At 56.5% G+C, this 92,878-nt stretch carries 87 protein-coding genes and 5 tRNA genes; 57 read left to right on the top strand and 35 right to left on the bottom strand.

Translation table 11 applies throughout. The annotated features are described in order from the left end of the window. Positions 1-118: 118 nt before the first annotated feature. The 3 genes from COA55_RS12495 to COA55_RS12485 are packed head-to-tail and all read right to left on the bottom strand — an operon-like array spanning position 119 to position 1,967. On the bottom strand, positions 119-850 hold the full coding sequence (locus tag COA55_RS12495; RefSeq protein ID WP_290502440.1) for a UDP-2,3-diacylglucosamine diphosphatase: 732 nt from the start codon (positions 848-850) through the stop codon (positions 119-121). A gap of 2 nt (positions 851-852) precedes the next feature. Beyond that, the gene (locus COA55_RS12490) at positions 853-1,464 is read right to left on the bottom strand and encodes a peptidylprolyl isomerase (protein WP_290502439.1); all 612 of its coding nucleotides are present in this window, start codon (positions 1,462-1,464) and stop codon (positions 853-855) included. Positions 1,465-1,469: 5 nt separating this feature from the next. Continuing rightward, positions 1,470-1,967: a peptidylprolyl isomerase gene (locus tag COA55_RS12485; protein ID WP_063521159.1), complete on the bottom strand. Its 498-nt coding sequence runs from the start codon at positions 1,965-1,967 to the stop codon at positions 1,470-1,472. Between the two features lie 156 nt (positions 1,968-2,123). Between COA55_RS12485 and COA55_RS12480 the strand changes: the two genes are divergently transcribed. Continuing rightward, entirely contained in the window at positions 2,124-3,809 is a 1,686-nt protein-coding gene (locus tag COA55_RS12480) for a glutamine--tRNA ligase/YqeY domain fusion protein (protein ID WP_290502438.1), read from the top strand. A 118-nt stretch (positions 3,810-3,927) separates the two neighbouring features. On the opposite strand, the gene COA55_RS12475 is transcribed toward COA55_RS12480, so the two are convergent. Both COA55_RS12475 and folD read right to left on the bottom strand, forming a co-directional pair. Then, complete coding sequence (locus tag COA55_RS12475) at positions 3,928-4,260, bottom strand: YegP family protein (protein ID WP_290502437.1); 333 nt, start codon at positions 4,258-4,260, stop codon at positions 3,928-3,930. Positions 4,261-4,437: 177 nt separating this feature from the next. Further along, a complete protein-coding gene (gene folD / locus COA55_RS12470; protein ID WP_290502436.1) occupies positions 4,438-5,283 on the bottom strand; it encodes a bifunctional methylenetetrahydrofolate dehydrogenase/methenyltetrahydrofolate cyclohydrolase FolD in 846 nt (281 codons plus the stop codon). A 255-nt stretch (positions 5,284-5,538) separates the two neighbouring features. On the opposite strand from folD, the gene COA55_RS12465 reads away from it, so the two are divergent. From COA55_RS12465 to COA55_RS12420, 10 genes are all read left to right on the top strand, one after another. Further along, positions 5,539-5,615 (top strand) — tRNA-Pro (locus COA55_RS12465). A gap of 26 nt (positions 5,616-5,641) precedes the next feature. Then, positions 5,642-5,718: transfer RNA gene (locus COA55_RS12460), tRNA-Arg, on the top strand. Between the two features lie 32 nt (positions 5,719-5,750). Continuing rightward, positions 5,751-5,826 (top strand) — tRNA-His (locus COA55_RS12455). 179 nt (positions 5,827-6,005) lie between these two features. Then, positions 6,006-7,319 (top strand): trigger factor, encoded by a 1,314-nt coding sequence (gene tig / locus COA55_RS12450; protein WP_063519172.1) that lies wholly within the window; start codon positions 6,006-6,008, stop codon positions 7,317-7,319. Positions 7,320-7,605: 286 nt separating this feature from the next. After that, positions 7,606-8,262: an ATP-dependent Clp endopeptidase proteolytic subunit ClpP gene (clpP, locus tag COA55_RS12445; RefSeq protein ID WP_082872489.1), complete on the top strand. Its 657-nt coding sequence runs from the start codon at positions 7,606-7,608 to the stop codon at positions 8,260-8,262. Between the two features lie 118 nt (positions 8,263-8,380). Next, positions 8,381-9,661, top strand: a complete 1,281-nt coding sequence (clpX, locus tag COA55_RS12440; protein ID WP_290502435.1) for an ATP-dependent Clp protease ATP-binding subunit ClpX — start codon at positions 8,381-8,383, stop codon at positions 9,659-9,661. A 55-nt stretch (positions 9,662-9,716) separates the two neighbouring features. Further along, complete coding sequence (lon, locus tag COA55_RS12435) at positions 9,717-12,113, top strand: endopeptidase La (RefSeq protein WP_290502434.1); 2,397 nt, start codon at positions 9,717-9,719, stop codon at positions 12,111-12,113. Between the two features lie 185 nt (positions 12,114-12,298). Next, entirely contained in the window at positions 12,299-12,571 is a 273-nt protein-coding gene (locus tag COA55_RS12430) for an HU family DNA-binding protein (RefSeq protein WP_039925990.1), read from the top strand. Positions 12,572-12,581: 10 nt separating this feature from the next. After that, a tRNA-Asp gene (locus tag COA55_RS12425) sits at positions 12,582-12,658 on the top strand. Between the two features lie 117 nt (positions 12,659-12,775). Beyond that, a complete protein-coding gene (locus COA55_RS12420) occupies positions 12,776-14,707 on the top strand; it encodes a SurA N-terminal domain-containing protein (protein WP_290502433.1) in 1,932 nt (643 codons plus the stop codon). Between the two features lie 101 nt (positions 14,708-14,808). Here COA55_RS12420 and COA55_RS12415 read toward each other — a convergent pair whose 3' ends face one another. The 8 genes from COA55_RS12415 to gloB form a co-directional block, all read right to left on the bottom strand. After that, entirely contained in the window at positions 14,809-15,606 is a 798-nt protein-coding gene (locus COA55_RS12415; protein WP_007150414.1) for an enoyl-ACP reductase, read from the bottom strand. A gap of 266 nt (positions 15,607-15,872) precedes the next feature. Continuing rightward, positions 15,873-17,474, bottom strand: coding sequence for an ABC transporter ATP-binding protein (locus COA55_RS12410; protein WP_290502432.1), 1,602 nt, complete (start codon positions 17,472-17,474; stop codon positions 15,873-15,875). Further along, on the bottom strand, positions 17,471-18,514 hold the full coding sequence (locus tag COA55_RS12405) for an ABC transporter permease (RefSeq protein WP_290502431.1): 1,044 nt from the start codon (positions 18,512-18,514) through the stop codon (positions 17,471-17,473). Before COA55_RS12405 ends, COA55_RS12410 begins: the two co-directional genes overlap by 4 nt. Then, entirely contained in the window at positions 18,514-19,590 is a 1,077-nt protein-coding gene (locus COA55_RS12400; protein WP_363970521.1) for a microcin C ABC transporter permease YejB, read from the bottom strand. Before COA55_RS12400 ends, COA55_RS12405 begins: the two co-directional genes overlap by 1 nt. Continuing rightward, positions 19,590-21,395, bottom strand: a complete 1,806-nt coding sequence (locus COA55_RS12395; RefSeq protein ID WP_290502429.1) for an extracellular solute-binding protein — start codon at positions 21,393-21,395, stop codon at positions 19,590-19,592. The genes COA55_RS12400 and COA55_RS12395 overlap by 1 nt, the downstream gene beginning before the upstream one ends. A 12-nt stretch (positions 21,396-21,407) precedes the next feature. Next, positions 21,408-23,240 carry an extracellular solute-binding protein gene (locus tag COA55_RS12390; protein WP_290502428.1) on the bottom strand — a complete coding sequence of 611 codons (1,833 nt, stop codon included), beginning with the start codon at positions 23,238-23,240 and terminating at the stop codon, positions 21,408-21,410. Next, complete coding sequence (locus COA55_RS12385) at positions 23,218-24,690, bottom strand: LysM peptidoglycan-binding domain-containing protein (protein ID WP_290502427.1); 1,473 nt, start codon at positions 24,688-24,690, stop codon at positions 23,218-23,220. Before COA55_RS12385 ends, COA55_RS12390 begins: the two co-directional genes overlap by 23 nt. Before the next feature lie 207 nt (positions 24,691-24,897). After that, complete coding sequence (gene gloB, locus COA55_RS12380; protein WP_290502426.1) at positions 24,898-25,671, bottom strand: hydroxyacylglutathione hydrolase; 774 nt, start codon at positions 25,669-25,671, stop codon at positions 24,898-24,900. A 97-nt stretch (positions 25,672-25,768) separates the two neighbouring features. Here gloB and COA55_RS12375 point away from each other — a divergent pair, with 97 nt between their 5' ends. Genes COA55_RS12375 through dnaQ form a run of 3 tightly spaced genes read left to right on the top strand, consistent with a single transcriptional unit; the run spans position 25,769 to position 27,742 of the window. Further along, positions 25,769-26,545, top strand: a complete 777-nt coding sequence (locus COA55_RS12375; protein ID WP_290502425.1) for a methyltransferase domain-containing protein — start codon at positions 25,769-25,771, stop codon at positions 26,543-26,545. 4 nt (positions 26,546-26,549) lie between these two features. Next, positions 26,550-27,002, top strand: coding sequence for a ribonuclease HI (rnhA, locus tag COA55_RS12370; protein WP_007148484.1), 453 nt, complete (start codon positions 26,550-26,552; stop codon positions 27,000-27,002). Next, entirely contained in the window at positions 27,002-27,742 is a 741-nt protein-coding gene (gene dnaQ, locus COA55_RS12365; protein WP_063538767.1) for a DNA polymerase III subunit epsilon, read from the top strand. The genes rnhA and dnaQ overlap by 1 nt, the downstream gene beginning before the upstream one ends. Before the next feature lie 114 nt (positions 27,743-27,856). Here the strand turns inward: dnaQ and nhaB are convergent, their stop codons facing one another. Continuing rightward, positions 27,857-29,449, bottom strand: coding sequence for a sodium/proton antiporter NhaB (gene nhaB, locus COA55_RS12360; protein WP_063518733.1), 1,593 nt, complete (start codon positions 29,447-29,449; stop codon positions 27,857-27,859). Between the two features lie 391 nt (positions 29,450-29,840). Between nhaB and COA55_RS12355 the strand changes: the two genes are divergently transcribed. The 6 genes from COA55_RS12355 (at position 29,841) to COA55_RS12330 (ending at position 36,383) form a co-directional block, all read left to right on the top strand. Then, entirely contained in the window at positions 29,841-31,520 is a 1,680-nt protein-coding gene (locus COA55_RS12355; protein ID WP_290502424.1) for a hypothetical protein, read from the top strand. A 36-nt stretch (positions 31,521-31,556) separates the two neighbouring features. After that, complete coding sequence (gene nudC, locus COA55_RS12350) at positions 31,557-32,357, top strand: NAD(+) diphosphatase (protein ID WP_063518731.1); 801 nt, start codon at positions 31,557-31,559, stop codon at positions 32,355-32,357. A gap of 12 nt (positions 32,358-32,369) precedes the next feature. After that, complete coding sequence (locus tag COA55_RS12345; RefSeq protein ID WP_290502423.1) at positions 32,370-33,017, top strand: hypothetical protein; 648 nt, start codon at positions 32,370-32,372, stop codon at positions 33,015-33,017. A gap of 184 nt (positions 33,018-33,201) precedes the next feature. Beyond that, a complete protein-coding gene (gene sohB / locus COA55_RS12340) occupies positions 33,202-34,254 on the top strand; it encodes a protease SohB (protein WP_290502422.1) in 1,053 nt (350 codons plus the stop codon). A gap of 35 nt (positions 34,255-34,289) precedes the next feature. Continuing rightward, positions 34,290-35,279, top strand: coding sequence for a YhdH/YhfP family quinone oxidoreductase (locus COA55_RS12335; protein WP_063518728.1), 990 nt, complete (start codon positions 34,290-34,292; stop codon positions 35,277-35,279). Positions 35,280-35,426: 147 nt separating this feature from the next. Next, positions 35,427-36,383, top strand: coding sequence for a zinc transporter ZntB (locus COA55_RS12330; RefSeq protein ID WP_290502421.1), 957 nt, complete (start codon positions 35,427-35,429; stop codon positions 36,381-36,383). 40 nt (positions 36,384-36,423) lie between these two features. Here the strand turns inward: COA55_RS12330 and COA55_RS12325 are convergent, their stop codons facing one another. From COA55_RS12325 to COA55_RS12315, 3 genes are all read right to left on the bottom strand, one after another. After that, positions 36,424-36,912, bottom strand: a complete 489-nt coding sequence (locus COA55_RS12325) for a DUF934 domain-containing protein (protein ID WP_290502420.1) — start codon at positions 36,910-36,912, stop codon at positions 36,424-36,426. After that, positions 36,905-38,551 carry a nitrite/sulfite reductase gene (locus tag COA55_RS12320; RefSeq protein WP_290502419.1) on the bottom strand — a complete coding sequence of 549 codons (1,647 nt, stop codon included), beginning with the start codon at positions 38,549-38,551 and terminating at the stop codon, positions 36,905-36,907. Before COA55_RS12320 ends, COA55_RS12325 begins: the two co-directional genes overlap by 8 nt. Before the next feature lie 133 nt (positions 38,552-38,684). Next, positions 38,685-38,930 carry a DUF2970 domain-containing protein gene (locus COA55_RS12315; RefSeq protein ID WP_290502418.1) on the bottom strand — a complete coding sequence of 82 codons (246 nt, stop codon included), beginning with the start codon at positions 38,928-38,930 and terminating at the stop codon, positions 38,685-38,687. 264 nt (positions 38,931-39,194) lie between these two features. Between COA55_RS12315 and nfuA the strand changes: the two genes are divergently transcribed. After that, the gene (gene nfuA, locus COA55_RS12310) at positions 39,195-39,791 is read left to right on the top strand and encodes a Fe-S biogenesis protein NfuA (RefSeq protein ID WP_063518723.1); all 597 of its coding nucleotides are present in this window, start codon (positions 39,195-39,197) and stop codon (positions 39,789-39,791) included. A 125-nt stretch (positions 39,792-39,916) separates the two neighbouring features. On the opposite strand, the gene COA55_RS12305 is transcribed toward nfuA, so the two are convergent. Together COA55_RS12305 and COA55_RS12300 are read right to left on the bottom strand one after the other, a co-directional pair. After that, positions 39,917-40,705, bottom strand: coding sequence for a M48 family metallopeptidase (locus COA55_RS12305; protein ID WP_290502417.1), 789 nt, complete (start codon positions 40,703-40,705; stop codon positions 39,917-39,919). Between the two features lie 8 nt (positions 40,706-40,713). Further along, entirely contained in the window at positions 40,714-42,375 is a 1,662-nt protein-coding gene (locus COA55_RS12300; RefSeq protein WP_290502416.1) for an AarF/UbiB family protein, read from the bottom strand. Between the two features lie 462 nt (positions 42,376-42,837). Here COA55_RS12300 and COA55_RS12295 point away from each other — a divergent pair, with 462 nt between their 5' ends. After that, positions 42,838-43,161, top strand: coding sequence for an SET domain-containing protein (locus tag COA55_RS12295; RefSeq protein WP_007148468.1), 324 nt, complete (start codon positions 42,838-42,840; stop codon positions 43,159-43,161). A 1-nt stretch (position 43,162) separates the two neighbouring features. Here COA55_RS12295 and COA55_RS12290 read toward each other — a convergent pair whose 3' ends face one another. The 3 genes from COA55_RS12290 to COA55_RS12280 are packed head-to-tail and all read right to left on the bottom strand — an operon-like array spanning position 43,163 to position 46,916. Beyond that, complete coding sequence (locus COA55_RS12290; protein ID WP_290502415.1) at positions 43,163-43,852, bottom strand: pseudouridine synthase; 690 nt, start codon at positions 43,850-43,852, stop codon at positions 43,163-43,165. Beyond that, positions 43,827-46,226: an endopeptidase La gene (lon, locus tag COA55_RS12285; RefSeq protein WP_290502414.1), complete on the bottom strand. Its 2,400-nt coding sequence runs from the start codon at positions 46,224-46,226 to the stop codon at positions 43,827-43,829. The genes COA55_RS12290 and lon (COA55_RS12285) overlap by 26 nt, the downstream gene beginning before the upstream one ends. Before the next feature lie 54 nt (positions 46,227-46,280). After that, positions 46,281-46,916 (bottom strand): methyltransferase domain-containing protein, encoded by a 636-nt coding sequence (locus COA55_RS12280; RefSeq protein WP_290502413.1) that lies wholly within the window; start codon positions 46,914-46,916, stop codon positions 46,281-46,283. A 110-nt stretch (positions 46,917-47,026) separates the two neighbouring features. Between COA55_RS12280 and COA55_RS12275 the strand changes: the two genes are divergently transcribed. Continuing rightward, positions 47,027-48,271: an AarF/UbiB family protein gene (locus COA55_RS12275; protein WP_290502412.1), complete on the top strand. Its 1,245-nt coding sequence runs from the start codon at positions 47,027-47,029 to the stop codon at positions 48,269-48,271. A 24-nt stretch (positions 48,272-48,295) separates the two neighbouring features. On the opposite strand, the gene COA55_RS12270 is transcribed toward COA55_RS12275, so the two are convergent. After that, on the bottom strand, positions 48,296-49,252 hold the full coding sequence (locus COA55_RS12270; protein WP_290502411.1) for an alpha/beta fold hydrolase: 957 nt from the start codon (positions 49,250-49,252) through the stop codon (positions 48,296-48,298). 162 nt (positions 49,253-49,414) lie between these two features. Beyond that, positions 49,415-50,260, bottom strand: coding sequence for an EamA family transporter (locus COA55_RS12265; RefSeq protein WP_290502410.1), 846 nt, complete (start codon positions 50,258-50,260; stop codon positions 49,415-49,417). A gap of 225 nt (positions 50,261-50,485) precedes the next feature. On the opposite strand from COA55_RS12265, the gene thpR reads away from it, so the two are divergent. The 12 genes from thpR to COA55_RS12205 all read left to right on the top strand — a co-directional run bounded on the left by thpR (position 50,486) and on the right by COA55_RS12205 (position 59,840). Then, entirely contained in the window at positions 50,486-51,001 is a 516-nt protein-coding gene (gene thpR / locus COA55_RS12260) for an RNA 2',3'-cyclic phosphodiesterase (protein WP_290502409.1), read from the top strand. Positions 51,002-51,112: 111 nt separating this feature from the next. Continuing rightward, positions 51,113-51,745, top strand: a complete 633-nt coding sequence (locus COA55_RS12255) for a YbhB/YbcL family Raf kinase inhibitor-like protein (protein WP_290502408.1) — start codon at positions 51,113-51,115, stop codon at positions 51,743-51,745. A gap of 344 nt (positions 51,746-52,089) precedes the next feature. Beyond that, positions 52,090-53,457: a site-specific integrase gene (locus COA55_RS12250; protein ID WP_290502407.1), complete on the top strand. Its 1,368-nt coding sequence runs from the start codon at positions 52,090-52,092 to the stop codon at positions 53,455-53,457. 114 nt (positions 53,458-53,571) lie between these two features. Then, a complete protein-coding gene (locus tag COA55_RS12245; RefSeq protein ID WP_290502406.1) occupies positions 53,572-54,546 on the top strand; it encodes a hypothetical protein in 975 nt (324 codons plus the stop codon). Between the two features lie 52 nt (positions 54,547-54,598). Next, positions 54,599-54,859 (top strand): helix-turn-helix domain-containing protein, encoded by a 261-nt coding sequence (locus tag COA55_RS12240; RefSeq protein ID WP_290502405.1) that lies wholly within the window; start codon positions 54,599-54,601, stop codon positions 54,857-54,859. After that, the gene (locus COA55_RS12235; RefSeq protein ID WP_290502404.1) at positions 54,859-55,152 is read left to right on the top strand and encodes a hypothetical protein; all 294 of its coding nucleotides are present in this window, start codon (positions 54,859-54,861) and stop codon (positions 55,150-55,152) included. Before COA55_RS12240 ends, COA55_RS12235 begins: the two co-directional genes overlap by 1 nt. Beyond that, positions 55,145-55,507: a hypothetical protein gene (locus COA55_RS12230; RefSeq protein WP_290502403.1), complete on the top strand. Its 363-nt coding sequence runs from the start codon at positions 55,145-55,147 to the stop codon at positions 55,505-55,507. The genes COA55_RS12235 and COA55_RS12230 overlap by 8 nt, the downstream gene beginning before the upstream one ends. A gap of 401 nt (positions 55,508-55,908) precedes the next feature. After that, a complete protein-coding gene (locus tag COA55_RS12225) occupies positions 55,909-56,127 on the top strand; it encodes a hypothetical protein (protein WP_290502402.1) in 219 nt (72 codons plus the stop codon). Continuing rightward, on the top strand, positions 56,124-56,765 hold the full coding sequence (locus COA55_RS12220) for a hypothetical protein (RefSeq protein WP_290502401.1): 642 nt from the start codon (positions 56,124-56,126) through the stop codon (positions 56,763-56,765). Before COA55_RS12225 ends, COA55_RS12220 begins: the two co-directional genes overlap by 4 nt. After that, positions 56,762-57,076, top strand: coding sequence for a hypothetical protein (locus tag COA55_RS12215; RefSeq protein WP_290502400.1), 315 nt, complete (start codon positions 56,762-56,764; stop codon positions 57,074-57,076). The genes COA55_RS12220 and COA55_RS12215 overlap by 4 nt, the downstream gene beginning before the upstream one ends. Continuing rightward, positions 57,073-57,969, top strand: a complete 897-nt coding sequence (locus tag COA55_RS12210; protein WP_290502399.1) for a toprim domain-containing protein — start codon at positions 57,073-57,075, stop codon at positions 57,967-57,969. Before COA55_RS12215 ends, COA55_RS12210 begins: the two co-directional genes overlap by 4 nt. Further along, the gene (locus COA55_RS12205) at positions 57,966-59,840 is read left to right on the top strand and encodes a DUF927 domain-containing protein (protein ID WP_290502398.1); all 1,875 of its coding nucleotides are present in this window, start codon (positions 57,966-57,968) and stop codon (positions 59,838-59,840) included. Before COA55_RS12210 ends, COA55_RS12205 begins: the two co-directional genes overlap by 4 nt. Here the strand turns inward: COA55_RS12205 and COA55_RS16950 are convergent. Then, a complete protein-coding gene (locus COA55_RS16950; RefSeq protein ID WP_363970487.1) occupies positions 59,837-60,091 on the bottom strand; it encodes a pyocin activator PrtN family protein in 255 nt (84 codons plus the stop codon). The genes COA55_RS12205 and COA55_RS16950 overlap by 4 nt on opposite strands. 69 nt (positions 60,092-60,160) lie before the next feature. Here COA55_RS16950 and COA55_RS12200 point away from each other — a divergent pair, with 69 nt between their 5' ends. Then, a complete protein-coding gene (locus tag COA55_RS12200; protein WP_290502397.1) occupies positions 60,161-60,490 on the top strand; it encodes a type II toxin-antitoxin system RelE/ParE family toxin in 330 nt (109 codons plus the stop codon). Continuing rightward, positions 60,487-60,792 (top strand): addiction module antidote protein, encoded by a 306-nt coding sequence (locus COA55_RS12195; protein ID WP_290502396.1) that lies wholly within the window; start codon positions 60,487-60,489, stop codon positions 60,790-60,792. Before COA55_RS12200 ends, COA55_RS12195 begins: the two co-directional genes overlap by 4 nt. Positions 60,793-61,564: 772 nt before the next feature. Here the strand turns inward: COA55_RS12195 and COA55_RS12190 are convergent. Beyond that, positions 61,565-61,641, bottom strand: a tRNA-Pro gene (locus tag COA55_RS12190). A 154-nt stretch (positions 61,642-61,795) separates the two neighbouring features. On the opposite strand from COA55_RS12190, the gene COA55_RS12185 reads away from it, so the two are divergent. Continuing rightward, a complete protein-coding gene (locus COA55_RS12185) occupies positions 61,796-62,962 on the top strand; it encodes a class I SAM-dependent methyltransferase (RefSeq protein WP_290502395.1) in 1,167 nt (388 codons plus the stop codon). Positions 62,963-62,968: 6 nt separating this feature from the next. Here the strand turns inward: COA55_RS12185 and mtnC are convergent, their stop codons facing one another. From mtnC to COA55_RS12160, 5 genes are all read right to left on the bottom strand, one after another. Next, positions 62,969-63,649: an acireductone synthase gene (gene mtnC / locus COA55_RS12180; protein WP_290502394.1), complete on the bottom strand. Its 681-nt coding sequence runs from the start codon at positions 63,647-63,649 to the stop codon at positions 62,969-62,971. 66 nt (positions 63,650-63,715) lie between these two features. Next, complete coding sequence (locus COA55_RS12175) at positions 63,716-64,261, bottom strand: cupin domain-containing protein (RefSeq protein WP_290502393.1); 546 nt, start codon at positions 64,259-64,261, stop codon at positions 63,716-63,718. A 61-nt stretch (positions 64,262-64,322) separates the two neighbouring features. After that, a complete protein-coding gene (locus COA55_RS12170; protein ID WP_290502392.1) occupies positions 64,323-64,958 on the bottom strand; it encodes a methylthioribulose 1-phosphate dehydratase in 636 nt (211 codons plus the stop codon). Continuing rightward, positions 64,951-66,012 carry an S-methyl-5-thioribose-1-phosphate isomerase gene (mtnA, locus tag COA55_RS12165; protein WP_290502391.1) on the bottom strand — a complete coding sequence of 354 codons (1,062 nt, stop codon included), beginning with the start codon at positions 66,010-66,012 and terminating at the stop codon, positions 64,951-64,953. The genes COA55_RS12170 and mtnA overlap by 8 nt, the downstream gene beginning before the upstream one ends. Next, positions 65,990-66,454, bottom strand: coding sequence for a PGPGW domain-containing protein (locus COA55_RS12160; RefSeq protein ID WP_290502390.1), 465 nt, complete (start codon positions 66,452-66,454; stop codon positions 65,990-65,992). Before COA55_RS12160 ends, mtnA begins: the two co-directional genes overlap by 23 nt. Before the next feature lie 230 nt (positions 66,455-66,684). Here COA55_RS12160 and COA55_RS12155 point away from each other — a divergent pair, with 230 nt between their 5' ends. Then, positions 66,685-67,176: a DUF2489 domain-containing protein gene (locus COA55_RS12155; protein WP_290502389.1), complete on the top strand. Its 492-nt coding sequence runs from the start codon at positions 66,685-66,687 to the stop codon at positions 67,174-67,176. Here the strand turns inward: COA55_RS12155 and COA55_RS12150 are convergent. Continuing rightward, positions 67,113-67,877 (bottom strand): DUF3108 domain-containing protein, encoded by a 765-nt coding sequence (locus COA55_RS12150; RefSeq protein WP_290502388.1) that lies wholly within the window; start codon positions 67,875-67,877, stop codon positions 67,113-67,115. The two genes, COA55_RS12155 and COA55_RS12150, sit on opposite strands and share 64 nt — an antisense overlap. Before the next feature lie 185 nt (positions 67,878-68,062). On the opposite strand from COA55_RS12150, the gene COA55_RS12145 reads away from it, so the two are divergent. After that, the gene (locus COA55_RS12145; protein ID WP_290502387.1) at positions 68,063-68,740 is read left to right on the top strand and encodes a hypothetical protein; all 678 of its coding nucleotides are present in this window, start codon (positions 68,063-68,065) and stop codon (positions 68,738-68,740) included. Next, positions 68,733-69,125: a PilZ domain-containing protein gene (locus COA55_RS12140; protein WP_290502386.1), complete on the top strand. Its 393-nt coding sequence runs from the start codon at positions 68,733-68,735 to the stop codon at positions 69,123-69,125. Before COA55_RS12145 ends, COA55_RS12140 begins: the two co-directional genes overlap by 8 nt. A 104-nt stretch (positions 69,126-69,229) precedes the next feature. Here COA55_RS12140 and COA55_RS12135 read toward each other — a convergent pair whose 3' ends face one another. Further along, positions 69,230-69,856, bottom strand: a complete 627-nt coding sequence (locus COA55_RS12135; RefSeq protein WP_063518598.1) for a hypothetical protein — start codon at positions 69,854-69,856, stop codon at positions 69,230-69,232. A 327-nt stretch (positions 69,857-70,183) separates the two neighbouring features. Here COA55_RS12135 and COA55_RS12130 point away from each other — a divergent pair, with 327 nt between their 5' ends. From COA55_RS12130 to thrH, 3 genes are all read left to right on the top strand, one after another. Continuing rightward, positions 70,184-71,104, top strand: a complete 921-nt coding sequence (locus COA55_RS12130) for a 5'-nucleotidase (RefSeq protein ID WP_290502441.1) — start codon at positions 70,184-70,186, stop codon at positions 71,102-71,104. Between the two features lie 170 nt (positions 71,105-71,274). Next, positions 71,275-72,249 (top strand): HTH-type transcriptional regulator CysB, encoded by a 975-nt coding sequence (gene cysB / locus COA55_RS12125; RefSeq protein WP_290502385.1) that lies wholly within the window; start codon positions 71,275-71,277, stop codon positions 72,247-72,249. A gap of 186 nt (positions 72,250-72,435) precedes the next feature. Beyond that, entirely contained in the window at positions 72,436-73,053 is a 618-nt protein-coding gene (thrH, locus tag COA55_RS12120) for a bifunctional phosphoserine phosphatase/homoserine phosphotransferase ThrH (RefSeq protein WP_290502384.1), read from the top strand. A 139-nt stretch (positions 73,054-73,192) separates the two neighbouring features. Here thrH and COA55_RS12115 read toward each other — a convergent pair whose 3' ends face one another. Together COA55_RS12115 and COA55_RS12110 are read right to left on the bottom strand one after the other, a co-directional pair. Further along, positions 73,193-73,654, bottom strand: a complete 462-nt coding sequence (locus COA55_RS12115; RefSeq protein ID WP_290502383.1) for a transposase — start codon at positions 73,652-73,654, stop codon at positions 73,193-73,195. 147 nt (positions 73,655-73,801) lie between these two features. Next, the gene (locus COA55_RS12110; RefSeq protein ID WP_290502382.1) at positions 73,802-74,941 is read right to left on the bottom strand and encodes an anthranilate synthase component I family protein; all 1,140 of its coding nucleotides are present in this window, start codon (positions 74,939-74,941) and stop codon (positions 73,802-73,804) included. A 305-nt stretch (positions 74,942-75,246) separates the two neighbouring features. Here COA55_RS12110 and COA55_RS12105 point away from each other — a divergent pair, with 305 nt between their 5' ends. From COA55_RS12105 to prpD, 13 genes are all read left to right on the top strand, one after another. Next, complete coding sequence (locus COA55_RS12105; RefSeq protein WP_290502381.1) at positions 75,247-76,101, top strand: DUF6160 family protein; 855 nt, start codon at positions 75,247-75,249, stop codon at positions 76,099-76,101. A gap of 94 nt (positions 76,102-76,195) precedes the next feature. Next, positions 76,196-77,776, top strand: coding sequence for a sulfotransferase (locus COA55_RS12100; protein WP_290502380.1), 1,581 nt, complete (start codon positions 76,196-76,198; stop codon positions 77,774-77,776). A gap of 232 nt (positions 77,777-78,008) precedes the next feature. Beyond that, entirely contained in the window at positions 78,009-78,818 is an 810-nt protein-coding gene (locus tag COA55_RS12095; RefSeq protein ID WP_290502379.1) for a C39 family peptidase, read from the top strand. Positions 78,819-78,861: 43 nt separating this feature from the next. After that, positions 78,862-79,875, top strand: a complete 1,014-nt coding sequence (locus tag COA55_RS12090) for a flagellar protein FilC (RefSeq protein WP_082872420.1) — start codon at positions 78,862-78,864, stop codon at positions 79,873-79,875. Positions 79,876-79,905: 30 nt separating this feature from the next. Next, entirely contained in the window at positions 79,906-81,573 is a 1,668-nt protein-coding gene (locus tag COA55_RS12085) for an outer membrane protein transport protein (RefSeq protein ID WP_063518591.1), read from the top strand. A gap of 71 nt (positions 81,574-81,644) precedes the next feature. Beyond that, a complete protein-coding gene (locus COA55_RS12080) occupies positions 81,645-82,544 on the top strand; it encodes a hypothetical protein (protein ID WP_156496647.1) in 900 nt (299 codons plus the stop codon). A gap of 40 nt (positions 82,545-82,584) precedes the next feature. Then, entirely contained in the window at positions 82,585-84,612 is a 2,028-nt protein-coding gene (locus tag COA55_RS12075; protein WP_156496646.1) for a hypothetical protein, read from the top strand. A 101-nt stretch (positions 84,613-84,713) separates the two neighbouring features. Continuing rightward, positions 84,714-85,412, top strand: coding sequence for a GntR family transcriptional regulator (locus tag COA55_RS12070; RefSeq protein ID WP_290502378.1), 699 nt, complete (start codon positions 84,714-84,716; stop codon positions 85,410-85,412). Positions 85,413-85,421: 9 nt separating this feature from the next. Beyond that, the gene (prpB, locus tag COA55_RS12065) at positions 85,422-86,312 is read left to right on the top strand and encodes a methylisocitrate lyase (protein ID WP_290502377.1); all 891 of its coding nucleotides are present in this window, start codon (positions 85,422-85,424) and stop codon (positions 86,310-86,312) included. A gap of 129 nt (positions 86,313-86,441) precedes the next feature. Then, positions 86,442-87,587 (top strand): 2-methylcitrate synthase, encoded by a 1,146-nt coding sequence (prpC, locus tag COA55_RS12060; protein ID WP_063518586.1) that lies wholly within the window; start codon positions 86,442-86,444, stop codon positions 87,585-87,587. Positions 87,588-87,714: 127 nt separating this feature from the next. Further along, positions 87,715-90,306 carry a Fe/S-dependent 2-methylisocitrate dehydratase AcnD gene (gene acnD, locus COA55_RS12055; RefSeq protein ID WP_290502376.1) on the top strand — a complete coding sequence of 864 codons (2,592 nt, stop codon included), beginning with the start codon at positions 87,715-87,717 and terminating at the stop codon, positions 90,304-90,306. Between the two features lie 282 nt (positions 90,307-90,588). Beyond that, a complete protein-coding gene (gene prpF / locus COA55_RS12050) occupies positions 90,589-91,767 on the top strand; it encodes a 2-methylaconitate cis-trans isomerase PrpF (protein ID WP_290502375.1) in 1,179 nt (392 codons plus the stop codon). 219 nt (positions 91,768-91,986) lie between these two features. After that, positions 91,987-92,878: 2-methylcitrate dehydratase (prpD, locus tag COA55_RS12045; protein WP_290502374.1), on the top strand; the 892-nt coding region annotated here is incomplete at its 3' end.

Here is a 92,878-nt window from a genome sequence, read left to right as displayed (position 1 = left end):
TCGGGCCTCACTGATCTTGGAAAATTTGTAGTAGCGGTTTTTACCTGTATTCATAGGCGCAAATGCATATTAGCATGCGATTTGCTTCCTAAGACCCTTAATTATTCATTATTAACTATTAATTAATCGCAAAGCTCTCCAACCGCAACCCAAGCTCACTATCCGCCACAATTTGCCACCCAAGCTTTCCCCAATCTCCCAGCACCCAGCGCTTGCCGGTGCCATCAGGCAAGTCCACGTCGTGGACGTCCGGGCGATGGGTATGGCCGTGGATCAGGTGCTGAACACCAGCTTCCTGCATTTCCCGGACCACTTCTTCCGGGGTGACGTCCATGATGTTTTCTGCCTTGTTGGCGTTGTTGCCCTGGCTTTGCATGCGCATACCCTGGGCGATCATGCGTCGCTCTTCCAGCGGCTTGGCGAGCATGCCTTGCTGCCACTGGGGGTTACGGGCCATGGTGCGGAACTGTTGATAGGCGGTGTCCAGGGTGCACAGGCTGTCGCCGTGCATCAGGATCACGGCGGTGCCGTAGAGGTCGACTACGGTGCCTTCGTCAAGCAGGGTGCCGCCGCAGGCATTCGCAAAGTCGTTGCCGAGCATGAAATCCCGGTTGCCATGCATGAAGTAAAGCTTGCTGCCACTGTCAGAAAACTGTCGGAAGGCGGCGATGGCATCGAGATTAAACGGGCTGTCATCATCGTCGCCGATCCAGGCTTCGAACAGGTCGCCCAGTACATACAGGGCGTCGGTCTTGCCTTGATGGTGTGCCAGCAGGTTTTTCAATGCCTCCAGATGCTCGGGGCGTACCGGATCCAGGTGCAGATCAGAGATGAAGAGGGTGTAACTCATGGTTATTGAGCGTCCTTCTCTTCGTTTGCCTGTTTGGCTGCCTTGCTGTCATCTTCCAGGCGGTAGGCCTTGGTAATCAGAATCGGCACTTCCGGGACATCGCGGGCCATCATGCCGTTCAGGCGCTGGCTGGTGGTGCGTTCCCGGGCGATATTGTCGACCACATTCATGCCGTCGGTGACGGCCCCGAAAACGGCATAGCCCCAGCCGCGGCTGTTCTTGCCGGTGAAATCCAGATTGCGGTTATCTACCAGGTTCACAAAAAACTGGGCGGTGGCCGAATGCGGGTTGCTGGTGCGAGCCATGGCCAGGGTGCCACGCTTGTTTTTTAGGCCGTTGTCGGCCTCGTTCTGGATGGGTTTGCGCGTGGCCTTGCGCTGCCCGCTCTGGTCAAAGCCGCCACCCTGAATCATGAAACCGCTGATCACGCGGTGAAACTGGGTGCCGTTGTAGAAGCCACTGTCCACGTACTGGAGAAAGTTGGCGACACTTTGCGGGGCTTTGTCTTCGTACAGCTCAATGGTAATGGGGCCGGCTGTGGTGTCCAGGCGGACCACCGGGTTGGCCAGCAACAGACCTGGGAGCAGGGCGAGCAGGGCAGCAGCAAGGCGCATGACGATCAGTCCTCGATCAGTTCTGCAGATTCGATCAGTACCGGTTCCACCGGCACATCCTGATGGCCGCCGCTGTTGCCGGTGGCGACGTTGCGGATTTTTTCCACCACGTCCATGCCTTCTGATACAGCACCGAATACCGCATAGCCCCAGCCGTCCTGGCTGCGTTCCTTGTCCAGAAAATGGTTGTCGGCCACGTTGATGAAGAACTGGGCCGAGGCGGAATGCGGATCCGGGGTGCGCGCCATGGCAATGGTGCCGGCCTTGTTGGACAGGCCATTACCCGCTTCATTCTGGATGGGGGCGCGGGTAGCTTTCTGCTGCATGTCTTCGGTGAAGCCGCCACCCTGGATCATGAAATTGCTGATAACGCGGTGGAAGATGGTGCCGTTAAAGTGGCCTTCCTTGACGTACTGCACGAAATTCTCGGTGGTTCCCGGCGCCTTCTCTGCGTCCAGTTGCAGGGTGATTTTGCCGTAAGTTGTTGTCAGCAACACTTTCATTGATGTTTCTCCGCAGGGTCGGACCCGTCAGTTAACGCCTATTTTGCGTGCAGAGGGGCCCTGAGTCTTTGACTGTTGGGGGGGCTACAGTACACTAGCGCACCTTCATTTTCACCGTACCCATTTACCGTATCTCTATCCGGACTGGCCCAGGCAATGAGCGAAACGAAAGCGCCAAGCAATTTTATCAGACAGATCATCGACCGTGACCTCGCAGAAGGTAAAAATGACGGCCAGGTGGTTACCCGTTTTCCGCCGGAGCCCAACGGTTACCTGCATATCGGCCATGCGAAATCTATCTGTCTCAATTTTGGTATCGCGGAAAGCTATGGCGGTAGCTGCAATCTGCGCTTCGACGATACCAATCCGGAGAAGGAAGAGGACGAGTACATCCAGTCCATCAAGCAGGATGTGCAGTGGCTGGGGTTCCAGTGGAACGGTGAAGAGCGCTTTGCCAGTAACTACTTCGACCAGCTGTATGACCTGGCGGTGGGCCTGATCCAGAAAGGCCTGGCCTATGTTGACAGCCTGAGCCCGACGGAAATCGCTGAATACCGCGGTAATTTCACCACGCCTGGCAAACCGAGCCCTTACCGTGACCGTTCCGTGGATGAAAACCTGGCGCTATTCGAGCAGATGCGTGATAACAAGCTGGACGAAGGCGAGGCGGTACTGCGTGCAAAAATTGACATGCAGAGCCCGAATATCAGCCTGCGTGATCCGATTCTTTACCGAATCCGCAAGAAGACCCATCACCAGACCGGCGACAAGTGGGTGATTTACCCCATGTATGACTTTACGCACCCGCTGTCGGATGCCATTGAAGGCATCACCCACAGCCTGTGCACGCTGGAATTTGAGGATCACCGCCCCTTTTATGACTGGGTGGTGGAAAACACCTCGGTCCCGGCGACCCCTCGCCAGTATGAATTTGCCCGCCTGAACCTGAACTACACGGTGACCAGCAAGCGCAAGCTCAAGCAATTGGTGGATGAAGGGCACGTGGATGGCTGGAATGATCCGCGCATGCCGACGATTTCCGGCTTGCGTCGCCGTGGTTACACGCCGACCTCTATCCGCACCTTCTGCGAATCGGTAGGGGTGAGTCGTGCGGACTCGGTGGTGGACATGGCGATGCTGGAAGCGGCTATCCGCGATGACTTGAACCAGCATGCGCCCCGCGCCATGTGCGTCATGAACCCGCTGAAAGTGGTTATTGAGAACTGGGAAGCGGGCAAAGAGGAGACGCTGGTAGCACCGGTGCATCCCCAGAATGAATCCATGGGGACTCGTCATGTGCCGATGACGCGGGAGGTGTATATCGACCGTGAAGATTTCCGCGAAGAGGCCAACAAGAAATTCAAGCGTCTGGTATTGGGCGACCGGGTGCGGTTGCGTTATGGCTATGTGGTGCGTGCCACCGATGTAGTGCGTGATGATCAGGGCGAAATCGTGGAAGTGCGTTGCAGCTATGATCCGAACACGCTGGGCAAGAACCCGGAAAATGCTGATGATCAGGGCAAGATGCGTGGTGTGATTCATTGGGTGAGTGCGGACAAGGGGCTGCCTTGCGAGGTTCGGCTGTACGATCGTTTGTTCAGTGCTGCCAACCCTGACAAGGGACTGGAAGAGGGGCAGACCTTCCTGTCCCACATCAATCCTGAGTCCCTGACTGTGCTGGAGGATTGCTGGGTAGAGCCAGGGTTGCGTGGCGCGCTGGCGCAAACCCGTTACCAGTTCGAGCGGGAAGGGTATTTCTGTGTGGACCAGGACAGCACTGATGAGCGACTGGTGTTCAACCAGACGGTAGGCCTGCGCGAATCCTGGCCGAAGGAAGCTTGAAGCGCGGTTGACCGTGCTGGAAGGTAAGCGCCGAACCTGGCGCTGTTAAAAAAGGCCGCGCCCGGATACCGGGTGCGGTCTTTTGCGTTTTACGACTGCGCGAGTCGTAATGTGGCCTTCAGGTCAGATCTTCCAGGGCTGCATCCGGGGCATTGTTCTTGACTGACTCAATGCCGTTTTCCATGCCGCTGGTGCTCTTGTACATCTGGCTTTGACCGATGACTTGGTGATTGGCGGCCTTGAGAACGAAATAGTGGCGTTCGTCTTTGGCAACCTTGCGTTCGAAATTGCTGTCATCGGTGCTGTTCTTTCTTACCGAGTCGATACCGTTCTCGCAGGCAGTCTTGGTGGTGTACTGCTCGCTGGCGAGGATGATCTCGCCGTTGCCGGCTTTCAGGCGAAAGATGAACTGCTCATTGCTGGCTTTGTCGATCTCGAATTTCCCTGACATGGTGCTCTCCTTGGTCTGCCACTTTGGCGGTCTGCAACGAGAAAATCACTGCAGCATCAAGGATGCTAACCCAGCCCGACAGCGGTGGGTATTGACGGTTTTATGACAGTGACGGGTGGGCACAGATGATGCAGGAAACCAGGAAGAGTGGGGCGCCTGGAGCGCCCCGGTTGACGTTTAGCCGAAGGCTTTCTCGCCGGATTGCAGGGTCTGGAAGATGAGGGTGTTGATGGTCATCGGGCCGACACCGCCAGGAACGGGGGTGTAGGCAGCGACGCGATCAATCAGCGGCGCCAATTCAATATCCCCGCATTTTTGCGGGTGGAAGCCGGCATCGACCACCACTGCGCCATCCTTGATCCAGTCTGCCTTGATAAATTCCGGTTTGCCCACGGCGCCCACAACGATGTCGGCCTGCTTCACCAGGGCCGGCAGGTTCTGGGTGCGGCTGTGGCAGATGGTAACGGTGGCATTGGCTTCGAGCAGCATCATGGCCATGGGCTTGCCCAGAATGGCGCTGCGGCCCACTACGACGGCGTGTTTGCCTTCCAGCTCTACCTGATAGTGTTCCAGTAACCGCATGATGCCCTTGGGGGTGGCGCAGCCGTAGGCGGCTTCGCCCATGCTCATGCGACCAAAGCCAAGACAGGTGACGCCGTCCACGTCCTTTTCCAGGCTGATAGCATCGAAACAGGCGCGCTCATCAATCTGGGCGGGCACCGGGTGCTGCAGAAGAATGCCGTGTACATCCGGGTTGTTATTCAGTTCGTCAATCTTGGCCAGTAATTGCTCGGTGGTGGTGCTTTCGGCCAGCTCGATGGCGACTGATTCCATGCCGACACGCTGGCAGGCATTGCCTTTCATCTTTACATAGGTGGCGGAGGCCGGGTCGGCACCCACCAGAATGGTGGCAAGGATCGGCGTACGGCCGTAGGCCTTGGCTTTCAGGGTGTCGACGCGCAGGCGCATCTCCTGCTCAAACTGCTGGGCCAGGGTTTTGCCATCAAGAATCTGGGCGGTCATGTGGGCGATCTCTCTGAAATTGACTACAGTAGGGGTGGCTCGGCGCGGTCGCGGTTATTGCAGCCTGCCGGGGGTAGCCGTGAACGGCGCGATTCTCGCATGCGCAGGCACTGTTCGCAAAAAACAGGCGCAAAAGTTGCCTAAAATCTGAACGTTAGAGATTTTTTTGCGTTAAACACCGTTGACGCTCATGGGGGTGCCGAGTATTATGCGCGCCTCGCTTTCGAGCTTAGTCACTGACGCAGCTTTAAGAGACGGGGTGTAGCGCAGCCTGGTAGCGCGCCTGCTTTGGGAGCAGGATGTCGGGGGTTCGAATCCCTCCACCCCGACCAGTTGGCTTGATGGCGGTAACCTGCAAGCGCCTGTAGCTCAACCGGATAGAGCAACGGCCTTCTAAGCCGTCGGTTGCAGGTTCGAGTCCTGCCAGGCGCGCCAGGCAGGACAGGAAGAAAGCAGACAGTTTTATGGTGATTGTAGCTCAGTTGGTAGAGCTCCGGATTGTGATTCCGGCGGTCGTGGGTTCGAGCCCCATCAGTCACCCCATATTAAAAGCCTCCGGGATCGATCCCCGGAGGCTTTTTCGTATGGGCTTCAGGTGCTGTGCTGCAGGCAGACTGTAGGCAGCGAAGCTCCCTTTGATTATAATCTGCGCCCTTCATTAGGCCGTCTTCGCGTTATTTCGGCGGCGGGCAGAGATAAAAGTCTTTTTTAAAGAGGATGTTATGCAGGTTTCTGTTGAAACGACTTCAGGTCTTGAGCGCCGTGTGACGGTGGGTGTACCCGCGGAAAAAGTGGATGTGGCAGTAGAAGGCAAGCTGCAGGAAGCCCAGAAAACGATCCGTCTGGACGGTTTCCGCCCGGGTAAAGTGCCCATGCGTGAAGTAAAGCGTCGCTTTGGCGGGGCCGTGCGTAACGAAGTGCTGGCTGACGTTATGCGTGAAGCCTTCATCGAAGCGGTGGAGCAGGAAAAACTGCAGCCCGCAGGCATGCCCGGTTTCGAAGCCAAGACCAACGAAGCCGGCAAGGATCTGGAATTCGTGGCGACCTTCGAGGTGTACCCGGAGGTTGAGCTGGCCGCGTTCGATACCATCGAAGTGGAAAAGCCCCAGGCTGAAGTGACTGACGCCGACGTGGACACCATGATCGAAACCCTACGCCAGCAGCGCGCCGAGTTTGCCGATGTGGACCGTGCCGCCGAGACCGGTGACCGCGTCAATATCGATTTCAAAGGTCTGAAAGACGGCGAAGCCTTCGAAGGCGGTACCGCCGAAGGGCAGAACCTGGAGCTGGGTTCCGGCCAGATGATCCCGGGTTTTGAAGATGGCATCGTTGGCATGAAAGCCGGTGACGAGAAAGACATCGACGTGACCTTCCCGGAAGACTATCAGTCCGAAGACCTGAAGGGTCAGGCTGTTGTGTTCCAGATCAAGGTCAACAAGGTAGAAGGCAAGGCGCTGCCGGAAGTAGACGCCGAGTTCATGAAAGGCTTTGGTGTGGACGATGGTGACGAAGCCAAGTTCAAGGCTGAAGTACGCAAGAACATGGAGCGTGAGCTCAAGAATGCCATCACCAGCAAGGTGAAAGAGCAGGCCATGGACGGGTTGGTGAACCTGCATGAGTTTGACCTGCCGGCAGCTCTGGTCACCCAGGAAATCCAGCGCATGCGTCAGCAGATGATGCAGCAGTTTGGTGGTGGTCAGCAGTTTGATCCCTCCATCTTGCCGGATGACCTGTTCAAAGAGCAGGCCGAGCGCTCTGTGCGTCTGGGCCTGGTAGTGCGTGCCATCCTCGACAAGAACGAAATCAAGGCAGATGCCGACAAGGTAAAAGCCCGCGTTGAAGAGATTGCCGAGCAGTACGAAAAGCCGGAAGAAGTGGTGAGCTGGGTCTACAGTAACCCGCAGCAGCTGCAGCAGATCGAAGGTGCGGTGCTGGAAGAGCAGGTAGTCGACCTGGTGCTGGAAAGCGCCAAGGTGGAAGAGAAAAGCATGCCTTACCAGGACGCGGTTAAGCCGCGCGAGCAAGCGGAAGGCTGATTTAAACCTTCTGTTTGACCTTCAAAACGGGGCCTTCGGGCCCCGTTTTGCGTTATTTATGCGCAATTTGCGCAAGAATTGTGCACTTGAACCCCTCTCCCGCCCACTTTTATAGACGCCCCCCAAGTGCCGTCATAAGATGCCTGAAGACCTATTTGCCTTGCTTGCCTTGTATTCCGGCCTTCTGGCCCCCAAGACAACGCAAGGTACATGCCGGTTGTTGACCTCCGGCATCAATAAACAGTTGAGAACGTCCACGGACGATCGACGAGAAGGAAAGCGCTACATGATCGACTTGAGCCGTATTAACTCGCTTACCCCGGAAATGAACCAGCTGATCAAGGATCCGACCAATCTGGGCCTGGTGCCGGTGGTGATTGAGCAGACCGCCCGTGGGGAACGTTCTTTCGATATCTACTCCCGCCTTCTGAAAGAACGGGTGATCTTCATGATCGGCCAGGTGGAAGATCACATGGCCAACCTGATCGTGGCACAGATGCTGTTCCTTGAGTCCGAGAACCCGGACAAGGATATCCACCTGTACATCAACAGCCCGGGTGGTTCGGTTACCGCTGGGATGTCCATCTACGACACCATGCAGTTCATCAAGCCGGATGTGTCCACCATGTGTGTAGGCCAGGCGGCCAGCATGGGGGCCTTCCTGCTTACCGCCGGGGCTGCCGGCAAGCGTTTTGCGCTGCCCAATGCCCGGGTGATGATTCACCAGCCGCTGGGTGGCTTCCAGGGCCAGGCGTCAGACATTGAAATCCACGCCAAGGAAATCCTGAAAATCAAAGGGCAGCTCAACAGCTTGCTGGCTCACCACACCGGCCAGCCCATCGAGCAGCTGGAAAAAGACACTGACCGTGACAACTTCATGAGTGCCGACGAAGCGAAGGAATACGGCATCATTGACGCGGTGTTGAGCCAGCGTCCTGTTTAAATAGGGCGAGTTAGTACAAAAAGTGTCCTAACGGAACGGCAGAGCAGCCCGGCGGGCTTGAAAAACACCGGGCTACCCTGCATCTTCAAAGCAAATACACAGGTTTAGAGGCAATTCGATGACCGATTCCACTGGCAAGGGCGACGACGGCAAACTGCTGTATTGCTCCTTCTGCGGCAAAAGCCAGCATGAGGTCCGCAAACTGATTGCGGGGCCCTCGGTCTTTATCTGCGACGAATGCGTGGATCTGTGTAACGACATTATCCGCGAGGAAGTGCAGGAAGATACCAGCGACACAGATGGTGAGCGCCTGCCCAAGCCGAATGAGATCAAGGACACCCTTGATGAGTACGTGATTGGCCAGGAGCGTGCCAAGAAGGTGCTGGCTGTGGCGGTGTATAACCACTACAAGCGCCTGCGTAGCGGCGGGAAAGGCCGTGACGAAGTCGAGCTTGGTAAAAGCAATATTTTGCTTATCGGGCCTACCGGTAGCGGCAAGACCCTGCTGGCCGAAACCTTGGCGCGACTGCTCAATGTGCCGTTTACCATTGCCGATGCAACCACGCTCACCGAAGCGGGTTACGTCGGTGAAGATGTTGAAAACATTATCCAGAAACTGCTGCAAAAGTGTGACTACGACGTGGACAAGGCCCAGCGTGGCATCGTCTATATCGATGAAATCGACAAGATTTCCCGCAAGTCTGATAACCCGTCCATCACCCGGGATGTGAGCGGCGAGGGCGTACAGCAGGCGTTGCTGAAGCTGATCGAGGGCACTGTGGCGTCTGTGCCGCCCCAAGGTGGGCGCAAGCATCCACAGCAGGAATTCCTGCAGGTGGACACCTCCAACATGCTGTTCATCTGTGGTGGTGCCTTTGCCGGTCTCGACAAAGTGATCCGCGAGCGCTCCGAGAAGGGCGGCATCGGTTTCTCCGCCGAGGTGAAGAGCAAGGACAATACGCGCAATCTGGGCGAGCTGCTGGTCGATGTGGAGCCGGAAGATCTGGTCAAGTATGGCCTGATTCCCGAGTTCATTGGTCGCCTGCCGGTGATCGCCACGCTGGAAGAACTGAGTGAAGAAGCGCTGATCCAGATTCTCACCGAACCGCGCAATGCGCTGACCAAGCAATATGCGCGTCTGTTTGAAATGGAAGGGGTGGAGCTGGATTTCCGCGATGACGCCCTGCGCGCGATTGCCAACAAGGCCATGGTACGCAAGACCGGTGCTCGCGGCTTGCGCTCGATCCTCGAGGGCGTATTGCTTGACACCATGTACCAGGTGCCGTCCATGGATAGCGTGGCCAAGGTGGTGATCGATAGCCCGACCATCAAGGGTGAATCCGAACCGTTGTTGATTTACGAAAACAACGAGCAGTCTTCCAAGGTGGCACCGGATTGAGACCCGGGCATGGTCCGGGTCTGTCCTGCTTTCACCTAAGTCATAGAGGCAATACGTGCTGAAAGATATTCCGCTTTTACCGCTGCGTGATGTAGTGGTGTACCCGCACATGGTTATCCCGCTGTTTGTCGGCCGGGAAAAGTCCATTGCGGCTCTTGAAGCTGCCATGGCAGCTGACAAGCAGATCATGCTGGTCGCCCAGCGTAATGCCTCCGACGACGATCCGGGTGTGGACGACATCTACCGGGTTGGTACGGTTTCTACCATTCTGCAATTGCTCAAGCTGCCGGACGGTACCGTGAAGGTGCTGGTCGAAGGCGGTCAGCGTGCCCATGTGGCCAAGGCTGAATTTGGTGAAGAAGGCGCTGTTGCTGATGTGCGCGAGCTGGAAGAAGGGCTCCCGGACGAAAGCGAACAGGATGCGCTCTCGCGCTCCCTGCAGGGCCAGTTCGAGGATTACGTCAAACTCTCAAAGAAAGTGGCGCCGGAAGTGACCGGCTCCGTTTCTTCCATCGACGAAGTCAGCCGCTTGGCTGACACCATTGCCGCGCACCTGCAGCTCAAGCTGGAGGAGAAGCAGGACGTGCTGGAAATGGTGGACGTGCGCGAGCGTGTTGAACACCTGATCGCGCTGATGGAATCCGACATTGATGTGCTGAAAGTAGAAAAGCGCATCCGTGGCCGGGTGAAAAAGCAGATGGAGAAAAGCCAGCGCGAGTATTACCTGAACGAACAGATGAAAGCCATCCAGAAAGAGCTGGGTGATCTGGAAGACAGTGGTAATGACCTGGACGATCTGGAAAAGAAAATCGACAGCTCGGGCATGCCCAAAGAGGCCCGTGACAAGGCTCAGGCGGAGCTGAACAAGCTCAAGATGATGTCCCCCATGTCGGCGGAAGCCACGGTTGTGCGCGGCTATCTGGACTGGATGACCTCGGTGCCATGGAAAAAGCGCAGCCGGGTGCGTCATGACCTGAATTACGCCAAGGAAGTACTGGACCGGGACCACTACGGTCTGGAAGACGTAAAAGAACGCGTGCTGGAATTTTTGGCCGTACAAAGCCGGGTCGGCAAGGTAAAAGGGCCGGTGTTGTGCCTGGTGGGGCCACCCGGGGTGGGCAAGACTTCACTGGGGCAATCCATCGCCAGTGCCACCAATCGCAAGTTCGTTCGCATGGCGTTGGGTGGTGTCCGTGACGAAGCAGAAATTCGTGGCCATCGCCGGACCTATATCGGCTCTTTGCCGGGTAAGGTTATCCAGAAGCTGTCCAAGGTCGGCGTCCGTAACCCGCTGTTTTTGTTCGATGAAGTCGACAAAATGGGCATGGATAACCGGGGTGATCCTGCGTCTGCACTGCTGGAAGTGCTGGACCCGGAACAGAACGATACGTTCAGCGATCATTACCTGGAAGTGGACTATAACCTGTCCGAAACCCTGTTCATTTGCACATCCAATTCCATGAATATTCCGGCGCCATTGCTGGACCGCATGGAAGTAATCCGTCTTCCCGGTTATACCGAGGAAGAGAAGGTTAATATTGCGCTGCAGTACCTGATCCCCAAGCAAATCAAAAACAACGGCTTGAAAAAAGATGAGCTGTTATTTGATGAAGCCGTGTTACGGTACATCGTTCGCCATTACAGCCGGGAGGCTGGCGTGCGTGGGCTGGAGCGCGAAATCAGCAAGATTTGCCGCAAGGTGGTGAAAGAACATTTGCTCACCGGTGAAACGGAAACGGTCACCATGAGTGAAGAGCTGGTTGAGCATTATCTCGGTGTGCGCAAGTTCAGCTTTGGTCGTGCTGAAGAGCAGGATCAGATCGGTCAGGTAACCGGCCTTGCATGGACGTCTGTGGGCGGTGAGCTGCTCACCATTGAAAGTGTTTCCACGCCAGGCAAGGGGCGGGTGATTTCTACCGGCTCACTGGGTGATGTAATGCAGGAATCTATCCAGGCTGCGTGGACGGTAGTGAAAAGCCGTGCAGGCACCCTGGGCATTCGCCGCCGGGCACTGGATCGCAACGACCTGCACATGCATGTGCCGGAAGGGGCAACACCAAAAGATGGCCCCAGTGCAGGTATCGGAATGTGTACGGCGATGGTGTCGGTGTTGACCGGTATTCCGGTGCGTGCGGATGTGGCCATGACCGGTGAAATTACCCTGCGTGGGCAGGTGCTGCCGATTGGTGGCCTCAAGGAAAAGTTGTTGGCTGCCCATCGCGGCGGAATCAAGACGGTTTTGATTCCGGAAGAAAATGAGAGGGACCTCAAGGAGATCCCCGACAATATCAAGGCGTCCTTGGACATTCGACCAGTAAAATGGATTGACCAGGTACTTGATGTGGCACTGACTCATCAACCAAATCCGCTTTCCGAAGCGGAGCTGGAAGAGGATTTAGCGCTGGCAGAAGAGAAAAACCAGGAAGGTAACAAACGTCCTAGTACACATTAACGGATCATATTTAAACCTTTTTAAATTGTTGATCTGTATGGTTTTTCAATTGTTTTAACTTGGGTGAGATCGCGCTTTTCCTTTCTTGACGCCCCTGATACCCGTTGGTATAAAGGCGGCTTCGCATAAGGAGAGTGCATCACGCCTCGACCATAAAACCGGGAAAATAGAGAAAGGGGAACTTTGTGAATAAGTCAGAGTTGATTGATGCGATTGCCGCTAGCGCGGATATTTCCAAAGCCGACGCAGGTCGTGCTCTGGATTCTACTTTGGAAGCGGTAACTGGTGCCCTGAAAAAAGGTGACAGCGTTTCTCTGGTAGGTTTTGGTACTTTTGCAGTGAAGCGTCGTGAAGCCCGCGATGGCCGTAACCCGCAAACTGGCCAGACCATCAAGATCGCCGCTGCCAACGTACCGGGCTTCAAAGCCGGTAAGGCACTGAAAGACGCGGTGAACTAAACTGTTTGCAGGAGCGGTAGTTCAGCTGGTTAGAATACCGGCCTGTCACGCCGGGGGTCGCGGGTTCGAGTCCCGTCCGCTCCGCCAGTTTGAGAAAGCGTACTCGTAAGGGGTACGCTTTTTTGCATTTAAGGGAACCTGCAGTCATCCGCCGGTTCTGAATAATAAGATCGAATTTCGAGAGTATCCCTACGGAGTAATTTCATGCAGGAGTTCAGACGGTTTGTCCGCGGTCCCGTGGGCAAGGTCCTGCTTGCCGCAATCATTCTTCCTTTCGTGATTTCCGGCTTTTACGGCTACTTTGTCGGCGGAAGCACTGGCGACGTGGTAGCTGAAGTGGAAGGCAGCAAGATCACACGTAGTGTTGTGAACCAGCGGGTAGAGCGGGTTCGTAACATGCTTCGCGAGCAAAGCCCGAACATGAATCCTGCATTGCTGGATTCATTTGTGCGTCCGGAAATGGTGCTGGATGGCATCGTCAACGAGCAATTGATTCTGGCCGCAGCGGAACAATCCAGCATGGTGTTCAGTGAACAACAGGTTGCTGCCGATATTTACAAGGTGCCGTTGTTCCAGGAAGACGGCAAGTTTTCCGAACAGCGGTTCGAGCGCGAATTGCGCGCCCGCGGGATGAACCCGCAGAGTTACATCCAGGGGTTGCGCCAGGACATGATCAAGGAGCAGTTCCGTGCGGGCTTCATGCAGACGGACTTTTCGCTTCCTTCCGAGCTGAACGAACAGCGTCGTCTGGGGGAGCAGTCCCGCGACATCCGTTATGCGCAACTGGATATCAACTCGCTGCGCAAGCAGTTCAGCGTGTCAGACGAAGAGGTCAAAGCCTTCTATGACGAGAATCAGGGTGAATTCATGCGCCCTGAAGAGTTCAAGGTGTCTTACGTTGAACTGTCTGCAGACAAGTATGCCGATCAGGTGAGCGTTACTGACGAGGATGTGAAGGCAGAATACGATGTCCGTAAATCCATCATGGAAGAAGCGGGCGCCGGTGACGCACCACGCCAGGTGTCACATATTCTCATCGAAGTGAACGATGACCGGGATCTTGAACAGGCGAAGGCCCGTGCCCGTGAAGCAGCGAAAGCCATTGCCGGTGGTGAATCCTTTGCTGATGCTGCTGCCCAGTACTCCGACGACTCAGGTAGCGCCCAGTCTGGTGGTGATCTGGGTGTGGTTTCCAAGGGGGCCTTGCCTGAAGAAATGGAAGACGCCATTGCCGAGCTGGCTTCTGGCACCGTCTCTGCGCCGGTGGTAACGGACGCCGGGGTCCACCTGATCAAGGTGACTCAGGAGGAGAGCGCTCGTGAATTGCCGTCACTGGCGGAGCTGTCGGATCAAATTCGCGCCGACCTGAAAAAAGCCCGTGCGGAAGCGTTGTTGAATGACGATGTGGCGAAGCTGGAAGAGCTGCTCTATGAGCATGCCGATCTACAAAGCCCGGCAGAGCAGGTGGGCACGTCTGTGGTAACTACGGACTGGGTCGACCTGGCGGCGGCTGATGCGCCATTGTCCCTGCCTCAGGTACAGCAGGCGCTGAACTCTGATCAGGTGCGTGAACAAGGGCACAACAGTGATTTGATCGAAATCGATTCGACCCGCTATATTGCTGTGCGTATCGCAGAGAACAAGTCTGCTGAACCCATGCCCCTGGAGGAAGTCTCTTTCGCTATCCGTGAGCGCCTCAAAGGTGAGCACGCCATGGACAAGGTCCAGCAGCTTAGTGAAGAAGCACAGAAATCCATTGATGATGGTGCTGATCTGGCGGCAGTGGCGGACTTGTTCGAGGTAGAAGTTGAAGAGCAGGAAGGCCTGCAGCGCGGCGGTGCAGAACCGTCCATGGAAGTGGTCAACGGTGCATTCGGTGCGCCGCGTTTCGAAGAAGGAGAGGCCTCTCCTGTAGAGCTGACCCGTCTGGGTGACGGTTCTGTGGTTGCCTACCAGGTAACTCGCGTTGCCGACGGTAATGCCGAACCGTTGAGTGATGCCCAGCAGCAGGCAGCATTGGTTGAACTTGCCAATGTGGAAGGGCAGCGCAATTTCCGTCAGGTGGTTGCCCTGTTACGTGACGAGGGCGATGTGGAGCTGCATCCGTCCCGGTTGAGCGCCAACCAGGGAGAGTAATTTCCCTGCGGTGTTCCGCCCACAAAAAAGCCCACCGAGATGGTGGGCTTTTTTGTGCTTAAGCCTTTGCTTTTTCTAGGCGTTGCCTTGAGGCATCAGTCCTAGAGTTCAAGCTCAAACGGCATGGATACTGTGCTAGCGCCAGCGTCTACATAGGTGATCTCGCCGGTAATGCCGGAGGCCAGGTCTGAGCACAGAAACGCGGCGGTATTGCCCACTTCCTCAATGGTCACGTTACGGCGCAGAGGTGCCTTGGCGGCATTGTAGTCGAGCATGCTGCGGAATTTCTTGATGCCAGAGGCCGCCAGAGTGCGAATGGGGCCGGCAGATATGCCGTTCACACGGACGCCATCCGGCCCCATGCTGGCAGCGAGATAACGCACGGACGCCTCCAGACTGGCCTTGGCCATGCCCATCACATTGTAGTTGGGCACGGACTGGCGGGCGGCGTGGTAGGTAAGGGTGAGCAGGGCGCCATTGCGGCCGGCCAGCATGCTTTTGCCAGCCTTGGCCAGTGCCACGAAGCTATAGCTGGAAATATCGTGGGCAATCTGGAAACCCTCGCGGGTGGCCACATCCACAAAGTTACCATCCAGTTCGGCAGCGGGGGCGAAACCCACAGCGTGAACGATACCGTCTAGCCCATCCCACTGCTTGCCGAGTTCAGCAAAAACGGCATCAATGGCCTCGTCGCTGGTGACATCACAGGGAAAGCACATGGCTTCGCTGCTGCCGTACCGTTCTGCGGCTTTGAGTACACGGCTTTTCAGTTTGTCGTTCTGGTAAGTGAAAGCCAGCTCGGCACCTTCGCGGTGCATGGCTTCGGCGATACCGGTGGCAATGGAGCGGTCGCTGGCGACGCCGACAATCAGGTAACGCTTGCCTGCAAGAAATCCCATGTTCGTCCTCGATATGCTTTTTGAGTAGAAAATTGAAAGTTGAAAGTTTCAAAACGCGAGCTGACGTGTTTGCCAGCGATATAATCTTCTCCAGCGGCAATAACGTCCTGGGGATATCTGTCCCATTACAACAAGAGAGAGGTAAGCTGCGTTGCGGTAAGGTGAGGCGGTTTGCCTCTGGACGGATCCGCGCTTTTACCTTTCAACTTCCAACTTGTCACCGATTATAGGCAATTTACCGCGCTATTACGCCAGCCCGCAGCCGATCAAAGTGCAACCGTCTGTTTCCTGCTATGGGCAAAGGCGGCGGCCATGAGTTTGTGTGTATAAGGCTGCTGCGGGTTGTCGAATACGGCCTGCGTATCGCCATGTTCCACTGTCTTGCCGTCTTTCATTACCAGTACCCGGTGGCAAATGGCCCGAATTACCTTGAGATCGTGGCTGATAAACAGGTAGCTGAGCCCACGTCTTGCCTGCAAGGATTTGAGCAATTCCAGAATCTGGTGCTGGACGCTGCGGTCCAGTGCCGAGGTGGGTTCATCCAGAACCAGCAATTGCGGTTCCATGATCAGCGATCTGGCGATGGCGATCCGCTGGCGCTGGCCACCGGAAAATTCATGGGGGTAGCGGTGGCGTACGTCGGTGGGCAGGCCCACTTCCTCAAGAATGCGGCAAACTTGTTCTTCTCTTTCCACTGCGCTTAGTGTGGGGGCATGCACGGCAAGCCCCTCGGCGACAATCTGGCCCACGGTCATGCGTGGGTTCAGGCTGCCGTAGGGGTCTTGAAATACCACTTGGAAACGGCTGCGCCATTGCCGTAAGCCGGAACGGGAAAGCGCGCGGATGTCCGTGCCATCCATTTCGATATCGCCGTCACTCTGGATCAACCGCAACAGGGCGAGAGCCAGGGTGGACTTGCCCGAGCCGGACTCACCCACGATGCCCAGGGTCTCGCCGCGGCGCAGTGTCAGATCAATTTGATCCACCGCGTGGAGCAACGGTGGTGGCGAGAAAAGGGCGCGGCGCTTGCCTTTGAACGTCACGGCCATGCCACGGGCTTCGAGTAGCAGCGGAGTGTCATCTGGCAGCGGCTCCAGGCGACCCTGGGGCTCCGCATGGATCAGGTGGCGCGTGTAGTCTTCCTGGGGGAAATTCAGCACGGTATCTGTGGGGCCCGCTTCCACCCGTTTGCCGTTGTGCATGACTACGATGTCTTCAGCAAAGCGGCTGACAACGCCCAGGTCATGGCTGATCAGGAGAATGGAAAGATTCAGCTCTTTCTGCAGCCGCTTGATCAGGTCGAGAATAGTTTCCTGTACCGTCACGTCGAGAGCAGTGGTGGGCTCATCGGCAATCAGGATCTGTGGTTCATTGGCCAGGGCCATGGCGATCATGACCCGCTGGCGCTGGCCCCCGCTGAGTTGGTGCGGATAGCGGTCCAGCATGTCCGGTGTAGCGGGCAGTTCGACCTGCTCAAGCAGCGACAGACACCGCTCACGGGCGCGTTTTTTGCTCATGCCCTGATGCACAAACAGGCTTTCGCTGATCTGTTTTTCCACGGTATGCAAGGGGTTCAGGGCCGTCAGCGGCTCCTGGAAAATCATCCCGATGCGACCGCCGCGCAGTTTGCGTTTCTGTTCAGTGTTAAGCGTTTGCAGGTCCGTATCGTCCAGTTGCAGGCTGTCGGCCTGCCAACTCGCGTTTTCCGGTAACAGGTCCATCACAGACAAGGCGGTAAGCGATTTACCAGAACCGGATTCCCCTACTAACGCCAACATTCGCCCGGGGTGGAGTTCCAGTGACATGTCATCGACGGCAAGCTGGTCGGCAAAGCGAATACTCAGCCCTTCTATGCGCAGCAGGCTCATTGCAGAAACTTCCTTGTGTCGAACGCATCGCGAATGGCTTCACCGATAAACACCAGCAGGGTGAGCATCAGGGTGAGCGTGGCAAACACGCTGATACCTAGCCACGGAGCATGCAGGTTCGCCTTTCCCTGGCCCACCAGACGGCCCAGAGAAGGCGCATCCGGTGGCATACCAAAGCCGATGAAATCCAGAGAGGTGAGCGTGACCACGGCACTGTTGAGAATAAACGGCAAGAAGGTAAGGGTGGCCACCATCGCATTGGGCAGCATGTGGCGGAACATGATGATTGGGGTGCGTACGCCCATGGCGTGGGCGGCACGCACATAGTCCATGTTGCGACAGCGCAGGAACTCCGCGCGCACCAGGTCTACGAGTGCCATCCAGGAGAACAGCAGCAGAATGACCAACAGCGTCCAGAAACTGGGCACCACAAAGCTGGAAATAATAATAATCAGGTAAAGCGTAGGCATGCTGGACCAGATTTCCAGAAACCGCTGGCCGGAAAGATCCAGCCAGCCGCCGTAATAGCCCTGGACGGCACCGACGATAATGCCGACGATGCTGGAGAGAATGGTTAGCATCAGACCGAACAGAACGGAAATACGGAAGCCATAAATCAACCCGGCCAGCACATCGCGGCCCTGGTCATCGGTGCCCAGCCAGTTTTCCGCTGAGGGCGGGGCCGGGGCAGGGACAGTGAGATCGTAGTTGATGGTGTTGTAGCTGTATCGGATGGGCGGCCATACCATCCAGCCCTTGTCGTTGATCAGATCCTTGACCACGGGATCGCGGTAGTTGGTTTCTGACTCGAAAAAACCGCCGAAGGTGGTTTCCGGGTAGGTGTTGAACACGGGAGCGTAGAGTTCATTGTCGTAGCTGACCAGCAAGGGCTTTTCGTTGGCAATCAGTTCGGCGCCAAGGCTGAGTACGAACAGCATGACAAAAATCCACAGCGCCCAATAGCCGCGTTTGTTGGAACGAAACGCCTGCCACTGGCGTTGCCAGACCGGGTTGCGCATTAATGGGTTACGGAAGGCCATCAGCTCTGCCTCCGTTCGAAATCAATGCGCGGATCGACCCACATATAGGTCAGGTCACTGACCAGCTTCAGCAGCAGGCCGATCAGGGTGAAAATGAACAGGGTACCAAAAACGACGGGGTAGTCCCGGTTGATGACGGACTCGAAGCCCAGCAGGCCTAGGCCATCGAGGGAAAAAATAAACTCGATTAGCAGTACGCCAGTGAAGAACATGCCGACGAAAGCGGCGGGAAAACCGGCGATAATGATCAGCATGGCATTGCGAAAAACATGCCCGTATAGCACCTGCTTTTCGCTGAGCCCTTTGGCGCGGGCGGTCTGCACATACTGTTTGCGAATTTCATCCATGAAGGAGTTCTTGGTCAGCATAGTCAGGGTGGCAAAGCTGCCAGCGACGATAGCCAGAGTGGGCAAGGTGATGTGCCACAGGTAGTCGGACACTTTTCCAAACAGGCTTAACTGCTCGAAATTGTCAGAGGTCAGGCCGCGCAGTGGGAACCATTCGAAATACGAGCCCCCGGCAAAGAGGACGATGAGCAAAATGCCAAGCAGGAAGCTGGGAATGGCAAAACCGACCACAATGGCCGTGCTACTCCAGATGTCAAAGCGTGAGCCATCTTTCACCGCTTTATGGATGCCCAGGGGAATCGACACCATATAGGCAATCAACGTGCTCCACAGACCCAGAGACAGCGACACAGGAATGCGTTCCACGATCAGCTCGGTCACTGAGCGATCGCGGTAGTAGGATTCTCCGAAATCAAAACTCAGATAGCTTTTGACCATTAGCCAGAAACGTTCCGGCGCGGGTTTGTCAAAGCCATAGAGCTTTTGTATCCGTTCCACCAGTTCCGGGGGCAGGCCTTTGGAGCCGCGATAGTCGCCGCCGCTGCTGAGGGTGTCCACGCTACCGCCGGCAAAGCTGCCGCCGGCACCGCCACCAATGCCCTGTAATTCCGCGAGCGTCTTTTCCACGGGGCCGCCCGGGGCGGCCTGCACCACGACAAAATTGAGTAACAAAATGCCGAACAGGGTAGGGATGATCAGCAGCAACCGTTTGGCAATATAAAGTCGCATCATTGCGCGTTGCTGTCCCACCAGGTGTCGATCGCGCCATCAATGCCTACGTATTCAGGCAGTGAGGGGTGCTTCAGGCGACTGCGGTATGACAAGCGATGATGATCGGCATACCAGTTGGGGATCACGTAAAAGTTCCACTGTAGTACCCGGTCCAGAGCGCGGCAGGCGGTGATCAGCTGATCCCGCGTGGTGGCGGTGACAATGGCATCGACCAGAGTGTCTACAGCCGGGTTCTGAATGCCGATGATGTTTCGGCTGCTGGGGTCCTCGGCGGCGTCGCTGCCCCAGTATTCCAGCTGCTCGTTGCCGGGGGAGGACGACTGGGCAAAGGAACTGACTACCATATCGAAGTTGAAATTACGGATGCGCTCCACGTATTGGCTGGTGTCTACCTTGACCACTTGAGCATCAATGCCCAGCGCTTTCAGGTTGCGGGCAAACGGCAGCAGGATGCGTTCGAACGCGGGTTGATGCAACATGATCTGAAAACTGACCGGGGTACCATCCGGGCTGTGAAGCTGGCCCTCCCTGATCTTATAGCCGGCTTTTTTGAGCAGAGTTTGTGCCCGGGCCAGGTTGGCACGGGGGCGGCCGCTGCCATCGCTTTTCGGCGGTTCATAGCTTTCCGTGAAAACTCGCTCCGGGATGTCGTCGCGCAAGGGTTCCAGTAATTTCAATTCCGCCTCGCTGGGCAGGCCGGTGGCTGCCATGTCCGAGTTCTGGAAGTAACTGCGTGTGCGATTGTACTGGCCATAGAACAGATTGGCGTTGGACCATTCGAAATCCAGTGCGTAGGTCATGGCTTCGCGCAGGGCCACGTTCTGGAACAGGGGGTTACGCAGGTTGTAGACGATCCCCTGCATGCCTGCGGGGTTGGAGTGGGGGATTTCCTCCTTGACCAGTTTGCCTTGGTCGAAGGCCGGGCCTTTATAGCTGGTGGCCCAGTTTTTTGAGCTCACTTCAAAGCGCCAGTCGTAATCTCCCCGCTTGAAAGCTTGCAGGGCGACGGTGTCATCCAGGAAATAGTCGAATGAAACGGTATCGAAATTATTGCGGCCACGCATGATGGGCAAGTCTTTGGCCCAGTAATCCTTGCGGCGCTGGAAGGTGATCTGTTTTCCGGTATCCACATTGCCGACGCTATAGGGGCCGGAACCAATGGGCTTTTCCAGGCCAGCGCTGGTAAATTCCCGGGTTTTCCAGACGTGTTCAGGAAGCACCGGCAGCTGGCCGATGATCAGCGCCAATTCCCGGTTGTCACCGGGTTTGAAATGAAAGGTGACGGTGTGTTCGTCGTCGGCGGTGACGTGATCCACGCCGCTGTAATAAAAGCTGTAGAAAGGCGCGCCATCGTTGATGAGTGTGTTGAATGTCCACACCACATCGCTGGCCTGTACCGGCTCGCCATCACTGAAGGTGGCTTTGGGGTTAAGGTGGAAGCGGACCCAGCTACGGTCTTCCGGCCATTCGATGGTTTCGGCGAGCAAGCCGTATTGGGTGAAGGGCTCATCTTCGGCGCGGGTGGTTAGCGTGTCATAGACAAGAGAGCCTATACCCGCCGCAGCGGTGCCTTTCGGTACGAAAGGGTTCAGGCTGTCAAAGGTGCCAATGACGTGACGGCGCAATTTGCCCCCTTTGGGAGCCTCGGGGTTCACATAATCCAGGTGCTGAAAGCCTGCCGGGTACTTCGGGCTGCCGTGCATGGCCATGGCATGACTGCGATGAATATCGGCCTGCGCCAGGGCGGAAAAACAGCACAGACCCACCAATAGCCCGCGTAGCAGGCTGCGGTTAATGGCCATAAAGACTCCTTGTTATTTTTTGACCCACCAAGTGTCCAGACCCAGTCCGTAGGGGATTGGTTCCGGTGGGCGGGCAAACTTGTCCCACCAGGCAATGCGGTGTGTGCTGATATAGTAGTTCAGGACGCCGTATTGCTGGTAGCGCAACATGCGGTCCAGCGCTTGCAGGCTGAGCCGGTAGTCAGCTTCGTTATCGGTGCTGAGCGCATGGTCAACCAGAAAATCCACCACCGGGTTGCGAATACCCGCCAGGTTGCGGCTGCCGACCACCTTGGCGCTGTCGGAAAGAAAATAGTCTTTCAGTTCCGGGCCCGGGTAGGCCTGAATCGGTAATACAAAGAGCACCACATCGTAATCGAAGCTATCCAACCGCTGCTTATAGGCCGCCGGGTCGATTTCCCGGTATTGGGCATCGATGCCCAGGCGTTTCAGATTGCGAAACCAGGGCGCAAGAATGCGGTAAATGCCCGGATTATGGTAATTCAAAACGGTGAACTGCAGCGGTTGGCCTTGTGCATTGACCAGGGTTTGCCCCTCGAGTCTCCAGCCGCTTTCTTTAAGCAGCGCCAGCGCTTCGCGCATGCGGTGGCGTATCTGTCCGCTGCCATCGTTCACCGGCGGGTTGATGTCTGCGTCAAAATAATCGTTCGGCAGCTGATCCAGAAACGGCGTCAACAAGGCTTTTTCTGCCTCGGGAGCGGGTGTGCCCGCTCGGTAGTCGCTGTTGGGAAACCAGCTTTGTGTGCGTTGATAGGCGCCGCTGAACAGGTTCTTGTTGGACCACTCGAAATCGAACAGCAGGCTGGCGGCGCGGCGGACATTGATGTCATTGAACGGGGCGCGGCGAGTATTGAAGAAGAAGGCCTGTACCGGGCGAGGAATCTGATGGGGCACTTCGGCGCGTTTTACCTTGCCGTCTTCCAGGGCGGAGAACGCATAGGCGGTGGCCCAGTGTTTGGAGCTGTAATCGTAGTGTAGATCGTAGCCACCGGCCTTGAAGGCTTCGAAGCCCACATCTGCATCGCGGTAGAACTCGAATTCCACCGTGTCGAAATTATAGCGGCCCCGGTTTACCGGCAGGTCTTTGGCCCAGTAGTCCTTTACCCGGCTAAACGTCACTTTACGCCCGGCGTCCACATGGGTGACTTGATAGGGGCCACTGGACAGCGGCGGGGTGAGTGAGGCGCTTTCGAAATCATGCTTCTGCCAGTAATGGCGCGGCAGGATCGGAATAGCGCCTGCCATCAGAGGCAGATCCCGGCGCCCCCGGTGGAAAGTGAATTTCACCGTTTGCGGGTCAAGGGCTTCCACGCTGGCGATATCGGCCAGGCGCAGGGTGAACTCCGGGTGGCCTTTTTCGCGCAGGGTATTTACCGAAAAGACCACATCGTCGGCGCGAATCGGGTGACCGTCGTGGAAGCGGGCTTCGTCGCGAATATGGAAGGTGCACCAGCTGCGATCTTCGGGGTATTCCAGCCAGTCGGCAATCAACCCGTAGGCCGTGCCTGCCTCATCGCCAAGTGGGTTGTGTGGCTGGCTGCCCATTAGCAGGCTGTCGGCGATTTCCGTGACCCCATACATCTGGATGCCCGGCGTATCGGCCGGGCTGCGGCCTTTAAGAATATAGGGGTTCAGGCTGTCGAAGGTGCCCTGGCCGAATAATCGCAGGGTGCCGCCCTTGGGGGCATCCGGGTTGACGTAATCGAGGTGCTGGAAATCGGCGGGGTACTTGAGGCTGCCAAACGGGTGGTAACCGTGGCTGCGAGTGGGCTCGGCGTGGCAGACCACGCCAAGCAACAAGCCCAGCAGGGCAAAGGTAAGTTTAGTGCGTTTGGCGAATATCAACGTAGACTGTCAGCCGTTGCCCGGGTTGTAGGTATCGATTGCTGGCTACAGTGTTGTTCCAGCTTTTTATATCGTTGACCGATACATTAAAGCGGTCGGCAATGGCATACAAGGAATCGCCGTTGCGAACCGCATAGCGGACCTTGCGCACCATGTTCGGGTTGCTGGAGGAGGGCGTGTTGCTGGCCGGGCTGGCCGCCAGGCTTCCCTTGGTCCACACCGCTAGGCTCTGGCCTATACGCAGGCTGTCTTTGGGGGCCATGCTATTCCATTTGGCCAACTCAGGTACGCCGACGTTATGGCGGCGGGCGATTTCCCAGAGCGTATCACCGGGCTGCACCGTGTAATCGACGCGCTGGCGACCCTTGGGTTGCTTGGACTGTTTTTTGGCCAGGCGCGATTCAGCACTAAGGCTGTAGTCGCTGCTGGAGGACGCCGGGCCGGGAATCAGCAGGGTGCGGCCGGCAATAATGGTGTTGTTCTTCATGTGGTTAATGTTGCGAAGTACCTGGGGGGTCGTGCGGTACTGGCGGGCAATGGCGCCCAGATTATCGCCGGGCCGAATTTCGTAACGGGCCCACTGCATGCGTTGGTCTTTGGGCAGGCTGGCCAGTTTCGTCTGGAAATTCTCGGCCCGATCCACAGGGACTAACAACCGGAAGGGGCCATCCGGGGATGTGGCCCAGCGATTATAGGACGGGTTGAGCAGGTAGAGCTCTTCCACAGAAATATCCGCCAAACGTGCGGCTTGGGCCAGGTCGATTTGCCCGCCGGTTTTTACCGTGGCGAAGTAGGGTTCGTTGGCGATGGGGTGGAGGGGGACGCCGTAGGCCTGCGGGTCACCGACAATCTGGGCGATGGCCAGTAATTTAGGGACATACGCGGTGGTTTCGCGGGGCAGGTTCAGGTTCCAGAAATCGGTGGGCTTTCCAGCTTCTTTATTGTGACGGATGGCTCGCGATACAGTGCCGCCCCCGGCGTTGTAAGAGGCTAGCGCCAGTAGCCAGTCACCCTCAAAGCGGCTGGAGAGCTGCTGCAGGTAATCCAATGCGGCATTGGTGGACTTGAGGATGTCCCGGCGTTGGTCTTCCCACCAGGTGCGCTGCATGCCGAAATAATCCCCGGTGGAGGGAATAAACTGCCAGGGCCCCGCCGCGCGGGCATGGGAGTAAGCAAAGGGATCAAAAGCACTTTCTACGATTGGCAACAAGGCCAGTTCCAGCGGCATATCGCGGGCTTCGGCTTGCTCGACGATGTAGTGCAGGTAGCGTTCTGAACGTGTCGTGACGCGGGTGAAATACTCTGGGTGGCGCGCGTACCATTCACGTTGCACACGAATCCGGTCGTTTTCGATACTCAAATCGAGCCCGTAGCCAGCGCGCAAGCGCATCCAGAGGTCGTCGGCGGTTGGCTGATTTTCGCCGTCTTCGACTGGGCTGGGTTCGTCCATGCCGTTCGCCAAATTGACGTCATCCACGGAAGGCTCGGCAGCCGGCATGGGGGGAAGATCTTCAAGGGGCTTATTGGTTGCACAACCACCAAGGACGCCCAGCCCGAGAAAAAGGGCTAAAGGAATAATTTTTTTCATAATCATGGAGTAACGCTAAAAATTTCATGCATTCTGGCGACGGATAGGCGGCGCGGCAAGGACGAGGCGCTAAAAGTTGTCCTTCCAGCGACGCAAGGCCGCAAAACACTGCATATCAGAATCCCCGCAGCCAGGCTCATGGCGCTGACAGGAATCCTTCAAGTCTTTGTCATCACTGCGTAAAAACGGGTTGGTCGCTTTTTCTTCCGCGAGGGTGGAAGGCAGCGTGATTTTACCTTTTTGGCGCAACTCAATGACGGCCTGCAAGCGCGCCCGTACGGCGGGGTCTTCCGGGGTGACGGCGGCGGCGAAGGTCAGGTTGGCCTGGGTGTATTCGTGGGCACAGAACACCTGGGTATTATCAGGCAGGGCGGCCAGACGCTGCAGGGAATGGAGCATTTGCTCCGGCGTGCCTTCGAACAGACGACCGCAGCCCCCGGCAAACAAGGTGTCGCCGCAAAAAAGCCAGCGCTGTGCCGCGTTGATAAAGGCGATATGGCCCAGGGTGTGACCGGGTACGGCCATGACGGTGAACGAGAGGTCGGTGCCCACAGGCGTGATGGTGTCGCCGTCGTGGAGCGGGTGGCTCATGGCCGGAATGGATTCCGCTGCTGGGCCGTACACGGGAATATCGCGGTCTTTGGTCAATGCCGCAATACCGCCCACATGGTCCGGGTGGTGATGGGTGATCAAAAGCGCGGACAGCATCAGACCGTTTTCGCTGAGGTAGCGCTCCACCGGTGCGGCGTCACCGGGGTCGACGACAACACATTGATCCTGTTGATGAAATGCCCAGATATAGTTGTCATTGAAGGCGGGGATAGCGATAGGGCTGGCTGTCATGTCGTGGTACGCTCCTGTCTGTAAGCAGGTCCGTTGGCACCTGTTTCAGTGCTTCATCATCCGGCTCACGCATTCATGGATCAAGAGATTGTCCGCTATGCAGCTACCTCCACTCAACCGTATCTCGTTCAATGCCTCCTCCGGCGAATTGGGAAGGGGTTTTGATGAATGGCTCGACAGTGAACCGGGCCAGGCCTTGCTGAGCGAAGAAAAAGCCATGCTGACCGAGTGGCTGCGCAGCCAGGCGGGCCAGCGCGCGGTGGCGATTTATGCCGGTGATGGCCGTGATCTCCTGTCGGAATCGCCGCTGCGTTGGCAAACCAGCATCGCGCCGCCCGGTTTTACCGGGGTGAAATTACAGTCGCGTCTGGATCTGTTGCCGATTGCGAAAAGCAGTGTGGATGTGCTGTTGCTGCATCACACCATGGATTTCGCCGCCGATCCTCACCAGGCATTGCGTGAAGCGTCGCGTTGCATGGCGCCGGGCGGCAAGATGGCGATCATCGGGTTTCATCCCGTCAGCGTGATGGGGCTGGCCCGCTGGCTGCTCTGGTGGAAGTCACCGGGGTGGATGGGGCGCTATTATCGCCCCAATCGATTGACCGACTGGTTACAGGTTCTCGGATTTGAGGTCGATGGCATGGCCAGTGGCTTCTATACTATGCCGCTGTCCGATCGTGGTCGCAGCCGGGTGCGCCTGCTGGACTGGCTTGGGCGTTTCCTCTGGCCGCGTCACGGCAATACATACCTGCTGGTGGCAAGAAAACGCGCCGGTGTGGTGCGTCCGTTGGCCACACGACAACGCAAGGTACCACGCAATACCGTGGTGCCGGTACCGGTGGCCCGCTGGGGCCAGCAGAACAGGGAGTCCTGAGTCTTTGAAGAACGTGATTATCTATACCGACGGCGCGTGCCGCGGTAATCCCGGCCCGGGTGGCTGGGGCGCCATTCTCCTTTACGGTGACAAGGAGAAGGAATTATTTGGTGGCGAGCCTGAGACCACCAACAACCGCATGGAACTGATGGCCGCCATCGTGGCCCTGGAGACCCTCAATGCTCCCTGTCAGGTGGTACTGACGACGGACTCCAAATACGTCATGGACGGCATCACCCAGTGGATGGCGAACTGGAAAAAGCGTGGCTGGAAAACGGCCTCGAAGCAGCCGGTCAAGAATGTGGATCTGTGGCAACGCCTCGATGCAGCGGTGCAACGCCACGAAATCGACTGGCAGTGGGTCAAGGGCCATAGTGGCCACCCGGGCAATGAGCGGGCCGATGCGCTGGCTAACCGGGGTATTGATGAAATGAAACAGCAGGGGCGAGCAGGCTAATGCGTCAGGTTGTACTGGATACGGAAACTACCGGCCTGGAGCCCAATGACGGGCACCGGGTGATCGAAATTGGTTGCGTGGAGATGGAAAATCGCCGCCTGACCGGCAATAACCTGCATCTGTACCTGAATCCTGAACGGGAGATTGATGCAGGCGCGCTGGCGGTTCACGGCATCAGCACCGAGTTTCTGGCAGACAAGCCCACCTTTGACAAGGTGGTGGATGAATTTCTGGCTTTTGTCGACGGGGCGGAACTGGTTATCCATAACGCGCCTTTTGACGTGGGCTTCCTCAACCATGAGCTGCGCCGGCTTGGCGCCCGGTACGGGACCATCGAACAGCGTTGTGGGGTCCTGGATACCTTGGTGATGGCTCGCCAGAAACATCCGGGACAGAAAAATAACCTGGATGCGTTGTGCCGTCGGTATTTCGTGGAAAACGGCCACCGTGAACTGCACGGCGCCTTGCTGGATGCTGAAATTCTGGCGGACGTTTATCTGGCCATGACCGGCGGGCAGACCCGCCTGTCTCTGGGCGGGAACGATGGCAGTGAACAGGGAGGTGATGCCACTGCAGAAGCGATCAGACGTTTGAGTGCAGACCGCCCGGCGCTTGCCGTCGTTCGTCCCAGTGAAACTGAGATACAGCGCCACAACGACAAGCTGACCGCCATTGCGGGCAAGAATGGTGGGCCTACCGTGTGGCAGAGCCTGACGGAGGATGACACGCCACTGCAGTAGCAGTTACAACAACAGCATTGTATTAACAGGCCATGCCGCTAGCGTGGCATTTTCTGGGCTCCTGCCCTCTAGCTTCGCGATTTCCACCTCTTTACACCGGCAAGCCGGGGCAAATCAGTGTCCCGGGATGACCGGTGTTTCCTGCAGGTCGTCCACCTGGTGGTGCTGAATCCAGCCATTCTCGTACATGTAGTTAGTGGCAGGTTCTAGCGCGGTGGCCGTCATGATCAGGCCGGTAATCGACATCACAATAGTGTACGGCAAAGCCATGACCACCATGCGCCCATAGGATAACCGCACCAATGGCGCCAGTGCCGAGGTGAGCAGGAACAGGAAGGCTGCCTGACCGTTAGGGGTGGCCACAGACGGGATGTTGGTGCCAGTGTTAATGGCGACGGCCAGCAGATCGAATGTATCCCGGTCAATCTCACTCTTCAGCAGGGCCTGCCCGACTTCATCCACATATACCGTGGCTACAAAGACGTTGTCAGAGACAGCCGACAGCACACCATTGGCCATGTAGAAGGCGGGGCCTTGAACGTGTTTGTCCAGGGTCAGCACATATTCAATAACCGGCGCGAAAAGCTGTTGGTCGGCAATGACCGCCACCACGGCGAAAAACACGGTGAGCAGGGCCGTGAACGGCAGGGCCTCTTCAAAGGCTGCTCCCAGGCGATGTTCTTCGATAATCCCGGTGAAGGAGGTGGCCAGAATGATGACGGTGAGCCCTACCAGGCCCACAGAAGCGGCGTGGGTGGCCAGACCGATCACCAGCCACACGGCTGTGATGGCTTGAATCACCAGTGCCGCCCGGTTTTGCGGGGTGCGCTTACGGTCCTGTTCCAGGGCGTACTGACGCATGATTCCACGCACTTTCTCAGGAATGTCTTCGCCGTAACCAAAGCTGCCGCTGATTTCCAGAAAGATGCAGGTCAGTAGACCCATTGCCAGCACCGGCAGGGTAATCGGGGCCATACGCAGGAAGAATTCGCCGAATTCCCAGCCCGCCTTGTTGGCAATCAACAGGTTTTGGGGTTCGCCTACCAAGGTGCAAACGCCGCCCAGTGCGGTGCCCACCGCCGCGTGCATCAGCAGGCTGCGCAGAAATGAGCGGAAGCGACGAAGGTCTTCGCGGTGCAGCTCTTCCACGGCGGTGTCGTCGCCGTGGTCGTGTTTCTGCTGGAACGTCTTGCCGGAGGCTACCTTGTGGTAAATGCCATAAAAGCCGGTGCATACGGCAATGACCACGGCGGTAACCGTCAGCGCGTCAAGAAAGGCGGAGAGCAGGGCGGCGGCCGCACAGAACAGCAGACTCAGCGTCACTTTGGATTTCACGCCCAGCAGCAGACGGGTGAACATGAACAGCAGCAGGTCTTTGAGGAAGAAAATCCCGGCAACCATGAAGATCAACAGCAACATCACCTCGATATTGCCCACCACCTTGTGCAGCACGGTATCAGCGGAGGTGAGGCCGATCATGACCGCTTCAATGGCCAGCAGGCCGCCGGGTTGCAGGGGGTAGCACTTGAGCGCCATGGCCAGGGTGAAAATGAACTCGGCCAGCAGCAGCCAGCCCGCCGTCACCGGGCCCAGGGCCAGGGCCACCAGGGGGTTGATCAGCAGGAAGGCAACGATGGTGTATTTGTACCAGGCGGGGGCCTGCCCCAGGAAGTTCTGAATAAAGGCGCGGCCTAGCGTGGCTGACATGACGAGTTCCTGCTGAACGGCAAATGGGAAAGGGCGCCCAGCTCGGATGAAGCACGCCAAACTCGGGCGCGGCAATGATAAGGACTTGGCTTGCCCCAGTACAGTGCAAAGGGGTGGCAATTTGCCCTGGATCAATGGAGGGATTGACGCAGCCGGTTGGCGCACGTAACGCGCAACCGTGTCTGGCCACGGGGAGGAGTGTGGGCAGGTTAACAAATCATCAATAAATCAGTTGCTTACAAATGAAAGTTGACGCAGTCTTTGATGACGTGCAAAAGTTGATGCGCCTTGTTTTACAATCCTGTTTTGACGATTGCGGGTGTATCCGGGGGTTTGCGCGCCTAACGAACGAACCCGATGATAATAACAGTTTGGTGCTTGCGGAGAGTCCATGGTTGCCATAACAAACACCACCTCCCTGACTTTTCTCAAGGAAGCGATAGATACCACCCTGACGGAAGCTGAAAACCAGCTTGAAGCGTTTTCGGACGACCATAGCCGCCAGGATGAGTTGCAGCATTGCGCGCAAGCCTTTCAGCAACTCCGCGGTATCTGCCAGGTGGTTGAGCTGCCTGCAGCAGCTTTAATGAGTGAAGAAATGGCGCTGGCCGCTCGGGAGCTACAGGAAAAAGTCTCTGAGGCCCGCATTCAGGCGTTGAGTAATGCGATTGTCCTGCTGGCCCGTTATTTTGACTATGTGCAGCTGAAAAACCGCACACTTCCTGCCTTGCTGATTGGTGGGATTAATGAACTGCGGCGTTCCGGTGGAAAAGGCCTGATTCAGGAGAGCCATTTCTTTAGTGCCGACCTGTCCCGTCAGCGTGCACCTGAAGCTCCCCAGCGAGAGCTATCGGTTAGCGAACTGTCAGACCTGTCCCGTCGCCTGCGGCATATGTACCAGGTCGGGTTGCTGGGGGTTCTGCGTGGGCAAGGCAATGCCACTAATCTCAAGTTGATGGCCCGGGCGCTGGTGCGCCTGGATCGTGCGGCAGGTCAATGCGGTCTAAGCCGCTTTCTGTGGGTGGCTCAGGCCGTGCTGACAGCCATGTACTGCGACCAGATGGCGATTACGCCTGCTCGCAAGGCCCTGCTATCCCAATTCGATCGTCAGCTCAAAAAACTGGTTTACGATGGTGACCAGGCGGTGACGGAAGAGGCGCCGCTGCTGTTGATCAAGGAAAGTCTGTTTATCGTTTCGCTATCCGCTGAAGATAGCGGCACCATTGGCGATGTGAAGCAGGCTTTTGGTCTGAAGTCCGAGGTTAGTGACACCGTATTGCAGCGTGAGCTGGCATTGATGACCGGTGCCAGCGGCTCGGTGATTCGTTCTGTGGCCACGGCCATGCGCGATGAAATTGCGGATTTGAAGGAAAGCCTGGATTTGGCTTCCCAGGGCGTTGCCGACACCAATTACCAGTCGGTTGCTGCCAGCCTGAATCGCCTGGGCAGTACCCTGGACATGATCAACAAGGATGACGAATCCCGGGCAATCAAATTGCGCGCCCGGGAAGTGTCGAAATGGGCCCCGGATCAGAATGTGGAAGGAGAGGCTTTTCATGGGCTGGTCGATGACCTGCTGATAGTGGAAAACGTGGTGGCGGGCCTGGAGCGTAGTATTAGCCCGGAAGATGATGTCCACCGCACTGCCAACAACACCAATATTTCCCTGTATCAACTGGATGACGCTCGCATGACGGTGGTGGGCGAGTGCCGCGCCGGCCTGGCATTGGCCAAGCGCTCCATCTCCTCGTTCATGGATAACAACTGGGATGCCATGCATCTGTCCAACCTGCCCGGTACGTTCGCCTCGATTGCGGGTGGCCTGATGTTCCTGGAACTGGATCGTGCCAAGGCCGTTACCGAGGCATGCCATAAATACATCAGCAACCGGCTGCTAAGCGGTGATCAGGTGCCGACTCGAGAAAACATGGAAACCCTGGCTGATGCGCTGACCGGGGTGGATTACTACCTGGAAAGCATGGAAGAGCAGAAACCCATTGGTGATGGCGTGCTGGAGGTGGCTGAGGAAAGCATGAATGCATTAGGCTTTCCGGTGTCGAAAGTCGCCTGAGTCTACGCCGCATGAACAACGTCGCATGAGACAGCCATGATTGATCTTTCCAGCCCGGAACCCCAGGACGCAGATAGCGCCCGCTGTTATGTCATCCATGATCAGGATGTGCTCATTTCTACCCAGGCGGGCTGGCAGTTCCCGGAACTGCCAGCCAAGTGGCTTCGCCAACACCCGGATTACCATTTTTTGGGTTTTCTTTCCGGTCAGCCCTGCTATGTCTGCGAACTCTCCCGTCATGAATTCGATGATGGTCAGCTACAACGTGTGCCACTGCGCCGCCTGATCGGGGCCACGCTCAGTGATGCCGAATTTTCCATGGCCAGCCGGGCCCTGCAGTTTTTGAGCTGGCGCCAGAATCACCGTTTTTGCAGTCGTTGCGGCTCTCCCACCGAACCGCATCCCCGTGACCTGGCGATGACCTGCGCCGGTTGCGGTTATTTCCAGTACCCACGAATCACTCCCTGCATCATTACCCTGGTCACCAAGGGTGAGCACGCGCTGCTGGGGCGGTCTGCCCGTTTTCCCGAGGGGTTTTATTCCTGCCTTGCCGGGTTTATGGAAGCGGGTGAAACTGCAGAGCAGGCGCTGGCGCGGGAGGTTATGGAAGAAAGTGGTATTTCAGTAAAGAACCTGGAGTACCTGAACAGTCAGTCGTGGCCGTTTCCCCATTCCCTGATGCTGGGATTCATGGCGGAATATGCGGGCGGAGAAATTCGCATTGATGACGACGAAATCGTTGATGCCGCCTGGTTTCATTATCAGGATCTTCCCATGGTGCCGCCGCCGGGCAGTATTGCCCGTTCGCTGATAGATCAATGGATCGCGCGTTTCTAGAAGGATTTGAGCATGAATTACACCTTGGCACCCTTGGTGCTTATCGCTTTCAGTCTCCTGTTCGTCTTGTTGGGCGCCTGGATATTGCTGCGCCAAAAGTGGGTGTTGCAGTGGCTGAAAGGCACCGCAGGGCTGCTGTTACTGTTAGTGGCTGGCTACATGAGCGTTTTTGCGCTGAATCTTTACGGCTACAAGGAATATGCCCAGGAGGTCTCGGTGGCTACGGTCAGTTTCCGTGAATCCGGTGAGCAATCCTTCATTGCCACGGTCACCCGCACGGACGGCAGTGCTGAGGACTTCCGGTTGAAAGGGGATCAGTGGCAACTGGATGCGCGGATCATCAAATGGAAGATGCCGTTCAGTTTGCTTGGTTTGAAGCCGGGCTATCAACTGGATCGCATCCAGGGCCGCTATTATGCGCTGGAAGATGAGCGCTCCCGCGACCGCACGGTCTACAGCCTGCACCGCGACCCGGTTGGCCTGGATGTGTGGTTGTTGGCAAAGGAAGGCTGGAGCCTGATTATTGATGCCCGCTACGGTAGCGCAGCTTACCTGCCCATGGCCGATGGCGCCTTGTTTCAAGTCAATGTGGGGCCCACCGGGCTGGTGGCCCGTCCCATGAACGGCAGTGCCCAGCAAGCCATTTCTGGTTGGGACTGATCCTCCATACCGCCAGCGGGGATGCTCCGCTGGCGTGTTTCCTGTCCTGGCACGCGCTGCGTTGCCCGATCTTTGTCCTCCCTTGATTACCCCAATGGCTCTGGCTTATGTAGAATCAGCGGGAGTTTGAGTTCCCTGAATTGACTGGCGCCGCGCGCCGGATCCCCTGGAGAGTAGATAAACAGTGATCGCGTTTTTAATGGAATACGGCATGTTTCTGGCCAAAGTCGCCACCCTGGTAGTGGCGATTTTGTTTATTTTGGGCGGCATTGCGGCAGCAGCGTCGCGTAACCGGGGCAAGGGCGACCAGGATGGCGAGTTGAAAGTCCGCCATCTCAATGATGAGTTCGATGATCTTAAGGCGTCCCTGGAAGCGGAAATCATTCCGGAGACTCAGCGCAAGAAGGCTGACAAAGCCAAACGCAAACAGGAAAAGCTGGAAGCCAAGCAAAAAAAGAAAGCCGGTACCGAAGACAAGACTCTGCCGCGCCTGTTTGTGCTTGATTTCAACGGCGACGTTCAGGCCAGTGGCGTGGATCACCTTCGCCGTGAAATTACCGCCATTTTGCAGGTCGCCAGCCAGGATGACGAAGTGCTGGTTCGCCTGGAAAGTCCGGGGGGGCTGGTGCACAGCTATGGGCTGGCGTCCTCGCAACTGCGCCGTATCCGTAATCAGGGCATCAAGTTGACCATTGCGGTGGATCAGGTGGCCGCCAGCGGGGGTTATATGATGGCGTGTATTGCTGATCGTATTGTCGCCGCGCCTTTTGCGATTATTGGCTCCATTGGTGTGGTCGCGCAGATTCCGAACTTTCATCGCCTGCTCAAGAAAAATGATATTGATGTGGAGTTGATGACCGCCGGTGAGTACAAGCGCACCATGACCATGCTGGGTGAAAATACAGAGAAAGGCCGGGCCAAGTTCCAGGAAGAGCTGGAAGATACCCATCAGTTGTTTAAAAGCTTCGTGCGCGATAACCGCCGTGGGCTGGACCTGGACAAGGTTGCCACCGGCGAGCACTGGTTCGGTAGCCAGGCAAAGGAGCTGGGTCTTGTTGATGAAATCATGACCAGCGATGAGCTGTTACAACTTCGCAAAGACAGCCAGACTCTCTACCAGGTCGAGTGGGAAGCGAAGCGCAAGCTGGGCGAGAGGCTGGGATTCTCGCTGGAAGCAACGTTGCATCGGGTGCTGGAAAAATTCTGGCACCGCGGTAGCCAGCGCCAGATCCATTAATTTTATTTATGCCGAGCACCGCAGAGGAGTGGCCCATGAGTTTTCAGGCATTACAAACCCGCGAAACGGATACCGGCTATACCAACTCGCTGGTAGAGCGTGAACTGAGTGAACTGGGTGAAGGCGGTGTATTGGTACGAGTTCAGTGGTCATCCCTGAACTATAAGGACGCGCTGTCGGCCACCGGCAACAAGGGCGTCACCCGCAAGTTTCCCCACACGCCGGGTATTGATGCCGTGGGTGTGGTTGAAGAGGCCAGTGATGGCCCGTTCAGCGTGGGCGATGCAGTGATTTGCACCGGCTATGATCTGGGCATGAACACCGATGGTGGCTATGCGGAATATATCCGCGTGCCTGCGGAATGGTTGGTGCCACTACCGGATGGCCTGGCGCCTCGTGATGCCATGCTCTTGGGTACCGCAGGCTTGACTGCGGCACTGAGTGTGGAATCGCTACTCGACACGGGTGTTAACCCGGATCAGGGTCCGGTGCTGGTGACTGGCGCTACTGGTGGCGTAGGCAGTGTCTGCGTGGCGATTCTGGCCAAGCTGGGGTTTGAGGTGGTCGCCGTCAGCGGTAAAACGGATGTCAGTGAATGGCTGGCGGCTCTTGGCGCCGCGCGGATTATTGACCGTGAGGCGTTTCTGGAAAGCGCGGTCAAGCCGATGGCTAAAGAGCAATGGGCTGGTGCGGTGGATTGCGTCGGTGGTGAGATGCTTGCTGCTGCCCTCAAGGGGCTCAAGTATGGTGGCAGTGCGACATGCTGCGGGCTGGCTGGATCACCCAAACTGGAGATGACGGTATTTCCGTTCATTCTGCGTGGCGTCAACTTGCTGGGGGTGGATAGTGTTGAGTTGCCCTGCGAGATCAAACAGCAAATGTGGCAGCTACTGGCTGATGAGTGGATGCCGAGAGAGCTTGCGCTGCTGGAGGCTGCAGAAACGGATCTTGCTGGTGTGACCGATTGGATAGATCGTATTCTGGCAGGCGGGGTTCGCGGGCGAGTTGTAGTGAAACTGCCATGACAATAGCAGGCCTCCGAGCTTAAACAGAGCTGGCAAAAGGTAAAAAGCGCGGTTTATCCGCGCTTTTTTATTTGTGCACTTTTGTCAGCTAAAGCATGCTGTTTAGGGTAGCAGGATGTGATGCAGTTTTGAGTGTAAAGGACGCTTATGAACGAGTCTCACTGGTTGAAAATAGCTCTAACCCTGGATGGGCAGGGCGGGGCTAGTGCGTTTGATGCGCAGGTGCCGTTAACCGAAACCTCTCCATATTGGGTGCACCTGGATTATACCCAGCCGCAGAGTCAGCAGTGGCTTGAGCGGCAATCCATTCCGCCGGTGGTGATTTCGGCGCTCACCGCCATGGAAACGCGGCCTCGTGCCACGGAGGTGGCGGGTGGTCTGCTGGTGTATCTGCGCGGGGTGAACCTCCATCCTGGAGCGCGCCCTGAAGACATGATTGCTCTGCGATTGTGGGTCGGCCCCCAAGGCATGATCAGCACCCAGAAACGGACATTGCTGTCGCTGGTGACGGTGCAAGAAGAGCTGGATGCTGGTGAGGGCGCTGTCGGTATCCCGGGCTTGGTCGCACGGCTTGTGGATCAGCTGATCTGGCGAATGGAAGACGTGATCGAAAATCTGGAATCCGAGGTGGAGGACTGTGCATTGTCCATTGAGGAGACGCCGACCATTAGTCTGACTCCACGTCTCAGCCAGATTCGTCGTCGCTCTATTACGTTGCGACGTTTTTTTGCGCCGCAGCGTGAAGCGTTGGCCCGGTTGCAGAACGAAACCATGTTCACCGGTGGCGATGCCTTGTTGCTTCGTGAGGCCGGTGATCGCTTGCAGCGTCTGCTGGAAGATCTGGATGCGGCCCGTGAGCATGCCACCTTGTTGCAGGAGGAGGTTTTCTCGGTACAAAACGAAGCTATCAACGACCGCATGTATCTACTGGCGATGATCTCGGCGTTGTTTCTCCCGTTGGGTTTTCTTACCGGGCTGTTCGGGATCAATGTGGGAGGCCTGCCAGGTGTTGAAGATCCTGCGGGGTTCTGGTGGTTTATGGCGGGAATTGGTGTAGTCAGTGTGGGGGTACTGGTATGGATGCGAAAACGCCGCTGGCTTTAATGCGACAGCGGCGTTTTCCCGGAACGAAGGCTTTTGAAGACTAGCCGCGCCGATAGAGAGGGCGCGGTTCGTTCACGTCACCCTGGTAGGTCACGCTGAAGTCGTTCAGGCCTTCAAGTGCTTCTTCGATGCTGCGATCTTCACGCACTTCAAACGCGTTGAAGCCGCAACGGGTCATGTAGAAAAGCTGGTCACGGAGTACGTCACCGGTGGCTCTCACTTCACCTTTAAAGCCGTAGCGGGTACGGAGCTCCCGAGCGTAGGAATAGCCGCGGCCGTCCTTGAATGCCGGGAAATGGATGGCGACCAAGGGCAGGGCGGCCAGGTCGTCTTCCAGATCTTTCGGTTCTTCGCCCGGCGCCAGCCACACGGCCACATCACCACGACTGAGCAGCGCATCACGGTTCGCCTGCCAGTAGGCCAGCGGCACAATGATGTTGCCGGTGGGTAGCTCGCCTTCCAGCGTGTCACCTTCAAGGCGTTGCCACTGGTTATCCACGATGGCGCCATCAATGATTACCTTACCCATAGATGCGCTCCTTGAACGGGTCCATGCCAATACGCTCGTAGGTGTCGATAAACGGCTCATTCTCGAGGCGTTTTTCCACATAGAACTTGATGATTTTTTCTACCACATCGGTGATTTCTTCGGACTCGAAAGACGGGCCCATTTTCTCGCCCACACGGGACAGCTTGTCGCCGCGGCCGCCCAGCGTGACCTGGTAGAATTCCTTGCCTTTCTTGTCGACACCCAGGATGCCGATGTGGCCGATATGGTGGTGACCACAGGCATTCATGCAGCCGGAAATGTTCAGGTCCAACGGGCCCAGATCGTGGACATAGTCCATGTCGTCGAAACGGCGTTGAATGGATTCAGCAACAGGGATGGATTTTGCGTTTGCCAGCGCACACAGATCGCCACCAGGGCAGGCCACGATGTCGGTGAGCAGGCCCAGGTTCGGTGTGGCAAAACCCAGTGCATCCAGCGCTTTCCATAGATCATACAAGTCGTTGGCGGCCACGTCGGACAGCACCATGTTCTGTTGGTGGCTGTTGCGAAGCTCGCCAAAGCTGTATTTGTCAGCCAGATCGGCCACGGCCTCCAGCTGCTCGTCACTGATATCACCAGGGACGCGGCCGGTACGCTTGAGTGTCAGCGTAACGGCACGATAACCGGCCTGCTTGTGGGCACGGGTATTGGTGTGGAACCAGCGGCTAAAGGCCTTGTCTTCGACCAGCTTGGCATCCAGTGCGGCCGTATCGACGCTTTGGTAATCCGGGGCGGTGAAGCAGCCCTTGATGCGCGCCACTTCTTCCGCAGTCAGGGTCATCTCGCCGCCTTTCAGTTCGGCGAATTCCTGTTCCACCAGTTCGCGGTATTTCTCCGCGCCCAGGGCTTTCACCAAAATCTTGATGCGAGCCTTGTACTTGTTGTCGCGGTTACCGTACTTGTTGTAAACCCGCAAAATAGACTCAAGGTAAGCCAGCAGGTCCTGCCACGGCACAAATTCACCGATTATGGCACCGGTCATGGGGGTGCGGCCCAGGCCACCGCCAGCCCATACCTGGAAGCCGGTTTCGCCGTTGGCACCGTGGACCAGCTGCACACCGATATCGTGCACGCCGATCAAGGCCGGATCGGCGTCGGGTACGGCGTTCACGGCAATCTTGAATTTACGCGGCAGGTAGGCGAATTCCGGATTGAAGGTGGACCACTGGCGGATGATTTCGCACCAGGGGCGCGGGTCTTCAATCTCTTTGGGATTAACGCCTGCGAATTCGTCGGTGGTGATATTACGGATGCAGTTGCCACTGGTTTGAATGGCATGCATTTGTACGTCGGCCAGTTCCGCCAGAATATCCGGCACTTCTTCAACGGAAGGCCAGTTCAACTGAATGTTCTGGCGGGTGCTGACATGGCAGAAACCCTTGTCGTAGGTCCGCACGATGTGCGCCAGACGACGCAGTTGGCGACTTGCCAACAGGCCATAAGGAACGGAAATACGCAGCATGGGCGCATAACGCTGAATGTAGAGGCCATTCTGCAGGCGAAGTGCCAGAAACTCGTCTTCGCTGAGCTCATTGGCGAGAAAACGGCGGGTCTGATCGCGATACTGCGCCACCCGCTCCTCCAGCAACCGTTGATCGTATTCCTGATAGACGTACATGGGACTGTATCACCGTCCTTAAATGCTTAAAATTCAATAGGTAAGCGTCGCTCCCGGAGGGAGCAGAGCGGCACTCTAGCAAAGCGCCCTTATAGTGAAAAGAAATATCTTGGCATATCTCTATTACGTAGGGCTATTTAGCTGCGGCATCCAGCACCAGATTCACGGTCACCACCATGCCGATCACCAGTGCCAATACCATCACCACATACACGCCGATAAAGTTGCCCGCATCGCCCTTGGTAAAGTCGCGTTCCCGGTTTTTACTGCTTTGCACGCCGAGAAGGCCGGCCAGAATGCTGTGAATCGTCTGCCAGAGTGTGGGCTTGCCGTCATCGGGCTCGTGAGCCTGATCCTGTGAGGGGTGTTGGTCTGACATGGGTAATCCTGTGTTTTGGCTGAAGGCTAAACGTTGGATGCCGGCCGCGTATAACAAACACGCGTCACCGGGGGGCGTATTGTACCCCTGCGAGCGGCCTGGCGACAGCATCATGCAGGCGGACTTGAATTGAGTGTGTGGTGTCGCCATTGCAACTGGTGAGTACCTGACTAAAATAGTCAGGAAATGAGGCCGGCGTCCACCGCCGCTTTTACCTCTTACGCTGTTTATTGCGTATGGGTTCATTCATACCGACCAGGAATCATGATGGCAGAGCAGTTGATCGACATTACCGAAACCGCCCAGGATTACTTGCGTGACTTGCTGAGCAAGCAGGATCAGGCCGAGATTGGTGTGCGTATCTTTGTCGAGCGCCCAGGCACCCCGCATGCGGAATGCTGTATGGCATATTGCCCGGAGGGCGAACAGGAAGAAAGTGATGTTCGCTATGACTATGAAGGATTTCATGCCTGGATCGAGGGTAAGAGCGTTCGCTATCTGGAAGACGCGGTTATCGACTACAAGAAAGACAGCATGGGAGGCCAGCTGACGTTCCGTGCACCCAAGTCCCGCGTGCCGGATATCAGCGAAGATGCCACCATCGAAGAAAAGATCAACTACGTACTGTACGCCGAGATTAACCCGAACCTGGCGGCCCACGGTGGCAGTGTGCAGCTGCTGGAACTGACCGAGGACAACGTGGCCGTGCTGGAATTCGGCGGCGGCTGCCAGGGCTGTTCTGTGGTGGATGTGACGCTGCGCGACGGGGTAGAGAAAACCCTGCAGGAGCGGATTCCAGAGCTGGCCGGTGTGCGGGACAAGACGGACCACTCGGTGACGGACAACGCGTATTACAGCTAACCGCTATGAGCTTCTAGTATCTAGCTTCTAGAAAAGCAAAAAACGCAGCCTTGGGCTGCGTTTTTTGCTTTTATGGATCTTGTTTTTTTACTCGTTGCTGGCAGCTCGCCGTTCGCAGCTATTCTTTACCCACACTGCGGGTTACGGCCTGCGGCTTTCGCCTGGTTATACAGCGGCATAACCTCCGGGATGCGTGCCTGCAGCCCATTGATACGGGTGCTATTGGACGGGTGAGTGGACATGAATTCAGGCGGCTCGTTGCCGTTGGCCGCGTTCATGTTCTGCCACAGAGATACACTCTGACGCGGATCAAAGCCGGCCTGTGCCATCAGTTGCAGGCCTATGATATCGGCCTCGGCTTCATGTTTGCGGCTGAAAGGCAGTGCCAGCCCATATTCGGCGCCAACGCCAAGCGCGGCCAATACGCCTTGTTTGGTGGCGCTGTCCTCTCCCGCAAGCGCGCCAAGTACCTGCATGCCGCTCTGGGTGGCGTATTGAAGTGACATGCGCTCATTGGAATGTTGTGCCTGCACATGGCCGATTTCATGGCCAATCACTGTGGCGAGCTGACTCTGGTTGTTGGCCACTTTCAGCAAACCCGTGTTCACTCCGATCTTACCGCCTGGCAGGGCAAACGCATTGGCGCTGTCGTCCTGGAAGAGGTTGACTTCCCATTGCTGGGAGCCATCCAGGGTGGCAGTGATCGCCGTGGTCACACAGCGGACATAAGCCGTCTGCTGCTGGCTGCTGCTCAGCGGTTTTTCATTTTTCATCTGGGAATAGGCGGTGACACCCATTTCATCCATCTGGTCCGCGGGCAGCAACAGAAACTGCTGGCGACCCAGTGGAGAGGTGGCACAGGCGGCGAGGCTGCCAGCAAGCACGCCAAGGGTGAGAAATTTACGCAACGTCATTGTCTATTTTACTCCCATTCCCGAAGGAAACGTCGGGACACGAACATTAGCCAGCCAGCCCAGCCGGCACTTGAGAGAAAGATAATAAAGCCAAACACCGAGATTCCCCAAGGGGCAGGGGGCACCCGGCCGCTCAACATGATGGCGCCGGCCAGTAATCCACCGGTTACCAGCAGGGTTTGGACCTGTCTGTACTGACCGCGTTCAATCCGTGTGATCAGCCGTTCCAGATGACGAGGATCAATGCCTGCCTCACCGGGAGCGGCCTGGCCCGGTACGGGGGGCGGCGCATAGACCTTGTCGACCACATCGAGCGCTCGCAGGCTCAGGCTCTTTGCCAGGCGAACTGGGGAATAGCGTGTGCGGATCATTCGTTTGAGTAGCGGCTCGGCCTCACTCATCAGGTCGAATTGCGGGTTCAGTAGTCGGCCAAAACCTTCCAGGGTAATGATGGCCTTGATAAACAGCGCAATATCGCTGGGCAATACCAGGTTGTGATTGCGTACCAGCGCGGTGATGTCATTGAGCAGGGCGGTGATATCCAGCTGGGAAATGGACACGCCGTGGTACTGGCTAATCACGTCTTCCACGTCGGACACAAGCTGGTCGAACTTGATGGGTTGCCCGTCGGACCAGCCAGACAGTACACCGGCGCATTGCTCGGCCTCACGCAGCACCACGGCGCGGGTAATCTGCAGAATCTGCTCGCGGCGGCTGTGGCTGAGTTTGCCGACCATGCCGAAATCCAGCATGGCAATGCGGTTTCCCGACATGATGATAAAGTTGCCGGGGTGCGGATCGGCATGGAAAAAGCCGTCCTCCAGAGCCATTTTCCAGGCGGCCAGAGCACCTCGGCGTGCGATTAATTCCCGGTCCAGCCCGGCGTCATCGAGCCGCTCCACGGCTTTTGCCGGAATGCCTTCGATATGCTGCTGCACCTGCACGGTAGGAGATGAAAGGTCCCAATATACTTTGGGAATCTGCAGCCACTTGAACTGTCGCAGGTTCTTACGGATACGGTCTGCGTTGCGCGCTTCAATGGTGAAATCCAGTTCCCGGGTGAGCGACCGCTTGAATTCGCGCACCAGTTCTACAGGCCGGTAGCGCCGTAATTCAACGGAATTGTCGGCGGCCAGTTTGGCCAGCTGGTCGAGTAAACGCAGGTCCGAATCAATTTTGTCACGGATGCCCGGTTTCTGAACTTTCAACACCACTTTCTGACCACGGCGAGTCAGTGCGCTATGCACCTGGCCGATGGAAGCCACACCGATCGGCTCCGGATCAATGCGGGCAAAGAGGCTGTCGACAGGTTTTCCCAGCGAGGCCTCAATGTCAGCCTTGAGCGAATCGAATGGTGCCGCCTGGGCCTGGTCCTGCAGCTTCTCGAATTCGGCAATCCAGTCCATGGGGAACATGTCCACGCGGGTTGCCAGCACCTGACCAAGCTTGACGAAGGTGGGGCCCATTTCCTCCATGGCATGGCGCAGGCGTTCTGCTGTGCGCATGCGCAGCATGTCCGGCTTCATGCTACTGCGAACCAGTTTGCCTGCATGCTCGACCGGGGTGGAAAGCCCCAGCCGCCGAATCACGTCTGCAAACCCGTATTTGAGCAGGATTGCCGCCAGTTCATTCATGCGCAGTAGATCTTTGCCTGTGTGCAAAAGGTTCACAACATTGTCCCTGTAGGCTGGGCTGTGTTGCCCGTTCGAAGGCGTTGTCGCAAGGTTGCAACAAGTGGCCGGTAAAACGACTGCTGGGCCGTTAAGGGGCCTTAACCGGCTATTAACAGCATTATCGGTTTTCTGGCAAGATGCCATGGTAATCACTGCAAGGGAACCTCTGAATAACTCCTTGCATGCTCAGTCTTTCAGGCTGGCTCGCAATCTAGGCGCGATTTTGAAGGTGTCCCCTAACTGGGATCGAGATATGTCCATCCATCGAAAAAACGCAACGACGAGTGCGGGCCAGCCTGGAAGACCCGGAGGGCGTGGCCTGAAGCGCACATCTGCTGCGCCTTGCCTTTAGGAAAGGGAGCCACCCTGTCCGTCAAGACAAGACTCAACAGCTGCACGCTTCAGGCCACGCTGAGTACGCAAGGAGTTATTCAGAGGTTCCCAAGGTAAAGCGCAAACATGTCTGAACACTATTTACGCGATGATCTGGTTGAAGTCCGCAACAGTGAGGTCCACGGCCGGGGGCTTTTTGCCAGCCGGGATATCGCCCGCAATACCGAATTGGGGCAGTGCAAGGTTAAGCCTGCAAAGGGTAGCGGCCCTTATGTGTTGTGGCTGGATGATGAGGGCGAGGAGCGCTATCGGGTGTTGTGCGATTTACGTTTCATCAATCATAACAAGCGCGCCAATGTTGCCTATTACGATGATTTGACGGTGGTGGCGCTGAAGAAAATCAAGGCCGGTGACGAGCTGTTTCACGATTACGGTGAAGAGTGGACCTGAACTAGAATGGGCAGGGGGAAGTGAATTCCTGCCACAGCCCTGTGACAGGGTGGTTGAACGCGAGCCATTCGGCGTGCAGCAGCAGGCGCGGGCTGAGGGCTTCGATTTTGGCGGGGGCATACATGTCGCAGCCGATGATCGGATGGCCAAGCTCGCGACAATGAATGCGCAGCTGGTGACTGCGGCCAGTGACGGGGCTGAGCAGCAAGCGGGTCCGGTTGCCGGGAATGTCCCGCTCCAGCACCCGGTAGTGAGTTAAGGCATTTTTACCGGTTTCGTGGCAGACCTTCTGCAAGGGGCGGTTTGGCCAGTCCGCAATCAACGGCAGGTCGATACTGCCGCTGTCGTGCTCCACAAGACCATGTACAACGGCCTGATAGCGTTTTTGCACCGTGCGAAGCTGGAATAGCCGGCTCAGTCTGCTTTGCGCCTGGGCGGTGAGAGCAAACACCATGATCCCCGAGGTATCCAGGTCCAAACGATGTACCAGGCGAATGTCTGCATACTGAGCCTGCAAGCGGCGGACCGCGCAATCCTTGTTCTCCGGCGCACGGCCAGGAACGCTTAACAGGTATGCGGGTTTGTTGATCAGCAGGATATGCGCATCCCGGTACACCGTTCCCACGCGCTCGTGGCACAGGGGGACAATGTAGTAGGACGCATTGTCAGCCCCAGAGGATGTGGAAGACATCGCTGTACTGCTCGGCAAAGTGGACGGTGAGTCCCTGTTTCAGGTAGTCGGGCAGTTCATCAAAATCCCGGCGACAGGCTTCCGGAAGAATCACTTCCTTGATCCCCACGCGGCGTGCCGCAATGACTTTTTCGCGGATGCCGCCAACCGCCAATATTTGACCGGTGAGGGTCAGCTCCCCGGTCATGGCAACCTTGCGCGGTACCCGTTTTTTCATCAGCAACGAGAGCAGGGCGGTGGCCATGGTGACGCCGGCACTGGGCCCATCTTTGGGCGTAGCCCCTTCAGGTACATGCAGGTGCAGGAAGGCCTCATCGAGCTGCGCCGAATCCAGGGAAAACTGCGCCAGATTACTCGCCACGTAACTGTAGGCGATCTCGGCGGATTCTTTCATCACGTCGCCCAGTTGCCCGGTCAGCTTGAATCCCCGTTGCTTGCTGTGTACCTGATTGGCTTCAATGGACAAGGTGGCGCCGCCCATGGATGTCCATGCAAGTCCGGTAACCACGCCCACGCCGCGTTGGGTTTTCTCTGTCTGGAAATACGGTTGGCCGAGGAAATCGGTCAGGTTCTTGCCGGAGATGCTGAGCTTCTTCTCGCCAGCCAACAGTTTTACTGCGGCTTTGCGGATGATCTTGTTGAGCTGTTTTTCCAGGTTCCGCACCCCGGCTTCTCTAGCATAGCCTTCCACCACATGACGCAGGGCGCTGTCGCTGATGCGCAGCTGCCCGGGTTTGACGCCGGCCCGTTCCAGGGAGCGGGGCCACAGATGTTGCCGGGCAATGGCGACCTTTTCTTCGGTGATATAACCCGACAGGCGGATCACTTCCATGCGGTCGAGCAGGGGGCCGGGAATGCTGTCCAGGGTGTTGGCCGTGCAGATGAACAAGGCGTGGCTCAGGTCCAGGCGTTCATCCAGATAGTGATCCAGGAAATCCTGGTTTTGCTCCGGGTCGAGTACTTCCAGCAGCGCGGAAGCCGGGTCGCCCTGAAACGATTGGCCCAGCTTGTCGACTTCATCAAGCATGATCACCGGGTTGCTGGTGCCGGTTTCTTTCAGCGCCTGGACCAGTTTGCCGGGCATGGCGCCGATGTAGGTGCGCCGATGCCCCTTGATTTCCGCCTCGTCACGCATGCCGCCCAGACTGAAGCGGTAGAACTGGCGATCCAGGGCATCGGCGATGGATTTGCCAATGCTGGTTTTGCCCACCCCGGGCGGACCCACCAGCAGAATGATGGAGCCCTTCACTTCACCCCGCAGGGCCCCCACGGCGAGGAACTCGATGATGCGGTCTTTCACATCATCCAGCCCGCTGTGGTGTGCGCCGAGCACTGTTTGGGCATGGCCCAGGTCCAGATTGTCATCGCTGTACTGGCCCCAGGGCACGCTGGTCAGCCAGTCGAGGTAATTACGGGTCACCCCGTATTCTGGCGAGCCGGTTTCCAGCACGGACAGTTTCTGTAATTCATCGTCGAAGCGTTTTTGTACCGGCTCGGGAGGGGCGAGGGCTTGCATGCGTTCACGAAAGGAGTCCGCTTCGGCGGTTTTATCGTCCTTGCTCAGGCCCAGTTCCCGCTGGATGATTTTCAGTTGTTCGCGGAGAAAGAATTCGCGCTGATGCTGGCTGACCTTCTCGTTAACCTCATCGGAAATTTCGCTTTGCAGCCGGGCAACCTCAAGCTCCTTTTTTACCAGCGTGAGGACTTTTTCCATGCGCGGCTTGAGCGGCACGGTTTCCAGAATGGTTTGTAGCTCCACTCCATTGGCACTGGTCAGGGCGGCGGCAAAATCGGTAAGCGGCGAGGGCTCGCTTGGCGAAAAATTCTGCAGGTAGTGGCGCAACCCTTCGTTGTACAGCGGGTTGAGCGGCAGTAGTTCCTTGATGGTGTTGATGATCGCCATCCCGTAAGCTCGGATGGTTTCATCGGCTTCGGCGCGGGGTTCCGGGTAGCTCACATCCGCCATGAACGGATGTTTTCGACTCAACCAGCTGTTGATGCGAAAGCGTGCGGTGCCCTGGGCTACCAGTTGAAACTGGTCGTTTTCCTCGTTGAGGGCATGGACTTTTACCAGGCAGCCGAACTCGGGAAAATCCTCGGCGGTCACTGAGTCCGGGTTCTTTTCGCCCACATACACCAGCCCCAGGGACTGGTGCGGGGTCTGGCTGACGCGCTCAAGGGTTTGTTGCCAGCGTTCTTTTTCCAGCATGACCGGTTGCACCAGCCCCGGCATAAAAGGGCGGTGTTTGACCGGAATCAGGTAAATGCGCTGTGGCGGGGTGTGCTCCGGTACAGTGAGGCTGCCGGACTGTTGCCCTGCACTGTCTGAGGGGCGTTTGTCGCTATGCTGATGGGCGCTATCGTTGTCGGTCATAATCCTGTCACTTCCATGGTCCGTGGAAAGAACATGGTGGCGAGGCGGGAAAATTCAATTGTCGATGATTAACAGATCCGCGCACAGGGCCTTCGGGGTTTTGGTACGGCGTTCGACCACGCGGCTGTTCAGCTTGCCTGCTTCGCATTTTTCCGCCAGTGCATAGAACGGAGAACGGCCCGGGTCGGCAATGATGATCTGTTTGACGCCAGCACGCAGGCTGCGACGAATCAGGTTATATAGCACTGGCGTCAGTTCATCCCAGAAGCAGATGTCCGCCCCTGCAACGATATCCACATCCGCCAGTCTGGCTTGTGTTAGCTTCTCGAAACGGGCTTGCAGCGGCGTCACGTCCACCTTGTTGATGCTGGCATGCAAATCCAGGTAGGGGTACACATCCGGGTCGGCATCCACTGCGGTTACCCGGCAGCCAAAGCGTTTTGCCGTGAAAATTGACAGTGGCCCCCACCCGCAACCGATATCCATCAGGTGCTGATCCGCAGACAGCTTCCTTTTGGTCAGATGGTCCATGATCAGGTAACTGGAATTCCACACCTTGTTGCCGTGAATTGATGGCGTGTGGTTGGCCCGTTTCAGTCGCCGTACTTCCTTGTGGCCGGAACGCAGCAGGGTAATGCCGCGAGTGCGAATGGTATGGGGTTCTCCAGCACGTATAACTGTTCCTGACATAATCGCTCACCAGCGGCAAAGTTTGGGAACAGTACGGTCAAGCCCCCTGTGATTCAAGTATGAAATCACAGGCATAATGCAGGAATGGCAATACAAGTGACAAAAACAGAATGATCAGGAAAAGCATCGTGGGCCTGGGTGGGCTGGCTGCAGGGCGATCGCGGTACATTCGTGCTGTTGCTGCGGTGACCAGAATTGGGGCGGTATATGCGTCCGGGCTACGTAGTGGGGACCGTGTTGCCTGTCATCGTCGCGGCGCGGAGATTCTGGTCGCGTTGTGCCGTCGCAATGGGGCTTTCTGGGTCAAGGCTGCCCAGTTTTTCAGCTGCCGTCCTGATGTGCTGCCGCTGGAATACATTGAAGCGTTTCAGCAATTGCAGAATGATGCCCAGCCTGTGCCTTTTCCATTGATCGAGAAAGCCTTGCGACGTTCCTGGGGCAGGGACTGGCGTGAGCGGTTTGCCTGGTTCAATGAAACGCCGGTGGCGGTGGCGTCCATCGCCCAGGTACACCAGGCACAGCTACAGGATGGCCGGGAGGTCGCCGTCAAGGTGCGTTTGCCTGGTGTGAAGAAAGTCTTTGAGCAGGATGCCAAAGTTTTCCAGGCAGTGGCGGCGCTGGTGGCGCCCACCTTCCGTGAGTTTGATCTGCAGCAGGCCATTGAGCAGCTACTGACCATGACGGCCATGGAGCTGGATTTCCGTAACGAAGCCGCGAATACCTCGCGTTTTTCCCGCCAGCCCCATCACAAGCGCATTCGCATCCCGGATATCATCGAGGGTTTATGCGGTGAATCGGTGCTGGTGACCAGCTGGGAAGGCGGGCAGCGACTGCGCAATTACCTGGATACTCACCCGGAAAAAGCCCAGGACCTGCTGGGAGTGTTGCTGACCAGCTATCTTCAGCAGGTCACACGCTTTGGCGTTTACCAGGCGGACCCGCACCCGGGTAACTTTCTGGTGAATGATAACGGACAGGTGGTGATTCTGGATTACGGCGCTATTGGTGTGCTCACGGCGGATGAGGTGCGGCGTTACTCCCGCCTGCTATATGGATTGATGGGCTTTGAGGGGCCGGTGGATATCGGTGAGCTTTTTGTTCAGGCCGGGTTCAAGGGTGGCAGCCCGGAAACCCTGAAGGAGTTGGCATTGTATGTGCTGACCGATCGCCTCAGTGAACAGGGGCCAATAGCTGCCATGGGCGAATTGATGAGCCGCTTTCGGGAAGAGCGCATCAGCATTCCCGATTCCTATATCGGCATTTCCCGGGTGCTGATAACGCTGGGAGGCTTTCTGATGAGCTATCAGGTCCCGTTTGACTGGACTCCGCCGGAGCAACGAGTCGGCGGAGCTTGATCAGTCTTGGGTTTCAGGCGCGTTTCAGGGGCGCGCTTCGCGCCAGAAGGCACGGAAGGCATCGGCGCTTTTACCGGGCGCTTCTGCCATGGGAACATGGCCAATGCCATCAAGAATCACCGCTCGGGATTGCGGTAATTCCTCGAGAAAGGCGTCTACATTATCGACTCCAAGCAAGCGATCTTCGCGACCCCATAGCACCAGGGTTGGTGTTTGAATAGCGGGCAGCACGTTTTTGTCTTCGAGCACCATGCCTGGGTCGTCCATCAGATCTTGCCATATTTTTTCAGCCACATCGGCGTTCTCCGCTTTCTTTTGCCCCATGATGTCGATAAAGAATCCGGGCATGTAAGGCGGTTCTTCCATGGCCCACTTCAGGGTGGTCTGGAATTGTTCCGCCTTGTGTGGAATCAGCGGGTTGCTTTCGCTTTTGGCGAGAACATTTTTGAATTCCCTGGTCTGGCGAGTCAGCCCGGCCGAGTCCACCAGGCCCATGGAAAGCACACGCTCCGGGGCCTGTTGCGCAATGGCCAGGGAAATGGCGCCACCCATGGAGTTGCCCGCCACATGGAATTGCTGGATGTCGAGAGCATCCATCAGCGTTAGCAGGCGGGAGGCCTGGGCTGCCATGGTGTAATCCAGATTGAGTGTGCGGGTGGTTTCGCCATGGCCTGGCAGGTCCGGGATGACAAAAAAGAAGTCACCTTCCAGTTCGTTGGCAAAGCGAATCCAGTTACTGGAATCGGCGCTGAACCCATGAATCAGTAGTACGGTTTCCTTGTCGGAGATGTTTTCACTATTTTGTTCACTGACAAGCAGGTGCCACTCGATGCCGTCCGCCGTTGTCAGGGTCCGGTCTTCCAGGCCGGCGCGGCTTTTCTCCATGCTCAGGCCATTATCATAGGCCCAGCGTGCTGCGTCTTCGCAGCCATTCAAAAAGAAAGTACACAGAATAAAAAGAAACAGGTGCTTCGGTTTCATGCCGAACTCTCCGTTGTATGGCGTCACCTTCAAGGCTCTTTTCGTTTCCCCTGTGTGGGGAAGCGAAAAGGAGACTGCCTTGCCCAAGCTGGGCCAAGCATAGGGGATATGCAGCGAAAATAGCCTTCTGAATGGGCCATTTTTCGAATCTGAGCGGGTTTCCTAACGGGACTTGAGATTCCAGATTCCTGCGGCCACGATCAACAGGGTGCCGATGATGGTGGTCAGCACCAGGGTTTCCCCCCAGAACATCCAGCCAAGCAACGCAGCCCAGATCACGGAGGAGTAATTGTAGACACCGACCTGGCCGGGCCGGGCAATCTGGTAGGCGGTGGTCATGGCGTACTGTCCGCCGGTGGCCACCAGGCCGATGGCGAGAAGCCAGAGGTAATCGGTACCCGCAGGCAGGGTGGTGGCCCATAGTAAAGGCAGAGACGAAAACAGTGTGGCAAAGAGCGCAAAGTAGAACACTACCCGCTGGGCGGGCTCGGAAACCGCCATGCGTCGGATGCTGACTTTGGCAATGCTCATGATGGCCGCGCCGGCCAGGGCTACCCACATCACCGGGTCAATGTGACCCTGGCCGGCGCGCATAATGATGGCAACGCCGATAAAGCCGGCGATGATGGCCAGCCAGGTATGTAATCCAATCCGTTCACTGAGCCATAGCCAGGCGATGATGGGCAGGAAAAACGGCACCGTCATTTTGACCAGTACCGCCTCTGCCAAGGCAATATGCCCAATGGCGTAAAAGAAACAAAACATGGCACTGACGCCGGTAAAAGCTCGGATCAGGTGCAGATGCACAAAGCGGGTTCGCAGCTGCCCAAAGCCGCCGCGAGTGGCGATAATCGGTAGCAGGAACATCAGTCCGAAAAGGTTACGGGCAAACACGATGACCTCGGTGTCGAGGTGATCAGACAGGTGCTTGATCATGGCAGCCATTACCGCCAGCAGGCCTTCCCCGAGTATCAGCAGCAAGGCACCCTTTAGTGGTTGATCTTTCATTGGGCGGCGTCCGCGGGTGAAGGTGTGAAGGGGCTGAAGAGAAAACGGTCAGACTGTTCGGCACGCAGAGCGTGTCTGTTGTCATGTTCGCATCGTGGCCGAGCTGATAGCCTGAGCTGCGAGGCTCTAATCCGAATACGTTCAGGGTTCCGGCCAGCCGGGGCGGCATTCTACCGCTGTCCCTGTCGGGACGCCATGCCATCGACTGGGAGGTCAAGAGGACACATGCGCTGTTTTATCGGGATTCCGGTCACTGACGCATTGGCAGACCAGTGTGTGACATTGTCCCACAGCATGGGCCGTGCGACCCCCATAGCCAACCTGCACCTGACACTGGCGTTTCTGGGGGAGCAGACCCAATCGGCGTTGAGCCAGCTGCATGGCCCGCTGACAGCGCTCGCTGGCGAGAATCCACCGTTTCAGCAGTTACTCAACCGTTGTGAGCCTTTTCCCCGGGAACAGGGCCCTTTTATGGCGCTGACCGGTGCCGCGTGCCCGGCGCTCAAGCAGCTACACCATGACCTTTGGTTGTGTCTTCAGGGCTACGGTTTCTCGCCGGAGGAGCGGCCGTTTCGTCCCCATATTACGCTGGCCAAACCGGGGCCGACGCAGACGCCTTTCAAGGCCATTGGAGACTGGGTGTTACCCGTCAATACGTTGATGTTGTACCGCAGTGAGTTGGGCGAGCCGTTTCCGAGCTATGAGCCGCTGGCGCAGTTTCCCCTGATGGCGGGTGATTAGCCGGTTAATGGCCTGGGGTGCTATGCGTTCGGCATCCAGTAACTTGAATTCCCCGTTATTACCCGCATGCCTGATAGAGTATGCATGCAGTGCAACAAGGAGAGCTTACCGATGCAGTTACTTAGCAACAGCCTCACCGACCAGGCCCCGATTCCGGAAAAATTTGCCTTTGCGGTGATCGACCCGGATACCCATGTATCCCTGTCGAGCAACATCAACCCGCATCTGGCCTGGAAGGGAGCCCCGGAAGGGACGCGCTCCTTTGCGGTGGTGTGCCTGGACCCGGACGCGCCCAGTGCGGCCGATGATGTGAACCAGGAAGACCGGGAAGTGCCGGCCAGCCTGCCGCGGGTCGATTTTTATCACTGGACGTTGTTCAACATTCCTGCGGACCAGAGTGAAATTCGCGAAGGCAGCCATTGCGACAGCGTCACCCCGAAAGGCAAACGCGGCCCGGCGGCACCGGACGGGCAGCGCCATGGGCTTAATGACTACACGGGCTGGTTTGCGGGTGACGCAGACATGGAAGGCCAGTACTTCGGTTACGACGGCCCTTGTCCGCCGTGGAATGACAGCACCGTGCACCGCTATATCTTTACGGTCTATGCACTGGATGTGGAAACCCTGCCGGACGGCAAGGATCTGAGCGGTGCAGCGCTGGCTGAACAGATCAAGTCGCATGCACTGGATCAGGCCAGTCTGACGGTGAGCTATACGTTGAATCCACGTTTGGCTGAAGGGTGACATGCCGGATTAATGAGCAGGGCAGGATGGGGTTTTACCGGTTTCGCCTTGCAATGCCCTGAATGGGCCAGAAACGAAAAAGGCCGCTTTCGCGGCCTTTTTACTGCCCCCTTATTTCAGGGGCTTATCTGGTCGGAGTAGCAGGATTCGAACCTGCGACCCCTACGTCCCGAACGTGTAGAAGGGGAAAATCTACAGAATCCGCCAGCAACAATAACCCACAATAAATACAAGCTAAAACAGTGTGTTGTGTTGGTTTTCCGTGTTTCTCTCCGTTTCCGGTAGTTGCTAGATAGGGCGTTTTGTTGGACCCTATTTGGACCCTAGAAACGGAGTCGCCCAAAATGCAGCAAAAAATCACTGCCAGAAGCGCGGCCAAATTCCTTGCTGATGACCCCAAGCCGGGAGCCGAGTTACACGATACGGATTTGCCAGGCTTCCACCTTCGAGCCGGTAGCCGTGGTGCGTCTTTTCGAGTCCGGTACCGTAATGATGCTGGCCAGCGTAGAGCGTTCACTGTTGGGCGCTATGGTGCGGTGACGGCTGAGCAAGCGAGGCAGGAAGCAAGAGCCCGGTTGGGTGAGGTAGCTGCGGGGCGAGACCCCAGCGCCATGCGGGAGGCTGCAAAGCTGGATGCTCGCCGGCAACAGGCCCAGACCCTTGGCGCATACCTTGAGGGTCCCTATGGTGCCTACCTGGCTCGCCGTAAGTCCGGGGACCAGACAAAGCGGATGATTAAGGGCCACTTCGGCCAGTGGCTGTCCCGGCCAATGCAGAGCCTGAAGAAATCAGAGCTGCTGGCATGGCAGGCTGATAAAGAGGCTGACGGCCTGCAGTATCCCACCATAAGCAGAGCATGGGACGCGCTTCGCGCCATGCTCAACCATGCGGCCAGTGATGGCCTGATTGATGCCAACCCCTTGGCCGGCGTGAAGCTGCAGAAACCCGCACTCACTGAGCAAGAGCTGGCTTCTGCGGGAACGGCGCGCCGGTACCTGCTCGATGAAGAGTTGTCTTTGCTGTTCAAAGGGCTTGAGGGGTACCAGAAGAAGAAGCGAGAGCAACGGCGCAACAGTCGCGCCCATGGCCGCGCTTACCTGGCGGATCTGGATGCCGTGCCCTATGCGGACCATGTGGCCCCTTGGGTGCTGGCCATGTTCTATACCGGCTTTCGCCCGGGGGATCTGTTCGGGCTGCGCTGGGAGCATGTGAACCTGCGATTCAAGACTATCCGCAAGGTGATAGAGAAAACTGCCCACCACAACCAACAGCCAACCTTGTTCCCTATTTCATCTGCCCTGGCCAAGGTGCTGGCGGACTGGTGGAAGCAATGCGGCAAGCCTGGGGAGGGCTATGTATTCCCGTCAGAGCGTACCGGAGGCCGGCTGGACAAGTCGGCAATGCGCAAACCGTGGGCGGCAATCAAGAAAGCGGGGGGCTTGCCTGATGCGCTGGCGCTGAACTCCCTTCGCCACAACTTTGCTTCCCGCTTGGTGATGGATGGCGTGGACTTGCTGACGGTCTCCAAGCTGATGGGGCATACCGATATCCAGACCACAATTCAGCACTATGCTCACCTGCAACCCAACCGGGCAAGGGACGTGGTTGATGCCTTTGCGTCCGCCAGCACCCCGGTTGCTGAATCCTCAGACCCGGATTTTTCAGCGGTCTCACCGGTCTCACCGGTCTCAGCTGATGCGAATGGCAGTTAAGTCATAGGGTTAGCGTGGATTCGTGTGTGACCACATGAAGAAATAGCACTGGTCTCAACTGGTCACAGGATTAGTGCTGTGTGTTTCTCTGTAGGGATTGGCTAGAATTTGCGCATGAGTAAAGACTTGTTTGTCCTTCCTGAAGAGCCCTGTAACGAATACTTCTCTCCTGAGTATTATCACGGGGAGTTTGCTCATTGGTATGCGGTCCATGGCCTGCCTAGGGAGGTCCGTGCCGGTTTGGAGAAACTGGTTAAGGGCTGGCCGTTTAGTCTGGCGCAGAGCTTGATTGTTGATGTGGCCTATTCCGTTTGGTCGGCACAGCTACAGGAACCGGTCGATGATTTAATCTTCCCAGGCCAAGATCGGGGGGAATACTGGACAGGTTACAGAGAGGCGGTTGAGAAGGTATTAGACTACTTGGCTCCGTCGCTTGAGAACGGCTCCCCTGCTTTAGGTCGTGCGCTCAAAAACTTAGATATCGCCGGTACTCCAATAGCTGAGAATTTGCATCCTGACTATGCTCTGCATGTTGCGCCATCTTTCTTTGTGAGTGCTCTTGATGAGCTTTGGCGCTATGCAAAGGATGGGGAAGAGCATACTTCTCAGGTGAACTTTAAGCGAAAACCATTCGGTTGCGTCGAGTTTGTGGCCGGCGGAAATACAGCCTTGCCTCCTAGCGTTGAGACCCTGCTGGCTTATGATCTTGAGTTACGATTCAGGGTGTACACGGCAAGGCTTGCGAATACCGCTAACTTTACTGAAGAGCCCGTCGGAACAGTTGTTACCTACGGTATGACAATGCCGAGTGATGGACGGCCCTGTAGGGGGTTGGTCTCACTTATCATCAACGACTGTTTGAGCGATGAAGGTGGTTGGAATGCTGATCGTGTCAAGGATAGGTTGCGGGACTTCACGGACAAAGTTATCTGGTACCCGTGGCCTACAATGCGACGACCGCTTGGGATGCTAGGCCGAAAAGGCAACTGGTTTTATGAACCGAGAGGGACCGGGCTTAGTGATGCTCAGCGCGAAATTGGGGGTATTTCTGCGTTTAAATTGAAAATCACACCCCCGCGAAATCAGTAGGTGTTAATGCGCTAATTCCTCGTGACCAAGACGGATGCATGAGGAAATACCGATGACGCTACTAACCGCTAATGCTATTGGCCGTGACGGCCTTCCCCAGCGCCTGAGCGAGGCTCAGGCATCCCATTACCTTGGCTTTGCCCAGGCCACTCTTCGCAAGAGCCGTGCTACTGGTGAGCTGGGTGGCGTTCCCGCTCCAAAGTATCTCAAGCTGGGGCGGCGTGTCTTCTACCCCCTGGCGGAACTGGATGCCTGGCTGAGTCAGTTTGACCCGGTGTCCAATACGGCTCAGGCCGCACAGGGGGGCAAGTAATGTCCGCCAGCAACCACAGCAAGACGGGTAGCAAGCTGTATCGGCTCGATGTGGCCGGCGTGTTTGCGGTCTCCCGCTATGTGTATGCCGATAGTGAAACTGAAGCCCTGGCCAAGGTTCAGGCCGCGCCAAAGGAATGGGAGCAAATAGAGAGCTTTGTACCAGGCTCACTGGTTTACCGTGAGGCATCATTCGTAACAGCAGGCAGTGAGGAAGAAGAGGATCTTCGAAGCCGTAAGCTTCGGCTTATGGGTAAATTTCGGCTTGAGCTGGGGGATCGCTGCCATGATTGATCGTGATTACTTCAGCAGGCTGATCCCACCGGAGGACCCGGAGAAAATCGCCCGGATTCTGCATGCGTTGGCGACCCGTGACGGCTTGCACCGCTTCGAGGCTATGCGCCTGCATGACACCGCCTTGAATTCAACGGTATCCACTCTGCGCAATCACTACGGGGTAAGGATCGACGGGGAGCCCATCACCGTAGCGGCCTACCGCGGCAAGGGCTCTCGCCTAGTGCGCTACTCCATTGACTTCGAGAGAGACCAGCGCAATGCAGAGAAGGTGCTGGCTCTGCTGAGCCAGTGGGGCTACCGGGACCCGTCCGCACCACCACCGCCAGCACCAGAGACCCCTCTGGCTGCTTAATCCGAGAAACGTCCCTCTGTCCATGGCGCGGGCTGTATAGCCCCTGCAGGGGCAGGGGGAGAGGAGTTGTCTCCATGCTTTCACGCAATGAATGCAGGGTTCTGGCGGATCGGATAAGCGCAAGAGCCGTTGCCTTGCTGCCCTGGCCGCGATACAGTTTCTTTGCTGCGGCAAAATCCGTGGCCGACCTTGGCCGGTCGAATTCACAAAGGCGCACAAGCGCCCACCGTCTAGCAGGCGCTTTTTTTGTGTCTGCTACTCAGCGTTATGGTGGCTGTGCGTGGGACACCTTCGGGTGTGCCGGTTCCCTTTGTGACCGGTCGGCCAACCCGCGTACAGTCGCCCCCATTCGTTGCTTGGCCGCAACCGGGGACGGCTCCAAACACAAAGGAGCAATACCCATGAAACCTACCCGTATTCCGTCTGCGCTTCGTGCCCGTGCGCACCGTGCCATGGCCTTGGCCGCACTGCGTAGCGATACCAGTCTGAGCAACCGCCTGCGCCGCTATAACCACCACATGGAAAAGGCTCGCAGCCTGCAGGCCCATGCCTCCCGTGCTGAAGCCGTCGCCTCACAATGCCCTGTACAGGTACCCACTGTACAAGGGGGTGTGGCATGAACCGCTTTGATGTAGTCAGCCACCACTATGACACCGTGACCCTTGGGGTTGAGAAGCTGGAAGAGCTTGAGGCTCTGTGTCGCACCCTGTGGATGCGTGAAAAAGGGCGTGAGCCTACTGACCCTCACCGGGTGGCGTTGATGCGTTGTGCCTTCAGCCAGGCTGGCCAGTGGTGCCAGATTTTCCAGAGGGATGCCCTGAAGCTGGCGGACCTGGTTGAGCTATGCCGCACTCAAAACAATGTCTGCGGCCCCGCTATTGCTGAGGAGGTAGGTGAGCACAAGAACAGTGTTGATCTGCTGATTGAGGTTTGCAGCCAAATACAGGCCTTGTGCTCTGAGCTGGTGAGTGACAAGCCTGATGCGGTGGTTGTCCGCTTGGCTTTTGATGTGGCAGAGGATGCGCTGTGTGACTTTGAATCCATTGAGTCTGAGGTGTCACGGCTTCTTGATGCCCCCAAGGGGGAAAGTGAGCCTGTAGCACCGCAAGCGGCCAGCCCGATACGTGCCCTGGTTGATCGTGTTGCCTGCCTATACAGCGGCAAGGCGTTGCCTAATGACCCTACAGAGCTGCGTATTACTGGCCATGATGTGTACCTGGCGCAACAGGCTCAGGCAGAGCTAGGGGGTGGCGTATGACGGCCCCTTACGTTGTGCCCGGTTGGGTGGATCTGTTGGTGGCTTTGGATAAGGCCCCGCCCACTGACAAGGAATCACTGGGGCGGATCTGCGATGCGGCGGATATGTCATTGGGTAATCTGCAGCTGGGTGTTTCTGCTATCGGTGAACTGCTGGTCGCTGCGTCTGCCTCACCTGAGGAAGTGGACCCCGGCACCTTGGCAAAAGCGGGTTGGTTGCTGGCGGATCTTGGCCGGCTGACCATGCTGCTTGGGGAGTTGGCTGTTGATGCTGACCATAGGCGGCGATTAGCCGGGGAGGGTGGACCGTGACACCCCTTCCGAATTACTCCGATGTGGTTGCCGCCTTTCGGGTGGCAGTCGAGTCCCTGAATGGCCCAATACCGGGTGAGCTACATGCTGACGGCCAGTTGCACCGGTTCCGCACAGAACAGGACAAGAGAGGCCACCAGAGCGGCTGGTATGTGCTTTTTCTCGATGGTGTGCCGTCCGGCTCCTATGGCAACTGGAAAACCGGCGTACAGGAATCGTGGTGCTCTGTGGACCGTTCCACGCTGTCAGCTGAAGAACGTGCCGCCATGGCTGAGAGGGTCCGCCAGCAACAGGTTCAGGCCCGAAAAGAGCGTGAAGAGAGGCAGGCTCTGGTTGCCATGAAGGTAAAGACCTGGTGGCACTGGGCCAACCCTGCGGACCCTTGCCATGCTTACCTGCAGGCAAAGCAAGTTGAGCCCTATGGCCTGCGGCAGGACAAGCATGACGGCGCGTTACTGATTCCCCTGGTTGATGGTGAATCGCTGGTGAATCTGCAGCGCATTTATCCAGACGGGAAAAAGCGGTTTGTTGCTGGCGGACGTATTACCGGCTGCTATAGCGCACTGGGGGGCGCTGATGGCCCGTTGTATGTGTGCGAGGGCTGGGCCACCGGGGCAACGATTCATGCCCTCACGGGCGCTGCTGTGGCCTGTGCGATGAATTGCGGCAACCTGCGGCCCGTGGCCGAGTCACTACGCAAGCGCCATGTGGACAGACTGCTGATCATTGCCGGCGACAATGACCGGTTCACTGATGGAAACCCCGGCAAGAGTGCCGCTATCGAGGCCGCGAAAGCGGTAGGCGGTGAATGGATGGTGCCGGACTTCCCTGATGGGCTACCTGGCACCGATTACAACGATAGGTACTTGCTGGAATTGGAGGGGCGCTTGTGAAGAAAACAACGGCTGACAGCCTGAAACCAACGGGTAAGCCCCAGTCCGCCAGCACCAACGGCAGAAAGAAACCGGGCAACAGCAAGAGCAAGGAAGAGGGTGCCCGTTATCGTGTCGATCAGAGCGGGGTGTGGTGGTTTGATGCTAACCCCAAGGTGTCTCTCTGGAAACGGCTCTGTGACTGGCTAGAGGTGGTTGCCCAGTCCCGTACTGATGCCGGCAGGGAATGGGGGGCTCTGGTCCGCTTCAAGGATCGAGACGGCGTGGACCGAGAATGGAATATCCCCTATGAGCTGTTTGGCTCTGATGGCGGTACCGAAGTCGTTAAGAAGTTGTTGAGCATGGGGCTCAAGATCGAGTCAGACCGATATGTGAGAAGGCCGCTTATTGAGTACCTGATGGGCTCTGATGTGTCTTCCCGGGTAACTCTGGTTAACAAGATGGGGTGGCACGGCAATGCCTTCATGCTCCCTGACAGGGTGCTTGGTACACCGGCTGAGCCATTGCATTACTACTCTGATGCGCCCTCTGTGTGTCGTATGGCTGAGAAGGGGGAGCTGGCGGACTGGCAAGAGAAGGTGGCCAGCATGGCCAAGGGGAATGACCTGGTTATGTTCGCCATTAGTGCGGCCTTTGCTGCGCCCCTGCTGGATCTGATCGGGGCGGAAACCTGCGGCTTTCACTTTGTGGGGGATTCGTCATTGGGCAAGAGCACTTTGCTCAAGGTTGCGGCGTCGGTCTATGGCGGTCCGGCAGAGTATCCGCGCACCTGGCGAGCAACAGACAATGCCCTTGAGGCCACGGCGGCGGCTCACTCTGATTGCCTGCTGATTCTGGATGAAATCGGCCAGTGTGACCCGCGCATTATTGGCGAGACGGTCTACATGCTGGGCAATGGGCAAGGTAAGGCCCGGGCCAATGACCGGGGCGGTGCCCGTGATATTCAGCACCGTTGGCGAGTGGTGTTTCTCTCCTCAGGTGAACGCACCTTGCTGGACCATATGACCGACGCCGGGAAAAAGCCCCAAGCGGGGATGGAGATGCGGTTGCTCACTGTGCCGGCATGCCTCCATGAGAATGAACAGGACCGCAAACGGTTGGGGATCTACCAGACGGACCACAACTATAACGGCGGTGCTGCGCTTTCTGATCATCTTAATAGCACCGTGGCTGAGTTACACGGTACCGCCTTCCCTGCATTCCTGCAGGCCCTGCTAGAGCCCTCGCGCTTTGCGTCTGTTGCTGAGCGAATCAGGACTATCCGGCTGCGTTTCATGGCTGATTGCCTGACGGATAAGGCAAGCGGACAGGCCCGAAGGGCTGCGGACAAGTTCTCTCTGGTGGCTGCTGCGGGTGAATTAGCCACAGAGTGGGGCGTGACTAGCTGGGAGCCGGGAGAGGCGCTCGGCGCGGCGGTGAGCTGCTTTGTTGCCTGGCTCCATCGCCGTGGTGGTGAAGGTAGCCATGAAGAGCGGGAAATCATTGATGCCGTGCGCTACCTGCTGGAGGTTTACGGGGAGAGCCGGTTTACCCGGTGGGATAGCGAGGACTCCCGTATTGATGATCATGCGCCCCGTACCATGGAGCGGTGGGGCTTTCGGCGGACCCTTGAGCAAAACAGCCAGTTGGATGGCAAGTCTACGGAGAGCTTGTTCTATGTTTTCCCGGGCGCGTTTAAGGAATCCTTTGCAAAGGGGCATGACCCCAAGCGAGTGGCTAGGGTGCTGGCGGATCTTGGGGCGCTTGAGTGCGATGGTGAGCGTTTGCAGGGCAGGGCGCGTTTACCGGGCATGGGCATGAAGCAAACCCGCTGCTACATCATCAAGGCTGCCGCTCTATATCCTGATGCCCAGGCCAAACAGGCGGCCTAGCGGTTCAAGGCGTTCCATTCGCTTCTGGCTGCCTCTCGTTGCTGGTCCAAGTGCTTGGCAAAATCATGGGCACTTACCAGCCACGGGGCTTTCTGGCTGCTTATGGCTTTATGTACAGGGAAGGGCAGAGCCTGGCTTGCTGCGCGGCGGCGAGCTTGGGCTGGGCTTAGACCAAGGTATTTAGCCGCAATATCATCCAGAGGAATTATGCCTGTCTCAAATTCGGCCAATAATAGGAAGAGTGTATTCATGGTTCTTTGTTGTGGCTCTGTGTGGTTGCCCGTGGCTTATTGTGTAGCATATAAGCTACAATGCCCGGTATGATGGAAGTTACTCATTATCTGACCAGTGACGGTCACGACCCTTTCCAGTCCTGGCTGAATGCCTTGAAGCGCAAGGACCGGCAGGCTGCGATGAGGGTGCTGACCCGGCTCAACCGTTTGGCACTGGGAAACCCCGGCGATTGCAAGTCTGTTGGTGGGGGTGTGATGGAGCTTCGTATCAATTACGGCCCTGGCTATCGAGTTTACTACGCTCAGGTTGGCAATCGGTTGGTGATGCTGTTAACCGGTGGCAGCAAGAAAGGCCAGCAGGCAGACATTGATCAAGCCAAGGCTTTACTGGCGGATTATCAGGAGAGGAAACCATGAAACAGCATGATGATGCGGTGATTGAGATGCTGCGGGAAGATCCCTCCATGGCGGTGGACTACCTGCGGACCGCCTTTGATGAACTGGATGAACTGGGTGGTGAGTCGGCTTTTCTGCTGGCCCTCCGTCATGTAGTGGAGGCGCAAGGTGGTATGGCTGTGGTGGCAGAACGGGCGAAGGTATCCCGTGAGAGCCTCTATCGTGCGCTGTCGCCAAAGGGGAATCCGACGCTGAAAACCATGACGGCGGTGATCCGCGCGGCGGGTATTCAGTTCCATGACCTGACCCATTCACCTACCTGACCAAGCTTCAGTTAGGCGCTTTATACGTTTCCCCGTACCCCATCTGGAAATCAGTAAGGTGCGCGCCAAATTAGTTCCATCCCTCTCTGTAATCATTCAGCAACACCCCCTGAGACCAGTGAGACCAGTGGCATCTGTGCTAGTGGTCTCAGCCTGTTCCATGCTAACCAACTGATTTTATTGCCCTGTTCTTCTACTGAGACCGGTGAGACCACTGAGACCAGTGGTATTGGCCTCACACGGATTCTGTACGGGTAGGGGGTAGTGTGAAAGTCCCAAGGCCCGTCAGCGGACACCGCCCCCTCAATGCTTTTCTTGCGCCTGAGGAATTGAAAAGAGATTCACCACTGGGGTGGTCGGGCTGGGCTTCGTTAGTACCTGGTTAACGCCCTCAATCTTGAGGTGGTTGCTGGCGGATCTGTCTGGCTGTTTCTGAGCTGGCATACGGTGGCGCTGATCTCACGGCGCATGCAGATGGATGGGTTGCTAGGGGGTTATACCTATAGGCCCCAGTGAGGGGGTAAACACAGTTTGGGTCCTTCCCCGGATCTGGGTCATACGGGGGCGCTGACCGCGCGGCGCACGCAGATGATTAAATCCCTTAGGGGGTTGTGGTTGTAGGTGGTAAACACTGACCCTTTGGGCAGTGTGTCTGGTTGGGATGATTCAGGGGGATTTGTTGCACGTTGGACCCTATTTGGACCCTAGAGACAGAAACAGAAAAGGCCGCTTTCGCGGCCTCTTCGTAAGCCCTTGTTTATAGGGCCTTTTTTGGTCGGAGTAGCAGGATTCGAACCTGCGACCCCTACGTCCCGAACGTAGTACTCTACCAAGCTGAGCTATACTCCGATGGCTGCGCATTCTAGCAGCCAATTCAGAAAATGCCATACCTAAATGCGGCGGGGACGCGTGGTTGCGCAGTTTCTGGCCAATCCTGCAATCAGCGGGCAAAATGCGTGCCCGCAGGTATTTCACCCATGTATTTCTCGATGAAAGGACCCGAATGACAGCTTTCCTTCACCCCTGGGGCCAGCTTGCATTGCAGCGCTGGCCGCGCCGGCGCAATGAGACCTTACAGGCCTGGGATAATGCGGATCGGTACCTGCTCAATACGTTGGCAGAACGCGGCCTGCCTGTATCGCAAGCGGATGAAGCCGCAAAGGCCGGCGCTAAAACCCTGGTGCTGAATGATCAGCAGGGCGCACTGGCATTGGCGTTACAGCAAGCGGCCACGGCGGGTAGCGCAGCGGTGGAAAGCAGTGGTGATTCCTTTATGGCTCAGGCTGCCACCCTGGCCAATGGCGAGGATAACAGCCTGCAGGGAGTCCGGTTTCTGTGGCCTTTTGACGCGCCGGGCCAGACTCCAGATCAAGTGATTATGCGTGTCCCCAAGTCGGTTGCGCTGCTGGAGTGGCAGCTGCACTGGCTGAGCCAACATCTTCCGCAGGGTGTCCCCGTGTGGTTGGCAGGCATGGACAAGCACTTGCCCCGGCAGTTGGTGTCATTGCTGCAACGTTATCTGGGTAACGGTCGTGCCGAGTACGGCTGGAAGAAAGCCCGTTTGTTCAGTGCACAGACCCCGGGGCAGGTTCTGGCTGACACCGGCTACCCCAGCAAGGTGAAAGCAGGGGACTGGCAATTAACCGTGCATGCTGGCGTGTTCGCCCAGCAGCAGCTGGATATTGGTGCGCGATTTTTCCTGGATCATCTGCCGCAGTCGTTGCCGGCGGGTTCACGGGTGGTGGATCTGGGGTGCGGCAATGGGGTGATCGGTCTGGCTGCATTACAGGCCAGCCCCGGCGTCGAGATGACGTTTTGTGATGAATCCTGGCAGGCACTGGAAAGCGCCCGTGACAATGTGTCGCGCTACTTTCCCGATAGGCAGTGCCGCTTTCACCATGGTGATGGTCTGGTGGGGTTGGAGAATGATTTCGACTGCATTCTGTTGAATCCGCCTTTTCATGACGGCCATGTGGTTGGTGATCATGTGGCCCGGCGGCTGTTTAATCAGGCGGCACGAGCCCTGGCGCCGGGCGGCGAATTACGGGTTATTGGTAATCGCCATCTGGGCTACCACAAGGTGCTTTCCCGTCGATTCGGGTCGGTGACGGTATTGGCCAGCAACGCCAAGTTTGTGGTGTGGCGTTGCCAGCAACCGTCATCTCGGTAGTAACCCCTAGTCAGGGAAATTGATGTGGTTGAAATCACTGACCACCGGGTGTCGGCTTTCCAGCCCGGCCTGTTCACGGTCCAGCAGGCAGGTGTGAAAGCCTGCTTCAGCCGCGGCATCCAGCTCTGCTTCGATATCAGATAAAAACAACAAGGTGTTGGCAGGATGGCCAATGGCCTGCTGGATCTTCCGATAACTGTCTGCGGCCTGTTTGGGCCCGGTGGTGGTATCGAAATAGCCGGATAGCAAGCCGGTGAGATCGCCGGCATCGCTGTACCCGAAGAACAGTTTTTGGGCGGCGATGGAGCCGGAGGAATACACATACAAGGGCAGCCCGCTGTCGTGCCACTTTTTCAGGGCCGGGGCGGTGTCCGGGTACAGGTGGGCGGTGTAATCACCATTTTCATAGCCCGCCTTCCAGATCATGCCTTGCAGGGCCTTTAGCGGTGTGGCTTTACGGTCTTGCTCAATCCACTGGCGGAACAGGGCACTGGCTTGCTCCGGGTTACCCAGGGATTCGCCGGCCTCGACTTCGGCGGCCTGAATTTGTTCCTGTACCGATGGATCGTCCCAGTGGGCCTGGAGAAAGGCGGGGAACTGCTTGGCGGCATAGGGAAACAGCACGTCTTTCACAAACGCAATACTACTGGTGGTGCCTTCGATGTCAGTGATGATGGCGTTGATCATGAATGTCGAGCCCTGCTGTGTGAGCGTGCCTGCACGCTAGGATTTGGCTGTATATCGGTGGTTACGTCAGCCCAGCCGGTTGAAGCGCTGGGCAATGTCGCTGCCAGTAAAGTTGGCCACCCAGCCGTCCGGGTTATTGAACAGGCGAATGGCCACAAAACGGGGGGCGGGGCCCATATCGAACCAGTGCGGCGTATTGGCGGGGACGCTGATTAGGTCACCTTTGGTGCACAGCACTTCGTAGACCTTGCCATTGATATGCAAGGTGAACAGCCCCTGGCCTTCCACGAAAAAGCGCACTTCATCTTCGCTGTGCCGGTGTTCTTCCAGAAACTTTTGCCGGAAGGCGGCTTTGTCGGGGTGGTCCGGAACCATGCTGACCACATCCACCGTCTGGTAGCCTTCATCGGCGATTAGTCGGTCGATGTCTGCCTGATACGCTTGAATCACTTCATCCTGCTGGGGGCTTTCGGATAACGGCTGGTTGGCTTGCCATTGTTCGTAGCGTACCCCGGCACTGGCCAGCACCCGCGCCATGGCCGCCTTGTCGGTGTGATGTTGTTCCAGCACGTCGGGTGCCTGGTCGGAAAAGACTTTCAGTTCGCTGTGCATGGCGACACCTCTTTATCAGTTCTCTCTTTGCGCGTTCTGTCTTGTCGTCTTGCCGGGTGCGTCAGCATCCTCGCAGGCGACGGCACTCCAGCTCAATGGCCAGCAGGGTTTCCAGTGCTTCCAGTTGACGGTAGCAGGCCGGCAGGTCCTGCGCCCAGGTGTACAGGCCATGACCTCGAATCAGATAGGCATGGCTGATATGACCGGCGCGCATTTCCTTGTCCACCTGGGCGGCAAGGGCGGCGATATCCTGGGTGTTCTCAAAGACGGGAATGGTCAGCCGGCTGTCATGGGTAGTAATGCCTTCCAGGGCCTTGAGCAGCTCATAGCCTTCCAGCGTAATGCTGTTGGCGGGCCAGTGCATGGTCAGCACCGTGGTGGCGTGGCTGTGGGTATGCAGCACCGCCTGAATGTTGGCATCAAAACGGTAAAGCTGGGTATGCAACAGGGTTTCGGCCGAGGGTTTACCGGCGGAAGCCGGCTGACCCTCCATGTCTACGACCATGATGTCGGTTTCACGGAGCAGGCCCTTGTCCTTGCCGGATTGCGTCACCGCAGCAAAGTCCGCATTCAGGCGCTGGGAGTAATTACTGCTAGTGGCCGGGGACCAGCCATTGGCATAAATGCGTTGCCCGGTGGCGGCCAGGGCGCGGGCGGCGTCACGGAATGCGCTGGTGGAATAGGGGCGATCAGTCATGGCGGCGATCCTTTGCCTGGCTTAGGTGGGCCTTGAGCTTTTCCGTATTCGGGTGATGGATAACACCCTGTTCGGTGACGATGGCGGTGATCAGCGCAGCGGGGGTGACATCGAAAGCGGGGTTGTACACCGGGCAGTTATCCGGGGCCACCGGTTTGCCTTGAATGGCGCGCACTTCGTTGCCATCGCGCTGTTCAATCATAATGTGGCTACCATCGGGCAGGGCAGGGTCCAGTGTGGAAACGGGGGCAGCAACGATGAAAGGAATCTGGTGGTGCTGCGCCAGTACGGCCAGGTTATAGGTGCCGATCTTGTTGGCGGTATCACCGTTGGCGGTGATCCGGTCGGCACCGACGATAACCGCCTGCACTTTTCCTTGTTGCATAAGTTGGCCTGCGCAGCTATCGGCAACCAGCGTCACGGGAATGCCGTCATTGAGCAGTTCCCAGCTGGTCAGGCGGCTGCCTTGCAACCAGGGTCGGGTTTCGCCGGCATAGACGCCGGAGAGCTGCTGACGGGCCCAGGCGCTACGAATGATGCCCAAGGCGGTGCCATGCCCGCCGGTGGCCAGGGCGCCGGTGTTGCAGTGGGTGTAAACGGTGGCGCCATCAGGGAGCAGGTCGGCCCCAAATTCGCCCATGGCCTGGTTAGCGGCCAGGTCTTCGCGGTGAATGCTCTCTGCGTCGTCCGTTAACGCCTGGCACAAGGCGTTGCCCTGAAGATCGCCGGCCACACGTTGCAATCGTTCCAGTGCCCAGAACAGGTTGACGGCTGTCGGGCGGCTGGCTGCCAGGCAGGCAATGGCATTCTGTAGCGAGGCGAGGGTAGCGCTCTCGCCGAGCCGTTGGGCTTCCAGCGCCAGCCCGTAGGCGGCGGTGATTCCGATGGCCGGGGCGCCACGCACGACCATATCGCGAATGGCGTCTGCCGCTTGCTGGCTGTCGAGAATATCCAGCCACAGGGTTTCCGTTGGCAGGTGGCGTTGATCCAGTAACTGCAGGCGATCGCCGTGCCAGCGAATGGCGGCGCTATTAACCATGGGGGTAATGGCCATGGGGGGACTCCTTGAATGCGTCCGGGTGTTCCAGTGGGCGGCGATGGTATCGGGCCCTGATCCAGTTTGCGGCCCGGAAGACCCCGGGGCGGCGCATAATAGCGCGTTCCAAACGGTACTTCCCCGGAAAAGTGCTGGTCATGATAGCGATTAAAACGGTCAGCAGGCCCTGGCCGGGAAGGATAAGCATGAGGATGCCGGCGACCAGTAATACCGTTGCGACCAGATTGCGCAACAGCCACACCAGCCAGGCAACCATTCCCCGGTTTTGGTGCGGCGAATAGGACTGGGTAAAATAGTTTTCCGGTATTCGCACGAGGAACCAGGGCAAGGCCACCAGTGAGGCCACGGCCATGATTACCCCGGTGATGGTCAGGGCTGGCAACCAGGGTTCCAGTTGTTGGGCCAGTGGCGCGAGCCACCCGGGCAGGTCAGCGTTCAATCGGCCTCCGGAGAATAGTGTGAACGTACGCTCAGTGGAACGTACAATGGCGCGATGACAGGCAATTTTCAATCATGGTTACGTGGATATGATGCGTTATTCATGAAGCAAATTTGTCATTTCCGTGTTGAGCATCAGCAGTGGTAACTGCCGACTTGGCGCCAAGATAAATAATCGATGAAGGCGTGTGCCCCTGGAGGGTTCGATCACGTCTTCCGGGAGAATTCGATATGGCCATGGCCGGGCAGGTAGTACTGGCAATCGTTATCGGACTGTTGATTGGCGCCGTGCTCGGTTTGCTGGTTTGGAAAGTCTGGATGGCGCGCCACCGCAAAGCCCTGATACTGGCGGAGGAGGGCCGCAGTGCCGCGAAGTACACGCAGATACTCGATAGCCTTGAGGTGCTCTGCCGTGCGGTTGATCAGAAGCAAGTCGAACTGAGTGAGGCGGCCATTCGTATCAGCGCCTTGCTGGATAGCCTGCCGGCGGATATTGCTCCGAAAGTGGATGTAGCGGCAATCCATCAATTTGCAGAGACATGCCAGCAGTTCGACCGGGGAGAGAATCGTGACGGACTGACCGCCCGGGCCCGTCATAATCAGGACAATTACCGGTGGCAGCTGGAGGAAGAACAGGCCGCTGTTGTCGGTGATGCGGTTCAGCGGCTGGTAACGGTGTTGCCGTCCTGGCGTTCGGTGCTGCTCTCGGGTGTATCCAGATAGCGGAAGTCGGTCAGTTCGATGCGGCCGCGAATGAACGGGTTTTCCCGGTGGTCCATGCGCACCATGAAGTAATCCAGTTCGCGGGCGGCCCAGAATTCGGAATGGCGGCCGCGTTCTGCATAATCCCGCTCAAGCCCCGTTGCCTGCCAGGTCCCTGCAGGCGTTTCCAGTGCTTCCGTGCCCAGTGATTGATAGTGGTAGTCGGTCATCCCATCAGGCTCGGCAACGGCGTAACTGAATGCGGTATCGCCGTTTGCCATATGGCAGCGTGCAACCATGGCTACGCTGAGTGCATCCAGGGTGTTCGCTGCCAGTGCATAGGTGGCCTTGCTGCCCAGTGCTTGTTCCGCGTCCCAGTCGAAGCGGATTTCGCCGCCTCGCTGCATCCCGAAGCCTGTGCTGGCATGTTGATAGTGATAGGGGGTGGCTTCGCAGTTATGCCAGTCGAAATGGGCGCTTTCTTCGTGGCTGAACAGCCGGTTGCGGGCGGTGAAATGCAGCCGATACCCGGGCTCGGCTTTTTCCAGGCGAATAGAGGCGCTTAGACCCACAGGAATGCCATTGACCACTACCCGGTAAGTGCCCTCAGCGGGCCGCAGTTCGGCGGGAAAAGGTTCCTGAGCGGCCAATGGCTGGCACGCCATAAAAGCCAGGCAGTACAGCAGCCGTCCCGGCGAGAATATTCCAGTATGATTCGCCACTTTCCCTGGGTTCCTGCTTTGTTGGGGAGGTGAAACAGCCATGCGCCTTTCCGTGTTTTCCTGGCAAATTACGGTGAGCCAGGAAACATAACTGTGCTCGTGATTGCTGACAGTTGTGTTTCAGGTCCAAGCACAAAGGCGTATTCAGGCGCCCCCGACGTTTTTGTTAATACGGTCTCTCAAGTATGGATGAAAATACCCTGCACGTCGCCTTTCCCGCCCCGGCGCCACTGCGCGATGCCCTTGATGCGTATCTGAACCAATGTGAGAGGGAGCCGGGAGCCTCCCATGTTGCGGAGCTGGAGCTACTGGTCACCGAGTTTGTTGATGTTGTGTTAACCGTTTACTTCAAGGGGCCCATCGAAGCCGCAAATACACAGGGCGCGGCGGCCCGTCTGATTTTGGGGGCAATGAGGGTGATTAACCGGGCTGCCGACAGCCTGGTCGGACGGCTGATTCGCAATACCACGGTAGCAGAACAGCAAGCGTTGGCCGGCTATTTCCGGAGCCTGAGAAAGACCTTAAAAGGCAGGGTTTACGCGGCGTACCCGTTGGATCCGGCTGTGGCGGAAAAAGCGTCCATGGTGTTTCTTGAGTATCAGCAAGGCGACGGGCAGATAGAGGCATTATTGGGTGTCATGCAGGCGATCAATGAGGGCGCAGTGGTAAACTTTATGGATAATTCCGTTTCCTGTCTGCAGCTGGGCAGGGTAAACCGTGCCCTTGTGTCCGCTGCTCGTGTTACAATATGTAAAGCTGCAGCCACGGCAACACACAAAGGCCTGACAGCCATGGATACCAACGCCAGGAAGGCGGTGGTCAATTACTTCGACAACATGCTTATACGGTTCGATGATGGATAGCAGGGAAACGCGCGGCGCAAACCGCCGCAAGCTGGCACGAATCAACACGCAAATGCGTATCGACATCTATCGCCACCGGCTGTTTGGCGGGTGGCGCTTCATGGCCCGGGCCAAGGCGCTTGATTATAACCGCTACGGTATCGGCCTGACCTCCCCAATCAAGTTCAGTAATGGCAGCATTCTGCAGCTTGATCTTTATTCGCCTGGCATGATCCTGCGACGGGTTTCTGCTGAAGTGGTAAGTTGCCAGCGGGCAGGGCAGGCCTACCGAATCGGGTTGCGGACCTATTCAAATCTGCGCGAACTGGTCGGTGACACCGATCAACATCAGATTCGCTATCTGGCGGGGATGGAGCCATTGCTCGGAACGCCGGGCACCAGGTGAAATCTGTGTCCGGATGCGGTGAGGTTCGGAAGGTACCGATTTCCTGGCTGTGAACAGCCATAAAAAAAACCGCCATGAAGGCGGTTTTTTTATGGAGCCCAGAATCAAGACGCGTCAGGCGCCTTTTTAGCTGGTGCTTTCTTCGCCGCCGCCTTTTTAGCGGGAGCCTTCTTTGCTGCTGCTTTCTTGGCGGTAGCTTTCTTCTTGGCCGGTGCCTTCTTGGTAGCGGCTTTTTTAGCGGGCGCTTTCTTGGCTGCGGCCTTTTTCTTGGCCGGGGCTTTTTTGCTCGCCGCTTTCTTTGGCGCTACCTTGCGCTCGATTTCCTTGGCGCGCTTTTCCAGGTCCTTTTCGTACTGGCCGATCACGCGTGCCAGGCTGTGGGCCTGCTTGGCGGTGGCCTTAAGAACCTTGACCTCGGTTTCCAGAATGCGCTTGCGGGCTTCGGAATCATCCACCTGTTTGCGGGTTTCGTCTGCCGTTTTGCGGGCGCGGTCAAGCTGACGTTTTACGGTGCTGGTGGCCTTTTCACGGTATTCGGCCTGGAGCTTTTCCAGCTTGGCGAAATATTCGCGCTGGCGCTTCAGTTGCTGGTTGAGGCTGTCTCGCACTTTATCCAGTTGCTTTTCCAACTGTGCGATCTGCTTCTCACGTTCCTTGTCGAAGCGCTCAGCCAGCTTGCGAATCTGAGCCTGAAGTTCCTCGACGGTATCTTTCACCTTGCTAGCAGCCATGGATGACTCCCTTTCCCCTACGGATTATTTCGTTAATGGCCAACGGGCTCGGGATGAGCGCTGGCCCAGATCAACGCACTTGCCGTTGCAACTTTATGCCACATATGAACGTTGAACAACCATTGATCAATTATGAGATGCCGGACGTGCCGGGCAAGTAGGGGAGGGACGGGGCAGCTCCCCCCTCGGTTCGCTACCACCTTTTATCTGGCGCGTGGTTTTCTGTCAGGTGTTGAGCGCCAATCATCCCGCGTATCAGCATGGCGTTGCGGTTTTAGCAGTGGGGCTGGATACTGAGCATCATCAACCATGATCGAGACGGGAATTATGCCGGTAACTTTCGATGGCAAGTTAGTCATCGCGATCAGCTCACGGGCCTTGTTCAATCTTTCCGACAGTCACCGGGTTTATCTGGAAGAGGGGCTGGAAGCCTTTCAGGACTACCAGGTTCAGCACGAGGATGATTTGCTGGAACCGGGGGATGCTTTTCCGCTGGTGCAGAAGCTTCTGGCGATTAACGATCTTGAGCAGGGCAAAGGACGAGTCGAAGTCATTCTTCTGTCGCGCAACAGCTCGGATACCGGGCTGCGGGTGTTTAACTCCATAGACCATTATGGGCTGCCTATTACACGTGCGGCGTTTGCCAGTGGTGAGAGCCCACACCGCTATGTATCAGCGTTTGGCGCGCACCTGTTTTTATCCACGGACCCGGGGGATGTGCAGCAGGTGCTGGAGGCGGGCTATGCGGCGGCGACGATCCTGTCCGGTGGCCAGTGTCAGCGACCGGATGGCATCTTGCGCATTGCTTTTGATGGTGATGCGGTGTTGTTTTCCGATGAGTCGGAACAGATTTTCCAGAACGATGGCCTCGAGGCATTCACCGAGAATGAGCGCCAGTCCGCCAGGCAGCCGTTGGATGGCGGCCCTTTCAAGCCGTTTCTGGCGGCGTTGCATCAGTTGCAGAACAGCTTCCCGGTGGCGGATTGTCCAATCCGTACCGCCCTGGTGACCGCACGGGGGGCTCCTGCCCACGAGCGAGTGGTGCGTACCCTGCGGGACTGGGACATTCGCCTGGACGAAAGCCTGTTTCTGGGCGGGTTATCCAAAGGAGAGTTCCTGCGTGCCTTTGGGGCGGATGTGTTCTTCGATGATCAACAGGGTCATTGTGAGTCTGCAGCCGAGCATGTGGCAGCCGGCCATGTCCCCCATGGCATTTCTAATAAAAAGAAAGACTCGACACCGGTTTGAGCAAAGTTGCATGTTTGGTGTAACAATGGCTTGTCGCTGAAAAGGGCGCTTTCCTTTGTGCCGTCACTTCACCGAATTCACGGCGCAGCACCAGGCGCGGTGATCTATGCGTTGAATGAATAATCGATTATATTCTTATAACCGATTACGGCTTCAATGCGGAGGCAGGAATGAAACTGCAGCAATTACGCTACATCTGGGAAGTGGCCCGCCACGACCTGAATGTGTCAGCCACCGCAGCGGCGCTCTATACCTCGCAGCCGGGCATCAGCAAACAGATCCGCATGCTCGAAGACGAGCTGGGGGTAGAGGTTTTTGCTCGTAGCGGCAAGCACCTTACCCATATCACCCCAGCCGGGCAGGCTATCCTGCAGATTGCCGGTGAAATCCTGCAGCAAACCGAATCCATTCGCCGCGTCTCCCAGGAGTTCCGGGATGAATCCCGTGGCGAACTCAGTATTGCGACCACCCATACCCAGGCGCGCTATGCCTTGCCGCCGGTGATCCACCAGTTCACTGGGCTTTTTCCGGATGTGTCACTGCATATGCACCAGGGCACGCCCATGCAGATCTCCGAGATGGCAGCCAACGGCAGTGTGGATTTTGCTATTGCCACCGAGGCTCTGGATCTGTTTTCCGATCTGATCATGATGCCCTGTTACCGCTGGAACCGGACCGTGGTGGTACCGGAAGGGCATCCGCTCACCGGCGTAAACCCGCTGACGCTGGAAGCGCTGGCTGAATACCCCATCGTTACCTATGTATTCGGGTTCACCGGGCGCAGCAAACTGGATGATGCCTTCGTGGACAAAGGTCTGGACCCGAAAGTGGTATTCACCGCGGCAGATGCCGATGTGATAAAAACCTATGTCCGCCTGGGCATGGGCGTGGGAATCATCGCCCACATGGCGGTGGATGCAGTGGAAGACAAGGGCCTGGTGGCGCTGGATGCCAGCCACCTGTTCGAATCCAGCACCACGCGCATTGGCTTTCGCAAAGGCACCTTCCTGCGCGGCTTCATGTATGACTTTCTGGAGGCCTTTGCCCCTCACCTCACCCGTGAACGAGTAGATGCAGCCATCAAGGCAGCCAACCGGGAAGAGCGGGAGGCCTTGTTCGAAGGCATTGAGCTACCCATCCGCTAGCAGGCCGTTACTGTAGGAGCTTGCTTGCAAGCGAACCCTTGCACCGTTCGCCTGCAAGCAGCCTCCTACACAAAATTATCCGTAAGCATTTTGCTGCAAACGCCCCCGCCTAATGGCTCACCCGTTGCAAAGCCCCCGGGGCGCCGCTACATTGTGCGCGCCTTATCAACCCAAAGGGGAAACACCGTGGAATTGTTGTGCCTGGACCTGGAAGGGGTGCTGATCCCTGAAATCTGGATCAACTTCGCTGAAAAAACCGGCATCGATGAACTGCGTGCCACCACCCGGGATATTCCGGACTACGACGAGCTCATGCGCATGCGCCTGAAAATCCTGGATGAGCATGGCTACGGCCTGCCCGACATTCAGGCGGTCATCGATACCCTGGACCCGATGGACGGAGCCAAGGAATTCGTAGAGTGGGCCCGTGAGAACTTCCAGCTGATCATTCTTTCCGACACGTTCTACGAGTTCGCCAAGCCGCTGATGAAGAAGCTGGGATGGCCGACCCTGTTCTGTCATCGCCTGGAAGTGGACGAGAAAGGTCGGATCACCGACTACAAACTGCGCCAGAAAGACCCGAAGCGGGCCTCGGTTATTGCGTTCCACAGCCTGAACTACCGGGTCATTTCCGCCGGTGATTCCTATAACGACACCACCATGCTGGGTGAAGCCGAGCAGGGCATCCTGTTCCATGCCCCAGACAACGTGATCGCCGAGTTTCCGCAGTTCCCGGCGGTGCACAGCTACGCTGACCTCAAGAAAGAGATCATCAAAGCCAGCGAGCGCGATATTCCGCTGTAGCCAGCACCCTGTAGGAGCGCTCTGTGTCCCACGGGTATGCTTGCAAGCGAACATCGGCCTTGATCTGCCAACCCGGTTCGCCTGCAAGCAGCCTCCTACAGAATGGCATAATGTAGGAGCGTGCTTGCACGCGAGCCTGCTACATCCAAATACAATCCCAATGCGGATAATCACGAACACTGCGACATAGCCCGACCCTTAACGGATTAGCCACGATATAGCGGGCTGCCTGAATCAGGCTGTCTTCATCCCGCATGGCATGATCATGGAAACCCGCCTGCCAGACCTGAACCACTGTGCCTGGTTGTCGCCGGATTTCTCGTGTCGTCTGAGACTTAACTCGCTGTACGACCCTGGATAACGTTTCTTCTGCTTCAAGCTGAAACAGCCAATGAAGATGGTCGGGCATCACCACAAACGCATAGGTCGTCGAGAAGCCCCGCCTGTCGCTATCGCGGATGGCTTTGATGGCACTCCGTCCGTGCAGAAAATCAGCAAATACAGGGTGGCGACACGCTGTTACGGCAGTAATCATATACACATTGCCAGCAGCGCTATAACGGCCATGTCGCAATGCTTTGCCTTGATAGTAAGGTTTCATGGTGCAAGGTTGACATGCGAGGTTCAGTGTTGGGGCGGGACTGGCGCTATTCTGCGTGCCGGTGGGTCCAGACAAATGCTGTAGGAGCTTGCTTGCAAGCGAATGCTCTTCGTTAAGGCAGGTGCGGGTTCGCTTGCAAGCAAGCTCCTACAATGAGAGGAAGCGCTCCTCCAGCGCCCCCATCAATTTGGCGACTTTGAAGCAGCTTTCCTCATATTCCGCTTCCGGCTCGGAATCGAACACAATGCCGCCTCCGCCGTGGCAATAGAGATTGTCGCCCTCGGTTTGCAGGGTGCGAATCAGGATATTGCTGTCCAGGTTCCCTTGGTCATCCATCCAGAAGAAGCTGCCACAATAGGCCCCGCGGGGCACCGGCTCCAGCTCGGCGATGATTTCCATGGCTCGTTTTTTGGGTGCCCCAGTAATCGATCCCCCCGGAAAGGCGCTGAACAAGGCCTGAAGCGGAGTGACATCAGCCTTCAGGGTGCCAGTGATGGTGCTCACCAGATGTTGCACATTACTGAACCGGCGCAGTTCGAAAAGCGGGGATGCCTGGATGCTGCCGGATTCACAGCTGATGCCCAGATCATTGCGCAGCAAGTCCACAATCATCAGGTTCTCGGCCTGATCCTTGGGGTTGGCCTGCAACTCGTCGGCCAAAAAATCATCCTCTTTGGGGGTGCGCCCTCGTGGCCGGGAGCCCTTGATCGGTTCCGTAATTACCTGCCGATTCCTGATGGAGAGAAACCGTTCCGGAGAGACCCCGAATACACTGCTTCCATCCTCGTTCTTGAAGAAGCAGCTGTGCGGAGCAGGGTGGGCCTGTTGCAATGCCAGCCAGGCTTCCAGGGTGGAGCCCCTGAAGCGGGTCGAAAAACGTTGGGCAAGATTGACCTGGTAACAGTCTCCCGCACGCAGGTAATCACGGATCCTGGCAAGGCTGTCCAGATAGTCATTGCGCGTTTGTTCGGGCTGAAACGCGGATGTCAGAGCAAAGCTGGCTGGCTTTGTTTCTGTTGCCCGGGGATCACCCGGTTCGTTTCTGCCGGGCGCATCCTTATACAGGTAGACCCATGCCGAGTAGGGCGCAGCCGTTAATCCCTGCAATTGGGCACCGGCCTCATAGGGCAGGATGCCAGCAGCGAAGCAAAAATCCCCCGCCAGCGCTTGCTCCACACTGGCCTGTAACTGCTGCAGCTCAGCCCGAGAGCGCGCGCGCAGCACCGCATCTGGCTCGCCGAGCCAGCGTAGTTCGCCCTCAGATTGAAAAACGCAACGGAAAGTCATGGCCGGCCAGAGTAAAATGGGTTGGCTAGTCTAACCCTGTAACGCAACGATGCCCAATCCTGTTACTCAAGGTAACAGTTCCACTGAAAAGGGTGCTGAGGCTTACGGGGCGAAAACTTGTTACGGATGTACCAAAAAAATAAAGCTCAACAATTACAAAGAGATAGGTATCGCTCTGGGGCAAAAACCATTTTGTAACGAGCATATTTGTTTTTGTAACTGTTGTGTTAACGTAACTACGTGCTCTGCGAAGACTGGGGCGCACATAAGCATTACAACAACGTTGTGCACACGAGGAGAACAATATGAATTTCAAGAAACTTGCTCTGGCTGCTGCCGTAGCCGTCGCGCCGATGAGCGCCCTGGCTCTCGAGCCGATGCAGGATGAAGCCCTGTCCAGCGTGACTGGTCAGGACGGTATCAGCATGGAAATCAATGGTAGCATCAGCACTGATGTGTGGATTGAAGATACCGATGGTCTTGATGGCACTGGTCCTGCTGGTTTCATGACGATTGAGGGTTTGGGCGTTAACCTGAACAACGTTACCATTGATATTGATGCTGGTAGTACTGGCGGTGCAGCTGGTGCTAACACTGGTGTGCTTCAGGTTGCCATTGGCATTCCGAATGATATTACGCTGACCAACTTGGAAATCGGTGTTCAAGGCTCTTCCGCAACTGCTGGGGAATCTGCCGATGCGGGTCGTCTTGGCTTGATTGGCGATTCCACTACAGTGCTGTCCGTAGGCACAGTGACGCTGGCGGCCTCCGATCTGATTATGCAATTGGGTCCTGATGCAGGCACTCCAGCTGCTGGCTCCTCCAACTTCTTGGAACTGACCGGTGTTGTAGGGGTGGAACTGAGCGATGTGCAGTTGTTTGGTGGCACCAGTAATGCTGGCTGGATTGGTGCAGAAACAATTGCGGTTACCAACTTGGATCTTGGGGCTGGTGCAGGCACCAATGTCACTACTGCTAACCTGAATGCCGCCGGTCTTCTGCTGACCGTGGGTGACGGTGCTACCAATGTGGGTGTGGATATTTCTCGCCTAACTTTGGGTGATAACGGCGTGGGGCAACCGGGGGAGAATCCTCTGGGGAACGTGTACCTGACCGGTCTTGACCTTGCTGGTACTACGGTGGCTATCTCTGGTCACTAATAATGGCTGCAACTTCGGTTGCGAGTTGAAAAATACCCGGGCTTGCCCGGGTATTTTTTTGTTTCGAAGAAGGCTGATCTATAGGCGTCGTTGAATGCAGAAAAGGATAACGGTAGAACAGTTACGCGGGCAGGTTGCACAGCTCTGCCGGGCTGGGCAGCTTGTGAGGGCCGTTGAGCTGCTGACAGCCTTGGCGGGAAAAGGCGTTTGGGATTATGGCTGCCTGCACACCGTATTGGATGTGGCACTCGCAAAGGATAGCGCCAGTTTGGTTAAGCCCTTGGTTGACCGTGTGATAAAACACAGGAGCGGCGAATGGCAGGGTTGGGAGCTGCGTTACAAGCTGTTTCGTGCTTCGGCGCGCTGGTCGGATGCCTTGGTGGCACTTAACAAGATCGAGAAATTGTCGCCGGCTTCCATGGCCTGGGTTTGGCTGGCCAAAGCGGAAGCGCTTGAGCGTTTGCTGAGACCGGAGGAGGCGATGCAGGCGCTGGATCACCAGGCTGAGCTGGAAGCGGTGTCAGGGAATTCGCGGCATTGGTATCTCAGGGCGACGGTATTGCTGCAACTCAAGGACCGCCAAGCGGTGATTGAGACCATCGAGCCAGTGCTGCAATCCTTGCCAGAGGATCAATACGTGGCCAGTGCCTGGAAAGTAGTGGGCAAGGCACTGGATGCATTGGGCCGTTATGAGGAGGCGTTTGCCGCCTTCAAGCGTGCCAACAGCATCCTGGCCAAGACCCAAAATATTGCCGAGAATCCGCTGCGAAGGCGGATTGAGGTGTATCGCTCGCTTTACGACAAGGAGTGGGTCGCGCAATGGGAGCATTATTTTACGGATAATGAGCCAGTATTTCTGGTTGGCTTTCCTCGCTCGGGAACCACATTGCTGGAGCAGGTGCTGGACGCTCATGCAGGCATTCAGGCGCTGGAAGAGCCACCAACGACAGCGAGAGTGATGCAGGCGTTGATCCCATGGCTAAATGCTTCGGCCATAAAGGATGGTGCCATGAATGAGTCCCAGGGCTGGAAAGAGCAATGGCTTGCCGGTTTTCGCTATATGAGCAATTTGCCAGAAAGCCAGATTAAAGCGCTTCGTAGCACCTATTTTCAGGTGGTAAGCGAGCGGCTGCGGCGAGACAAGCGGAAATTGCTAATCGATAAAATGCCGCTGAATTCAGTGGAAATCGGCTTGATTCTTCGCTTGTTTCCGAAGGCCAAATTTATTGTTGCCGTACGCCACCCTTGCGACAGCGTGCTTAGTGGTTACATGCAGTCCTTTCAGATGAATGAGTCCATGGCCAATTTTGTGGATCTGGAGGCGGCGGCGACATTTTACAGAAATGTCATGAGCTTGCTTTGGCAATATGAGGATGTCTTTGCCTTGTCCGAGCGTATGCACACAATTCGCTATGAGGATGTGGTGGCGGACTTGGGTGCAGAGGCAAAAAAGATACTGTCTTTCCTCGGTCTACCGTGGGATGACGCTGTTCTGGATTTTGACCTGCATGCGAAACAAAGAAAAACCCTGGCCACGCCCAGCTATGGCGGGGTGACCCAGAAAATTTACACCGATTCAGTTGGCCGCTGGAGGCATTACGCTCCATGGCTGGAGCCTGTATTGCCACAATTCAAAGCGGCTGCTGAGCGCTATGGGTATGACCTTTCCGTGTAGCCTAATGTAAGTTGCCAATGGGGAAGGGAGTGTGGGTGAAGTCTTTATGTTCTTGGGCGGTTTGTAACCTGTTGATTTTATACGTTGCGATGGTGGTGAGCACTTGGAATGACCGCTAAGCTTGCAACTTTGCTTCTTCGGCGAATTAACATGGTTGCCTGTGCTGGGTGACGTGGTTAACATGTCTGACCATATTTGACACAAACAATAACAATAATGCTGGATGCCATAGATGCTGACTTCCATGCTGGGTGTGGCGCTGATATTTTTTGCAGCCAATGAGTCTGTTGTGATCGAACCCCCCGAGAAAGGGGAGGTCTACTACGAACACCCGACGACACCAGTGCCATTACGTGAACGGGATATCGTGGTTAAACCGGTATCGGAGTTCCGTTATCACAATGTTACGCGCCAGGCGTATGACTATTCCTGTGGCTCTGCAGCCCTTACGACGGTGCTTAATCAGTATCTTGGACGCCAGTTCCAGGAGCGCCAGATCATGGAAGGGCTGTTGCGATTTGGTGAAACGGATAAGATTGTCGAGCGCCGAGGATTTTCCCTTCTTGATATGAAGCGTCTGGCGACAGCACTGGGCCACCCTAGTGGGGGGTTTAGAGCCGAAATGTCAGATATTAAGACGCTGGATCACCCCGCTATTGTTCCGATCGCTTATGGTGGGTTTAAGCATTTCGTTGTGCTTAAGAAGTATCAGAATGGCCATGTCTATGTTGCCGATCCTGCTTTGGGGAATATCAGTTTCAGTGAGACAAAGTTTCAGGAAGTCTGGGATCAAAACGTACTCTTTATCGTGTTCCCGAACGGTTTTGAGCCTCAGGATGGGCTCCAGTTAACGGATTATGATCTGCGCCTGATGGATGAACGAACCATTAACCGTTGGGCATTCGAAGTGTTTCCAGTGTTTACTGCGCCAATAGAAAACTGGGCAGACAAGGCCAGTACTCTCGAGAGAGTGCAGATCACAGAAGACGACGGTAGCAAACGCGTAATTAACGTGCCGACGCGAACCTACTTCCACAAATAAAGCCTGCAGTGGCTAATAACAACCAGAACAAAGGAAGGCTTGCATGAAAATGATGTCTGGGAAGGTTGCAGCAACTGCTGCTTTCATGTTGTTGCAGCATGTTGCCTGGGCGGCAGATAGCGTGGAAGAAGCACGTGATGCCTTGCAGACCCAAGAAGATGATGTCACGCAGGAAAAAAACCTGGAAGAGGTGTTCCAGGCAGCGGAAAAACAATACTCGCTTTTGCCAAGTGGCCAGATGTCGCTCAATTTCTCTGCCAATTACAATTATTATCGTGATGATCGTATTGATATCGCGATTGATGAAAATTCAGGCAGCATTAGCCGGTTCCGGGTCGAGCAGGATGCACAGCACGCTTTTTCGTCGTCTCTTTCCCTTGATTACGGTATCTGGAATAACCTGACGTTTAACACGCGCCTGCCTGTCTCCTATAAATACGATACCCAGAAAGATGTCTCTCAAGCGGCGCTGGGCGATGTTTCATTCAGCTTGCGTTATCAGCCCTTTCCGGTAAAACCAGGCGCAATGAATACCACTTTGTATACCACGTTGAGTACGCCAACAGGGGATAGCCCCTACGACATTAATACGCGTGAAGAGGTGTCGAGTGGCTCGGGGTATTACTCTTTGGGTGCTGGCGTCAGCGCGAGTAAAGTTATTGATCCAGTCGTGCTTTTCGGCTCTGTAGGGTACACCTACGCGTTTGACGCCACCGGGTTGAATCAGCTGCGAGGAAACCAGATTCTGCGCGAAGTGCAGCCGGGCGATAGCCTGAATTTCTCCATGGGCTTTGCGTATGCGCTTTCATATGAGGTGTCCCTGAGCGCGAGTTATCAGCAATCGTATAATTTCGATACCAATTTTATTTTCGAAAGTTATTCCGCTCAGTCAGAAGATTCCACATCCAGTGTCGTGAATACGTCACTGGGCTTGCGTACTTCCAGCAACCGCATTGTGAACTTGAGTTTTGGCTTTGGTTTAACCGAAGACTCCCCAGATGTGCTGCTTGGCATTTCTATGCCGATCGATTTCTCAGGCCTGAAGCCAGGTGCTTAAGCCGTTACAAGCAGTCGGAAGGGGTATGCCATGAAAAAGAACAATAAGCAGCTTGGCGTGAAACTGCTTGGCCTGATTGCCAGTTTGGCGGTGGGGCTGACTCATGCCCAGCTTGCTAACAACATCGCTCTTGATGTGAGAGCAATGAGTATGGGGCATGCGGTTACCGCTGATCCTCCCGGGATTATGGCCATTCACTTCAATCCGGCTGGCTTGGCGAAGCTGGATGGTCGCCGTGTGGAGTTGCAGTTCGTGGGTGCGGATTTTCAGCTGGAGTCAGAGTTTTCAGCGCCGCCAGGATATAACGTTTTTGGGTTTTCGGACGACCCCATCGTCTGTAGCGATGCTCCCGATGATGGCGTGGATTACTGTCGCGAGTTCAAATCTGCAACCAGTACGGTGGAAGGCATTTCTCTGTATGTGCCGTTTATTAATGATACGGTAGATCTGCCGCCTGGGCCGCTTATTGCCGGGCCGCTTCCTTCATTTTCTATTCGACCAGCTGGCTCTAAATTCACCTTTGGTACCGCAACCTATTTGCCGCTGGCAGCTGGGTTCTACCGGGATGAAGATGATGTGGGTAACTATATGGGTGAGCGTATGGCGCTGGAGCGCATCACCTATCTGTCGCCTTCTGTGGGCTATCGGGTTAACGATGAGCTTATGCTGGGTGCTTCCATCGGCATGAGCTTTCAGGCGATCGCTCTGGAGCAGGATTTCCGAGCGCCTAACGAACTGCTGGGGTTTGCACGAACTCTTGATGAAAGTATCTGTGCTCCCTTCCAGGGGGAGTCAAATATTGCGCTCGACCTGATCCTTTTTGGTATTTGTCGCCCTGAGGAAGGCCTTGGGCCGTTTAAAAACCTTGCCTCGCTGGATGTCTCCATGGACCAGCGTTTCAGTCCGTCCTATAACCTGGGGGTGTTGTGGGAGCCGAATGATCGCTTTGCATGGGGAGCCGTGTGGCGTTCAGAGGCTAAAACGCACATGAAAGGGGATTACAAAATTTCCTATTCCAACGCCGCGCGCTCCACCATTAATGGTATTGGTGGCTCGGCAACCGGTGCCATTGCCTTGGCTGTATTGGGTATTCCCTCCTACGTTCCTGAAGAGGAAGTGGGCAAGGTAAGCATGGATTTAACCATGCCAGCTACTTTTCAGACAGGTATCAAATTCAAGCCCACCGAACGACTGCAACTTAATGTCGATGCGGTTTGGGCGGACTACAAAGAGTGGGACGCATTCAATATCGTCTTCGACCGTAGTTCTGCGGTGCTGAGTCTGGCACGACTGTTTTCGCCTGGCTCCACGTCTACACAGTTAAGTTACCCACTGAATTTCCAGTCCACGTGGAACCTGGCGTTTGGTGCAGCATATGATTTGACCGGTCGAATTCAGTTAAGGGCAGGTTATGAGCCCCGAGCGTCAGCAATTCCTGAAGATAGAAGAAGCCCCATGGTGCCGATTAATGAAGCACGTTATTACAGCTTGGGCCTGGGTTATAAATGGGATAAAGATACAGATATCGATCTTGGTATCGGCCAGCTGCGCAGCAAAGATGAAATCCCTGCTAACACGAGTTGTGCTGCCAACTGCACAGGGATCGACAATGTTGTGTACAACCCGTATGCAGGTTTGGACATCAAGACTGAAGCGACGGTGACTATCGTCGGCTTGGCGTTCCGAACCAAATTCTAGTTTGTAGGCAAGAAATGTTCGTTTGCAAAAAATCTGCTGTAAGAAATGTTTATAGCGGAGGTTTGCAGGCGATGAGCCTGATAACCACCGGCAACTCTATGCAACGATTAGCCCTGTTATCTCTGCTGCTTTTGCTGAGTGCTTGCCAGAATCAATCTGGTAACACGAGGAGCAATAGCGAAGGGTTTTACGTATACACTGACGCCCAAGGAAATCTGGTAACAATGCGGCGCGCGGAGACAAAGGCCGCGCCAAAAAATGGTGGACGAGAGGCCTACCAGCAGAGCGCAGCTGTAACCTCAAAAGTCGACCCGACCTCCGAAGCGTTTTCGCAGAGCGATGTTGATGATTACCGCCCCAGTGAAGAAGTCGATGAGGAATTGGCGGCAAGAGAGAATGAGCGTTTCATTACCTATGTGGATGAAATGGGTCAGTTAGTCAGTCGTCCTTTGGATATGAAAGCAGAGCGTAAAGCCGCTCAGGACGCTCCTGCTCCTTATGAAGAGGTTGCCGAGGACGCGTTTTTGGAGACCTACAGAGCATTACGGGCAGATTGCTGTATGCATCTTATTGAGACGGCCAAGCCTCTGGAGCCAGGCGCAGAGAGTGTCGTGACGTTTGATCGTGAAAGTCTGGTTTTGAAAGGCGATTCGCCATGGCGGGCAGTGGCCTTCGCTCCGGCCGACGAGGTGTCGGAGGTTTCCCTGGTATCCTTTATCAGAAAGAAAGGGTATTTGGGTGCAGAGTTGTTATGGCTGAATTCAAAAGGCGTGCCGGTCATGATGATTGATCAGCCGTTTAGCAGGAAATACCCGGAAACATGGTATCGTTACGGGTACCTGCAGGGAACCTTGGAGCGTGAACAGGGTCAACACTATCTCATTGTTTTTCTTCCTTATTTGGACGCTCGGCCAGCTTCTGATGGCTTGAAACAGGTAATTGAAGGCGAACTGGTTCTGTCTGCACCATAGCAGGCCTAACAACCATATCGCGAGCTCACAGGTATAACGTATGCGATTTATTTTAATTCTGGCAGCACTATCGATGGGTTTGGCCGGTTGCAATGGCGGCGAAGATTTCTCTGATGCAACTATTCCAGGTTGCCCGGCCGGTGCTGGTTGTCAGCCTAATACCCGTGGTGAGGTGCTGGTCGAGCTGGTTGGGCCGCGGGTGCATAACCTTGGGTATAGCTGTACGGGGAGCAATGTCGTCTATTTCACCAATCAAGATGAAGAGCAATCCGTCAGCAGTACTGGTGCGCAAGTGACTATTCCTGCTTTTAACGCTTTATGTCCTGCCGGCACCAGTGGAGTAGAGTTTTTGGTCGGCGATGCGTTATTTGAAGGCCACTATATTTCTTTGGGTGAGCTTGTGTTCCCTGCCGACGCCTTGGCGGAAAGTTATACAGTGACGGTTTCTGATTTGGTGATTTCACCTAGAAGGGAAGCAGCCACGGTGTCAGCGCAGGTGAGAAATGTGGCTGCGTTCATTCAAGGGCTGGATACAGATTCCGCCAATGAGGCTTTTGTAAATATTCCGAATGAGGCCCATGACGTGGCTGAAGCTTTAGTGGAGCAGGCGGTTGGCGACAGCAACGTGTCGACTGATACAGCGCTTCAGGAAACCTTTGAGCTGGAAGATTATAATGATTTTCTGGCAGCTTGGGGGAATGGTGCTGAGGGTAACGGTTATTTCGCAGAGGTGAATGACGCGGTAGCGGGCGGTGTCGCGCAGCTTAATCCAAGCTCGGCTATTCCCTTGGCAAATGTGCTAGAGGCCGACCGTTATTCTTTCGCCGGAAATTACCGCTTTGATACCTGCCGAAGCCAAATTTCGCTGCTGTTTTGTGATCAGCTTCCGGACTCTATTGTGGGTATAGACTTGCGCTTCCCTGATGGGACCATTGTAGATGGGCAGGAAGTCACTGCTGAGCCTCCTTTGATACTACCCAACGGCCGCGTTTTGGGCTTGGGTAAGGCTGTGAAGACGCAGGGTGAGGGTGAAGACCTGGAAACACTCACCACCCTTGTGGCGTTTTCGCAAAATGCGACTGTCGATGAAACACTGCAACTGGATGGTGAGGTTCTCTCGGTCGAGGCCGGGGCAGATGTACAGATTAGTTTCAAAGGACGCTTTCTCAATAAGCGAATTTATAGTGCTTTTCTGCCCGACCGGGCTGAAGATGACACCAAAAATGATATACAGCGCGATTATCCCTCATTAAGCCCGGATTTACAGGAAGCCGAAAAAGGTGAGGCGACAGGCCGCTTGCTGGGCGGCGATGACGTTGAATTGCCTCTCACTTCGGAAGTGCTTACCGTGCCCCAAGTCGTTCCTGATCAAGCATATATTAATGATCTGTCGGCGGCTGGTCCCTTCACTGTTCGTTTGATGCGGGCATGTTTACAAGAGGATATTGATGAGGCCGGGTCTACATGCCGTCCTATAGATAATGAGGAATTTGAAATAGGCGATAGTGCAAGCGAAAACTATCCAACAGAAATTCTGGTTCCTGTTGAAGAGGAAATGCCTAGAGTGGCAAGCGATGTCGACAATACCACGGAGTTTTGTGTCGCGGTGGTTAGTGATGCGGGTAATCCGGATAATGGTCTGGTCACTGCCGGGCCGCTTGGAAATTGCGACCAGTGGGATGTGGGCTTTGTGAGTCGCACCCTTGAAGATCCTGATAATTCAAACAGAAGCGCTAACCTCACTTTGCTGTTGGCGCCGGGGGCAGAAAACAGTGGTGCCGCAAACTTCGGTGTCACTATTCTGGGGCGAGTAGACATGAATGACGCTTGTTATCCGCTGTATCGTACAGGCGGTCCCAATGATTCTACCGGTTTTGATAACAAGGTCCGTGCTGCCTGGGTTGATGATTTCTACCCCGTTATCCAGTCGAAGGAATGGCGGGAGGCGCTTGCGGAAGGTGAAACGCTTAGCGATGATCAGCAAGCCTTCCTGTTTTCCATTGGGCGTGGCGCCGTGCAGTTCTTTGCCGGCGCCCCCGGCGGTGGCTGCGATCCACTGGTGCCTTGATGGTTTAAGTCAGGCATTGTCAACAATTGCCCTTGAAGTCCCTATTGTTAGGGCGTAAAGTCCAGCCCGGTCGTTGAAATTGTCAACAATCGGGCTGTTTTATGTCTGTCACTGCACCAGAATCTGCACGTACCCTGGCTGACCGGGTTTTCGCCCGCTTGCAGGACGATATTGTGCGTGGCGAGATTCCGCCCGGCTCCAAAGTCAGCGAAACCGAGCTGGCAGGGCGCTACGGTGTCAGCCGCGGCCCGCTCCGCGAAGCCATCCGTCGCCTCGAATCCCGCAAGCTGTTAGAGCGTGTTGTCCATGTGGGTACTCGTGTTGCCTCCCTGAGCTTCGATGACCTCATCGAAATCTACCATGTGCGCGAAGCGCTGGAAGGCATGGCGGCGCGGTTGGCTGCTGAGCAAATGTCAGCGGAGGAAGTCAACGGCCTCAATGACGTGCTGGCCCAGCATGAACAGCAGCAGGATCTGCAACAGGACACCGCCTATTTCCAGCGAGAGGGCGACCTGGATTTCCATTACCGCATTATCCAGGGCAGCCACAACGGGACCCTCAGCCAGATGCTGATTGGTGAGCTCTATCATCTGGTGCGTATGTACCGTTATCAGTTCAGCTCGGTGGCCAATCGCCCGCAAAAAGCCCTTAACGAACATCGCCGTATCGTGGAAGCCATTGAAGCCCGCGATGGCGAGATGGCGGAGCTGTTGATGCGCCGCCATATCAGTAGTGCCCGCAAGAACATCGAAACCCAATATGCCGCTCACAAGGCGGAAAACCTGAAATCGGATAACTAGGAGAACGCCATGTCAGCAAACCTGACCGCCGGCGCCCGCTTCCGTAAAGCGCTCGCGGAAGAAAAGCCCCTTCAAATCATGGGTACCATCAATGCCTACGCGGCAATGATGGCCGAACAGACCGGCTACCGTGCTATCTACCTGTCCGGTGGTGGTGTGGCCAATGCCAGCTACGGCATGCCTGACCTGGGCATGACCAGCATGAATGACGTGCTGGAAGACGTGCGTCGTATCTCCAGTGCCGTGGAAACGCCGCTGCTGGTGGATATTGATACTGGCTGGGGTGGGGCGTTCAACATTTCCCGCACCGTTAAGGAAATGATCAAGGCTGGCGCGGGTGCGGTACACCTGGAAGACCAGGTTGCCCAGAAGCGCTGCGGTCACCGTCCGAACAAGGAAATCGTTTCCCAGGAGGAAATGGTCGACCGGGTGAAAGCGGCTGTTGACGGCAAGACGGACGATGATTTCTTCATCATTGCCCGTACTGATGCCTTCCAGAAAGACGGTCTGGAAGCAGCGATTGAGCGTGCACGCGCATGTATCGATGCTGGTGCTGATGGCATCTTCGCAGAAGCGGTACATACCCTGGAAGATTACAAAGCCTTCAAGAAAGGCCTGGGCGATGCGCCGTTGCTGGCCAACATTACCGAATTTGGTGCCACCCCGCTGTTCAGCCGCGAAGAGCTGGCCGAGGCCGGCGCCGATATGGTCCTGTACCCACTGAGTGCCTTCCGTGCCATGAACAAAGCAGCGCTGCAGGTGTACCAGAGCATCCGTGAACAGGGCCACCAGAAAGACGTGGTAGACATCATGCAGACACGTATGGAGCTGTATGATTTCCTGAACTACCACGATTACGAGCAGAAACTGGATGCACTCTTCGCCAAGGGCAAGGGCTGAAACATCGTTTACTGATTACCGTAGGAGCGTGCTTGCACGCGAACCATACCCCTTGAATGCCGGGTAAAACGGTTCGGCTGCAAGCAGCCTCCTACAGCAATAATGAGATTCCCTGAAAGGAGATAGATCATGGCAGAAGCAAAAAAACTCGGCGGAGCAGGTCTGCGTGGCCAGGTAGCCGGTAAAACCGCACTTTCCACTGTAGGTGTTTCTGGCTCAGGCCTGACCTACCGCGGTTACGACGTTAAGGATCTGGCGGAAAACTGTGAATTTGAAGAAGTGGCGCACCTGATTCTCAAGGGCGCGCTGCCGACTCAGGCCGAACTGGATGCCTACAAGACCAAGCTGCAAGGTCTGCGCAGCCTGCCAACAGAACTGAAAACCGTTCTGGAGCAGATTCCGAAAGAGGCTCACCCCATGGACGTGATCCGCACCGGTTGTTCCATGCTGGGCAATCTGGAACAGGAAGACACTAGCACGATGGGGGTTTTCCCGACCCAGGAAGCTTGTGTCGATCGCATGCTGGCCTGTTTCCCGTCCATCATCTGTTACTGGTATCGCTTCAGTCACGATGGTGTGCGTATTGACGAAAACACTGGCGATGCCTCCATTGGCGCCCACTTCCTGCACATGCTGCGTGGCGAAAAGCCCAACGAGCTGCATGAGCGTGTTATGAACGTTTCGCTGATTCTGTACGCAGAGCACGAATTCAACGCCTCTACGTTCACCGCCCGTGTGTGTGCCTCCACGCTGTCTGACATCCACAGCTGTATCACCGGTGCCATCGGTACCCTGCGTGGCCCGCTGCATGGTGGCGCCAACGAAGCGGCCATGGACATGATCGAAAAATTCACCGATGCGGATCATGCCGAGAAAGAAATGATGGGCATGCTGGAGCGTAAAGAGAAGATCATGGGCTTTGGCCATGCAATCTATACCGAATCCGATCCGCGCAACGCCATCATTAAACAGTGGGCCGAAAAGCTGGGCCAGGATGTGGGCGATACCGTGTTGTATCCGGTGTCCGTGCGTTGTGAAGAAGTCATGTGGCGCGAGAAGAAACTGTTCTGCAACGCCGATTTCTTCCATGCGTCTGCCTATTTCTTCATGGGCATTCCGACCAAGCTGTTCACCCCGATTTTCGTGATGAGCCGCCTGACCGGTTGGGCCGGCCACGTAATGGAACAGCGTGCAGACAACCGCATTATTCGTCCGAGCGCGGATTACACCGGTGAAGAACTGCGGGCGGTAACGCCGATCGCTGAGCGGGGTTGATAACGCCTAGCGCCTGACGCTCGATGCCTGACGCTAACCCCGTCGGGCATTGTGCGTCTGCCATCCAGCGCCAATGTATTTATTCCTCGGCTTACATTAAAGCACCCAGACAAGAGATCCCCAGGCTATGAACACCGAATACCGCAAATCCCTTCCCGGCACCGAGCTGGACTATTTCGACACCCGCGCGGCGGTCGATGCGATCCAGCCTGGGGCCTATGCAAAACTTCCATACTCTTCCCGAATTCTGGCAGAGCAGCTGGTGCGCCGTTGTGCACCTCAGGATTTGACCGGTGCGCTCAAGCAGCTCATCGAACGCAAACGCGACCTGGACTTTCCCTGGTATCCGGCCCGCGTTGTCTGCCATGACATTCTCGGCCAGACCGCGCTGGTAGACCTGGCCGGCCTGCGTGATGCCATCGCCGAGAAGGGCGGTGATCCGTCCCAGGTGAACCCGGTGGTGCCGACCCAGCTTATCGTGGATCACTCCCTGGCTGTGGAGCATCCCGGTTTTGAAGAGGGCGCATTCGAGAAGAACCGCGCGGTGGAAGAGCGCCGCAATGAGGACCGGTTCCATTTTATCAACTGGACTAAAACCGCCTTCGATAACGTGGATGTGATCCCCCCGGGTAACGGCATCATGCACCAGATCAACCTGGAAAAGATGTCTCCGGTGGTACAGGTGCGCGATGGCGTGGCCTTCCCGGATACCTGTGTGGGCACTGACAGCCACACCCCCATGGTGGATGCGCTTGGCGTTATCTCCGTGGGCGTGGGTGGTCTGGAAGCCGAGAATGTCATGCTCGGTAACCCGTCCATGATGCGTCTGCCGGATATCGTTGGTGTGGAGATGACCGGCAAGCTGCATCCGGGTATCACCGGTACCGACCTGGTGCTGGCATTGACCGAGTTTCTCCGGAAAGAGCGTGTTGTTGGTGCCTACCTGGAATTCTTCGGCGAAGGGGCCGACAGCTTGTCCGTTGGCGATCGCGCTACCATTGCCAACATGACACCGGAATACGGTGCTACCGCTGGCATGTTCTTTATCGATGATCAGACCATTGAGTACCTGCGCCTCACCGGCCGTGAAGATGATCAGGTGGCATTGGTAGAAAAGTTCGCCAAGGAAACCGGCCTGTGGGCTGACAGTTTGAGAGAAGCGGAATACGAACGCGTGCTGTCGTTCGATCTGTCATCCGTTGGTCGTAACCTGGCTGGTCCTTCCAATCCTCACTCTTTGCTGCCGGTCTCCGAGCTGGGCAGCCGTGGCATTGCCAAGGAATGGAAGGAGGAAGAAGGCCTGATGCCTGACGGCGCCGTGATCATCGCTGCCATTACCAGCTGTACCAATACCTCAAACCCGCGCAATATCATCGGTGCGGGTCTGTTGGCCCGTAACGCCAACAAGCTGGGCTTGATTCGTAAGCCCTGGGTTAAGAGCTCTCTGGCGCCCGGTTCCAAGACGGTAAAAATGTACCTGGAAGAATCAGGCCTCCTGCCCGAGCTGCAGCAGCTAGGCTTCGATGTGGTGGCCTTTGCCTGCACCACCTGTAACGGCATGTCCGGCGCGTTGGATCCTGAAATCCAGAAAGAAGTGATCGAGCGTGATCTGTATTCCACCGCTGTGCTGTCGGGCAACCGGAACTTTGATGGCCGGATTCACCCCTACGCCAAGCAGGCGTTCCTGGCATCTCCGCCACTGGTAGTCGCTTACGCTATCGCCGGCACCATTCGTTTCGATATCGAGAAGGATGTGTTGGGCCACGATCAGGACGGCAATCCGATCATGCTCAAGGATATCTGGCCGTCCGATGAAGAGATCGATGCGATCGTTAAATCTGCGGTGAAGCCGGAGCAGTTCCGCAAGACCTACATTCCCATGTTCGAGAAAAAAGGCGATGGTGTACGTGCAGCGAGCCCGCTGTACGATTGGCGTCCACAGTCCACCTACATTCGCCGCCCGCCTTACTGGGAAGGGACCATGGCCGAAGCCCGCGCGCTCAAAGGCATGCGTCCACTGGCTGTGCTGCCGGACAACATCACCACGGACCACTTGTCGCCGTCCAACGCGATCCTGCTGGACAGTGCGGCAGGGGCGTACCTGGACAAGATGGGTTTGCCGGAAGAAGACTTCAACTCCTATGCAACCCACCGTGGCGATCACCTGACTGCCCAGCGTGCCACGCTGGCCAATCCGAAACTGTTCAACGAAATGGTCAAGGATGAAGCGGGCAATGTGATCCAGGGCTCTCTGGCCCGGGTTGAGCCGGAAGGCGAAGTGAAGCGCATGTGGGAAGCCATTGAAACCTACATGGAGCGTAAACAGCCGCTGATCATTATCGCTGGTGCCGACTACGGTCAGGGCTCGTCCCGTGACTGGGCCGCCAAGGGTGTAGCGTTGGCCGGGGTGGAAACCATCGTGGCTGAAGGCTTCGAACGTATCCACCGCACCAACCTGATCGGCATGGGTGTAATGCCCCTGCAGTTCGAGGAAGGGACAACGCGCAAGACCTTGAACATCGACGGTACGGAAACGTTTGATGTGGAAGGCACCCCGGCTCCGCGGGCTGAGCTCACACTGGTCATGCACCGTGCCAACGGTGACGTAGAGCGCATCCCGGTGCTGTGTCGCCTGGATACGGCAGAAGAAGTGTCCGTGTATTCCGCCGGTGGCATCCTGCAAAAATTCGCCAACGAGTTCATGGCGGAAGCGGGCTAAGTCTGGCGTCTCTGGGGCGGCGGCATAGAGCAGCCGCCCTGTGCAAGAGTGGACTAGAGCAGAAGACTCTGTGGGAGTTTGCTTGCAAACGAATATTCGCGTGCAAGCACGCTCCCACATACCACTTCCGCTCCCACCAATGACTACCGTAGGAGCCTGCCTGCAGGCGATCTTTTGTTTGCAGGCAAGCGCCTACCGCCCGATTTCTGTAGGAGCGTGCTTGCACGCGAATATCCAGCCCCGCCGGTATCACCGCCGGGGTTTTTTAAAGGGAGCAATACAATGGCTCACGCCCCACAAATTAAAATCCCCGCAACCTATATGCGTGGCGGCACCAGCAAAGGCGTTTTCTTTAGCCTGACGGATCTGCCTGAGGCCGCGCAGGTTCCCGGCGAAGCCCGCGACAAGATTCTGCTCCGGGTGATCGGTAGCCCCGATCCTTATGGCAAACACACCGATGGCATGGGTGGCGCCACCTCCAGCACCAGCAAGTCAGTAATCCTGGCGAAAAGTGAAAAGGCCGATCACGATGTGGATTATCTGTTTGGGCAGGTTTCCATCGATAAGTCTTTCGTGGACTGGAGCGGCAACTGTGGCAACCTGACCGCCGCCGTCGGAGCCTTTGCCATCAATAACGGCCTGGTGTCTGCTGACCGTATCCCGGATAACGGCATTGCGATTGTGCGCATCTGGCAGGTCAATATCCAGAAAACCATCATTGCCCACGTTCCCATTACCAATGGTGAAGTGCAGGAAACCGGCGATTTTGAACTGGACGGCGTAACCTTTCCGGCCGCCGAAGTAAAAGTGGACTTCATGGACCCGGCCGACGGGGAGGGCGCCATGTTCCCCACCGGCAATGTGGTTGATGAACTGGAGGTTCCGGGCGTTGGTACTTTCCCGGCCACCATGATCAATGCCGGTATTCCTACCGTTTTCGTCAACGCAGAAGATATTGGTTACACCGGTACCGAGCTGCAGGGTGACATCAACGAAAACAAGGAAGCGCTGCAGACGTTTGAAACGATCCGAGCCTACGGTGCCAAGCACATGGGCCTGATCGACAACATTGAAGAAGCGGAAGCGCGACAGCACACCCCGAAGATTGCCTTCGTCTCCAGGCCCAAGAGCTACGCCGCCTCCAGCGGCAAGCAAATCGGTGAAGAAGATGTGGACCTGTTGGTGCGAGCGTTGTCCATGGGCAAGCTGCACCACGCCATGATGGGCACCGCCGCCGTTGCCATCGCCAGCGCTTCAGCGGTACCCGGCACCTTGGTGAACCTGGCTGCCGGCGGCGGCGAGCGCGACAGCGTTACCTTTGGTCATCCGTCGGGCACGCTGCGGGTTGGCGCGGGTGCCAAACAGATCGATGGGCAGTGGACGGCCACCAAAGCCAGCATGAGCCGTAGCGCCCGTGTGTTGATGGAAGGCAATGTCCGCATTCCCGGAGACTGCTTCTGATGTAGGCGTGCCTCATCGCAGCTAACGCCACTGTAGGTCAGATTAGCCTGAAGGCGTAATCCGACAAATCCATTGTCGGGTTACGGCTTTGCCTTTCTGTGCCCTTGGGTGAACCCGATCTGCAACTGTAAAAGCCGCTCAATTAACCCCGGCAATGCTTGACCCTCTGCCATCCAGGGGGAGACCCTGAAAGCCAACCTGTCCAGGGAGGCTGCTACCATGGCCAGCAATACCGACCAGAATCTGCGACCCGATTACGATCAAGTTATTCAGGACATTGTTGACTACGTTCGCGATTACCGCATCGAATCGGAAGAAGCTTGGCAAACCGCGCACTATTGCTTGCTCGACACCCTCGGTTGCGGGTTCCTTGCCCTACGTTTTCCGGAATGCACCAAGCATCTTGGCCCGATAGTGGAGGGCACTGTGGTGCCTCACGGGGCTCGGGTTCCCGGCACCCCGTACCGTTTGGATCCCGTAAAAGCGGCCTGGGACATCGGCTGCATGGTCCGCTGGCTGGATTACAACGATACCTGGCTCGCTGCAGAGTGGGGGCACCCATCGGATAACCTGGGCGGCATTCTGGCGGTAGCCGATTATCTCTCACAAAAACGAGTAGCGAACGGTGAGCCGCCCTTGGCCATGAAGGCGGTTCTGGAAGCGATGATCAAGGCCCATGAAATTCAGGGCGTACTGGCCCTAGAGAACTCCTTCAATCGTGTCGGGCTGGATCATGTGTTGCTGGTCAAAGTTGCGTCCACCGCGGTGGTCTCATACCTCATGGGTGGCAATCGGGAGCAAATGTTGTCTGCGGTCTCCCATGCCTGGGTGGATGGCCAGGCACTGCGTACTTATCGCCATGCTCCCAATGCGGGCTCACGAAAATCCTGGGCTGCGGGGGATGCCACCAGCCGAGCTGTACGCCTCGCCGATATCGCCCTGCGTGGAGAAATGGGTATCCCCGGAGCCCTTAGTGCGCCCCAGTGGGGGTTCTACGATGTGCTGTTCAGCAAGACCAACAAGGACCAGGCCATCAAGCCGGAAGAACAACGTCAATTCAGCTTCCAGCGCGGTTATGGCTCTTACGTGATGGAAAACATCCTTTTTAAAA

Origin of the sequence: Alcanivorax sp. (assembly GCF_002733835.1) — a bacterium.
GTDB lineage: Bacteria > Pseudomonadota > Gammaproteobacteria > Pseudomonadales > Alcanivoracaceae > Alcanivorax.
Note: the sequence above shows the minus strand (reverse complement) of the source record. Positions and strands in the feature narration are given on the sequence as shown.

What these genes read in the sequence shown, in the direction of transcription:
- COA55_RS12495 (WP_290502440.1), bottom strand. Translation starts at nt 850, where the DNA reads ATGAGTTACACCCTCTTCATCTCTGATCTGCACCTGGATCCGGTACGC.
- COA55_RS12490 (WP_290502439.1), bottom strand. Translation starts at nt 1,464, where the DNA reads ATGCGCCTTGCTGCTGCCCTGCTCGCCCTGCTCCCAGGTCTGTTGCTG.
- COA55_RS12485 (WP_063521159.1), bottom strand. Translation starts at nt 1,967, where the DNA reads ATGAAAGTGTTGCTGACAACAACTTACGGCAAAATCACCCTGCAACTG.
- COA55_RS12480 (WP_290502438.1), top strand. Translation starts at nt 2,124, where the DNA reads ATGAGCGAAACGAAAGCGCCAAGCAATTTTATCAGACAGATCATCGAC.
- COA55_RS12475 (WP_290502437.1), bottom strand. Translation starts at nt 4,260, where the DNA reads ATGTCAGGGAAATTCGAGATCGACAAAGCCAGCAATGAGCAGTTCATC.
- folD (WP_290502436.1), bottom strand. Translation starts at nt 5,283, where the DNA reads ATGACCGCCCAGATTCTTGATGGCAAAACCCTGGCCCAGCAGTTTGAG.
- tig (WP_063519172.1), top strand. Translation starts at nt 6,006, where the DNA reads ATGCAGGTTTCTGTTGAAACGACTTCAGGTCTTGAGCGCCGTGTGACG.
- clpP (WP_082872489.1), top strand. Translation starts at nt 7,606, where the DNA reads ATGATCGACTTGAGCCGTATTAACTCGCTTACCCCGGAAATGAACCAG.
- clpX (WP_290502435.1), top strand. Translation starts at nt 8,381, where the DNA reads ATGACCGATTCCACTGGCAAGGGCGACGACGGCAAACTGCTGTATTGC.
- COA55_RS12420 (WP_290502433.1), top strand. Translation starts at nt 12,776, where the DNA reads ATGCAGGAGTTCAGACGGTTTGTCCGCGGTCCCGTGGGCAAGGTCCTG.
- COA55_RS12415 (WP_007150414.1), bottom strand. Translation starts at nt 15,606, where the DNA reads ATGGGATTTCTTGCAGGCAAGCGTTACCTGATTGTCGGCGTCGCCAGC.
- COA55_RS12410 (WP_290502432.1), bottom strand. Translation starts at nt 17,474, where the DNA reads ATGAGCCTGCTGCGCATAGAAGGGCTGAGTATTCGCTTTGCCGACCAG.
- COA55_RS12405 (WP_290502431.1), bottom strand. Translation starts at nt 18,514, where the DNA reads ATGGCCTTCCGTAACCCATTAATGCGCAACCCGGTCTGGCAACGCCAG.
- COA55_RS12400 (WP_363970521.1), bottom strand. Translation starts at nt 19,590, where the DNA reads ATGCGACTTTATATTGCCAAACGGTTGCTGCTGATCATCCCTACCCTG.
- COA55_RS12395 (WP_290502429.1), bottom strand. Translation starts at nt 21,395, where the DNA reads ATGGCCATTAACCGCAGCCTGCTACGCGGGCTATTGGTGGGTCTGTGC.
- COA55_RS12385 (WP_290502427.1), bottom strand. Translation starts at nt 24,690, where the DNA reads ATGGACGAACCCAGCCCAGTCGAAGACGGCGAAAATCAGCCAACCGCC.
- gloB (WP_290502426.1), bottom strand. Translation starts at nt 25,671, where the DNA reads ATGACAGCCAGCCCTATCGCTATCCCCGCCTTCAATGACAACTATATC.
- COA55_RS12375 (WP_290502425.1), top strand. Translation starts at nt 25,769, where the DNA reads ATGCAGCTACCTCCACTCAACCGTATCTCGTTCAATGCCTCCTCCGGC.
- dnaQ (WP_063538767.1), top strand. Translation starts at nt 27,002, where the DNA reads ATGCGTCAGGTTGTACTGGATACGGAAACTACCGGCCTGGAGCCCAAT.
- nhaB (WP_063518733.1), bottom strand. Translation starts at nt 29,449, where the DNA reads ATGTCAGCCACGCTAGGCCGCGCCTTTATTCAGAACTTCCTGGGGCAG.
- COA55_RS12355 (WP_290502424.1), top strand. Translation starts at nt 29,841, where the DNA reads ATGGTTGCCATAACAAACACCACCTCCCTGACTTTTCTCAAGGAAGCG.
- nudC (WP_063518731.1), top strand. Translation starts at nt 31,557, where the DNA reads ATGATTGATCTTTCCAGCCCGGAACCCCAGGACGCAGATAGCGCCCGC.
- COA55_RS12345 (WP_290502423.1), top strand. Translation starts at nt 32,370, where the DNA reads ATGAATTACACCTTGGCACCCTTGGTGCTTATCGCTTTCAGTCTCCTG.
- COA55_RS12335 (WP_063518728.1), top strand. Translation starts at nt 34,290, where the DNA reads ATGAGTTTTCAGGCATTACAAACCCGCGAAACGGATACCGGCTATACC.
- COA55_RS12330 (WP_290502421.1), top strand. Translation starts at nt 35,427, where the DNA reads ATGAACGAGTCTCACTGGTTGAAAATAGCTCTAACCCTGGATGGGCAG.
- COA55_RS12325 (WP_290502420.1), bottom strand. Translation starts at nt 36,912, where the DNA reads ATGGGTAAGGTAATCATTGATGGCGCCATCGTGGATAACCAGTGGCAA.
- COA55_RS12320 (WP_290502419.1), bottom strand. Translation starts at nt 38,551, where the DNA reads ATGTACGTCTATCAGGAATACGATCAACGGTTGCTGGAGGAGCGGGTG.
- COA55_RS12315 (WP_290502418.1), bottom strand. Translation starts at nt 38,930, where the DNA reads ATGTCAGACCAACACCCCTCACAGGATCAGGCTCACGAGCCCGATGAC.
- nfuA (WP_063518723.1), top strand. Translation starts at nt 39,195, where the DNA reads ATGATGGCAGAGCAGTTGATCGACATTACCGAAACCGCCCAGGATTAC.
- COA55_RS12305 (WP_290502417.1), bottom strand. Translation starts at nt 40,705, where the DNA reads ATGACGTTGCGTAAATTTCTCACCCTTGGCGTGCTTGCTGGCAGCCTC.
- COA55_RS12295 (WP_007148468.1), top strand. Translation starts at nt 42,838, where the DNA reads ATGTCTGAACACTATTTACGCGATGATCTGGTTGAAGTCCGCAACAGT.
- COA55_RS12290 (WP_290502415.1), bottom strand. Translation starts at nt 43,852, where the DNA reads ATGTCTTCCACATCCTCTGGGGCTGACAATGCGTCCTACTACATTGTC.
- lon (WP_290502414.1), bottom strand. Translation starts at nt 46,226, where the DNA reads ATGACCGACAACGATAGCGCCCATCAGCATAGCGACAAACGCCCCTCA.
- COA55_RS12280 (WP_290502413.1), bottom strand. Translation starts at nt 46,916, where the DNA reads ATGTCAGGAACAGTTATACGTGCTGGAGAACCCCATACCATTCGCACT.
- COA55_RS12275 (WP_290502412.1), top strand. Translation starts at nt 47,027, where the DNA reads ATGATCAGGAAAAGCATCGTGGGCCTGGGTGGGCTGGCTGCAGGGCGA.
- COA55_RS12270 (WP_290502411.1), bottom strand. Translation starts at nt 49,252, where the DNA reads ATGAAACCGAAGCACCTGTTTCTTTTTATTCTGTGTACTTTCTTTTTG.
- COA55_RS12265 (WP_290502410.1), bottom strand. Translation starts at nt 50,260, where the DNA reads ATGAAAGATCAACCACTAAAGGGTGCCTTGCTGCTGATACTCGGGGAA.
- thpR (WP_290502409.1), top strand. Translation starts at nt 50,486, where the DNA reads ATGCGCTGTTTTATCGGGATTCCGGTCACTGACGCATTGGCAGACCAG.
- COA55_RS12255 (WP_290502408.1), top strand. Translation starts at nt 51,113, where the DNA reads ATGCAGTTACTTAGCAACAGCCTCACCGACCAGGCCCCGATTCCGGAA.
- COA55_RS12250 (WP_290502407.1), top strand. Translation starts at nt 52,090, where the DNA reads ATGCAGCAAAAAATCACTGCCAGAAGCGCGGCCAAATTCCTTGCTGAT.
- COA55_RS12245 (WP_290502406.1), top strand. Translation starts at nt 53,572, where the DNA reads ATGAGTAAAGACTTGTTTGTCCTTCCTGAAGAGCCCTGTAACGAATAC.
- COA55_RS12240 (WP_290502405.1), top strand. Translation starts at nt 54,599, where the DNA reads ATGACGCTACTAACCGCTAATGCTATTGGCCGTGACGGCCTTCCCCAG.
- COA55_RS12235 (WP_290502404.1), top strand. Translation starts at nt 54,859, where the DNA reads ATGTCCGCCAGCAACCACAGCAAGACGGGTAGCAAGCTGTATCGGCTC.
- COA55_RS12230 (WP_290502403.1), top strand. Translation starts at nt 55,145, where the DNA reads ATGATTGATCGTGATTACTTCAGCAGGCTGATCCCACCGGAGGACCCG.
- COA55_RS12225 (WP_290502402.1), top strand. Translation starts at nt 55,909, where the DNA reads ATGAAACCTACCCGTATTCCGTCTGCGCTTCGTGCCCGTGCGCACCGT.
- COA55_RS12220 (WP_290502401.1), top strand. Translation starts at nt 56,124, where the DNA reads ATGAACCGCTTTGATGTAGTCAGCCACCACTATGACACCGTGACCCTT.
- COA55_RS12215 (WP_290502400.1), top strand. Translation starts at nt 56,762, where the DNA reads ATGACGGCCCCTTACGTTGTGCCCGGTTGGGTGGATCTGTTGGTGGCT.
- COA55_RS16950 (WP_363970487.1), bottom strand. Translation starts at nt 60,091, where the DNA reads ATGAATACACTCTTCCTATTATTGGCCGAATTTGAGACAGGCATAATT.
- COA55_RS12200 (WP_290502397.1), top strand. Translation starts at nt 60,161, where the DNA reads ATGATGGAAGTTACTCATTATCTGACCAGTGACGGTCACGACCCTTTC.
- COA55_RS12195 (WP_290502396.1), top strand. Translation starts at nt 60,487, where the DNA reads ATGAAACAGCATGATGATGCGGTGATTGAGATGCTGCGGGAAGATCCC.
- COA55_RS12185 (WP_290502395.1), top strand. Translation starts at nt 61,796, where the DNA reads ATGACAGCTTTCCTTCACCCCTGGGGCCAGCTTGCATTGCAGCGCTGG.
- mtnC (WP_290502394.1), bottom strand. Translation starts at nt 63,649, where the DNA reads ATGATCAACGCCATCATCACTGACATCGAAGGCACCACCAGTAGTATT.
- COA55_RS12175 (WP_290502393.1), bottom strand. Translation starts at nt 64,261, where the DNA reads ATGCACAGCGAACTGAAAGTCTTTTCCGACCAGGCACCCGACGTGCTG.
- COA55_RS12170 (WP_290502392.1), bottom strand. Translation starts at nt 64,958, where the DNA reads ATGACTGATCGCCCCTATTCCACCAGCGCATTCCGTGACGCCGCCCGC.
- mtnA (WP_290502391.1), bottom strand. Translation starts at nt 66,012, where the DNA reads ATGGCCATTACCCCCATGGTTAATAGCGCCGCCATTCGCTGGCACGGC.
- COA55_RS12155 (WP_290502389.1), top strand. Translation starts at nt 66,685, where the DNA reads ATGGCCATGGCCGGGCAGGTAGTACTGGCAATCGTTATCGGACTGTTG.
- COA55_RS12145 (WP_290502387.1), top strand. Translation starts at nt 68,063, where the DNA reads ATGGATGAAAATACCCTGCACGTCGCCTTTCCCGCCCCGGCGCCACTG.
- COA55_RS12140 (WP_290502386.1), top strand. Translation starts at nt 68,733, where the DNA reads ATGGATAGCAGGGAAACGCGCGGCGCAAACCGCCGCAAGCTGGCACGA.
- COA55_RS12135 (WP_063518598.1), bottom strand. Translation starts at nt 69,856, where the DNA reads ATGGCTGCTAGCAAGGTGAAAGATACCGTCGAGGAACTTCAGGCTCAG.
- COA55_RS12130 (WP_290502441.1), top strand. Translation starts at nt 70,184, where the DNA reads ATGCCGGTAACTTTCGATGGCAAGTTAGTCATCGCGATCAGCTCACGG.
- cysB (WP_290502385.1), top strand. Translation starts at nt 71,275, where the DNA reads ATGAAACTGCAGCAATTACGCTACATCTGGGAAGTGGCCCGCCACGAC.
- COA55_RS12115 (WP_290502383.1), bottom strand. Translation starts at nt 73,654, where the DNA reads ATGAAACCTTACTATCAAGGCAAAGCATTGCGACATGGCCGTTATAGC.
- COA55_RS12110 (WP_290502382.1), bottom strand. Translation starts at nt 74,941, where the DNA reads ATGACTTTCCGTTGCGTTTTTCAATCTGAGGGCGAACTACGCTGGCTC.
- COA55_RS12105 (WP_290502381.1), top strand. Translation starts at nt 75,247, where the DNA reads ATGAATTTCAAGAAACTTGCTCTGGCTGCTGCCGTAGCCGTCGCGCCG.
- COA55_RS12100 (WP_290502380.1), top strand. Translation starts at nt 76,196, where the DNA reads ATGCAGAAAAGGATAACGGTAGAACAGTTACGCGGGCAGGTTGCACAG.
- COA55_RS12095 (WP_290502379.1), top strand. Translation starts at nt 78,009, where the DNA reads ATGCTGACTTCCATGCTGGGTGTGGCGCTGATATTTTTTGCAGCCAAT.
- COA55_RS12090 (WP_082872420.1), top strand. Translation starts at nt 78,862, where the DNA reads ATGAAAATGATGTCTGGGAAGGTTGCAGCAACTGCTGCTTTCATGTTG.
- COA55_RS12085 (WP_063518591.1), top strand. Translation starts at nt 79,906, where the DNA reads ATGAAAAAGAACAATAAGCAGCTTGGCGTGAAACTGCTTGGCCTGATT.
- COA55_RS12080 (WP_156496647.1), top strand. Translation starts at nt 81,645, where the DNA reads ATGAGCCTGATAACCACCGGCAACTCTATGCAACGATTAGCCCTGTTA.
- COA55_RS12075 (WP_156496646.1), top strand. Translation starts at nt 82,585, where the DNA reads ATGCGATTTATTTTAATTCTGGCAGCACTATCGATGGGTTTGGCCGGT.
- COA55_RS12070 (WP_290502378.1), top strand. Translation starts at nt 84,714, where the DNA reads ATGTCTGTCACTGCACCAGAATCTGCACGTACCCTGGCTGACCGGGTT.
- prpB (WP_290502377.1), top strand. Translation starts at nt 85,422, where the DNA reads ATGTCAGCAAACCTGACCGCCGGCGCCCGCTTCCGTAAAGCGCTCGCG.
- prpC (WP_063518586.1), top strand. Translation starts at nt 86,442, where the DNA reads ATGGCAGAAGCAAAAAAACTCGGCGGAGCAGGTCTGCGTGGCCAGGTA.
- acnD (WP_290502376.1), top strand. Translation starts at nt 87,715, where the DNA reads ATGAACACCGAATACCGCAAATCCCTTCCCGGCACCGAGCTGGACTAT.
- prpF (WP_290502375.1), top strand. Translation starts at nt 90,589, where the DNA reads ATGGCTCACGCCCCACAAATTAAAATCCCCGCAACCTATATGCGTGGC.